103 protein-coding genes, 3 tRNA genes and 1 riboswitch (1 of these 107 running past the window's edge) are annotated in these 112,124 nt (G+C 63.8%); of the genes, 34 read left to right on the top strand and 72 right to left on the bottom strand.

Features of this window, described 5'->3' with window-relative positions; all coding sequences use genetic code 11:
• The 9 genes from G452_RS0117110 to G452_RS0117070 form a co-directional block, all read right to left on the bottom strand.
• Positions 1-368 carry the 5' portion of a WbqC family protein gene (locus G452_RS0117110; RefSeq protein WP_081650684.1) on the bottom strand. 322 nt of this gene lie to the left of the window's left edge, so only the first 368 of its 690 coding nucleotides appear in the window; its start codon is at positions 366-368; the stop codon falls past the left edge of the window.
• Positions 365-1,408, bottom strand: coding sequence for a sulfotransferase (locus tag G452_RS21250; RefSeq protein ID WP_162141324.1), 1,044 nt, complete (start codon positions 1,406-1,408; stop codon positions 365-367). Before G452_RS21250 ends, G452_RS0117110 begins: the two co-directional genes overlap by 4 nt.
• The gene (locus G452_RS21710; protein WP_162141323.1) at positions 1,362-2,123 is read right to left on the bottom strand and encodes a polysaccharide deacetylase family protein; all 762 of its coding nucleotides are present in this window, start codon (positions 2,121-2,123) and stop codon (positions 1,362-1,364) included. The genes G452_RS21250 and G452_RS21710 overlap by 47 nt, the downstream gene beginning before the upstream one ends.
• 14 nt (positions 2,124-2,137) lie before the next feature.
• A complete protein-coding gene (locus tag G452_RS0117095) occupies positions 2,138-2,998 on the bottom strand; it encodes an NAD-dependent epimerase/dehydratase family protein (protein WP_022663484.1) in 861 nt (286 codons plus the stop codon).
• Positions 2,995-4,881 carry an asparagine synthase (glutamine-hydrolyzing) gene (gene asnB / locus G452_RS0117090; RefSeq protein WP_027189369.1) on the bottom strand — a complete coding sequence of 629 codons (1,887 nt, stop codon included), beginning with the start codon at positions 4,879-4,881 and terminating at the stop codon, positions 2,995-2,997. Before asnB ends, G452_RS0117095 begins: the two co-directional genes overlap by 4 nt.
• 3 nt (positions 4,882-4,884) lie before the next feature.
• Entirely contained in the window at positions 4,885-5,406 is a 522-nt protein-coding gene (locus tag G452_RS0117085; RefSeq protein WP_027189368.1) for an acyltransferase, read from the bottom strand.
• Entirely contained in the window at positions 5,406-6,548 is a 1,143-nt protein-coding gene (locus G452_RS0117080) for a hypothetical protein (protein ID WP_022663483.1), read from the bottom strand. Before G452_RS0117080 ends, G452_RS0117085 begins: the two co-directional genes overlap by 1 nt.
• Positions 6,545-7,561: a radical SAM protein gene (locus tag G452_RS20215; RefSeq protein ID WP_022663482.1), complete on the bottom strand. Its 1,017-nt coding sequence runs from the start codon at positions 7,559-7,561 to the stop codon at positions 6,545-6,547. The genes G452_RS0117080 and G452_RS20215 overlap by 4 nt, the downstream gene beginning before the upstream one ends.
• A 63-nt stretch (positions 7,562-7,624) precedes the next feature.
• The gene (locus tag G452_RS0117070) at positions 7,625-8,149 is read right to left on the bottom strand and encodes a winged helix-turn-helix domain-containing protein (protein ID WP_022663481.1); all 525 of its coding nucleotides are present in this window, start codon (positions 8,147-8,149) and stop codon (positions 7,625-7,627) included.
• A 175-nt stretch (positions 8,150-8,324) separates the two neighbouring features.
• On the opposite strand from G452_RS0117070, the gene G452_RS0117065 reads away from it, so the two are divergent.
• Entirely contained in the window at positions 8,325-10,514 is a 2,190-nt protein-coding gene (locus G452_RS0117065; protein WP_022663480.1) for an STT3 domain-containing protein, read from the top strand.
• Between the two features lie 15 nt (positions 10,515-10,529).
• Here the strand turns inward: G452_RS0117065 and G452_RS0117060 are convergent, their stop codons facing one another.
• Positions 10,530-11,624, bottom strand: a complete 1,095-nt coding sequence (locus G452_RS0117060; protein ID WP_022663479.1) for a hypothetical protein — start codon at positions 11,622-11,624, stop codon at positions 10,530-10,532.
• Positions 11,625-11,742: 118 nt separating this feature from the next.
• A complete protein-coding gene (locus tag G452_RS0117055) occupies positions 11,743-12,138 on the bottom strand; it encodes an Rv0361 family membrane protein (RefSeq protein WP_022663478.1) in 396 nt (131 codons plus the stop codon).
• A gap of 362 nt (positions 12,139-12,500) precedes the next feature.
• On the opposite strand from G452_RS0117055, the gene G452_RS0117050 reads away from it, so the two are divergent.
• The gene (locus tag G452_RS0117050) at positions 12,501-12,815 is read left to right on the top strand and encodes a hypothetical protein (RefSeq protein ID WP_027189367.1); all 315 of its coding nucleotides are present in this window, start codon (positions 12,501-12,503) and stop codon (positions 12,813-12,815) included.
• Positions 12,816-12,827: 12 nt separating this feature from the next.
• Here the strand turns inward: G452_RS0117050 and G452_RS20210 are convergent, their stop codons facing one another.
• The 3 genes from G452_RS20210 to G452_RS0117035 all read right to left on the bottom strand — a co-directional run bounded on the left by G452_RS20210 (position 12,828) and on the right by G452_RS0117035 (position 14,301).
• Positions 12,828-13,130, bottom strand: a complete 303-nt coding sequence (locus G452_RS20210; protein ID WP_051142095.1) for a phage regulatory CII family protein — start codon at positions 13,128-13,130, stop codon at positions 12,828-12,830.
• Between the two features lie 191 nt (positions 13,131-13,321).
• Positions 13,322-13,582 (bottom strand): hypothetical protein, encoded by a 261-nt coding sequence (locus G452_RS0117040; protein ID WP_022663477.1) that lies wholly within the window; start codon positions 13,580-13,582, stop codon positions 13,322-13,324.
• Between the two features lie 47 nt (positions 13,583-13,629).
• Entirely contained in the window at positions 13,630-14,301 is a 672-nt protein-coding gene (locus G452_RS0117035) for a YkgJ family cysteine cluster protein (protein ID WP_022663476.1), read from the bottom strand.
• Positions 14,302-14,680: 379 nt separating this feature from the next.
• Here G452_RS0117035 and dsrA point away from each other — a divergent pair, with 379 nt between their 5' ends.
• The 8 genes from dsrA (at position 14,681) to G452_RS0116995 (ending at position 22,280) form a co-directional block, all read left to right on the top strand.
• Positions 14,681-16,000: a dissimilatory-type sulfite reductase subunit alpha gene (dsrA, locus tag G452_RS0117030; RefSeq protein ID WP_022663475.1), complete on the top strand. Its 1,320-nt coding sequence runs from the start codon at positions 14,681-14,683 to the stop codon at positions 15,998-16,000.
• 15 nt (positions 16,001-16,015) lie between these two features.
• Positions 16,016-17,161: a dissimilatory-type sulfite reductase subunit beta gene (gene dsrB / locus G452_RS0117025; protein ID WP_022663474.1), complete on the top strand. Its 1,146-nt coding sequence runs from the start codon at positions 16,016-16,018 to the stop codon at positions 17,159-17,161.
• Positions 17,162-17,232: 71 nt separating this feature from the next.
• A complete protein-coding gene (locus G452_RS0117020; protein WP_022663473.1) occupies positions 17,233-17,481 on the top strand; it encodes a dissimilatory sulfite reductase D family protein in 249 nt (82 codons plus the stop codon).
• A gap of 93 nt (positions 17,482-17,574) precedes the next feature.
• A complete protein-coding gene (locus G452_RS0117015; RefSeq protein WP_027189366.1) occupies positions 17,575-18,999 on the top strand; it encodes a cobyrinate a,c-diamide synthase in 1,425 nt (474 codons plus the stop codon).
• Complete coding sequence (locus tag G452_RS0117010) at positions 18,996-19,610, top strand: peptidylprolyl isomerase (protein ID WP_022663471.1); 615 nt, start codon at positions 18,996-18,998, stop codon at positions 19,608-19,610. The genes G452_RS0117015 and G452_RS0117010 overlap by 4 nt, the downstream gene beginning before the upstream one ends.
• A 67-nt stretch (positions 19,611-19,677) precedes the next feature.
• Positions 19,678-21,288, top strand: a complete 1,611-nt coding sequence (locus G452_RS21915) for a Gfo/Idh/MocA family oxidoreductase (protein WP_022663470.1) — start codon at positions 19,678-19,680, stop codon at positions 21,286-21,288.
• A gap of 246 nt (positions 21,289-21,534) precedes the next feature.
• Positions 21,535-21,912: a DUF4189 domain-containing protein gene (locus tag G452_RS0117000; protein ID WP_081650681.1), complete on the top strand. Its 378-nt coding sequence runs from the start codon at positions 21,535-21,537 to the stop codon at positions 21,910-21,912.
• A complete protein-coding gene (locus tag G452_RS0116995; RefSeq protein ID WP_022663468.1) occupies positions 21,909-22,280 on the top strand; it encodes a DUF4189 domain-containing protein in 372 nt (123 codons plus the stop codon). Before G452_RS0117000 ends, G452_RS0116995 begins: the two co-directional genes overlap by 4 nt.
• An 80-nt stretch (positions 22,281-22,360) precedes the next feature.
• On the opposite strand, the gene G452_RS0116990 is transcribed toward G452_RS0116995, so the two are convergent.
• On the bottom strand, positions 22,361-24,121 hold the full coding sequence (locus G452_RS0116990) for a long-chain-fatty-acid--CoA ligase (RefSeq protein ID WP_022663467.1): 1,761 nt from the start codon (positions 24,119-24,121) through the stop codon (positions 22,361-22,363).
• Between the two features lie 317 nt (positions 24,122-24,438).
• Between G452_RS0116990 and G452_RS0116985 the strand changes: the two genes are divergently transcribed.
• From G452_RS0116985 to G452_RS0116975, 3 genes are all read left to right on the top strand, one after another.
• Positions 24,439-25,053, top strand: coding sequence for a winged helix-turn-helix transcriptional regulator (locus G452_RS0116985; protein ID WP_022663466.1), 615 nt, complete (start codon positions 24,439-24,441; stop codon positions 25,051-25,053).
• A 1-nt stretch (position 25,054) separates the two neighbouring features.
• Complete coding sequence (locus G452_RS0116980; RefSeq protein WP_022663465.1) at positions 25,055-26,152, top strand: N-acetylneuraminate synthase family protein; 1,098 nt, start codon at positions 25,055-25,057, stop codon at positions 26,150-26,152.
• Between the two features lie 163 nt (positions 26,153-26,315).
• Entirely contained in the window at positions 26,316-27,269 is a 954-nt protein-coding gene (locus tag G452_RS0116975) for a chemotaxis protein (protein ID WP_022663464.1), read from the top strand.
• Positions 27,270-27,372: 103 nt separating this feature from the next.
• On the opposite strand, the gene G452_RS0116970 is transcribed toward G452_RS0116975, so the two are convergent.
• Both G452_RS0116970 and G452_RS0116965 read right to left on the bottom strand, forming a co-directional pair.
• Positions 27,373-27,729, bottom strand: coding sequence for a hypothetical protein (locus tag G452_RS0116970; protein WP_022663463.1), 357 nt, complete (start codon positions 27,727-27,729; stop codon positions 27,373-27,375).
• A gap of 25 nt (positions 27,730-27,754) precedes the next feature.
• Positions 27,755-28,624 carry a B12-binding domain-containing radical SAM protein gene (locus G452_RS0116965; RefSeq protein ID WP_022663462.1) on the bottom strand — a complete coding sequence of 290 codons (870 nt, stop codon included), beginning with the start codon at positions 28,622-28,624 and terminating at the stop codon, positions 27,755-27,757.
• Positions 28,625-28,795: 171 nt separating this feature from the next.
• Between G452_RS0116965 and G452_RS20920 the strand changes: the two genes are divergently transcribed.
• A complete protein-coding gene (locus G452_RS20920) occupies positions 28,796-29,692 on the top strand; it encodes a hypothetical protein (RefSeq protein ID WP_022663461.1) in 897 nt (298 codons plus the stop codon).
• A 304-nt stretch (positions 29,693-29,996) separates the two neighbouring features.
• On the opposite strand, the gene G452_RS0116955 is transcribed toward G452_RS20920, so the two are convergent.
• From G452_RS0116955 to G452_RS0116940, 4 genes are all read right to left on the bottom strand, one after another.
• Entirely contained in the window at positions 29,997-31,028 is a 1,032-nt protein-coding gene (locus G452_RS0116955; RefSeq protein ID WP_022663460.1) for an electron transfer flavoprotein subunit alpha/FixB family protein, read from the bottom strand.
• Between the two features lie 9 nt (positions 31,029-31,037).
• Complete coding sequence (locus tag G452_RS0116950) at positions 31,038-31,835, bottom strand: electron transfer flavoprotein subunit beta/FixA family protein (protein WP_022663459.1); 798 nt, start codon at positions 31,833-31,835, stop codon at positions 31,038-31,040.
• 10 nt (positions 31,836-31,845) lie between these two features.
• On the bottom strand, positions 31,846-33,708 hold the full coding sequence (locus G452_RS0116945; RefSeq protein ID WP_022663458.1) for a 4Fe-4S ferredoxin: 1,863 nt from the start codon (positions 33,706-33,708) through the stop codon (positions 31,846-31,848).
• An 82-nt stretch (positions 33,709-33,790) separates the two neighbouring features.
• Positions 33,791-35,839, bottom strand: coding sequence for an acyl-CoA dehydrogenase family protein (locus G452_RS0116940; RefSeq protein WP_022663457.1), 2,049 nt, complete (start codon positions 35,837-35,839; stop codon positions 33,791-33,793).
• Positions 35,840-36,075: 236 nt separating this feature from the next.
• On the opposite strand from G452_RS0116940, the gene G452_RS0116935 reads away from it, so the two are divergent.
• The 3 genes from G452_RS0116935 to G452_RS20915 all read left to right on the top strand — a co-directional run bounded on the left by G452_RS0116935 (position 36,076) and on the right by G452_RS20915 (position 40,268).
• Positions 36,076-36,651, top strand: a complete 576-nt coding sequence (locus tag G452_RS0116935) for a DNA-3-methyladenine glycosylase I (RefSeq protein WP_022663456.1) — start codon at positions 36,076-36,078, stop codon at positions 36,649-36,651.
• A gap of 90 nt (positions 36,652-36,741) precedes the next feature.
• Positions 36,742-36,817: transfer RNA gene (locus tag G452_RS0116930), tRNA-Arg, on the top strand.
• Between the two features lie 385 nt (positions 36,818-37,202).
• Positions 37,203-40,268, top strand: coding sequence for a PAS domain S-box protein (locus G452_RS20915; RefSeq protein WP_022663455.1), 3,066 nt, complete (start codon positions 37,203-37,205; stop codon positions 40,266-40,268).
• A 269-nt stretch (positions 40,269-40,537) separates the two neighbouring features.
• On the opposite strand, the gene G452_RS0116920 is transcribed toward G452_RS20915, so the two are convergent.
• From G452_RS0116920 to G452_RS0116900, 5 genes are all read right to left on the bottom strand, one after another.
• Positions 40,538-41,311 carry an ATP-binding protein gene (locus tag G452_RS0116920; protein WP_022663454.1) on the bottom strand — a complete coding sequence of 258 codons (774 nt, stop codon included), beginning with the start codon at positions 41,309-41,311 and terminating at the stop codon, positions 40,538-40,540.
• A gap of 74 nt (positions 41,312-41,385) precedes the next feature.
• The gene (cooS, locus tag G452_RS0116915; RefSeq protein WP_022663453.1) at positions 41,386-43,263 is read right to left on the bottom strand and encodes an anaerobic carbon-monoxide dehydrogenase catalytic subunit; all 1,878 of its coding nucleotides are present in this window, start codon (positions 43,261-43,263) and stop codon (positions 41,386-41,388) included.
• 176 nt (positions 43,264-43,439) lie between these two features.
• Positions 43,440-44,090, bottom strand: a complete 651-nt coding sequence (locus G452_RS0116910) for a Crp/Fnr family transcriptional regulator (protein WP_027189361.1) — start codon at positions 44,088-44,090, stop codon at positions 43,440-43,442.
• Positions 44,091-44,117: 27 nt separating this feature from the next.
• A complete protein-coding gene (locus G452_RS20910) occupies positions 44,118-45,899 on the bottom strand; it encodes a sensor histidine kinase (RefSeq protein ID WP_051142093.1) in 1,782 nt (593 codons plus the stop codon).
• A 63-nt stretch (positions 45,900-45,962) separates the two neighbouring features.
• Positions 45,963-46,721 carry a substrate-binding periplasmic protein gene (locus tag G452_RS0116900; protein WP_022663452.1) on the bottom strand — a complete coding sequence of 253 codons (759 nt, stop codon included), beginning with the start codon at positions 46,719-46,721 and terminating at the stop codon, positions 45,963-45,965.
• A gap of 210 nt (positions 46,722-46,931) precedes the next feature.
• Between G452_RS0116900 and G452_RS0116895 the strand changes: the two genes are divergently transcribed.
• The 5 genes from G452_RS0116895 (at position 46,932) to G452_RS0116875 (ending at position 54,471) form a co-directional block, all read left to right on the top strand.
• Positions 46,932-49,064 (top strand): SpoIIE family protein phosphatase, encoded by a 2,133-nt coding sequence (locus G452_RS0116895; protein WP_162141322.1) that lies wholly within the window; start codon positions 46,932-46,934, stop codon positions 49,062-49,064.
• A 155-nt stretch (positions 49,065-49,219) separates the two neighbouring features.
• Positions 49,220-49,564: an STAS domain-containing protein gene (locus G452_RS20185; RefSeq protein WP_022663450.1), complete on the top strand. Its 345-nt coding sequence runs from the start codon at positions 49,220-49,222 to the stop codon at positions 49,562-49,564.
• 123 nt (positions 49,565-49,687) lie between these two features.
• Positions 49,688-50,494 (top strand): hypothetical protein, encoded by an 807-nt coding sequence (locus G452_RS0116885; protein WP_022663449.1) that lies wholly within the window; start codon positions 49,688-49,690, stop codon positions 50,492-50,494.
• A 4-nt stretch (positions 50,495-50,498) separates the two neighbouring features.
• Entirely contained in the window at positions 50,499-50,924 is a 426-nt protein-coding gene (locus G452_RS0116880; protein WP_022663448.1) for a hypothetical protein, read from the top strand.
• A gap of 127 nt (positions 50,925-51,051) precedes the next feature.
• On the top strand, positions 51,052-54,471 hold the full coding sequence (locus G452_RS0116875; protein ID WP_022663447.1) for an ATP-binding cassette domain-containing protein: 3,420 nt from the start codon (positions 51,052-51,054) through the stop codon (positions 54,469-54,471).
• A gap of 9 nt (positions 54,472-54,480) precedes the next feature.
• On the opposite strand, the gene G452_RS20180 is transcribed toward G452_RS0116875, so the two are convergent.
• The 3 genes from G452_RS20180 to G452_RS0116860 are packed head-to-tail and all read right to left on the bottom strand — an operon-like array spanning position 54,481 to position 57,109.
• Positions 54,481-55,263: an SOS response-associated peptidase gene (locus tag G452_RS20180; RefSeq protein ID WP_022663446.1), complete on the bottom strand. Its 783-nt coding sequence runs from the start codon at positions 55,261-55,263 to the stop codon at positions 54,481-54,483.
• A gap of 2 nt (positions 55,264-55,265) precedes the next feature.
• Positions 55,266-55,955, bottom strand: coding sequence for a class I SAM-dependent methyltransferase (locus G452_RS20175; RefSeq protein ID WP_022663445.1), 690 nt, complete (start codon positions 55,953-55,955; stop codon positions 55,266-55,268).
• Positions 55,952-57,109, bottom strand: a complete 1,158-nt coding sequence (locus tag G452_RS0116860; RefSeq protein WP_022663444.1) for a pyridoxal phosphate-dependent aminotransferase — start codon at positions 57,107-57,109, stop codon at positions 55,952-55,954. Before G452_RS0116860 ends, G452_RS20175 begins: the two co-directional genes overlap by 4 nt.
• 53 nt (positions 57,110-57,162) lie before the next feature.
• On the opposite strand from G452_RS0116860, the gene G452_RS0116855 reads away from it, so the two are divergent.
• Entirely contained in the window at positions 57,163-57,921 is a 759-nt protein-coding gene (locus G452_RS0116855) for an SDR family NAD(P)-dependent oxidoreductase (RefSeq protein WP_022663443.1), read from the top strand.
• Between the two features lie 52 nt (positions 57,922-57,973).
• On the opposite strand, the gene G452_RS0116850 is transcribed toward G452_RS0116855, so the two are convergent.
• From G452_RS0116850 to G452_RS0116795, 12 genes are all read right to left on the bottom strand, one after another.
• Positions 57,974-58,627 carry a hypothetical protein gene (locus G452_RS0116850; protein WP_022663442.1) on the bottom strand — a complete coding sequence of 218 codons (654 nt, stop codon included), beginning with the start codon at positions 58,625-58,627 and terminating at the stop codon, positions 57,974-57,976.
• Position 58,628: 1 nt separating this feature from the next.
• Positions 58,629-59,051 (bottom strand): ExbD/TolR family protein, encoded by a 423-nt coding sequence (locus G452_RS0116845; RefSeq protein WP_022663441.1) that lies wholly within the window; start codon positions 59,049-59,051, stop codon positions 58,629-58,631.
• 1 nt (position 59,052) lies between these two features.
• Entirely contained in the window at positions 59,053-59,763 is a 711-nt protein-coding gene (locus G452_RS20170) for a MotA/TolQ/ExbB proton channel family protein (protein ID WP_022663440.1), read from the bottom strand.
• Between the two features lie 205 nt (positions 59,764-59,968).
• Positions 59,969-60,343, bottom strand: a complete 375-nt coding sequence (locus G452_RS0116835) for a putative zinc-binding protein (protein ID WP_022663439.1) — start codon at positions 60,341-60,343, stop codon at positions 59,969-59,971.
• A gap of 28 nt (positions 60,344-60,371) precedes the next feature.
• Positions 60,372-60,602, bottom strand: a complete 231-nt coding sequence (locus G452_RS0116830) for a thioredoxin family protein (protein ID WP_022663438.1) — start codon at positions 60,600-60,602, stop codon at positions 60,372-60,374.
• Positions 60,603-60,667: 65 nt separating this feature from the next.
• Positions 60,668-61,006, bottom strand: a complete 339-nt coding sequence (locus G452_RS0116825; protein ID WP_022663437.1) for an ArsR/SmtB family transcription factor — start codon at positions 61,004-61,006, stop codon at positions 60,668-60,670.
• Positions 61,007-61,094: 88 nt separating this feature from the next.
• The gene (locus G452_RS20165; protein ID WP_022663436.1) at positions 61,095-63,011 is read right to left on the bottom strand and encodes a M14/M99 family metallopeptidase; all 1,917 of its coding nucleotides are present in this window, start codon (positions 63,009-63,011) and stop codon (positions 61,095-61,097) included.
• Entirely contained in the window at positions 62,980-63,708 is a 729-nt protein-coding gene (locus G452_RS0116815) for a hypothetical protein (RefSeq protein ID WP_022663435.1), read from the bottom strand. Before G452_RS0116815 ends, G452_RS20165 begins: the two co-directional genes overlap by 32 nt.
• Positions 63,705-64,967 (bottom strand): L,D-transpeptidase family protein, encoded by a 1,263-nt coding sequence (locus G452_RS0116810; RefSeq protein WP_022663434.1) that lies wholly within the window; start codon positions 64,965-64,967, stop codon positions 63,705-63,707. Before G452_RS0116810 ends, G452_RS0116815 begins: the two co-directional genes overlap by 4 nt.
• Before the next feature lie 32 nt (positions 64,968-64,999).
• On the bottom strand, positions 65,000-65,557 hold the full coding sequence (gene pyrE, locus G452_RS0116805; RefSeq protein ID WP_022663433.1) for an orotate phosphoribosyltransferase: 558 nt from the start codon (positions 65,555-65,557) through the stop codon (positions 65,000-65,002).
• A gap of 3 nt (positions 65,558-65,560) precedes the next feature.
• A complete protein-coding gene (gene purB, locus G452_RS0116800; RefSeq protein ID WP_022663432.1) occupies positions 65,561-66,859 on the bottom strand; it encodes an adenylosuccinate lyase in 1,299 nt (432 codons plus the stop codon).
• Between the two features lie 63 nt (positions 66,860-66,922).
• Positions 66,923-67,285: an FmdB family zinc ribbon protein gene (locus tag G452_RS0116795; RefSeq protein ID WP_022663431.1), complete on the bottom strand. Its 363-nt coding sequence runs from the start codon at positions 67,283-67,285 to the stop codon at positions 66,923-66,925.
• A gap of 338 nt (positions 67,286-67,623) precedes the next feature.
• On the opposite strand from G452_RS0116795, the gene G452_RS21705 reads away from it, so the two are divergent.
• The 3 genes from G452_RS21705 (at position 67,624) to G452_RS0116775 (ending at position 71,432) form a co-directional block, all read left to right on the top strand.
• Entirely contained in the window at positions 67,624-68,139 is a 516-nt protein-coding gene (locus G452_RS21705) for a hypothetical protein (RefSeq protein WP_022663429.1), read from the top strand.
• Positions 68,140-68,597: 458 nt separating this feature from the next.
• A complete protein-coding gene (locus tag G452_RS21245; protein WP_022663428.1) occupies positions 68,598-70,034 on the top strand; it encodes a HAMP domain-containing sensor histidine kinase in 1,437 nt (478 codons plus the stop codon).
• A gap of 36 nt (positions 70,035-70,070) precedes the next feature.
• Complete coding sequence (locus tag G452_RS0116775) at positions 70,071-71,432, top strand: sigma-54-dependent transcriptional regulator (protein WP_022663427.1); 1,362 nt, start codon at positions 70,071-70,073, stop codon at positions 71,430-71,432.
• Between the two features lie 78 nt (positions 71,433-71,510).
• Here G452_RS0116775 and G452_RS0116770 read toward each other — a convergent pair whose 3' ends face one another.
• The 4 genes from G452_RS0116770 to G452_RS0116755 form a co-directional block, all read right to left on the bottom strand.
• The gene (locus G452_RS0116770; protein ID WP_022663426.1) at positions 71,511-71,930 is read right to left on the bottom strand and encodes a cytochrome c3 family protein; all 420 of its coding nucleotides are present in this window, start codon (positions 71,928-71,930) and stop codon (positions 71,511-71,513) included.
• A 201-nt stretch (positions 71,931-72,131) separates the two neighbouring features.
• The gene (locus G452_RS0116765) at positions 72,132-73,484 is read right to left on the bottom strand and encodes a M48 family metalloprotease (RefSeq protein WP_022663425.1); all 1,353 of its coding nucleotides are present in this window, start codon (positions 73,482-73,484) and stop codon (positions 72,132-72,134) included.
• A 200-nt stretch (positions 73,485-73,684) separates the two neighbouring features.
• Entirely contained in the window at positions 73,685-75,889 is a 2,205-nt protein-coding gene (locus G452_RS0116760; RefSeq protein ID WP_022663424.1) for an AsmA family protein, read from the bottom strand.
• A 127-nt stretch (positions 75,890-76,016) separates the two neighbouring features.
• Positions 76,017-76,331 (bottom strand): hypothetical protein, encoded by a 315-nt coding sequence (locus G452_RS0116755; RefSeq protein ID WP_022663423.1) that lies wholly within the window; start codon positions 76,329-76,331, stop codon positions 76,017-76,019.
• Between the two features lie 153 nt (positions 76,332-76,484).
• Here G452_RS0116755 and G452_RS20160 point away from each other — a divergent pair, with 153 nt between their 5' ends.
• The 3 genes from G452_RS20160 to G452_RS0116740 all read left to right on the top strand — a co-directional run bounded on the left by G452_RS20160 (position 76,485) and on the right by G452_RS0116740 (position 80,850).
• On the top strand, positions 76,485-78,350 hold the full coding sequence (locus tag G452_RS20160) for a sigma 54-interacting transcriptional regulator (RefSeq protein WP_162141321.1): 1,866 nt from the start codon (positions 76,485-76,487) through the stop codon (positions 78,348-78,350).
• A gap of 164 nt (positions 78,351-78,514) precedes the next feature.
• Positions 78,515-78,865: a hypothetical protein gene (locus tag G452_RS0116745; protein ID WP_022663422.1), complete on the top strand. Its 351-nt coding sequence runs from the start codon at positions 78,515-78,517 to the stop codon at positions 78,863-78,865.
• On the top strand, positions 78,862-80,850 hold the full coding sequence (locus G452_RS0116740; RefSeq protein WP_022663421.1) for a methyl-accepting chemotaxis protein: 1,989 nt from the start codon (positions 78,862-78,864) through the stop codon (positions 80,848-80,850). The genes G452_RS0116745 and G452_RS0116740 overlap by 4 nt, the downstream gene beginning before the upstream one ends.
• Before the next feature lie 186 nt (positions 80,851-81,036).
• On the opposite strand, the gene G452_RS21615 is transcribed toward G452_RS0116740, so the two are convergent.
• The 3 genes from G452_RS21615 to G452_RS0116725 all read right to left on the bottom strand — a co-directional run bounded on the left by G452_RS21615 (position 81,037) and on the right by G452_RS0116725 (position 83,236).
• On the bottom strand, positions 81,037-81,198 hold the full coding sequence (locus tag G452_RS21615; RefSeq protein WP_022663420.1) for a hypothetical protein: 162 nt from the start codon (positions 81,196-81,198) through the stop codon (positions 81,037-81,039).
• A gap of 153 nt (positions 81,199-81,351) precedes the next feature.
• Entirely contained in the window at positions 81,352-82,938 is a 1,587-nt protein-coding gene (groL, locus tag G452_RS20155; RefSeq protein ID WP_022663419.1) for a chaperonin GroEL, read from the bottom strand.
• A gap of 25 nt (positions 82,939-82,963) precedes the next feature.
• Positions 82,964-83,236 (bottom strand): co-chaperone GroES, encoded by a 273-nt coding sequence (locus tag G452_RS0116725; RefSeq protein WP_022663418.1) that lies wholly within the window; start codon positions 83,234-83,236, stop codon positions 82,964-82,966.
• A gap of 217 nt (positions 83,237-83,453) precedes the next feature.
• Here G452_RS0116725 and G452_RS0116720 point away from each other — a divergent pair, with 217 nt between their 5' ends.
• Positions 83,454-83,687, top strand: a complete 234-nt coding sequence (locus G452_RS0116720; protein ID WP_022663417.1) for a hypothetical protein — start codon at positions 83,454-83,456, stop codon at positions 83,685-83,687.
• A 43-nt stretch (positions 83,688-83,730) separates the two neighbouring features.
• Here G452_RS0116720 and G452_RS0116715 read toward each other — a convergent pair whose 3' ends face one another.
• The 9 genes from G452_RS0116715 to G452_RS0116675 all read right to left on the bottom strand — a co-directional run bounded on the left by G452_RS0116715 (position 83,731) and on the right by G452_RS0116675 (position 92,615).
• Positions 83,731-84,309 (bottom strand): C40 family peptidase, encoded by a 579-nt coding sequence (locus G452_RS0116715; RefSeq protein ID WP_022663416.1) that lies wholly within the window; start codon positions 84,307-84,309, stop codon positions 83,731-83,733.
• A gap of 34 nt (positions 84,310-84,343) precedes the next feature.
• Positions 84,344-84,898, bottom strand: a complete 555-nt coding sequence (locus G452_RS0116710; RefSeq protein ID WP_022663415.1) for a BON domain-containing protein — start codon at positions 84,896-84,898, stop codon at positions 84,344-84,346.
• Positions 84,899-84,910: 12 nt separating this feature from the next.
• Positions 84,911-85,492, bottom strand: a complete 582-nt coding sequence (locus G452_RS0116705; protein ID WP_022663414.1) for a BON domain-containing protein — start codon at positions 85,490-85,492, stop codon at positions 84,911-84,913.
• A gap of 135 nt (positions 85,493-85,627) precedes the next feature.
• Positions 85,628-86,647: an RluA family pseudouridine synthase gene (locus G452_RS20150; protein ID WP_022663413.1), complete on the bottom strand. Its 1,020-nt coding sequence runs from the start codon at positions 86,645-86,647 to the stop codon at positions 85,628-85,630.
• A 175-nt stretch (positions 86,648-86,822) separates the two neighbouring features.
• A complete protein-coding gene (locus tag G452_RS0116695; RefSeq protein WP_022663412.1) occupies positions 86,823-87,632 on the bottom strand; it encodes a sulfide-dependent adenosine diphosphate thiazole synthase in 810 nt (269 codons plus the stop codon).
• Between the two features lie 138 nt (positions 87,633-87,770).
• A riboswitch (TPP riboswitch) is annotated at positions 87,771-87,870 on the bottom strand.
• 99 nt (positions 87,871-87,969) lie between these two features.
• Complete coding sequence (locus tag G452_RS0116690; protein WP_022663411.1) at positions 87,970-89,271, bottom strand: TRAP transporter large permease; 1,302 nt, start codon at positions 89,269-89,271, stop codon at positions 87,970-87,972.
• A gap of 1 nt (position 89,272) precedes the next feature.
• Complete coding sequence (locus G452_RS0116685; RefSeq protein ID WP_022663410.1) at positions 89,273-89,773, bottom strand: TRAP transporter small permease; 501 nt, start codon at positions 89,771-89,773, stop codon at positions 89,273-89,275.
• Positions 89,774-89,833: 60 nt separating this feature from the next.
• Entirely contained in the window at positions 89,834-90,910 is a 1,077-nt protein-coding gene (locus tag G452_RS0116680) for a TRAP transporter substrate-binding protein (protein ID WP_022663409.1), read from the bottom strand.
• A gap of 58 nt (positions 90,911-90,968) precedes the next feature.
• A complete protein-coding gene (locus G452_RS0116675) occupies positions 90,969-92,615 on the bottom strand; it encodes an FG-GAP repeat domain-containing protein (RefSeq protein ID WP_022663408.1) in 1,647 nt (548 codons plus the stop codon).
• Between the two features lie 230 nt (positions 92,616-92,845).
• Between G452_RS0116675 and G452_RS0116670 the strand changes: the two genes are divergently transcribed.
• From G452_RS0116670 to G452_RS0116660, 3 genes are all read left to right on the top strand, one after another.
• Complete coding sequence (locus G452_RS0116670) at positions 92,846-94,117, top strand: RsmB/NOP family class I SAM-dependent RNA methyltransferase (protein WP_022663407.1); 1,272 nt, start codon at positions 92,846-92,848, stop codon at positions 94,115-94,117.
• A gap of 190 nt (positions 94,118-94,307) precedes the next feature.
• Positions 94,308-94,383: transfer RNA gene (locus G452_RS0116665), tRNA-Val, on the top strand.
• 42 nt (positions 94,384-94,425) lie between these two features.
• A tRNA-Asp gene (locus G452_RS0116660) sits at positions 94,426-94,502 on the top strand.
• Positions 94,503-94,729: 227 nt separating this feature from the next.
• On the opposite strand, the gene G452_RS21240 is transcribed toward G452_RS0116660, so the two are convergent.
• The 13 genes from G452_RS21240 to G452_RS0116600 all read right to left on the bottom strand — a co-directional run bounded on the left by G452_RS21240 (position 94,730) and on the right by G452_RS0116600 (position 108,214).
• Positions 94,730-95,413, bottom strand: coding sequence for a RusA family crossover junction endodeoxyribonuclease (locus G452_RS21240; RefSeq protein ID WP_081650675.1), 684 nt, complete (start codon positions 95,411-95,413; stop codon positions 94,730-94,732).
• A 60-nt stretch (positions 95,414-95,473) separates the two neighbouring features.
• A complete protein-coding gene (locus G452_RS0116655; protein ID WP_022663406.1) occupies positions 95,474-96,313 on the bottom strand; it encodes a restriction endonuclease in 840 nt (279 codons plus the stop codon).
• A gap of 207 nt (positions 96,314-96,520) precedes the next feature.
• Positions 96,521-97,105, bottom strand: a complete 585-nt coding sequence (locus tag G452_RS0116650) for a hypothetical protein (RefSeq protein ID WP_022663405.1) — start codon at positions 97,103-97,105, stop codon at positions 96,521-96,523.
• Positions 97,106-97,369: 264 nt separating this feature from the next.
• Positions 97,370-98,941, bottom strand: coding sequence for a DHA2 family efflux MFS transporter permease subunit (locus G452_RS0116645; RefSeq protein WP_040368857.1), 1,572 nt, complete (start codon positions 98,939-98,941; stop codon positions 97,370-97,372).
• Between the two features lie 8 nt (positions 98,942-98,949).
• The gene (locus G452_RS0116640; protein WP_022663403.1) at positions 98,950-100,188 is read right to left on the bottom strand and encodes an HlyD family secretion protein; all 1,239 of its coding nucleotides are present in this window, start codon (positions 100,186-100,188) and stop codon (positions 98,950-98,952) included.
• An 83-nt stretch (positions 100,189-100,271) separates the two neighbouring features.
• Positions 100,272-100,847 carry a TetR/AcrR family transcriptional regulator gene (locus G452_RS0116635; RefSeq protein ID WP_022663402.1) on the bottom strand — a complete coding sequence of 192 codons (576 nt, stop codon included), beginning with the start codon at positions 100,845-100,847 and terminating at the stop codon, positions 100,272-100,274.
• Positions 100,848-101,117: 270 nt separating this feature from the next.
• Positions 101,118-101,834, bottom strand: a complete 717-nt coding sequence (gene phnF / locus G452_RS0116630) for a phosphonate metabolism transcriptional regulator PhnF (RefSeq protein WP_022663401.1) — start codon at positions 101,832-101,834, stop codon at positions 101,118-101,120.
• A gap of 239 nt (positions 101,835-102,073) precedes the next feature.
• On the bottom strand, positions 102,074-102,517 hold the full coding sequence (locus G452_RS0116625; protein ID WP_022663400.1) for a hypothetical protein: 444 nt from the start codon (positions 102,515-102,517) through the stop codon (positions 102,074-102,076).
• A gap of 111 nt (positions 102,518-102,628) precedes the next feature.
• A complete protein-coding gene (locus G452_RS0116620; RefSeq protein WP_022663399.1) occupies positions 102,629-103,072 on the bottom strand; it encodes a hypothetical protein in 444 nt (147 codons plus the stop codon).
• 7 nt (positions 103,073-103,079) lie between these two features.
• Complete coding sequence (locus tag G452_RS21780) at positions 103,080-103,538, bottom strand: hypothetical protein (RefSeq protein ID WP_211213505.1); 459 nt, start codon at positions 103,536-103,538, stop codon at positions 103,080-103,082.
• Positions 103,539-103,978: 440 nt separating this feature from the next.
• The gene (nhaB, locus tag G452_RS0116610) at positions 103,979-105,601 is read right to left on the bottom strand and encodes a sodium/proton antiporter NhaB (RefSeq protein ID WP_022663397.1); all 1,623 of its coding nucleotides are present in this window, start codon (positions 105,599-105,601) and stop codon (positions 103,979-103,981) included.
• 140 nt (positions 105,602-105,741) lie between these two features.
• Entirely contained in the window at positions 105,742-107,541 is a 1,800-nt protein-coding gene (locus G452_RS0116605) for an SLC13 family permease (protein WP_022663396.1), read from the bottom strand.
• A gap of 55 nt (positions 107,542-107,596) precedes the next feature.
• A complete protein-coding gene (locus tag G452_RS0116600) occupies positions 107,597-108,214 on the bottom strand; it encodes a hypothetical protein (protein ID WP_022663395.1) in 618 nt (205 codons plus the stop codon).
• A 547-nt stretch (positions 108,215-108,761) separates the two neighbouring features.
• Between G452_RS0116600 and G452_RS20145 the strand changes: the two genes are divergently transcribed.
• Positions 108,762-110,876, top strand: coding sequence for a S16 family serine protease (locus G452_RS20145; protein ID WP_022663394.1), 2,115 nt, complete (start codon positions 108,762-108,764; stop codon positions 110,874-110,876).
• A gap of 268 nt (positions 110,877-111,144) precedes the next feature.
• Here G452_RS20145 and G452_RS21230 read toward each other — a convergent pair whose 3' ends face one another.
• Together G452_RS21230 and G452_RS21225 are read right to left on the bottom strand one after the other, a co-directional pair.
• On the bottom strand, positions 111,145-111,498 hold the full coding sequence (locus tag G452_RS21230; RefSeq protein ID WP_081650673.1) for a hypothetical protein: 354 nt from the start codon (positions 111,496-111,498) through the stop codon (positions 111,145-111,147).
• Positions 111,499-111,503: 5 nt separating this feature from the next.
• Positions 111,504-112,079 carry an RHS repeat-associated core domain-containing protein gene (locus G452_RS21225; RefSeq protein ID WP_081650672.1) on the bottom strand — a complete coding sequence of 192 codons (576 nt, stop codon included), beginning with the start codon at positions 112,077-112,079 and terminating at the stop codon, positions 111,504-111,506.
• Between the last annotated feature and the right edge of the window lie 45 nt (positions 112,080-112,124).

Genomic DNA, 112,124 nt, shown 5'->3' with positions numbered 1-112,124 from the left:
ATGGCATACGTATTAAATTTGGAAACATTGCGTTCCTTGTGCAACATGATGCTCTCCAAGATAGATGTCGCGACACGACCATGAGCGCAGTTTCTGTAATTGTGTTCAAACCTGCGGAGCAGCAATTGCTCCCAGTCAGAATTCGAGTAGAACATTTGGTTTAGCTGTGTCGTGTGGGATTGGCGTTTGCGTATGCTGGCCGTCGCCCACTTTGGTTGTTTTCCGAAAAGCATTTTAACTCTGTTAATGTAGGATCCTGATGAAAATTGGACGTCATCCAAAAACACAAACACATCGCAATGTGTGATTTTGTAAAAATAGCCGAACCACGGCAAAAAGTTTGGCTGATGGGCTGCGTAGATTGTCATTTGTGACAGATAGCCTTGACGGCCTTTGCTATGCGTTGGTTTATGTCCGTGTCCAGAGCGTACTCCTTGGCTGTGAATCTTTCCGGTATCCCATTTCTAACATCAATGCTATAGTCGTACAGCCGTTTCAATGCCATTCTGACTTGCTCGATGGTCATTGTAGGGTTATTGCAGACATCCTTGTATCGCAAAACAATGACATTGTCCTTTCCCTCAATCTTTTTCCCATAAATCTCCGAAATACGTTTCATTGAGTGGGCTATTTGTTCCTCGGGAGATAGGTGGCGAATCTCCTCAAAGTTAGGCGGATACAGTCCCCACCAGGAGTCAGGTGTGCCGTAATATTCGATTCTGGAATTGTATTGGGAAATCGCAGTGTCCGTGAAGTCGCGCTGTACATATATCCAGAGTGTCTTGTCGAGGGTCGCGTCTATCTGATCCATATGAGGGACTCCCAGGATATTCTTGAACAGAAGTGGCTTGTCGTGAGCATTCATCAGGGAAAATAATGTTTCTCTTAACTTTTTTGATTGATCTGGGCTAAACGGTCGTTCTGTAAATTGGTTCTCATGGTCTCCCATATGCAAAATGTCGCTCCAAAAATAGCTATATTCATGAACTCCTTCCGCGTTTGGGAACTTGCCGAAGCATGGCGTGTATTCTGTAACGTATTTTTCACTCGTTATGATGCTGGCCAGTTTAAAACCTACATTGGGATTCTTCCAGAATCTTGCGGAAATGTTGTTGGGAAAAATGACGTTCAGACAATTTGCAAGAAGTTGGTACGTCAGTGATGTCCCGCTTCTGTAAAGTCCAAAGACCATGAGGCAGACATGCTTACTGGATTCCATATTTTCACTGTTTTTGAGACGTTCGTTAAGTCCGGAGACAGCATCGTTTAGTTTTTCAAGAAATTCAATGTGTTCAATGTTGTTTTTGAATTGAACCCTTCGCTCGTTTTCTTCCATGATGGATTGTTGTATTTTCATCATATCACATTGATTTACTTTTATTGGTTTCACTGCATCCCTGAACGCCAAATTCTCTTCCGCAGGACTGCAGGAAGTCGTTGATCCATTTCCATGTGGCGTCCGCGCGGCCGTAAACGCACCGGCGGTAGCGATCAGCCGGCGGCATGGGCTCATCCTGCCAGAGCCCTGGGTGCGTAAGCACCTGGAGCCGTTCGTGTCCGCCCTTGAGCAGCACGTCCTCCAGGCGATCGTAGCGCCAGAGTCCGTTGGAATCGGAGCAATACGTCACCTCGTTGCGAAAATAGTCCGAGGCCGCGTTGACCATCCCCGCGTAGCTTTCCCCGGTGAAGGTCTGCGAAAACGGGGTGGTATAGTGGAACGAGAAACTGCCCATCTCCACGCGGAAGATATCCTCAAGCATCCGCTTCTCGCGGGCGAGCACCTCCTCAAAGTCCTCGCGGGGGTCGCCGAAGTAGCAGGAATCGAAGTGGACTCCCAGTTCGTGGCCGAGAGAGGCGATTTCCCTAACGGCGGCGGTGCAGTGCTGATCGAGCAGGTTGTAGAATTCGCTGTGGGGATTGATGAAATAGATCGCCCGGACGCTTTCCTCCCGCTCAATCCGTGCGAGTCGGAGCGCGCGCTGCGGGGAAAGGTCGATGTCGTGTCGCCAGATGAGAAATTCTCCGTCCCTCGGACAGTCCGTGAAAGTATGGAAGGCATAGCGTTCCCCGGCCAGCCGCAGCAGTCGGTGGAATTCTTGCGTTGTGAAGTCGGCGGGTCGCATCGAGGCCGTCCGGGTCATGGGCGCACCTCGTGGGCATAGTCGGCGAAACGGCGCAGGTGCAAATCCGGAAAGTGCCGCAGCAGAGTGGAAACGTCTCCGCAGATGGCGGAAGGAGTGTCCTGCGTTTCCTCGAAGACCGGTTCTGTTTCGAGGCAGCGGCCCAATTCCAAGCTCAGTTCCCGAATGCTCAGGCATTCCGGCCCGGCGAGATTGAGAATTCCGGGCAGGTCGTCTCGTCCGGGTGTTTCAGCAAGAATCCGGCAGACGTCATGGACATGAATGGGCGAAAGCCGAAGCCCCACTCCGCCCGCCAGGGTGATGGGGTTCCCCAATTTTACGCTTCGGGCAAGGCGGGGGAGCAACATGTTTTCCTGGCCCGGACCGTAAACCGAGAAGATGCGGAAGACTCGAGGACGGAAAGAAGGACTGTACTGCAGCACCATTTTTTCCGCGCTGAACTTGCTGACCGCATAAAAGTTGGGCGGCTCGCATGGCGTGGACTCTCCCTGCGGTTCGGGGCGCAACGGGTAGACGCTGCCGGTTCCAGCGAAAATAAAGTCATCCGCCTTCCGGATGCGAGCCCATTCCAGCAGTTCGAAGGTGGAGCGGACGTTGATGGCGAACATGTCCTCGGCACCGGCGGGAAATTCTCGATATTGCATGGACTGCGCGAGGTGGATCACCGCCTCTGCTTTGTCGGGGAGAGCATCGGTCCAACCTGTTTGGGAGAGGTCGGCGACCACGGGCACGACTCCGGAGGGAAGGCGTTCGGGGTGCGAACGCACCACAGCGTGGACTTCGTGTCCAAGTTCGGCCAGCAGGGCCGTCAAGTGCCGTCCGACATAGCCGTTCGCGCCAGTGACGAGAGCCTTCATGCAGCCTCCATGAATTCGTTCAGCCATTGCTCGAAGTTGAGGAGCGACCAGATCAGCAGGCGTCGATTCTGTTTTCCGTCCAGGTGCTCTCGGACAAGGTCGCGTACAGCCTGACGGTCAAGATACTCAAACAAGCGGGAGTGGTCATTGAAGATGACGTTGCGAACAAAGTCAATACTCTCTCCCTTGAACCATGTCGCATCGGGGCCGGAAAAGCCCTGTTTCGCAGCCTTGAGCATATCGTCCGGCACATGCCGCTGAAGACATTTGCGCAGGATGATCTTGCCGTCCTGCTTGCCAAACGTGTTCTTGCGCATGGAACTGCCCGGCTCGTTCTCGTCGATGCGTTGAACGCTGTTGATGTGCTTGAGCTTGCAGGCCACAGGAACCTGCATGGCGAAGTCCACAAGGTCGTTATCCAGGAAGGGGACACGAGCCTCAAGGCCGTGCGCCATGGTCAGCTTGTCCTCGACCACGAGCAGGCCGTGCAGGAAGGTCTTGCATTCGAAGTAGAGCGAATGGTTGATGAAGTCCTGCGGGCTTTGTGGCGGGGCGAGATGCTTCGGGAAAACGTCGCGGAAGATATCTCGTGTCCAGACATGTTCAACGGAGCCCCAGACCGGTCGAAAAACTTTCTTGATGAGCGAATTGGGGATCAACCGCTGCCAGAACAGGTAGTAGCTGTCGACGTATTCGTCGAAAGTCTGTGTTGCCGCGTTTCGTGGATATCGCCATGGATACCCGGCAAAAAGCTCATCCCCGCCCGTGCCGGCCAGGACCACCGTACAGAATTTGCTGGCAAGGTGGGCGGCGTAATAGTTCGGGTAGCTTTGGCCCACCCGAGGCTCTTCGAGATGCCGAACCAATTGCGGCAGGCAGGCTTCCATGTCCCCCGCCTTGAGCACCATCTCATAGTGCCGGGTTTTGAAGAGGTAGGAGAGCTGCTCGGCCCGCTCCCTTTCGTCAAAAGCCAGTTCCAGTCCCGACGCGGAGTGGAGATCAAAGCCGCAGGTAAAGGTCTTGAAGTCCCGTGTATGCTTGGAAGCCTCGGCCACGATGGAGCCGGAGTCGATGCCTCCGGAGAGAAAAGCTCCCACCTCCACGTCGCTCACGAGCTGGCGTCGAACTGCCTGCCTGAAGAGCCTGTCGGCTTCCTCAACGTATTCGTTCTCGTCGAGGGGGTGTTCGGGCTCCCGGAAGTGGAAGTCCCAATATTGCCGAAAAGGCAATTTGTCTGTTGGGTGTGCGCAATCGAGCGTGGCGTGGTGGCCCGCTGGAAAGAGTCGGACTCCCTGGAGGAAGGTTCTGTCGGAAAAGAGGTTTTGAAAGGTGAAATATTCGAGCACAGCTTCGCTGTCCACGCGACGGGCAAATCCAGGATAGTGTAAAATCGCCTTTTGTTCCGACGCGAAGAAAAATGTGCCGTTCTGAAATGCGTAATACAACGGCTTGATGCCGTACCTGTCACGGGCGAGGAAGAGCTTCCGCTCCCTCCTGTCGTAAATGGCGAGAGCGAACATGCCGTTGAAGCGCTCAACAGCCTTTGCCCCCCATTGGACATAAGAGTTCAGCACCACCTCGGTGTCGCATTCGGAGCGGAAAACGTGGCCGAGCCCTTCCAGTTGATGACGTAGTTCGCGGAAATTGTAGACTTCGCCATTGTACGAGATCGCGAGACGTCCATCCTCGGTCAGCATGGGCTGTTGTCCCGCGCTGCTCAGGTCCAGAATCGCCAGTCGGCGGTGGGCCAGCCCCAGGGGACCATCAGTGAAGACACCCTCACCATCCGGTCCCCGATGTGCCAGGACCGCATTCATCGCCTCCAGCTGTTCGCGGAGGACCGGGGAACCGGAGAAGTTCAGGACGCCGCAAATTCCGCACATAATCTATCGCTCCGTACGCTGCCGCAGAACCCGGCCGGGGTTGCCCGCGACAACGCTGTAGGGGGGCACATCCCGCGTGACCACGCTTGCGGCTCCGAGGATGGAGCCCCTTCCTATGCGTACGCCGGGGAGGACGACAACGTCGAACCCGAACCATACGTCGTCCTCCACATGCACGGGCTTCCATTCCAGGCCCTGCTCGCGCATGGGAATGTCCGTTTTGTCGTGAGTGTGGGCTGATGTGACGATCTTGCTGCCAGCCCCGATCATGACGTCGCTCCCGATGGTCAACCCGCCGCCGCCTCCAAGGAAGCAGCCGGTATTCAACGTCACGTTGTCGCCGAAGGTAATTCCCCCCGGATGCTTGATCGTCACTCCATCGTGGATGGTCAGGTTGCGCCCCGCGGCTTTGCAGAACCGGGAGTAGAGGCGACCGCGCAAGCGGGCGGCCCACGAGAACGAGAGGTACTTCAGCCAGGCCTGAACAACAAAGAAGAGACGATCCGAGGCCTTCAAGTTTCGCATTATTCCCCCTTGTCCCGAGCGGCGATAACGCCTTGGAGGAACGGAGTCATTTCTGAGAACGGGAAAACATGTTCGCCTTCATGGTAGGTGAAGGTGATGCGCGGATCCCCGTCGAGTCGCAGCGCATTCTGCGATGCATGCGTCAGACATTCGCTTCCGTAGGGGTAGCCTTCCTGCTTGCCCCAGGAGAAGAGCATACGGGTTTTCCCTTGGAGCAGAATGGCCCGGACGCGTTCCGGCGCGAGCAGCTTGTTCCAGAGGTCGGGGATGATGATCTGGCCGATGTTGTCGAGGGGCATCCGGCGTAAAAGAGTGCTGTATCCCGAGGCCACCACGGCAAAGTCGGGGTGGGAGAGCAGCGTGGCGATCAATGTCGCTTCCCCGCCTTGGGAGAGGCCGACGCAACCGACCAAAGGATGATGCGCCCGGATCAATTGAAGGAAGGCCATGGCTTCGGTGATGTGCGTGGCGCTGTATGGGTAGCCGTCGTTCAGCAGGCCGGGCACGAAAACATACCGTGAGTAGCGCTTCACCCCATCGTGGATGGCCCGCGCACCATGGTTCGGCTTGATGAGCACGTAGACGTCGAACCACTGTCGGAGATAGCTCGCCACGTCACCGTGGTACCCGTTCCCTCTTCGGATTTCCCAGGCCTGGTCGTCGCCGCTTCCCGGAATGATCAGCACGCCGCCTCGGCTTGCGCCGCCGGTCGGGGGGAGATGGTATGCATATGCCTCATGGGGGCGGCCGTCGCAGCGGAACCGCAACCGAAGGACATCGTCGGCAAGAGCCTCCGCGTCCTCAATCCGCAACGACGGACCGTCCAGGAAGGACTCGGATGTGACGAGGCGCATTTCGTCAATGCGGGCGGCAAGGTCGTCCATGGATCGAACAGGTGCCAGGAGCAAGGGCACGGCAGGCAAAGGCTCGTCGAAGAGCAACGGAAGCACGATTTGTTGCGGGTTACTGGCCCCTTCGGCCCAGGAGCGCGTGCCAAAATCTTCGGGCAGGATGGACCGCTTGATTTCCACGATGGCCCGAAACAACGGCGTGTTGTAGGCCGCCGAGGCAAGCCCGAAGGCGAAAGCCGCGGCCAGGAGAAGGGCGCCAAGAAAAGAGAGAATGATTCTTCGGCGGTTCATGGATGCGAGGGCGAAGGCTCATCGTCCGCAAGGGGATACGCAGAACCGACAGAGCCCGGGTTTGCATCGGCTGCGTTTCGTCGTGCCTTTCGCAGATAGGTACGCCCCAAGAATCCTTCCTCCATGTAGTACATCTTCCAGTGGTCGCAATGCGTGCAGGGGGGGCAGTCTTCAAGGTTGCCGTCGAGATGCTTTTCGCGAAGCCGTTGGTAGGCTGCCGAGGTCCAGATGTCGTGGATGTCTGATTTGGAAGCGTCACCAAGCGGAGAGCCGTCCACAAGCCTTGTCCAGTCGTGGTTGCAGACAGCAACGGTGCCGTTCCAATAGACCGCGATGTCGGTGAAGGGCTTTCTGCAGGGCTTACGCTCTTCGAAGTTCGGCAGTTCTTCGCCGATGCTTCCGGGGTTCCCGTCCGAGCTGTGCTCCGTGTACACCCGGACGCGGTCGGCCCGGTCGGTCCAGTAGTCGATGAAGCGGTCCATGCCGGGACGGTGGGCCTTCGTCTGGACGGAGGATATCTGGACAAGGGTCGGCGCGTCGAGCTGATCACGCCGGGCAATGAAATGCCGCACGTTGCGCATGGCTTTTTCCAGGTCGCCACCTTTTCTGGAGGCGTTGTAGAGCGCCGGTTCAAGCGTATCAAGCGAGAAGGAGATGAAGTCGATGCCCAGCGCCAGAAGTCTGTCTGCCGCTTCCGTCGTCAAAAGCGCCGCGTTGGAAGTGAACTGGAGTTCTCCGGAGAGCCGTTGGCGGGCGTGGCGCAGGATTTCTTCCCATTCCGGGTGCAGCAGGCTCTCTCCCCGGAAAAAGGGTACGAGCGCATGGCAATCATGTTCGCTCATCTCGTCGATGAGCCGTTTGGCCAACGCGACGTCCATGAAGCCGCGCGAGCGTTCCATCAGCTTGCGCGGGCAGAAGGTGCAACTGAGGTTGCAGATGTTGGTCAATTCCAGCGTCACCCGGACAGGGAAGGCGCCAGCGTCGACGGAAAAAGGTGTTCCGGTTGCGTTCATCTGCTTGCCTCGGCTGCGAATTCGGACCTCTGCCCTGCCGTCCGTGGCGAATCTGCTGCCATGTCAGACAACCTTCCAATGAGGGCGTTTCATGAAAATATCGCGGGCTTCGTCAAACTCCCGCGCGGTGATGGCCAGAGGGCGGACCTTGCGGTTGATCTTCTGCTCGGTGATGCGGCGCAGGTCTTCGAGCTTGTCGCGGTTCACGTCCCCCACGAGCAGCACGTCGATGATGCCGGAGTCCCTGCCCTGGGCGTAGTCGTCCAGGATGTAGACTTCCTCCACCTTCCCCAGGCTGGCCATGATCTCGTCCATGAGCTGGTCGATGCCGAAGGTCTTGCGCACGATGGAGCTGATTTCCGGGAAGAAAGGATGGCGGGGGTTGGCCCGGAAAAAGACGGATCGGCCATTTTGCTCCCGTTCGAGGTACCCGGCGCTGGTCAGGCTGTCCAGCTCGCCTTTGATGGCGTTCGGCGATACATCGAACTCGCCCGCCAGTTCGCGCAGATAGCAGGAGACTTGCGGGTTGAGGAAAAGCTTCATCAAGAGCTTGATGCGCGTTTTCGATGTGAACAGCTCGGTAAGCATGACCAAGTTCGTACAGAAAAATTGAACGATAAGCAAGTGGGATTGGCATTGAATCTGACTGCGTTTCGGCGGCATAACCAGCCTCCGCCCTTGCTCAAGTTGCTTTTCCAGCACCAAGCGTGTACTGAGGCAGCTTGAAAAAAAGCACCGATCAAGCCCATCGTGAGGTTACGTGATGATCTCGGTAGTGAACCGCATATTCGGCGCAAACGATGCCGATACGCCCCGACTGGGTCTGCGCGTTGACTGGAAAACCCTTCTGGCGGCCTGTCTGCTCGCCTGGCTCGTCAACTTCCTCTTGCGGATGATCGACCTCTCCGCGTGGGGGCATCCCGGTCTTTTCGTGAACGACGGCCATATCATGGGCACGCACGACACCTATTACTGGCTGGCTGCCGCGAGCGGTGTCCGCGGAACCTACAACTCGGAAATGCATATTCTTTTGCGTGGTGTTTCCGTCCTCTTCGGCGGAAATCTCGTCAACGCCGCCTTTTTCGGTCCGGTATTGCTGGCCGGGCTGGTGGGGGCTGTGGGGGCGCTGTGGGGATGGCTGCTTGGCGGGCGCAATGGCGCGTGGTTGGCGGGCCTGCTTTCGGGGTTGGCGCCCGGATTTTACCGCCGTACGAGGCTCGGTTATTACGATACAGACCTCATGACCCTGCTCATGCCGCTTTTGGCGGGGTTTCTGTTGGCCCTCCTGCTGCGCAAATATATCCGTCCGTCTTGGCGGACCGTGGAGCAGGAGCCTGCTGCCTGGGGACTTCGCGACGCACTCGCCGCAGTGGGATTCGGCATGCTCGCGCGATGCGGATGGTGGTTCCACCAGGATATTTTTTCTTACTATGTAGTCATCGCCTGGCTTGCCGCGGCCCTGGCGATTGTCGGCGGTGTGCGCGGCGCGCGCGGCGCGGCTTTGTGGCAGATCGCACTGTTCGGCATGGCCGCGCTGTGGGGACGGGAAGGAACCGGGCTGAGCAGGGCGCTCGCCGGCTTTGCCCCGCTTTTTGCCTTGGTGCTCGCCCTGGGAGTGGGGCTTTTGCCCGCAGCCCCGCGACGGCGTGTGATTTCTCTTCCCGTAGGCGCGGCAGTCCTGTGCTTGGTCGCTTTGCTGGGCAATTTTGTTCTCGGCCCGCTGGATCTGATCTGGTCCCAGCTCGCCCCCTACTTCAAGCCCGTGGCGGACGGCGTGGCAGCGGGAGTGGCCGGAGTGACCCCGCCCACGTATCCGGCCGTGGCCCAGAGCATCATCGAGGCCGAAAACGTCGGGCTCGCCGCCATTTTCATGCGGCTCGGCCCGTTCAGCTGGCTGGCTCCCTTCGGAATCATCGGCCTGATCTGGGTGGTATTGCGCCGCCCCGCGGCCGTGCTGCTCCTGCCGCTGCTCGGCCTGGGCCTCGCGGGCTGGAAGCTCGGCGTGCGCTTCACCATGTTCGGCGGTCCCGCGGTGGCCATCGGCCTGGCCGTGCCGCTGGCTTGGGGCATGGAGCGCCTGGTGCGGGCAAAAAATCTGCGCGCCTGGTACGTCCCTGCCTCGCAGATCGCCATCGGCCTGGCCATCGTCGCGGGCCTTGCCTTCCAGTACAAGTCCCTGCCGCTGACCCCGGTCATCGACAAGCCGCACGGCGAGGCCCTGGTGGCCCTGGGCGAGAGAGCCCCGGAAGGAAGCACCGTCTGGACCTGGTGGGACTACGGCTACGCGACCCAGTTCTACGCCGGGCGCATGACCCCCTCGGACGGCGGCCAGCACGCCGGGCGCTACATTTACCCCACGGCTCTGGCCCTGGTTTCGGATTCGCTCCGGCAGTCCGCAGGAATCATCAAGTACGCCGCCCTGCACGGCGGCGATCCCTCCGGGGAATGGGACGCCATGGGCGCGCAGGCGGCGCGGGCGCAGGTCGAGAGCCTGCGCACCGAGGACGTGCCCGCGCCGGACAAGCCGCAATATCTCGTGGTGCCCTGGGCGGACATGCGCATTACCAAGTGGATCAGCTTTTTCGGCTCCTGGCGGCTGGACACGGGAGCCGCGCCGGAAGGGTATCGCAGCCAGCGCGTGACCACGGCCTTTCAGCTCGACCCGCGCCGGGGCTTGCTCGTGCCCGCCGACGGCAGGCCGCCGATCCCCGTGAGCAGCGTGGACGTGCTCGACGGCGGCGACTACAAGCACCACGATTTCCTGCAGAACCTCGGCGCGCCGCATCTGGTCGTGAACAAGGGGCAGCAGGACACCTACCTCATGGACGAATCCCTTTACAGCAGCACCCTGGTGCGCCTGCTCGTGGGCAATCCGGATGATCCCGCCATCAGCGAGCATTTCCAGCTGGTGGTCGAGGGCTCGCCCCACGTGCGCATTTATCGGGTCAAATAGAAGGGAATCCGCCTCTCAGCGGAGATCGTCCAGAAATCCGCTTTGCCGCACGGCGCGGGCCGCGAGTTCGTGGCCCGCGCCGTTCCAGTGCGCATCCTGCGCGAATTCAAAACGACCGCCCGTGAGCGCGTGTTCCGCCCGGAAGAGCGGCTGCATGTCGATCACGCCAAAACCGAGACGCCGCGCCTTGACCATGAACTCGCGGCGCATTTGCGCGAAGTAGCTGTCGTCGGTTTGGGGGGCGTAAGCCGGATCGTAGAGCCGGGGCCGCACGCCGTCCACGACGAAGAGCATCCGCCCGGCGGGCAGGCCCGTCTCCTGCGGAAGCAGGCGCAGAAATTCATCCACGGCCATGCGCGAAAGGCGCAGCCGCTCGGCATCGATCCTGGCCGAGGTCTGGCCGACATACCGCTCGTCCCGTCCGGAGCCGAACAGGCCGAGCACCCGCGCGGGAACGTCCTGCACCCGCGCGTTGGTCAGCAGGTAGAGGGCCAGTCGGGAATGGCGCGCCAGCCGCGTCGTCCAGGAAGGCTCGTAGTCCCTGCGGACCAGCTCCAGCTTTCCGTTCCGTTCACTGAAATAGTGGAAGCCGGGCATTTGCGCATAGCGGAAAAGGGATTCGTCGAAGTCGTTGCCCACCACCACGAAGATGAGCTTGTCCGCATGAAAGGTCGAACAGGCGTAGCGAGCGTAGGCGAGATACTGGGACAGCGGCGCGCCGGAGGCCGCGAAGCTGTAAACCCGGCCGCGTCCTTGCAGGTCCGAGGCCAGTCTGGCCTGAAGCGTTTCCTTGGAGGGGACCATGACCGCTTCGACGTAGCTGTCTCCGATGACGGCGGCCAGCGGGGTCGGGGCGTCCGGAAGATAGTCGAGGTCGTTGACGAATCCGCAGTTGTTGGTGTGCACGCGGTTGACCAGGGCGAAGTCCGGCCCCCGCGACCAGACCGAATCGCGGTTCGGTTCGAAATGATAGACGGGCGAGTCCGCGTTCACGGGCTGGGTGTGCAGCCCCTCGTTGACGGGCAGCAGACGCAGGGCGCCTTCCAGCAGGAGGAGGGTCAGGAACAGGCCGAAGGCAATGGCCGCGATGTCGGCGAACAGGGATTTCATGGGCGCAGGCCGGGAAGCGAGGCTGCGGAAATGATCGGGTCAGCCGCGCGCCCGCCCTGGGCCGCGAGCACGAAAAAGGGGCGGGAAACCCCGCCCCTGAGAAAGCATCGGGCCGCGCTTATTCGCAGACCTTCCATTGTCCGTCTTCCTTGACCATGGAGATCTTCTCGTCCATGTCGTCGGTCTTTTCGTCGTCCGGTCCCTTGGCCTTGATGGTGCCGCTCACGTGGACCGTGGCGCTGTCGCCTTTTTCCTCGACGACCTCGTACTTCAGCCCGGAAAAGTCGAATTCGTACTGCTTGAGTTCCTTGGCGATCTCGTCGATGAGCTCCTGGGGAGGCATCTCGTCGAGCATCTTCTTGCAGAAATTGTCGGACGCCGTCTTGAAGTCGCCGCTGACAGTGGCCTCCAACGCGCTTTGCGCGGCCTTTTCAGGGCCGGGGCCGCCGCATCCCACGAGAAGGGCGCTGAAAAGAAAAAGGACCGCAGCCAGGTTGAAGGCTTTGCGCAACATATCACGTCACCTCGTTGTTCCGGTTGGGTGGGAGAATCCCACGAATGGTCGCATCACTTGGTTTCCTAGCTTTGCGTATACGATACGTCAAGCGGAGTCGCAGGTTCGGGAGGCCGTCTTTTGCCCCCGGAGCGCAATTTCTGCGCGAGAGAAAAGCAAGGGGTGGAATTAACTCTTTTATTTTAGCGTGTTGCTCGTGGCACGTGGGTTGCTATCATCTTCGCATGATTCAACGCGCAGCAAGGGTGGAACGGAATATGACCGGTGTCGAATCCGGCGGGACAGGGCGGCACGCTCCTTTCGGCCCCTGTCCTGCCGGGCGCTTTTTGGGGCGGATATGCCGAATCCTGCTGCTGTCCGTTATGCTTTCGTGCGTCCTGCCGGGAACGTCCCTGACAGCGCGGGCCATCGGCGCGCGGCAATACGTGGCGGAGCAGGACGTGGCGGAGCAGAACGAGGGCGGGCAGGCCGATGCGGCGGAGCAGCGTCCGTCCAAGGACGCTGGCGGCGGCTCCGGCAAGCCGCAGGCGGCCGGGGAGGTGATCATCCGCGGCACCTTGGGCACGGGCGCGCGCGTCATGGAGCAGCAGCCGGAGAGCGGCGGGCAGGGGCGCGAGGCGCAAAAAAAGCCCGGCTCCCAAGAGAGCCGGGCGGTCGATCAGCCCCGTCGCCAGTGACGGAGCTTCGGCTCAGGCATTCACGGAATAGCCGTTTCCCGCACCGGAGAACACGTCCTCCGTGGCGGTTTCCGTCTTCCGCACAAGGTCGTACCCGAATTTCGCAGCCATGTAGCGCAGCGGCGCCAGGTTGCCGGTCGCTTTCATCAGATCCATGAGGGTTTCCACACCGACCTTGGCCGTCGTGTCAAAGGGATTGGCTTCGCGAAGCATGGTGGAATAAGGCTTCCCGATTTCCTCTGCGATGACCTTGGCCGGCTTTCCGCCTTCAAGAATGCTCTGCTGGATGATGCGGGTAAGATCGTAAGCGTGCATGACATACACTCCTTCCGGTTTGCCTCAGCCGGGAGTCGGAATATCAATGCTAATCAAGAAGCGTGCCTGGGCGTATTCTCAAGCCCTGCGGCGGTCGCCGCAGGTTGAGTCTGCGCCCGAACGCGAAAAAAGACGCGAAATGCGTCTTTTTTGGCGCTGCCTGGGCGCGGATTTCGCCCGGCCTGCGGCGGCTACTTGCCGTCCTTGATCAGCCGCTTGGCGATGGCCAGGTCGTAGAGAGCCAGCGGATTGCGGTCCGGGCTGCGCTCGCGATAGAGTTCGGAGGCGGCTTCGATGACGTCGAAGGGCAGCCACTCGTGGCGCTCCCAGACTTCGGGATGCGCGGCGTTCCAAAGCCGGAACTGGACCTGGCCGTCTACCTCGCGCACGTACATGCGCGTGGTCGTGTCCTGCATGGACGGAAGATAGTAAAGTCCCAGATCGTCCTTCATGGTCGTTCCTCGTTCCTGTCGGTTTTGTGGCTTCGTCCCGGCGCGGGCTAGATCCGCACCGGGCGTCTGCGCAGCACGGTGCGCCCGTCCTCGCGCCGGACCTCAAGGCCGATTCCGGCGAGAACCTTGTCCAGGGAGCGTCCGAGCAGAAATTCCAAGGCGTCCGGGCTGATTCCGGACTTTTCCGAAATGGCCTTGCGAAGCTCGGCATCGTAGGCGAGAAGTGCGCCCACCGCTTCGAGCGCGTCCTTGTCGCCTTCGGCGATGCGTCGCGCCAGGCTGGTCAGGCGGCGGGGGGAGCAGCGCTCGTCGTGGTCCTCGATCAGCTCCAGCAGGGGGTGCCCCTCCGGCAGCAGGTCGCGGCGGCCGATGCGCTCCTTGTCGTAGACGGCCTTGAGCCGTTCGTCGTTCTCGCAGAGCTGGGCGCGGCATTCCACGGGCCTGTTCTCGTAGATGCCGCAGGCCCGGTTTTTCTCGTCGAAGAATATGCAGGTCGCGGAATCCGGGGCCGAACGGATCTTGATGATCTCCTCGACCAGGGGTACGACCTTGCCGAGGGGCTGGTCATAGACCATTTCGCCCACCCGCAGGGTGGTCAGCTTTTCCATGGGCAGGACGCCGCCCACGAGTCCGGCGTCCTCGTCGTGCAGGGCGGGGCCGCCCTTGCCGCAGCAGATGCCGCAGCGGCGGCAGCCGGTGGTGGTCTCGCGTTCGATCATGTGCTCTCCCGCCGGTCAGGTTTGCGGAAAATTCCGGTCCCGGCAGGGGGGAGGGATACCCTGCCGTGGCCGCCAAGGCAAGAGGGCCGTCACAGGGGGGGGCAAAGGACCGGGGCGGCGATTGATTATAAGCGGAGACGCCGCGTTTCCGGGGATTTTGGGTTGACAAAGAACTCCCGATGTCCTTAAAAGTGTTGGCAGCTTGTGCTATTTGTCACAGGTTTTCAGAGCGCGACCGCACGCCCATCGGCCTGCGGGCGTTCTCGTCATAGCACGGAAAGATGCCCGGACGCCCCGCCCCATAAGCGGGAGGCCCATCCGGACGCGCTATCGGTGATGAGGGTAGTAACTTAATCCAAACGTTATGGAGGTTAAGGGAATGGCGAAACACAAAACCCCCTTGTTGGACCAGCTGGAAAGCGGCCCGTGGCCCAGCTTTGTGTCCGACATTAAGCAGGAGTGTGACAGCAGAGCCAAGAACGAGAAGGGGATCGAGTTCCAGATCCCCGCCGACTGCCCGGACGACCTGCTGGGCGTGCTTGAGCTCTCCTACAAAGACGGTGAGACCCACTGGAAGCACGGCGGCATCGTCGGCGTTTTCGGTTACGGCGGCGGCGTCATCGGTCGTTACTGCGACCAGCCTGAGATGTTCCCCGGCGTGGCCCACTTCCACACCGTGCGCGTGAACCAGCCCTCCGGCAAATTCTACACCACCGAATTCCTCCGTCAGCTCTGCGACCTCTGGGAGTTCCGCGGCTCCGGTCTGACCAACATGCATGGCGCCACCGGCGACATCGTGTTCATCGGCACCACCACCCCGCAGCTCGAAGAGATCTTCTTTGAACTGACCCACAACCTGAACACCGACCTCGGCGGTTCCGGTTCCAACCTGCGTACGCCGGCCACCTGCATGGGCATGTCCCGCTGCGAGTTCGCCTGCTACGACACCCAGGCCCTCTGCTACGACATGACGAACGAGTACCAGGACGAGCTGCACCGCCCGGCCTTCCCGTACAAGTTCAAGTTCAAGTTCGACGGCTGCCCGAACGGCTGCGTGGCCTCCATCGCCCGTTCCGACTTCTCCGTCATCGGCACCTGGCGCGACGCGATCCGCATCGACCAGAAGGCCGTTGCCGGCTACGTCGGCGGCGAGATCGCCCCGAACGCCGGTGCCCACGCGGGCCGCGACTGGGGCAAGTTCGACATCCAGAAGGAAGTCATCGACCTGTGCCCGTCCGAGTGCATGTCCTACGAGGGTGGCAAGCTGGCCATCAACGACAAGGAATGCGTCCGCTGCATGCACTGCATCAACACCATGCCGCAGGCTCTGCGCATCGGTAACGATCGCGGCGCCTCCATCTTCGTCGGCGCCAAGGCTCCGATCCTCGACGGTGCGCAGATGGGCTCCCTGCTCGTCCCGTTCGTCAAGGTCGATGCCGACAACGAGTACCGCGAGATCAAGGACGTCGTCGAAGGCATCTGGGATCTGTGGATGGAAGAAGGCAAGAACCGCGAGCGTCTTGGCGAAACCATGAAACGCATGGGCTTCAACAAGATCATCGAAGCGGCCGGTGTCCCCTTCGATTCGCGTCAGGTGCAGGAACCCCGCACCAACCCCTACATCTTCTGGAAGGCCGAAGATGTGGAAGGCGGCTGGGATCGCGACATCTCCGACTACAGAAAACGCCACAAGCTGTAAAAGGGAGGAAAAGACATGGCTTTTATCTCTTCTGGATACAATCCCGCGAAACCGATGGAAAACCGTATCACGGACATCGGGCCGCGCCACTTCACGGATTTTCTGCCGCCGGTCATCAAGAAGAACTTCGGCAAATGGCTTTATCACGAGATCCTCGAGCCCGGCGTGCTCATGCACAAGGCCGAGTCCGGTGATGAAGTCTACACCGTCCGCTGCGGCGGCGCCCGTCTGATGACGGTCACGCACATCCGCGAGATCTGCGACGTTGCCGACAAGTTCGCCGACGGCCACCTGCGTTTCACCACCCGCAACAACATTGAGTTCATGCTCGAGTCCAAGGACAAAGCGCTTGAGCTCAAGAAGTACCTCAACGCGCAGAAGTTCGAGGGCGGATCCTACAAGTTCCCCGTGGGCGGCACCGGTGCTGGCGTGACCAACATCGTGCACACCCAGGGCTGGGTCCACTGCCACACTCCCGCCACCGACGCCTCCGGTACCGTCAAGGCTACCATGGACGTGGTGTTCGAGGAGTTCCAGAACATGCGTCTGCCCGCTCCGGTGCGCATCTCCATGGCCTGCTGCCTGAACATGTGCGGCGCCGTGCACTGCTCCGACATCGCCATCCTGGGCATCCACCGCAAGCCGCCGATGATCGACAACAAGATCCTCGACAACCTCTGCGAAGTGCCCCTGGCCGTCGCTGCCTGCCCCACCGGCGCCATCCGCCCGACCAAGATCGAGATCGACGGTCAGAAGTACAACACCGTCGCGGTCAAGGAAGAGCGCTGCATGTTCTGCGGCAACTGCTACACCATGTGCCCGGCCATGCCCCTGGCCGACAAAGAGGGTGACGGCATCGCGCTGATGGTTGGCGGCAAGATCTCCAACCGCATCACGAAGCCCGCCTTCTCCAAGGTCGTGGTTCCGTTCATCCCGAACGAGCCGCCCCGTTGGCCCACGATGACCGCGGTCATCAAGAAGATCCTGGATGCCTACTCCGCGGACGCCCGCAAGTACGAGCGCCTCGGCGACTGGGCCACCCGTATCGGTTGGGAGCGCTTCTTCGAGAAGTGCGATCTGGAGTTCTCCGAGCACCTGATCGACGACTTCCGCGATCCCGCCTACTACACCTGGCGCCAGACCACCCAGTTCAAGTTCTAGGACTGACTGGCTGAAATTAAGGGCGCGGAGCCCACAAAGCTCCGCGCCCTACAACAACAAAGGAGAGGGCTATGGCGCTCGATTTGGCCACCGCTAAAGAACAGATCATCGACTTCATCCATTCCAAGTCCAGCAGCAAGTCGAAGTTCTACTTCAACGATTTTACGAAGCTCTTCCCGGACGAGAAGGCCCGCGACGTCAAGAAAGTCCTGACCGCTCTGGTCAACGACGGCGTGATGATCTTCTGGTCCTCCGGCAGCACCACCATGTACGGTCTGGCCGGCGAGGGCAAACAGACCGCCGGTGAGGGTGAAGGCTAGCCTCACCCGTTCCCGTCGTGTCACAAGGGCCTTGTCCATACCTCTGGGCAAGGCTTTTCCTGTTCCATGGCTCCCCAGCTTCGAGGCTGCCTTTTGACGCCGAACACCGAACGCACCGTATTTCCGAGACTCGTCCTGGCCGGCCTTTCCGGCGGGGCGGGCAAGACCATCGTCAGTCTCGGCCTCGCCCGCGCCTGGGCCGACGCCGGGCTCCGCGTCAAGCCTTTCAAGAAGGGGCCTGATTACATCGATGCGACCTGGCTCGGCCTAGCCGCCCGCAATCCCTGCACCAATCTCGATCCCGGCCTGATGGAGCGCGACCCGCTCGCCGCGCTGTTTCTGGAAAAGGCCCAGGGAGCGGATATCAGCCTCGTGGAGGGCAACAGGGGGCTGTTCGACGGCAAGGACGTGACCGGCTCCTGCTCGACGGCGGAACTGGCCCGAACCCTGCGCGCGCCCGTGGCCCTGGTGATCGACTGCACCAAGATGACCCGCACAGTGGCCGCCATCGTCCAGGGCTGCGCCTCCTTCGAGCCGGACATCGCCCTGGCCGGGGTCATCCTCAACCGCACCGCCGGGGAACGCCACCGCAGCCTGCTCCGCCGGGCCATCGAGGAATACACGGACGTGACCGTGCTGGGCGCGCTGCCCAAGCTCAAGCAGAACCCCATTCCAGAACGGCACATGGGCCTCTGGTCCGACCGCGAGCTGGACGGCGACAGCGACGCGGCCCTGGGCGAGCTCGGCCGGACCATGGCCGATTGCCTCGACCTGGAGCGCCTGCGCGACGAAGCAGGCTCCGCCCCTGTCCTGCCAAGGCCGGACGTGGACATCTGGCCCCGGCCGGAGCCCGGCCCCAAGCCCGCTATCGGCTACGTGCACGATGCCGCGCTTTGGTTCTACTACCCGGAAAACCTCGAGGCCCTGGAACGCGCCGGAGCCCGGCTCGTGCGCCTCAGCCTGCTCGACGACGCGCCCTGGCCGGAGCTGCACGGGCTCTATCTCGGAGGCGGCTTCCCGGAGACCCTGGCCGAACGGCTGGCCGCCAACCAGGCGCGGCGGGAGGCCGTGCGCGGACTTGTCTTCGCGGGGCTCCCGGTTTATGCCGAGTGCGGCGGGTTCATGTATCTTTGCGAGCGGCTCGAATACGAGGGCCGCTCCTGGCCCATGGCCGGGGTGTTCCCCCTGGAAACGGGCTTTTGCGAGCGTCCCCAGGGCCTGGGCTACACCGAGGCCGAAGTGCGGGAGCAAACGCCATTCTTCGAGGTCGGCGACATCGTGCGGGGACATGAATTCCACTACTCGCGCTGCGTCCGCCCGGGCGGCGCGGAGAGCCTGCGTTTCGCGCTGCGCATGCTGCGCGGCAACGGCATGCTCGATGGACGCGACGGGCTGCGCAGTCAGCGAACCCATGCGGGCTACAACCATATTTTCGCTTTGGGCACGCCGCAATGGGCTCCCAATTTCGTTCGCGCCGCGCGCGCCTACATGCTGCAAACCTCAGGAGAAGACGAATGAAACGAATCCTCACGCCGCTGCTTTGCCTCGCTGTCGCGGCCTTTTTGTCCCTGCCCGCGCTTTCCCAGGCCCAGGACGCACCCGCCGCCGACCCGGCCAAGCCGGTGCGCGTGAACATCATGACCACCGCCGGAAACATCGTGCTGGAACTCTGGCCCGACAAGGCTCCGAAGACCGTGGAGAACTTTCTGCGCTACGCCAGGTCCGGCCATTACGAAGGCACCATTTTCCACAGGGTCATCAGCAACTTCATGATCCAGGCCGGCGGCTTCGACGAGAATCTTCGTCCGAAGCGCGCGGAGTTCCCGCCCATCGTCAACGAGGCGGACAACGGACTGAAGAACCGGACCTACACCGTGGCCATGGCCCGGACCATGGAACCCCATTCCGCCACGGCCGAATTCTTCATCAACGTGAACGACAACAACCCCTTGAACTTCCGCTCCAAGACCCAGGACGGCTGGGGCTACTGCGTGTTCGGCGAGGTCTACGCGGGCAAGAACGTGGTCGAAAAGATCCGGACCACTCCGGTGCGCCCGCAGGGCCGCCCGCCGTTCGCCAACGTGCCCGTGACGCCCATCGTCATCAAGCGCGTCACCGTCCTGGAGTAGCGTCCGCTTTCCACAACATGACAAAATCGATCTGTTCCGGCGTGTTTTCCGCCGGCAAGGATAAATGATGAGCGAAAAGAAAGCCTATGAGCCCTGCATAGCGGTGATCGGCTCCGGCTATTGGGGCAAGAACCTGGTCCGCAACCATCACGCCCTCGGTTCCCTGCGCAGCATCTGCGACAGCAACGAGGCCGTGCTCAAGCTGTTCCAGGAGCAGTACCCCGGCGTGCGGACCTGTTCGTCCCTGACCGACGTGCTCGGCGACGACGCGGTGCGCGGCGTGGTCATCTCCACCCCGGCCCCGTCCCATTTCGACATCGTTCGCGAGGTGCTCCTGGCGGGCAAGCATGTCTACGTGGAAAAGCCGTTCGTGCTCGACGAGGACGAAGGCCGCGAACTGATCGCCCTGGCCCGCGAGAAGGGCCTTTGCCTGATGGTCGGCCACCTGCTGCACTACCATCCCGCCTTCCAGGAACTGAAGCGGCTCGTGCGCGGCGGCGAACTGGGCAAGATCAACTACATCTATTCCAACCGTCTCAACCTGGGGAAAATCCGCCGGGAGGAGAACATCCTCTGGTCCTTCGCCCCCCACGACATCTCCATGATCCTGGCCCTGACCGGGGAGATGCCCGATGCGGTCAAGGCCGAGGGCGGCTCCTGGCTGCACAGCCGCATCGCGGACGTGACCACCACGCATCTCTCGTTCCCGTCCGGGATCAAGGCCCACATCTTCGTCTCCTGGCTGCACCCCTTCAAGGAGCAGCGGCTGGTGGTGGTGGGCGAGAAGCAGATGGCCGTGTTCGACGACACCCTGCCCTGGGCCGAGAAGCTCCAGCTCTATCCGCACTGCATCGACTGGAAGGACAACGTGCCCACGCCGTGCAAGGCCAACCCCGTGCGGGTCGATCTGCCGGAATCCGAGCCGTTGCGCCGGGAGTGCGAGCACTTTCTGGAGTGCATCCGCGAGAACAAGCGCCCCGTCACCGACGGCGAGGAGGGCCTGCGCGTGCTCGAGGTGCTCAACCGCGCCCAGCGCAGCCTCGAACTTCAGCCGGAGGCCGACAGGCTCCTGGCCGCGCCCGCCGCGCCCAAGCCGGCTGCCCCGGCCAAGCCGGACGGCGGCTACTTCGCGCATCAGACCGCCGAGGTGGACGAAGGCGTGGAAATCGGCAAGGGCACGCGCATCTGGCATTTTTCCCACATCATCAAGGGCTCGCGCATCGGCGAACGCTGCAATGTGGGGCAAAACGTGGTCATCGGCCCGGACGTGGTCGTGGGCGACGGCTGCAAAATCCAGAACAACGTCTCGGTCTATCCGGGCGTGACCCTGGAGGACGAGGTCTTCTGCGGGCCGAGCATGGTCTTCACCAACGTCTTCAATCCCCGCTCGCATATTCCCCGCAAGAACGAGATCCGCTCGACCCTGGTGCGCAAGGGCGCGACCCTGGGCGCGAACTCGACCATCGTCTGCGGCATCACCATCGGGCGCTACGCCTTTGTGGGCGCCGGGGCCGTGGTCACCCGCGACGTGCCCGCCCATGCCCTGCTCATGGGCAACCCGGCGCGGCGCACGGGCTGGATGTGCTCCTGCGGCGAGAAATTGCCGGAAAGCCTGCGCTGCGGCGTCTGCGGAACCGTATATCGCAAGGACGAGGACGGCCTGAGCCCGCTTTCCTGACAGGAGTTCGTACCTCGCCCGCAAACGAGGCGAATCGCATGCTGCAAGCCCCGGATCTCTTGATCCGGGGCTTTTTTGTTTCGCGCGATGCAGTGCCGGAAGCCATCCAATCAACATTCCCGATGCAGTCGCGCAACGCAAGTGGAATACATGATCCTTATGTTATGTATGGATTTTACATAGACCTGGAGTGTTGTTTCTGGCAATCTGACTCGGAGTATTGGACTTGATTCAACAGGAGGGAGAATGAAATCATTTCGGTTTATCGCGCCTGCGCTGGGCGCAATGCTGCTCTGTTGCGGGTTGCTTTTGCCAAGCCCCGCAGGAGCAGAGAGTTTTTTTGCCTTCACCGTGTCCGAAACGGACTGGTTGCCGGTCTATGGTGAAGGCTCTACGGCCAAGGCGGCCGAAAAAGCGGCCATACGCGCCTGCGGCGGTTCGCAGACCTGCATCGATCAGGTCGAAAGCGCAGCCACGCCCATCTGCTTCGCCATTGCGGATTCGCCGGACTGGCTCGGCTGGGCCAGCAGGCCGGACTACTCGGAAGCCATTGACGTGGCCCTGAAGGAATGCCGCGACCAGAGCAGCAACTGCCGGATCATCAGCCTGGAGTGTCGTCGATGAAGAGCAAGCACCTTTTCCTCTGCATGCTGAGCCTGTGTCTGCTCGCAGTCGCGGCTTCGTCCTGTCTGGCCGGGGAGTATCTGTCCGGAACGGTTTCCAACGAAAATTGGATGGCATACTACGGCAGGGGGCAGACCAAGAATGAGGCGATCAGTGCGGCTGTGCGCGCCTGCGGCGGCACGGACTTCTGCCGCCAGGAGGCCGAGGTCGTGGAATCGGGCCAGTGCATCGCTCTGGTGGACTCGCAGGAGTCCGTGTCCGTGGCCTGGGGGCCGGAACCCAAGGCCGTGGTGCGCGACGCCATGAAGCGCTGCACCGACGCGGGACACGCGGATTGCCACTTCGTGTCCATGGAGTGCGCGCGGTAATAACTCGCGGGCATCCTCGTCAAAAAAACGCCCCGTCGGGATTTCCCGGCGGGGCGTTGTCATTCATGGTCGGCGGTTCGTCAGTTCTTGTCCTCGTCCTCGGAACACCCGGCCTGTCCGGAAGCTTTTGATTTTCCCGCCCTCCGTTCGGCCCGCCTGCGCTGCTTGGCTTCTTCCTCGTCGCGCAGGGCTCGGCGCAGCACCTTGCCGACCATGGTCTTGGGCAGATCGTCGCGAAACTCCACCTGCCGGGGCACCTTGTAATGGGCGAGCTTTTCCCGGCAGTAGGCCATGACCTCGGACTTGTCCATTTCCTCGCCGTCGTGCAGGACGATGTAGACCTTCACGATTTCTCCGCGCGTCTCGGAGCGGATGCCCACGGCCACGGCTTCCTTGATCTTGGGATGCTGGTAGAGCACCTCGTCGATCTCGCGCGGGTAGATGTTGAACCCTGCGGAAATGATCAAGTCCTTGCGGCGGTCCACGATGTAGAAGTAGCCGTCGTCGTCCATGGTGGCGATGTCGCCCGTGTAGAGCCAGCCGTTGCGCAAGACGTCCGCGGTGTCGTCGGGCCGGTTGTAGTAGCCCTTCATGACCTGCGGGCCGCGCAGCACCAGCTCGCCCATTTTGCCGTGGTGCAGCTCCTCGCCGCCCACGACCATGTCCACGATCTTGGCCTCGGTATTGGGAAAGGGCAGGCCGATGGAGCCGTTCTTGCGAACGCCCACAAAGGGGTTCAGGTGCGTGATGGGCGAGGCTTCGGTCAGGCCGTAGCCCTCGATGATCTCGGCTCCGGTAACGGCCTTGAACTGTTCGATGTACTCCACGGGCATGGGCGCGGAGCCGGAAATGCAATACTTGATGGAGCGCAGGTTGTATTTCTTGAGGTCTTTCTGCTGAAGCAGGGAGACATAGATGGACGGCGCGCCTGGAAAGATGGTCGGCTTTTTCTTGTGAATGGCCTTGAGCAGCTCCTTGGGCACGTAGCGCGGAAAGATGTACACGGTGGAGCCGAGGATGGTGGGCACGTTCAGGCAGACGGTCAGGCCGTAGATGTGAAAGAACGGCGGCACCGCGAGAAAGCTTTCGCCCTTTTCCTGGCTGAGCTTGTGGAGCTGCGCGCGGCATTGCTGCATGTTCGCCGAGAGGTTGTCGTGGGTGATCATGCAGCCCTTGGGCACGCCCGTGGTCCCGCCCGTGTACTGGAGCAGGGCGAGATCCACGGCGGGGTTGATGCCCCGGCAGGTGAAGCTGCCGCGTCCGGCGAGCATGGACTTGTAGGAGAAGATCGTCTTGTCGTCGTAGGGGATCGTGGGCAGCTTGCCCTCGCGCTTGGTCTTCAGGCGGTAGAGCATGTTCAGCGGAAAGCGCAGACAGTCCGAAAGGCTGGTCACGCAGAACTTCTCGATGGGAATGTCCTTGCGCAGCTTTTCGATTTTGGGCCAGAGCAGGTCGAGCATGATCAGGAACTTGGCGCCGGAATCGTTGAATTGATGAACGATTTCCGTTTCCATGTAGAGCGGGTTGGACATGACCACAACGCCGCCCGCCCGCAGGATGCCCCAGTAGGCGACCACCGCCATGGGCGAGTTGGGCAGCATCACCGCGACGCGGTCGCCGGGGCGCACGCCCTGGCCGCGCAGGTTGGCGGCGAAGACTTTCGTCAACTTGGCCAGCTTGGCGTAGCTGAGCTTGTAGTTGTGGAAGACGAGGGCTGTCCGCTTGGGAAAACGTTGCGCCGTCTGGTCGAGAAATTCAAACAGGGGTCTGGACTCGTAGTCGAGGTGGTAGGGCACGTTGGGGTCGTAGCTTTTGAGCCAGGGGTGTTCCATTTCCGCCATCTGAATTGCTCCTGAAAAACAGCGTTAGTGACGGCGGAGGATATAAGAGCGGACCGTTTCGGTCAACTTGCGCCGTCGGACTGGGCAAGTTCTGCCTGGAACGAAAGTTGATAGGGCTACCCTAAAGAGATTTCCTTTCCTGTCCGATCATTCAATTGGTGAATGATGGCTCGGGGGATGCGACCGCAACTTGCCGGTTGCATTGACAGTATGTAGGACCGGGGATAGAAAAGTGGGCATATCCTGGGTTCTCTTGCTGGACACGGAAGGCCGCTGATGCACATTCTTGCCCCTGATCGCTTAATGACTGAATGAATATGCTGATTTCGCACGGAAAATATCTCAAGCCGAGCAAAGAGACCCGGGTGCTGGCCATCCTGGATTCCCTGGCTTCGGACAGCGGCATGTCCCAGTATGAACTGGGAAAGCGGCTGCGCCTGAGCGGCGCCATGGTCAACCAGTACCTGCGCAGCCTCCAGGAGCAGGAGCTGGTCCGCTTCGTCCCGCTGAACGGCAAGAGCTACCGCTACGAGCTTACCGAAAAGGGCAGCGCCCGCAGGGAGCGGATGTTCGCGGACTATTCCAGCGAAACCATCCGGATTTACACCGCGGTCAAACGGTTCGTGCAGGAAAAGCTCTCCGCCCTGGAAAAGAAGAACCTGGAGCGGCTGATTCTCTTCGGCGCCTCCGAAACCTGCGAGGTGGTGCTCTCCGCGCTCATCGGCAGCAAATTTCAGATCCTGGCCCTGCTGGACAACGATCCCGGCAAGCAGGGCCGCAGCTTTCACGGCCACGTCATCAGCCACCCTCTTGTCCTGGAGCAATTCGATTGCGACGCCGTGGTGATTACGTCTTTTGGGAAGCAGCACGAGATCTTCGAGCAACTTCTGCCCCTTTCCGAGCGAAAGGGTTTCGTCATCGTGAGAATCTGAGATGCAGAACAGCAATCCGACGGTACGGCTTCGTAGCGGAAGAACCATCGGCGCAGGCCATCCCTGCTTCGTGGTCGCGGAAATCGGCAACAATCATCAAGGCGAACTGGAAGTGGCCCTGCGCATGGTCGAGGAGGCCGCTGCCGCGGGCGCGGACGCCGTCAAGTTCCAGAAGCGCAACACCGAGGCGCTCTTGACCCGCGCCGGGCGCGAGGCTCCCTACACCGGACCGAACAGCTTCGGCCCGACCTACGGCCAGCACCGCGACGCGCTGGAGCTTTCCGCGGACGATCTCGCCGCGCTGAAGAAGCGCGCCGAGTCCCTCGGCCTGGTCTTCTTCGCTTCGGCCTGGGACCAGCCCAGCCTGGACGAAATGATCGGCCTTGAACCGGAGCTGCTCAAGATCAGCTCCGCCGAACTCGTCAACCTGCCCCTGGTGCGCAAGATGGCCGCGTCCCGGATTCCGCTGATCGTGTCCACGGGCATGAGTTCCATCGCGGACATCCAGGCTGCCCTGGACGAGATCCGGCAGGTGCACGACGACGTGGTGCTGCTGCACTGCAACAGCCGCTATCCCTGCCCGGAAGAACAGATCGGCCTGCCCGTCATGCAGGCGCTGCGCGAGACGTTCGACCTGCCCGTGGGCTACTCCGGCCATGAGCGCGGCATGGGGCCGAGCGTGGCTTCCGTGGCTCTGGGCGCGTGCGTGGTGGAGCGCCACTTCACCCTGGACAAGTCCATGCGCGGCACGGACCACCAGGTTTCCCTCACTCCGGGCGAGCTGGCCCTGATGGTGGCCATGATCCGCGAGGTGGAGAAGGCCGTGCTCATCAAGGGCAAGACCGTGTTTCCCGAGGAGCAGGCCGCGGCAAAGAAGCTGCGCAAGAGCATTGTTTTCGCCCGCGACCTGCCGGCCGGGCATGTCCTGGCCGAGGCGGACCTGACCACCAAGTGCCCCGGCGACGGCGTTTCCCCGGTGCACTGGGACGAGGTGCTGGGATCGGCCCTGAGCGTGGCCGTGCAGCACGAGCAGCAACTGCGCTGGGAACTGCTGGCTGCGCGTTGCGAGCCGAGCGTCAGGACCGCTTCCGGCTCCTAGCCGTATTTTCCTTTCTTTCCCGGGCGGCGGCCGCGCGACTCCCGCGCACTATGGCCGCCGTCCTCGCTTCGTTCCTGCCCCGCCGCAAGATCGCTCTTGATCGGATTGCCCCCTTTCCATCTCTGCTTTCGTCGTATACAAGAAGATGGATGGAGGTGTGCGCATGAGCGGCAGTCACGAGATTCTTCTGGAAACCGGCACCAACGAGCTCGAGGTGCTGGAATTTTTCGTCGACCACCAGGTCGAGGAAGGCAGGGAACCTGTTCGCAGCCGCTTCGGCGTGAACGTCGCCAAGGTCATGGAAGTGGTGGAGGCTCCCAAAGGGCTGGAGCCGGAAGGCATGGACCGCCACCCCGCGCTCATGGGCACCATCGCCCTGCGCGACATGGCTTTGCCCGTGGTGGACCTGGGCCGCTGGCTCGACCTGCGGCGCGCCCCCGCCGCCAACGAAAACATCATCGTGACGCGCTTCAACAACGAGGTCACGGGCTTTCTGGTCACCGGGGTCATTCAGATCCACCGCGTGAACTGGAAGGACATCCAGCCGCCGGGAAGGGTCATGTCCAACATGCCCGGCAACTGCATCACCGGCTCCATTTCCATCGGCGAGAATTTCGTGCTCCTGCTCGACCTGGAACGCGCCTTGGCCGAGCTGGACGAGTCGGGAAAGCTCGAAGACGATTCCACGTCCGCGGACAAGGGCGGCGAGGGCCGCAGCGTGCTGCTCGCGGACGACTCCACTTCGGTGCGCGCCCTGCTCACGCAGCGTTTCGACAAGGCCGGATTCGAGGTCCACGCCGCCATGGACGGCCAGGAAGCCTGGGACGCGCTGGACGCCATGCGCCAGGAGGCCCGCAGCCAGGGCAAGAAGATCACCGACATGCTCGACGTGGTCGTCACGGACGTGGAAATGCCGCGCATGGACGGCTACACCCTGACCCGGCGCATCAAGGACGACCCGGAACTCTCCCGGCTGCCCGTGGTGCTCTTCTCCTCGCTCATCGCCGGAGACGTGGCCCACAAGGGCGACGCCGTGCGCGCCGATCTTCAGGTGACCAAGCCGGACTTCAATTCGCTGACCAGCAAGGTGATCGACCTGATCGATTCGCGGGCCTGAGAGCGCGCCCGCAGGGGCGCAACCCATCATAAAGAGCAAGCTCCCGTACGTTTTTCGCGCGGGAGCTTTTTTCGCGTTCAGGCGTTCGTGTGCGGCAGCGGCGTCAGCCGAGCAGGAACGACCCCGCCAGGGCGGAAAAGGAATTGCAGATCAGCGAGGCGGCCAGGGCGCCTTTGGGATTCATGCGCAAAAGGCCCATGAGCAGGGCGGCCTCCGCGATCACGGCGAAGCCTTCGCCCACGGCCAGGGATTGCAGGTGCGGCAGTTCCAGGGCCGGGAGCAGAAACCAGACGTAGGGCAGCGTCAGGCTCGTGCAGGCCAGGGCCGCCGCCAGGATTTTCCAGGTCGGCAGGGTCCGGGCGTCCGCGTGGAACAGCCAGCGCAGCGCGGCCAGCAGCGCGCCCGCTTCCAGGAGTACGGTCAGGACCAGGGCCTGAAGAAAATGCACCTCATACGTCATTTGATTTCCTTTGCGTCAGAGGGAATTACAGTCGGCGTAGCCATTCCGGCTTGAGCGTCACGTCGCCCGCCAGGGCGGCGTCGATGCGTGCCAGAGCTTCGTTTTTGCCCTTGGGCAGCCGGACCCGCAGCGGCAGTCTGTTCGAGGCGTGGTCCGAGAGGAACAAGCCCCGGCTCAAATCCGTGGCCGCCAGCATTTCGCGCAGCTCCAGCAGGGCCTCGCGCGCGGTCAGTTCCCGAAAGCGCCCGGCTTCGGCCTCGGCGTGCAGCGGGGTGCCGGGAATGAGCATCAGCGTCAACGCGGCGGCCTGATCCGGGTCCATGGCCGAAAGCGCCTCGCCCGTGGCGCGCGCGTGCGCGAGGCTGCCGTCCGGTCCGGCCAGTCCCAGCAGCACGGTCACGCTCAGCTTCATGCCCGCCTCGCGCAGCCGCCGTCCCTGGGCCACGATGAAGGCCGCGTCGCCGTGCTTACGGACCTTGCGGAGCGTCTCGTCGCGGCCGGACTCCAGACCCATGTAGGCCATGGCCAGGCCGTGCTCCCGCAGCTCGCGCAGTTCCTCGTCGCTTTTCATGCGCGCGGCCTTGGCGTTGGCGTAGCTGCCGATGCGGGTCAGCCAGGGCAGGTGCGCGCGGATTTCATCCAGCAGCGCCACCAGCCGTTTCTGCGGAATGATCAGGGCGTCGCCGTCGCAGAGAAACAACCTGCGCTGGTCCTGGAAATGCGCGGCGGCGTAGCGGATGTCCCGCGAGATGGTTTCCGGGGATTTGATGGAGAAGCGCTTGCCGTCGTATGCGCCGCAAAACGTGCACTTGCCGTGCGAGCAGCCCGTGGTGACCTGAAGCAGGATGGATTCCGCCTCGCTGGGCGGGCGGATGATGCGTCCTTGATAGTCCATGCCCTTGTCTGCCCCAGATACGCATTCCCCGCAAGGGGCGGATCATCCGTGAATTTCCTCCTATAATCGTATGAAATTATGCCATTTTATATTTATTATGCCTAAAGATTCATATGTCGACGACCGATAAGAAACGTGGTGGGGCAGTATTAAACCGAGCGGAGTCGGAGCATGGCTCTTTCAAGCATCAATTCGGGTAATTCCGGGATCATGGCGCAAGCCAGAATGAATGTCCGTGGACGCGGACAGGACGTCGCGGCTGAAGCGGCCGTTTCCGGGAACGCCGTCTCCACAACCGGGATGAAGGCCGGTTCGCTTTCCGAGCCGGCTCCCGCCCCCGCATCCGCTCTGCAGACCGCCGCACCCGCTTCGAACATGATGGCCGACTTCTTCGTCAAGAACACCATGCAGCAATCGAAGTACATCAAGGCCACGCTCGACGGCTTGGATTTGGCCTCGCAGATGCGCGAGCAGCTCAAGGCCGATTCCTTCACCCTGCTTGACGCGGCAGGAGGTCTCTTTGGTGCTCCGAGCAGCGGTTTCGGCAGTGAATACACCGATGCCGTCCTGAATCAGCATGCCGTGAACAAGCTGGCAAGGGACGACAAGGAAAAGGAAACCCTGAAGGCTTCCGAACGGAACCTCGAAGAAACGCGCGACGATATTGACCAAGCTGCGGAAGAAGCCACGCAGGGCAAGACGGGCACGGACGCCGCCGAAGCCGGGAGCAGCACCCCGAAGGACGGCACGAACTCCGAAGCGGCTGACGCTGCGAGCGCGGAGGGTGCGACCGGGGAGGGGGCGGACTCCGCAGGAAAGGCTGAAGAATCCGAAGCGGTTGCGGCTCCGGCAGATGCGCTTCTCAAGGGATCGGAGAACGGCACCGGCGATACCGTGGTGGAGGCTGTGGAGCGATTCCAGACGGCGAACATCGTGCAGCAGGCCGCGTCCGTGGGCGAGGCCTCGCAGGAGCCCGCCGCGGCCCAGGCGGCGGCAGCGGTCTCGGCGCAGGGCGCATCGAGCGGAGTCGCTTCGTTTCTCGGTTCCCAGGTGGACATGCTCGTGTAGAGCTGGACGGGCGGGACCGATAGTTGGCCGATGACGGCGGGGATTGCATCTCCGCCGTTTTGCGTTGTTGCGGGTTATGCCGTTTCCAGCAAGGCCGTGTGTCCCTGATCCAAGTTTTGCTGCGCGCCGAAGGGGAAAGCGGGAAACGTCCGTGCGTCCGGGAAAGCAACAACGGCGGGCAATCTGCGCTGAAATCTGCGCTGAAACGACTTGCGGCGGGGGGAGACGCACACGCATCTCCCCCCGCCGCTTGGCGGGGCCTGAAGGCCACGGCCCTTAGGGCCGCAGAAGGCCTGTTGTTTTCTTATTGCCCCAGCAGCTCGTTGACCTTCTTCATGACCGCGAAGGCGTCCGCGACATAGAGCACGTCGGCCTTGCCGTGGGCCCAGCCGCAGCCCGCGTCGAGGTTCACGGCGCGGCGTTCGTTGATGAAGCGCCAGCCGACCACGTGCGGTTCCTCGCCGTGGCAGCAGGTGGCGAGGCCTTTGGGGTGGCGCGGGGTGGCGCCGGTCTGGCCGACCTGGTGCAGGTGCGTCAGGAAGTTCAGCACGTCGTGCCCCTCGGAGCCGAGGTCCACCAGGGACTTGGAGCTGCCCAGGGAGCCTTTGGTCTTGTCCAGGAATCCGAGGATCAGCTCGCCGGCCTCCTTGACGTGGGGCTGGCCGTCGGCCTGCTTCTTGGTCCAGCCCGCGCCGGCCACGAGCAGCAGCTTGGCGTCCGGGCGGATGGTCTGGGCGTCGGCGGCAGGGGTTTTCAGGCCCGTGACCGTGGTCCGGGTCAGCCCGTCCAGGGGCACGTCCACGGCCTGGACCACGGCGGGACCGGCGCAGTCCGCGGGCGCGAAGCAGCCGGAGGAAAGGGTCAGCGCCCAGGGGCCGGAAAAGGTGGCGGGATCGCGTTCCACCTGGCCGAACATGCGCTGGCGGTAGTACCAGCGGGTGGGCAGGGGCTTGCCGTCCTTGGCGTCCAGGGCGGTGAGGTTGGTGTCGATGCGGCCGCCCAGGCGGTAGGCTGCGCCGGGCAGGCAGCGGGACAGGCGCGGGGTGGCCGGGCCGACCACGATTGCCGCCTTGGCGGCGGTGCAGAGCGCGGCGCAGGCCGCGGCGTCCGTGGCGTAGCGCGACGGGCCGAAGGCCTCGCCGCCGACGCCGAAAAACGCCTCTGCGCCGCAAGCGCCGATGCTGTCCGCAGCGGCCTTCACGTCCGCGCCGAAGAGTCCCACGCTGAAGGGCGCGCCCAATTCCACGGCCAGGGACTTGACCGCGGTCAGGGTTTCCAGGGCGGCCTTGGGCAGCGCGCCGTTCTCGTCGGTATGTGCGATGAAGAGTATGCTCATGTCGTCTCCCTAGGCCTTGATCCAGTCCACGAGTTCGCGGGCGATGTCGTCCACGGGCATGTCCTTGACGATGCGGGTCTCGCGGACGACCTGCGGCACGGAAACGCCCTGGACCTTGAAGCCGGTGCCGGGCTGCGCGGGCTTGGCCTGTTGCAGCGCGGGCATGATCGACTTCATGTTCATCATGCCCACCTGGGGGTTGTTGGGCGGTTCGGGCAGCTCGCCCGTGGCCCAGCCGAACGCGGCGGGCGCGCCTTCGACCTTGGAGGCCAGCCAGGCGCCGCCGTCCACGCGCTCCAGCACCTCGATGCCGTCGTCCGTGACCGTGAGCTTATCGACTCCCTGGAACTGGTCCACGATGCCGAGGCGCTCGGCCACCATCTGGATGGTGGAGCCGGACCCGCGCGAAGCGGACTGCCAGCCGCCGAAGAGCAGCAGCTTGCCCTTGTCCAGGTCGGCGATGTTCTCGATGGCCTGGGCCAGGGACTCGGCCACGGCGAAGCTGTCCGTGAAGCCGGAGGCCGGGCCGTCCACGGCCACGAACTGGAACGGGGCCTTCTGGGCCACGGCCATCATGACCTGCTGGAGTTTGGCCTTGGGGCCGAGGCTGACCAGCCAGACCTTGCAGTCGGGGAGCTTCCTGGCGAGGTTCGCGGCCTCGAACAGGGCGTGCCCGGCCCAGGGGTCCAGGACCGCGGGCAGCATCATTTCGTTCTTCAGGGCAGGGCCTTGCGGACCGTCCATGGGCGTGAGCGTCTGGAGCGGGTCCGGCACGATGCTGCCGCAGACTACGATGTGATAACTCATTGCTTCTCCTTTAATTCTCGGCCGAATGCAGGCCGCCGGAACCGGCATGGAATTCCACGTTGGTCTGTTCCGGGTCGTTCTTGTGCGCCTGGGTGCAGTTCCACATGCAGGCTCCGCAGTGCACGCACTTCTCGCGGTCGAAAAGCGGCACGGGGCCGTCGGGATTCACGGTGATGGCCTGCCCGGAACAGACCTCGGCGCAGATGTTGGTTTTGCAGCGTTCGCAGGCGGCCGGGTCGGCGAAGCGGACGTGGTCCGCGAAGCCGGGGTTGGCCTGGACCTTGCCGCCCATGAGCAGGGCGTCCTGATGGGAGACGAGGAGCCGGCCGTCGTAGGGAATGGCGGGCCAGCCCGCGCGGTCCATGAGCGCGTCGTGCAGGGTGCGGCCCTGGGCCTTGCATTCCTGGCGCAGCCGGGCGATCTCCTCGGCGGGGACAAGGCCCCGGAAGTAGGATTCCGGCGAGGAGAGCCGCTCGTAGACGCGCTTTTGCGGGCCGGAGAGGTTCAGGGCGCCCTTGGTCAGGCCGGAGAGGGCCATGCCCACGAGGCCCGTGAGCATTCCCTTCTGGAATCCGTCGCGGGCCTTTTCGGCCTGGCGGGACTCCTCGTCGAGCCAGGAGGCCCGGCGGCGGGCCACATAGGCCACTTCGAGATTCTCGCGGGTGAAGTCGCGGCCCTGGCGGAGCAGGTCGATGACCGCCTCGCCGAGCTGCACGCCCGAGGTCCAGGCCTCGTCCACGCCGGAGCCGGTGAGCACGTTGGTGGTGCCGGAGCCTTCGCCGATGCGCGCCCAGCCGTCGCCCGCGAGGAACGGTTCGCCGCGTCTGCCCGCTTCCTGGATGGACTTGGCTCCCCAGGAACGCAGGGTGCCGCCCTTGAGGTGCTTCCAGAGGTAGGGGTGCTGCATCCAGTGCTGGAGGTAGCGGTAGGCGGTGCGCACCGGAGAGTCGAACCAGGAGGGCACGAAAATGCCCAGGGAGGCGACGTTGCCGGGGTAGACGTAGAGGAATCCGAAAATTTCAGGCTCCGGGAAGCCCAGGGTGTGCAGGACCGTGCCTTCCTTGAGCGCGCAGCCTTCGGGCAGGTCCACGACCATCTTCATGCCCACGGCCCATTCGCGCTGGTGGTTGCCCTCGGGCAGGCCGAAGTGCTGGTCCAGCCCGCGTCCGACAGGGCCGACCGGACCGTCGCCGACCACGGTCAGCCGGGCCTTCACGTCCATGCCGGGCATGTACGCGCCTTCTGGGGCGCCGTCCTTGGCCACGCCCTGGTCCACGAGGCGCACGCCCGCGACCCTGCCGCCCTCGATGAGGGCCTTTTCCACGGGCATTCCCGGCCAGATCTGGGCCATGCCGGAGCCCATGATCTCGTTGCCCGTCCAGGAGAGGAACTGGCCCATGGAGAGGATCATGCCGGGCTTTTTTTCGAGGAAGGGCGGAATCCAGGGCAGCTCGGCCGCGTGCTCGCGCTTGAAGGCGGAGAGCAGGGCCTCGAAGCATTTCATGCCCGTGGATTTGCGGCTCGCGCCGATGTGGTCGAAGAGGTAGACGACCTTTTCCTCGCGCACCTCGCAGGCCATGGGAATCCGGGAGAGGTCCAGGTCCGGAAAGCTGGCGCGGATGCCGCGTCCCTTGGTGACGATGCCGGACACGCCGAAGCCGATGTCGTCGGCGCGCTCGTAGCAGAGCACCTGGGGCGGCATGCCGGGCATGGCCTGCGAATCGGCGATGGGAGTGCCGTCCTCGTTCATCAGGGCGGGGGCCAGGGTGGCCAGGAATCCGGCCGTGGCCGGGCCATAGCCCACGCAGACGATGTCCGCGTCCATGGATTGCCGCAGTTCGTCGGGATTGAATTCGGGCGTCTGGTCGCTCATGCGCGTGCTCCGGCGGTTGTGTCGCGGCTCCCGCACGGACGTTTGCGCCGTGCGGGAGCCGCTGGATAACCAATTGATCCGACTACATGGGGTAGTCGAGCGCCTCGGGGATCATGACCTGGGTCAGGGCCTCGCCCGCGCGGTCCTTGGCCAGGCGCGCTCCGGCGAGGTTGGCGTCGATTTCCGCGCGCAGGGCGGCAAAGGCGGAGGTGTCCGCCTGGGCGCCGTAGCCGTAGACCAGCTCGGCCAGGATGCGCCCGGCCTCGCCCGCGGCGCGCGCGGCCTGGACAAAGGCGAGGTCGGTGTAGAAGCCGACCAGTCCTTCCAGGCCCTCGGCCACGGTGGGGTTCATGGGGCCGTTCTCGATGAGGGCGTCCACGTCGTCGAAGAGCGAGGCCGCGGCCACGAGCCAGCAGAGCGCGTCGGCCAGGGGGAAGGTCACGCCCTGGCGCTTGCGGTGCAGGAGCTTCTTGCCTTCGGCGTCCTTGGCGGCGTCGAGGAATTCGTATGCCCAGAGCCAGGCGCGGATGGCCGCGTCCAGGGCGGCGGCGCCGGGCCGGTCCGAGGCGTCGAGCTTGTCGGCCCACTTGCCCAGCACGGCCAGGAACACGGGATTGCCCATGGTCACGGTCAGGTGCATGCGCTGCACGGCTTCGGGGCCTTCGTAGGTGGCCTCCAGCTGGGAGTCGGCCCATTTGTACATCAGGAAGCCGGGGCAGTCCTCGGTGATGCCGTAGCCGCCCATGAGGCTGATGGCCTCGCGCAGGGTGTTCGCGCCGGAGCCGGTGTTCCAGACCTTGGTGGCCGGGATGGTCACGCCGAGCACGGCGTCGAGGTAGGAGAAGCGCACCAGGGTGTCGGCCTCCAGCTCGTCCAGGCGGGCCTGGTTCGCGGCCTTGTCCGCCGGATCGGCGAAGAGCAGGTCCACGTATTCCAGCGTTTCGGCCTGCTTCTTCTTGAGGGCGGCCATCTGCTTGCGCGGTCCGGTGCAGCCCTGCTCCTCGAGCAGCGCTTCCTTCCGCTTTTCAACGGGGTCGAAGGCATCGGCCATGCGCGCCGCGCCGAAGCCCAGGGAGGCGCCGGCCTCGCCCATGGCCCAGATGTCCACGAGGCGCTGCTGGGCGTCTTCCTTCTGTTGCAGGCCCATTTCGAACTTGGGGCTGCCCGGGCCGGAGGCGTCGCCGCCGCGGAAGCGGCTGCGCTGGTAGCGGATGACCGGCTCCACGGCGGAGAGCAGCTTGGCCGTGGTCATCAGTCCCACGGGGATGCGCGTGCGGTGGAAGACCGCGCCGATGATTTCGGAGTGGGAATATTTCGGGACGATCACGCCGTCCTTGATTTCGTAGCCGCCGATGATCCTGCTGGCCGGAACCTTCACCGTGATGATGGGGTCGCGGGTGGAGGAAAGCTGGTGGCACATCTTCAGAGTGGGCGCGCCCCGGTCGAAGCTGCCGGGATCGTCCGCCTGGAGGGTGATCATGCAGGAGCCCTGGATGCGCTCGTCCGCGCTGTCCACTGCGGCGGTGACGAAGTGGGCGAAGTCCATGTTGGTGATGAAGCGGCCGCGTTTTTCCACGTGGAGCATGGGCTCCGCGCCGTCCTTCCATTCGTCCACGCGGACCTTGCCCACCAGCACGCCGGTGTCCACGCCCACATAGGGCAGCGGCTCGGTCAGGGCGAACGCGCCGCGCCAGATTTCGCGGTCCTCGCCGGGCTGCGGCGGGGTGGCCCGGTGCATGTAGAAGTCGCGCTGTTCGCGGGTGCCTTTTTCATGGATGGGGGCGAGGGCGAGGTTGCTGGCCAGGGAGCAGGTGGCGGAGCCGCCGTCCACCCAGGAAAGCTCGAAGGCGACCAGGGCCAGGGCCAGGTTTTTCGGCCCCTCGATGAAGCCGCCCTGATGCGGGTCCATGAACAGGGAGGTCAGGCCGGACTGGTCAAAGGCTTCCAGAAGCTGGGCCTTGTGCTCGGTCCATTCGTGGGTGTGGCGCGCTCCCTCGGCCACGAGGGTGGCCACGGTGCCGCGCGCGATCTGGCGCGCGGACTGCACGACCATTTGCAGGTCGAAGCGGTCGGAGAATCGCCACATGATCTGGCGAACGTCGTCGCCGGGCAGGGTGCTGAGGGTGTACATGGGTCGTTCCTGGTCTCGATGGGTTTTGTGAATGGATACAGGGGTCGATCTGACGCATGAGGATAGGGCAAAGCGCAGAACGAGTCAAAAAAATTATCCCCTGCGAAACATCGGGATGTTCTTGTCCGCTCTTGATTTAGGTTGCCTTTGGGGGCGGGCGCCGCAAAGCGGGCGGGCGCTCACTCTGTATCCGAACCGGTGCAATGTGGGTATCCTGTTTTTCGGAGGTGAGCAAGATGCGCAAACGCTGTTTCTGGGTGCCGGAAGGCAAAGATTACTATGTACGGTACCATGACGGGGAGTGGGGCGTGCCGCTGCGCGACGACCGCGCCCTTTTCGAGCTGCTGATTCTGGAAAGCGCCCAGGCGGGACTCTCCTGGGACACGATCCTGAAAAAGCGCGAAGGCTACCGCGCCGCCTTTGCCGGGTTCGACCCGCGGGCCGTGGCCGAGTTCGGGCCGGGGGACGAGGAGCGGCTCATGGCCGACGCGGGCATCGTGCGCAACAGGGCCAAGATCAAGGCCGCCATCGGGAACGCGCGCGTGTTTCTGGACATCGCAGCCGCGCGCGGCTCGTTCGCGGAATATCTCTGGGACTTCGTGGACGGCGTGCCCGTGCAAAACGCCTGGAAGGGGCGCGAGGGCATTCCCGCGAGCACGCCCGTATCCGACGCGCTGGCCAAAGACCTCAAAAGGCGGGGCATGCGCTTCGTGGGCAGCACGACCATGTATGCGTTCATGCAGTCCGCCGGACTGGTCAACGACCACACCGTGGACTGCTTCCGCTGGGCCGAGCTTTCCGGTCCCGCCTGAGCGCCGGGCGCAATTTCGGCCTAATTTGAAAAAATACCAAAAACTGCTTGACGGCCAGGGTCGATTACTTTAGTTCTCTCTTCCTCGCGTGGGCTCGTGGCTCAGTGGATAGAGCATTCGGCTACGAACCGAAAGGTCGCAGGTTCGAATCCTGCCGAGCCCACCATCTCCGAGAATATGGCCGTTCCGAAAGGGACGGCCTTTTCGCTTTTGGGGCCAGCTCCCCTGCGGTTCCGATTCATCCTGCCTTGGCCTGCCTGTCTTTTTCAATCCGTCCGGCGATGGCGGGGCTGCGTTGCGCCATGCCTTGCCTGCGCCTGTCCGGCAGGCTCCTTCCCGTCTTGCAGCAGCGCAGTGTGCGCATGCGTGTTTTGATCTCTTGTTTTTGTTTGCCATTCTATATCACCAGTAAAGTCTGGACTGTTTTCCCGGTTTGCCAATGCTGCAATACGTTGTTGGCATGTTGCTTCGGAAGTGCTAACAACGATTTTGGCTCGACGATTCTTTAGGGCTGGCCTTGCGTATTGCTTGCTTTTCCTGTGGAGCACGGTGTGGCGTTCGAGAAAACCTGCAACGACATTAAGAAAGATGTTGAACCCATTGCCGGGCATGATATCTTTCTGCACGCGCCCATAGGCATTTTCACCTCCACTCCCGAAGGCCGATATTTGGCGGCCAACCCCGCTTTGGCTGCAATTTTCGGGTACGAATCTCCGGAAGCTCTGCTCGCCGGGGTCTCCGACATCGCCTCGCAAACCTACGCGGACCCGGAAGACAGGGCGCGCGCAATGCTCCTCCTGGAACGCGACGGGGAAATCGTCAACTACGAATGCCGGCGGCTGCGGCGCGACGGAACCGTGATCTGGGTTTCCATGAACGTGCGGGCCGTGCGGGACGCCGACGGCAAGACCTTGCAGCACCAGGGCTTCACCACGGACATCACCGAGCGCAAGCGCTCCGAGGAGGCCCTGCGCCAGAGCGAGGAGCGCAGCCGGCTGCTTTCGGACCTGACCATGGAGGGCATCGTCGTCCACCGCAAGGGCGTCTCCATCGACATGAACGAAGCCATGGCCAGAATGCTGAATTCCACTCGTGCGGACCTGCTCGAAACCAATTTCCTGGACAACATCCACCCGGACGACCTCGCGCTCGTGCATGAAAACATGGCCAAGGCAAAGGCTTCCCCCTATGAGATCCGCATGGTCCGCAAGGGGGGGGACGTGTTTTTCGCGGAAATCGAGGCGTACGACTTTCCCATGCACGGGGAAACATGGCGGGTGGCGGCCGTGCGCGACATCACCGAGCGCAAGCGCTCCGAGGAGGCCCTGCGGGCCAGCGAGACCCGGCTGCAAAATCTTTTCGAGAGCATGCCCAACGGATATTACCGCTCCACGCCCCAAGGCCGTTTCGTGGAGGTGAATCCGGCATATGTGAGAATGCTGGGCTACGAGAGCAAGGAAGAGCTGCTTCAGCTGAATATTTCCAGGGACGTCTACGTTCGGCCCGAAGAGCGCGGCGCCTACCTCCGCGCCAACAGAAACAGCGAGTTTCTGGAGTTGAGCCACTCGGAATACTATCGGCTGCGCACCAAGGACGGGCGGATCATCCATGTGGAAGACCAGGCGCGCTACATCCGGAACGAGCGCGGCGAGGTGATTTTTCACGAGGGAATCTGCCGGGACATCACCGAGCGCAAGCGGGCGGAGGAGGCCCTGCGGGCCAGCGAGCTCAAGCTGCGGATCATTTTCGAAAACTCCCCCCTGGGCATGGTCTACTTCGACAAGTCCGGCACCATCGTGGAATGCAACGAGAAGTTCGTGGAGCTGATGGGGTCGTCCAGAGAGAAGCTCATCGGCTTCAACACCGCCAGCCAAAGCACGCCCAAGATGCGCGAGGCCATCGCCAAAGCCCTGAACGGCGAGCCTGCCGTGTATGAGGACAGCTATACCTCGGTGACGGGCGGCAGGACGCTGAGCCTGCGCGTCGTCTTCAACCCCGTGCGTCTCGGCTCGGAGAACACCGAGGTCATCGCCACGCTGGAGGACATTTCCGAGCGCAAGGTGGCGGAGGAGCGGCTCAAGGAAAGCGAGCTGCGCTTCAAGGCCCTGCACAACGCTTCCTTCGGCGGCATCTGCATCCACGACAAGGGAGTGATCCTCGACTGCAACCAGGGCCTTTCGGACATCACGGGCTACACGGTCGAAGAGCTCATCGGCATGGACGGTCTGCTGCTCACTGCGGAACGGTTCAGGGCCGAAGCCATGGACAAGATCCTCTCCGGATACGAGAAGCCGTACGAAGTGACGGCGGTGCGCAAGAACGGCGAGGAGTATCCCGCACGCCTGGAGGCGAGGTGCATTCCGTACAAGGGGCGGCAGGTCCGGGTGGTGGAGTTTCGGGACATCACCCAGCGCAAGCAGACCGAGGAAGCCCTGCGCGCCGCCAAGGAGGCGGCGGAAGCGGCCAACCGGACCAAATCCATGTTCCTGGCCAACATGAGCCACGAGCTGCGCACGCCGCTCAACGGCATCCAGGGCATGATCCAGCTGATGCAGGGCACGGAGCTGAGCCGCGAGCAGCAGGAATACGCGGCCCTGGCCGTGGAATCCACCAAGCGGCTGACCTGCCTGCTCAGCGACATTCTGGACATCTCGCGCATCGAGGCCGGCAGGATGCCGATTTTACGGGAGCCGTTCGATTTCGAAGAGGCGCTGCTGTCCCTGCGTCAGATCTTCCAGCCCAGCGCCCGCCAGCTCGGCAACAAACTCGAATTCCACATCTCCCCGGAAATACCGAAATTGCTGGCCGGGGATTCGCTCCGGCTCCAGCAGGTGGTCAGCAACCTGGTGGGAAACGCCCTGAAGTTCACCCGGAACGGGAGCGTCACGCTGGAAGCCTACCCCCTGCCTTCCTCCGACCCGGATGCGTGCAGGGTCTTGTTCAACGTGACGGACACGGGCTCGGGCATTCCGGACGACAAACAGGCCGGGCTGTTCGAGCCGTTCACCCAGGTGGACGAAGGCACGACCCGGTCCTGCCAGGGCGCGGGACTCGGCCTGCACATCTGCAAGCGGCTGCTGGAGCTCATGGGCGGACACATTACCCTGGACAGCGAGCTGGGGCGCGGCACCTCCGTCTATTTCTGCGTCACGTTCGGCAAGCTGCCGCCTCTTGCCGCGACCGAGCCGCCTGCCGACGACGAAGCCGCGGAAGAGGCCGCTTCGCCCTGCAACATCCTCCTGGCCGAGGATTGCCCGGTCAACCAGCTGGCCGTGCGGCGCTTCCTTGAAAAGCAGGGGCATCGGGTCACGGCGGTGGACAACGGACTGAGGGCCATCGAAGCCCTGGCCGACGACCATTTCGACATCGTGTTCATGGACATTCAGATGCCGATCATGAACGGCATCAAGGCCACCCGCGCCATCCGCAACGGTCTGGCCGGAAAGGACCGCAGCGGCGTTCCCGTGGTGGCCCTGACCGCCTACGCCATGGTCGGGGACCGCGAGCGCTTCCTGGAGGCGGGCATGGACGACTATCTGGCCAAGCCCGTGGACATGAAGGCGCTCGGAAGAATGGTCCGAAAGATGCTCCGCAAGCAGAAGCTCCGCAAGCACTGAGCCGCTGCGGCTCCCCCGCACGAATCTCCCGCGCTGATCTCCCGCGCCGATCTCCCGCACGGATATCCTGTGCGGATGCGATCGCGTGATGATCCGATCATCAGGGGTTGATCAGGCGGGGCGGACTTGCTGGGCTTAGCTGTCTTGATGAGATTCGCAACGCCTTTCCCGCCGGAGGCATCCTGCCTCCGGCCCGTGAAAGGCTTTGGAAAGGGGGCGCGGGGGAAGAACCTTTCGCAGAAAGGTTTTCCCCCGCATTTGCATTTCAGTTATTCGAAGGCCCGGATCACGTCGTGGGCCAGGGCGTCCAGAGCATTGGATTCCGGCAGGCCCAGGACGGACGCGGAGGCGAACTGCCGCGCCACCAGGCCGGGCAGCACCGGGACCGAGGCGAGCAGCCGGGGCAGGCCGGGCAGGGCGGGCGGCTCGGCGCCGGAGTCGTGGCGGTTGAGCACGAGGCCCTGGCGGGGCAGGCCCATTTCCGTGGCCAGCCGCCCGACCTCGGCCGCGGTCTGGAGCCCGCGCAGGCTCGGCTCGCTGACCACCACCAGCCCGTCCACCGAGGCCACGGTGCCGCGTCCGAGGTGCTCCACGCCCGCCTCCAGGTCCACGAGCACCCATTCGTCCCGCTCCAGAACCACGTGGTGCAGCAGGGCCTTGAGCAGGGCGTTGGCCGCGCAGGCGCAGCCGCCTCCGGCCCCGGCCACGGTGCCCATGACGAGCAGGCGCTTGCGTCCGGGCGTGACGCCCTTCGGCGCGGGGCCGCCCAGGGGCACGTCCACGGCGAGCTGTTCGGGCAGGTCGCCCACTTCGGGATTGAGATTCATGAACCCGGCGCCGATGCGCTCCTGCACGAGATCTTCGCGCAGGACCAGGGGCACGGGCAGGTCGGCCGCGGCGAGACCGGAGGCCTGGCCCAGGGAGAGGGCCGTGTCCGCGTCCACCATCCAGACGTTTTTGCCCCGGCGGGCGAGATAATCGGCGATCCAGGCCGTGAGCGAGGTCTTGCCCACGCCGCCTTTGCCTGCGAATGCGAGCTTCATGGAAACCTCCGCGCGGGAGAGAACAGGGCGAAAAGGGAAAAGGGCGGTCCAGCCGGGCCGGACCGCCCCGGAGCCTAGTCCGAGAGCCCCAAGGCCTTTCGCTTGATGCTGATCCGGGTGTCCATGAGATCAGCGGCCTTCACAGGGTCGGGTTCCACCGCGAACACTGCGCCAACGACACCTTCCAGGCCTTCGAGGGCCAGGGAGGTGACGGTCTCGCTGCCGGTAATGTGCGGCGGCAGGCCCAAATGCGTATAAATTCCGCTGGCGACGGCGTAGAGGCCGATGGCAGCGGCTTTTTCCGAATACCATTCCGGGGCGCTGGCGGCCACGGGCAGGTCGGCGATGTCCACGCCGAGCGCGTTGGCCAGCACGCCGCAGATGTGCAGGATGCGGGCGTTGTCCACGCAGCTGCCCACGTGCAGCACGGGCGGAATGCCCAGGCTGCGGCAGACCGCGGCCAGCCCTTCGCCCGCTTCGGACGCGGCTTCGGGCATGAGCAGCCCGGCCTTGCCCATGGCCACCGTGGCGCAGCCCGTGGCGAGCACGAGCACGTTGCGCTTGATCAGCTCGCGCGCCAGGGTCACGTGGCAGTGGTCGTGCTTCAGCTTGGGGTTGTTGCAGCCCACGATGCCGGCCACGCCGCGCACCTTGCCGTCCTTGATGGCCTCGATGAGCGGGGCGGGGGTGCCGCCGAGCGCGCCGAGGATGGCCTCGTTGGAGAAGCCGGTGGTGATTTCCACCGGATCGCAGGGAATGTCAACCTTTGCGGGGTCGCGCAGCTTGAAGCGCTCGATGGCTTCGCCGACCACTTCCAGGGCTTTTTCGCGCGCGTTGTCGTAGTGGAATTCCACATGGTCGCCGCCCGTGAACTTGGCCTTGTCCGAGGTGCTTACGAAGCGGGTGTGGTAGCAGTGCGCCACCTGCACGAGGCTGGGCATGATGCACTGGTAGTCCACCACGATGGTTTCCACGGCTCCGGTGACGATGGCCAGTTCCGTCATGAGGTGGTTGCCCGCGATGGGCACGCCCTGGCGCATGAGCAGCTCGTTGCCCGTGCAGCAGAGTCCGGCGATGTTGATGCCGGAGGCTCCGGCGTCCTTGGCCTTTGCGAGCATCTTCGGGTCGCGCGCGGCCGCCAGGATCATCTCGGAGACGATGGGGCTGTGGCCGTGCACGAGGATGTTGACCTGGTCGGCCCGGAGCACGCCGAGGTTGACCTTGGCGCTGCGGGGCGTGGGCGTGCCGAAGAGAATGTCGGAGATTTCCGTGGCGATCATGGAGCCGCCCCAGCCGTCGGCCAGGGAGACGCGCGCCGCGTGCAGGCAGATGTTCACGGCGTCGCTGTCCACGCCCATGTGCGTGCGGTGCATCATCTCCACCACGTCGCGGTCCACGCCGCGCGGGGTGATGCCGAGCTTTTTCCAGAGGGCGCGCCGCTTCTCCGGAACGCGGCAGATGAAGCTGAGGCCCTCGGTGGCGAAACCGAAGTCCTGGACAAAGGTCTCGGCGAGGTCGCGGGCCACGTCCTTGGCCTCGCGGCCGTCCACGTCGATGCCCACCTCGGCGGCGATTCTGCGGAGCTTTTCCTCGTCGCGGATGGCGTAGTCGCGGGTCTTGCCCCGGCCCACCGCGAGCAGGGTTTCCACGAGGTCGCGGCCGTGGTCCGAGTGGGAGGCGGCTCCGGCGGCCACGAAGCGGCCGAAATTGCGGGCCACGGTCAGGTCGGCGTCAGCGCCGCAAACGCCGCGCGGCTTCTTGTCGCTGATCCGGCAGGGGCCCATGACGCATTTGTTGCAGGTCGTGCCCTTCTCGCAGAACGTACAGTGCGGGGTTTGCTGCTCAAGCCGGTCCCAGACGGTTTCCACTCCGTCGGCCTTGGCTTTTTCGATCATCAGCTTCGCATCGTCCCAAAGGGTCAGCTCGTCGAGCTTTCTCGGTTCCTTTGCCATGCCTTCAACCTCCTCGAACCTTGGTTTTCCGGCCAAGCAGCCGGGGATTGGACATCCATGGAATGATCCTAGGATAAAATCCCGGAGAGGTCTGTCGGCTAGGCGACAAAACAGGGCGGAAAATTGCGGAACGGCAAAAAATAAAACGATAGTGTTACGAAATGCGAAAAAGTATGCTAGCTGCCCAGGTATTCACGCAGGCGCTGCGGGCTGAGAATCACGAATTCGCCGCGCGCGCGGCGTTCGATGACCTTGGAGCGGATCATGTCGTTGAGCAGGGTGGAGACGGTCTGACGGGTGGAGCCCACGAGCTGGGCGAGCTGTTCCACGGTCAGTCCGGAGCGGATGACCACGCCGGTCTCGTCGGACTCCTGGGACGCCTCGGCCTCGGCGAGCAGGAATTCGGCCAGCCGCTGGCTGGCGTCCTTGAAGACCAGGCCGCTGATGATGCCGAAGGTGCTGCTGAGCACGCCGCCGAGCACGCGGATGATGGTGCCTGTCATTTCCGGGAAGGCCGTCAGGCTGCGGCGGAAGGTGGCCGCGTCCGTGACGAGCAGCTCCAGGGGGGAGAGCGCCTGGACCCCGGCGCGGGTATGGGTGCTGTAGACGTCGCCCGGTCCGAGGATGGCCAGGGTGAATTCCTTGTCCTCATAGCTGAGGTAGACCCTGGCCCGGCCGGAGCAGATCACGAAGACGCGGCTCTTGCCGTCCATGGGGTGGAAGGCCAGGGCGTCCTTGGGAAAGGTCCGCAGGGCGAAGCGCCGTTTGAGTTCGGCGTATTCGGGCTTTTCCAGCTCTTCGAGCAGGTTCACGTCCGTGAACTTCATTCGCTGTCCTGCGGGGGGCGTCCGGCGTCAATCGACGCCCTTGAGGGTGAAGCAGAAGGTCGCGCCCCGGCCCGGACCCTCGGATTCGACCCAGATGGTCCCGCCGTGGGTTTCTATGACGCGCTTGACCAGGGCGAGGCCGATGCCCGTGCCTCCCTTGCCTTGGTCGAGCTGGTCGAACAGCCCGAAGACCTTCTGGAAATACTGCTCCTTGATGCCCAGCCCGTTGTCCTTGACGTAGATGACTTCCTGGCCCTTGTCGTGGCGCAGTCCGATCTCGATGTGCGGCTGGGGCTGGTCGCCCATGAACTTGGTGGCGTTGTCCACGAGGTTCTGGAAGACCTCCAGCAGGCGCGGCCGGTCGCCGCGCACCGTGGGCAGGCCGGTCTGGATGTCGACCTTGACGCCGCGCTCGGAAATCTGCCCGGCCACCAATTCCACGGCTTCATGGGCCAGCTTTTCCAGGTTCACGTTTTCGGGCGGGTTGTTCAGCCTGCCCACGCGGGAGAGTTCGAGCAGCTCGTCCAGGAGCTGCTGCATCTTGTCCGCGGCCTGGCCGATGCGGTCCATGTCCTTGGCGATGTGTTCCTTGTCTCCGCGTTCCAGGTCGCGCTGGAGCATGCCGAGAAAGCCCTTGATGGTGATCAGCGGGCTCTTGAGGTCGTGGGACACGGTGTAGGTGAAGCGCTCCAGCTCGGCGTTCTTTTCTTCCAGTTCGTTGATGAGTTCCTCGCGCAGGGCCTCTGCTTCCTTGCGGTCGGTGATGTCCTGGTGCGTTCCGGCCATGCGCAGGGGCTCGCCCTGGGCTCCGCGCTCGGAAACCTGTCCCCTGGTGAGGATCCAGCGGTAGCCGTCGTCCTGGGTGCGCATGCGGAATTCCGAGGTGAATTCGTCCTCGCTTTTTCTCAGATGGGCTTGCAGCTCCGCGAGAACGCGTTCCTTGTCGTCGGGGTGCAGCAGATTTTCCCAGGTTTCCACATGGGGCGGCAGGGAATCCGGCTCGTAGCCGAGCATGGTGAACCAGCGCGGCGAATAATACGCTTCGTTGCGCGGGATGTTCCAATCCCAGAGCCCGTCGTTGGCCGCGGTGATGGCCATGTTCAGCCGCTGTTCGCTGATGGAGAGGGCTTCGTTGACCCGGCGCAGGGATTCCTCCCGCGCCCGGATCGTCGCGGACATCTTGTGGAAGGAGTCGATGATGCGTTCCAGCTCGGTGTAGCGCGGTCCGGTGAAGGGGCGGGAAAAGTCGCCCTGGGCGACTCGGTCCATGGCGGATTCCAGCTCGCTGAGCGGGCGGCGCAGGAAGATGCGCAGCAGGATGCCCGTGGCCGCGAGCAGGGCGGCCGTGGTCGCCGCGATGTTGATCATGGTGGCGTAGAAGAGCTGCCGCGAGGTCTTGCGCTGGGTGGCCATGGACAGGGCCATGTCCAGGTGGCCGATGACGTGCCCCTCGAAGGTGATGCTCCGCGTGCGGGAGATCTCCTCGGCGCTGCGGTCGTCGGCTTCGTACTGGTAGAGCACCTCACCGCGCGAATCCGTGATGCGCAGCCGGGAAAAGAGGTCGTTGCGCTCGTAGACCTGGCCCACGTGCCGGACGTTGGAGGTGTCCAGGGTCCACATGGGAATGGCCAGGATTTCCGCAAGCTCGTCCGCGTAGTTGTCCGCCTTGACTTCCAGCTCCGATGCGGCGCGCGAGGCCATGTTCCAGTGCTGCACGCCGAGCAGCGTCGCCACGAGGATGACCACGGCCGCCACCAGGCTGATGGTCAGGTTCGTGGACAGGGAGCGTTTCGGATATTGGCGGTTCATTGATACCTCACAAGGATTGCGGGCAAGTTACTGCATTGCTCGTGTTGCGTCAAAGCCTTGGAACTATTTTCCGGACAGCCATCTGGCGCGGATGCGTTCGCTGGTTCCGTCCCGCCGCATTTCCTCGAGGGCGTTCTGCCAGCGCTCGGCAAGGCCGGGGTCGCTCCGCTGGGAAATGGCGATGTAGAGGTCGATGGTCTTCAAGGTGAAGATGTTCTCCACGCTCTCCTGCGGCAGTCCCCGCTGCCGGAGATAGTGCGAGATGCCGAGGGTGTCGGCGATGACAGCCGGGACGTGGCCCTGGAGCATCATCTCGACGCTGTTCTCGAAATTGGCCGCGCTGTGGATGTTGGCGAAGCCGAGTCCGCGCAGGTATTGCTCGCGCACGTCCGCGCGGTAGGTGCTGATGCCCGAAAGGGCGCGGGCTTCGTCCAGGGATCGGAGCTTCAGTTTCGATTGCGGCAGGGCGAAGAGCGCCCAGGTCAGGGAGGCGATGGGCCCGACCCAGCGGAACAGGTCTTCCCGGTCCGGAGTGCGGGTGATGGTGAAGAGGACCGTGTCCGGTTTCTTGAGGGTTTCGTCGTAGGCCCTGGGCCAGGGCAGGAAGGTGATTTCGCCCTGGCAGCCCGTACGGGCGAGCAGCTCCCGGACCACCTCCACGGTAAACCCCTGGGGGCCGCTCGAGCCGGGAAAGTTGAAGGGCGGGCCGTCCTCCGTGAGCAGCCGCAGCCGACGCTCCCCGGCGGCGAACGAAGACGCGGCGGCGCAGAGCAGCATGAGCGCGAGCGAAAGCGCGCAAAGCCTGGCGGGCGAAATGGTCATCGTCGTGGCGTACCCCTCGTGTTGGACGTTTCATTTTGCCATGTCCAGCGCGAAAACACCAGTGCGCGGTCATTGCTTCATGAAGCAAAGAAAGGTAGTTCTGTGGCGGGAACCGGATCGCCTCCCGCAAGATGCGTTCCCCGTGGTTCCCGTCGTTTCGAAACAGACCCGTTTGCCATGGGCTTCGGGTGCAAGGGAGCCTGCCCCGCCGTGTCGATACGCTGGAAATATTTCGTCGCGCTGCTGTGCATCAGTCTCGGCCCGCTCTTTCTGGCCGGAGGCATCATGCAGCGCGGCGCGTTGCGTCTGGAACGCACGGTTTCAGACGTGGCCGGGGCCGAAATCACCCACATGGTCACCACGCAGCTGGAACAGGACGCCGAGAACGCGTCCAAGTCCGTGCTGCGCGGCACCGCGGCCCTGACCTTCGCCCTGCGTTCCCTGGCGGTGGACGCGGAGCGGACCTTTGCCCAGCCGTTCCTCCGCGCGCCCAAGGTCTATTTTTCGGAGGATTTCAACAAGCCGCTGCGGGCGCCCACCGACCTTGTCGAGGACCGGCGCTACACCCGGCGGACCAGCGCGGGCGAGGCCAAGCCCATGCCCGTCAGCTTCGGGCATCCCGTCTTCCTGCTGGCCCAGGGCCTGGAGCTGCGCCGGGCCGCGCCCGATCTGGCTCGGCTTTCCCAGCTGCTCGGCGTCTGCCAGGACATCTTCACCTATTCCGGCTATGCGGCCCACCGCGTCTACGTGGCCCTGGAAAGCGGGGTGAGCATGGCTTATCCCGGATTCGGCGGGTATCCGCCCGGCCTGGACCTGCGCAAGGCGGGCTGGTACGCCCGCGCCCGCGACACGGGGCGGACCGAGTGGTCCGGGCTGCTCTACAGCCGCAATACGGGAAGGGTGCTCATCGCCCTGAACCGCCCCCTCTACGACCAGGAGGGGCGCTTCATGGGCGTGGCCGGAATAGAAGCCCCGGTGAGCTGGTTTCTCCAGGAGGCCCGGCTGGCTTCCCAGTGGTCCGAGGAGATGCGTTCCTTCCTGGTCAGCGCGCGCATCAACCCGGACAGCAAGCAGCTCGGCCTGCAAATCACGGTGGAGCGCGATTCGCGCAACCAGGGTGAGCCGGAAGAGGAAAAGCCGGTGGAATACCGCTGGATGCAGCCCGTGGACGACCCGAAGTTCGACCGGCTGGTGGAGTCGGTCCGCAATGGGGAGTCCGGCAGCATGGAGATCGACTACGCGGGCAGGCCGTCCATCTGGGCCTTTGCCCCGGTGGAGGGCAGCACGGCCTTCCTGCTGGTCGTGCCCAAGACCGTGGCCATGGGCGTTCCGGACAAGCTGCGCAAGGACGTGGCCGCCCACGCCGCGGACCAGCGCAGCACGGCCCTGCTCGTGGCCCTGGCCGCCGTGGGCGGCGCGGCGCTGTTGTCCTTCCTGGCGGCCAAGCGCGCTTCGGACATGGTCACGCATATGGTCGGCGCCTGGCAGCGGCTGGCCGGGGGCGATTTCACCGCCCGGCTGCGCATGCATACCGGGGACGAGCGTGACCTGCTCGTGGAGGCCTTCAACGAGACCGTTCCCAAGCTCGCAGACCACATGCGCCTGAGCCGGTCCATGGCCCTGGCCCGCGAGGTGCAGCAGAACCTCCTGCCGCGCAGCTCCCCCAAGATGCCCGGCCTGGACGTGGCCGGAACCATTCTCTTCTGCGACGAAACGGGCGGCGACTACTACGACGCCTTTGCCCTGCCGGGCCACGCGGGACGGCGCATGGCCGTCGCCGTGGGAGACGTTTCCGGCCACGGCGCGGCCCCGGCCCTGCTCATGGCCACGGTGCGGGCCATGCTTCGCGCCGCATCGGAAACCCACCGCTCGCTTGCCGAGCGCGTGGCCCTGGTCAACCGCCAGCTCTACGCGGACGTGGCCCCCACGGGGCGGTTCATGACGCTTTTCTGTGCGGAGTTCGACACGGCGCTGGGGCGCATCCGCTGGGTGCGTGCCGGCCACGAGCCCGCCTGGCTCTATGATCCCTGGACCGGGGAATTCGAAGAACTGCGCGGCGAGGGCGTCAGCCTCGGATTTCTGGAGGACACCGAATTCGAGGAGCGGGAGCGCGGATTCGACCGGCGCGGCCAGTTCGCCCTGCTGGCCACGGACGGCGTCTGGGAATCCATGAACGCCAAGGGCGAAACCTTCGGCCGCCACAGGATGCTCGACGTGGTCCGCCGCAACGCGGACAAGAGCGCCGCCGAGATCGTCCAGGCCGTGCTTGCCGCGCTGGAAAGCTTCCGCGGCGGCACGCACTGCGAAGACGATGTGACCCTGGCCGTGGTCAAGCGGACCTGATTTTTCTCTTCCGGGAACATGGCGCACTCTCCCCGTCCCGGTTGCCTTCCCCCGAAAAGCCGGATACATAATGCCTCGGCGGCTTTTTGCGCGCATCCGGCCCGTCGGGCCGGAACGTCTTTCGGCGCGTGCCGCCGGGACGCCAAGGAGGAGGAATGGAGTTCACTGTCTTGGAAGACGCCGACGGGCTGAACCGGGTGGCCCTGTCCGGGCGCATGGACGCCGCGGGCATCAAGGACATCGAGTCCGCCTTCACCCGGGGCGTGGCCCAGGTCGGACGCTCCGTGGTCGTGGACATGGGCGGAGTGTCGTTCATGGCTTCCATGGGCATGGGGCTGTTGCTGCGCAACGCCCGCGCTCTGGCCGGGAAAGGCCTGCGCATGGTGCTCTATCGGCCTCAGGCGCTGGTGGAGGAGGTCATGCACATCGCCGGGCTTCAGCAGCTGATTCCCATCGAGCACGACCCGGAGGCGGCCGCAAGCCGCGCGCGCGGGGAGTGACGACGGAATCGTCCTTGCCGTTTTACATTTCCATTCCCTACTGGTATCTTGCCCCACTATGGCGGGGTACGCGTCCTTTTCGCGGCATTGCCCTGTGATGAACATTCGAGCAGAGGTATACGCATGAGCAAGCGATCGACCACCCTTGTTCTCCTCGCCGTCCTGCTGGCCCAGCTCGTGCTGGCCGCCGGCCCGGCCTTCTCGCAGTCTCTCACCGAGGCCGAGAAGAAGGAGTTTTCCCTGAACGTGGCCCTGCCGTCCCCGGCGGAAATGTTTCTGGCCATCGACAGGCTCGGGGACACCAACTGGAACGAGGCGGCCGTCTTCAACGAGCGGTACGACTATCAGGACAACTACATGCGCGCCATGAACCTGGGCGTGCGCGCTGCGGACGGCCTCGTGGCCATTCTGGCCGAGGACAAGACCAAGCTCGGACAGGTCATCGTCATCGTCATCACCCTGGCCGAGGAACTTCAGGTCCAGGAGACCATCCTCGACCGCAGCAAGACCTTCGAGGATCTGGCCAACCAGGGCCGCTGGGACGAGCTGCGCGACGAGCTGGACGCCCTGCGCTACCTCATCGAGATGGAGATGGACCAGCTCGGCGACCAGGACGTGGCCACGCTGGTGCGGGTGGGCGGCTGGCTCGAGGGCCTGCGCGTCACCTCCCAGCAGCTGGCCAAGGGCATCTATCCGGAACACAGCTCCTCGGTTCTCTACCAGCCCAATCTGGCGGACTACTTCGAGAAGCAGCTCAGCGGCATGGAGCCCGAAGCCAAGCGGAATCCGGCCGTGCAGGCCATTCTCACGGCCCTGCCCGAACTGCGCCGGCTGGTCAACGTCGGGTACCGCAACCCGGTTCCCGCGGAGAACATCAAGCGCCTGAACCAGATCTCCTCGGAGCTGGTCGCCATGATCGAGAGAGGGTAGGGACATGAAGGCACGCACAATCGCAATCCTGGCGGCGCTCCTGCTCGTTCCCGCGCTGGCACTGGCCGGACGCATGGACATCCGCAAGCCTGCCTACGAGCAGGTGCTCAAGTACGAGAACGAGGGATACAGCGTCAAGGACGATATCCAGATCGGCGAGCTGGGCAAGGGCAAGTCCTATTATTTCGACACCCAGCTGACCACGGGCATCGACTATTTCTTCCACTTCCAGGGCGATGTCGGCGTCAAGGAGATCAAGCTCCAGATGTTCGACGAGAACTGGAAGGTCGTGGCCGAGAGTTCGGGCAAGGGGATTCCCGTGTCCGTAACGGTGAAGCCGGAGTGGAGCGGCACGTTCCACGTCAAGGCCACCCTCGTGGACTGCGAGGGGGATCTCGACTACTGGTTCATCCTGGCCGGCTACAAGTAGCCGCGCCTTCCGAAGAACTTTGATCCGGGCGTGATCCGGCGGGGGCCTCCGCCCCGGCCGGGCGCGCCCGAAGTTTCGGGCCGTGGCGCCGCCGCCCCGGCGCAGACTCCGGAACGGCAGGAGAAGAATGCTTCGGCAAGCCCCAGGCCGCCGCAACGGTCGCTCCCGCACCGAGGAACACTTCGAGGACAGCCTCGCCGCAGAGGTGCTCAAGCTTCTCGCGCTCATCGCCCAGGCCGGGAAAAAGGTCTCGGAACAGCGCCGCGACTTCATCGATAGTTTCTACGGCCACCTCTACCCCTCGGACGTGGTCAGCCATTTCCGCGACCAGTTCGAGGAATTCCTCTCCCGCAGCCTGGACCTGGGCGCGGTTTGCCGCACCCTGGACGGGCGGCTCTCCTATCAGGAAAAACTCTACTGCCTGATCATCGTCTACGAGTTCATCATCGCGGATACGGCCGAAAGCGTGGAGCGCCGCCTGGCCAGGGCCATGGCCAAGCTGCTCCAGGTTTCCGAGTGGGACATGCGCTTCATCGAGGCGAATTTCGGCCTCACCGAGGCCGACCCGGAAATCTTCCGCAGGTCGAGCATCATCTCCCTGCGCGTCACCGGCGACCTGGAAACGGCCGACGTGTATCTGCCCTTTCCCGGCCTGGACGTGCTGATCTACAAGATCCGCAACCTCTACTGCATCACCAAGAAGTGCGACGGCCACGAAGTCGTGGTGGACGGCTACGAGCTGCGCAAGAACATCTCCACGCGCGTTTCCCACAACTACCGCATTCTCTTCGACGGCTACTCGCTCAAGCACCACGACCTCAAGGCCTACTTCGAGAACAAGGTCAACCCGCTGAACGCGGACCGCTACGTGACCCAGAACGACCTGGAGCCGGGCTACAGCGAGCAGCCGGGCGAGAACGACGTGCTCAAGCTGGAGTTCCGGGGCGCGCGCATCGGCCTGAAGATGCTCGACCCCTTCGCCGTGGTCAACGTCAACGACCAGCTCGTGCGCGACGCGGTCCAGGTCAATCTGGACGACGACATCTTCGTCAACGGCTTCCGCATGAACCTGCGCGAGCTGTTCTACTCGCTGAACGCCAAGCGGGAGCTTTCCCTGGACGACGGACGCGAGGAATACCGCCTGAGCAACTCGGTGCGCGGCGACCTCTTCATCCATGACGAGCTGCCGGACCGCTGGCACGCCCTGTTCCGGGTGGACCGCGAGCGGGGCCGGGTGCGCTTCGACCCGCAGGACTGCCCCTATCAGGTCTACCTGAACAATCGGCCCAGCCGGGGGCCGCTGGAGCTGCGGCACGGCGACACCCTGTTCGTGCACGGCAACTACCTGACCCTGGACCTGGAGGCGGGCAGGCTGCGCAAGGCCGCGTTCAGCTTCAACAAGCTCGTGGCGGACAAGCTGCACCACGTCTTCGAGGACGGCACCGTGGGCCTGGACGGCGTGTCCTTCGACATCGAGTACGGCGAGCTGGCCGCGATCATGGGCCCCAGCGGCAGCGGAAAATCCACGGTCCTGCGGGTCATGAGCGGGCTGGAAAAGCCCACTTCCGGCCAGGTGCGCGTGGACGAGTACGACCTGCACGACGAATATTCCATGCTCAAGCACCACCTGGGCTATGTGCCCCAGGAGGACTTGCTGCTGGCGAATCTCACTGTTTACGAAAATTTGTATTATTACGCGAAGCTGCGGTTTCCGGACAAGAGCGAGGAAGAACTCAACGCCAAGATCGACGTGACCCTCAGCGACATCAGCCTGACCGAGCGGCGCGACCTGCGCGTGGGCGACGCCACGGACAAGACCCTGTCCGGCGGCGAGCGCAAGCGGCTGAACATCGGCCTGGAGCTGCTCACGGACGCGGACATCTACATGCTCGACGAGCCCACGTCCGGCCTCTCGTCCAAGGATTCGGAAAAAATCATCGAGCTGCTGGCGGACATCACCCTGCGCGGCAAGATCGTGGTCTGCGTCATCCATCAGCCCAGCTCCAAGATCTACAAGAGCTTCAACAAGGTCGTGCTGCTGGACCACGGCGGCAAGCTGGCCTTCTACGGCACGGCCTATGCCGGGCTGGAATACTTCAAGCGCCACATGGAGCGCGACGCGCGCAAGGGCCGCATCGTGGTGGAGTGTCCGAACTGCAAGACCGTGCAGCCGAACATCCTGCTGGACAGCCTGGAGGAGTCCCTGCGCGACATCGACGGCAGCGTGCTCGGCAAGCGGAAATATTCCCCGGCCTATTGGAAGCGGGAGTACGAGAGCACGGCCATCGACGCCTGGCTTTCGAGCATCAAGCTGCCCAGCTCGGACATCCTGCCGCCCAAGCCCGCCATCGGCGCGCGCGAGCGCTTCGTGCAGTTCCGCACGCTGCTCTCCCGCAACTACCGCAGCAAGATCCGCGACCGCTCCAACCTGCTGATCACCTTTCTGGAAGCGCCGCTGCTCGGAGCGGGCGTGGGCTTCATCCTGCGCTACACCCCGGCGGGGGACTACTCGCTCTACACCAACGACCTCTTCGGCATCTTTCTCTTCGTGGCCGTGATCGTGACCCTGTTCCTGTCCATGACCAACTCCGTGGGCGAGATCATCGGGGATTCCTCCCTGTTCATGCGCGAGCGCATGCTGGACATGACCAGCCGGACCTATCTCGCGGCCAAGCTGCTCGTGCTTCTGCCCTTTGCACTGGCCCAGAACGTGCTCTTCGTGCTTCTGGGGTTCCTCATCGTGGAGGTGCGCGAGCTGGCCCTGCCGTACATCGCCTATCTGACGCTGCTTTCCTATACGAGCCTTTCCGCGGGACTGTTCATCTCCTCGCTGCCGCGCCTTTCGGGCCGGGCCGCGCAGAACATCGTGCCCCTGATGCTCGTGCCCCAGATCATCCTGGGCGGCGCGCTCATCGAATACGAGAAGATGAACAAGAGCCTGACCATCGTGGAGAACAGCCCGATCCCCGAGATTTGCCAGATGATGCCATCGCGCTGGGCCTACGAGGGGCTGCTGGTGCTCCAGGAGAACAACAACAGCTACCACTCGCGGCACTCCGAGCTTTCGGACGAGCTGCGGCAGGTCAAGCTGGAGCTGCACGATGCCCAGGGAACCCCGGAGGAGCCGGGGCTGGCCGCGGAGCGCGCACGCCTGGAGGCGGAGCTGGAGACTTTCCGCGAGACGCACAAGTACAAGTACGGCAACAAGAACATCCATGACGCCGTGACCCTGGGGGAGAAGAAGTTCGAGGAGCTGGTGCGCGAGCAGATGGACCTCGACCCGGCGCGGGCCGAAACCGGGCTGGAAGGGGCCATGAAGGACTGGAACCTGCCGTATCCCATGTTCGTGCCGCAGAAGATGCTGCCCTTCGTCAACGTCTGGGGCAGCACCACGATCTACAACGCGCTCGTGCTGCTGAGCATGGGCCTGATCATGAACGTGCTGACCCTGGCCGCCCTGAACTGGCGCGAGGAGATCCTGCGGTTCGGCCGCCGCGCCCGGCGGCTGGCCAAGCTGCGCAACAGGATCGGCAAGGACAAGGGCTGATTCCCGGTTTTATCCCCGTTTTTCTCTTTCTGCGGGCGTTTCGTCCGCAAGCCGCTCCATGAGTTCCGGCCCGTGGTTCGACGGGTTGTTGACCCGGCGGGACACGGGCCAGCCGCGCATTTTTTCCGCCGGAAAGGGCGCGAGCAAAGGGGCGATCTCGTCGAGGGGCGCGAACGGGTCAAGCCAGGCGTCGTAGGCTTCGGGCGGGAGAATCAGGGGCATGCGGTCATGCACGGGCGCGACCAGGGCATTGGCCGGAGTGGTCAGCACGGCCAGTCCGGAGCCGGCGTTCTCGTTGTGTTCCCAGATGGCGGCCAGGGCAAAGGGCGCGCCGCCTTGCAGGGTGAAGACCCAGGGCGTTTTCGCTCCCGCTGCGGGGCGGCGCTTCGTCCCGCCTTCCGCCGGAGCCTTCCCGCTCCCGGAGGCCGCCGTTCCCGGCAGGCTGCCCGGCACCAGGCGCGGCTCCGTCTTCCATTCATAATACAGCCCCGCGGGCACCAGACAGCGGCGGTGACGCATGGCGTGCTTGAAGGAGGGCTTGTCCAGGGCCGTTTCCGCGCGGGCGTTGACGAAGTGGCGACGCCGGTCCTGCGACCAGGGCGGGACCAGTCCCCAGGCCATGCCCGCCAGCAGACGCTCCCGGCCCATGCGCAGCACGGCCAGGACAGGCCGCAGGCCCGTGGGGTCGGGCGCGATGTTGTAGTCCGGGGCGGGGCCGTCCCCTTCCACGAACACCCCGAAGCCGTCCTCGATGTCCCGCTTGGTCAGGTTGAATCCGAACCGTCCGCACATGGTCATTCATCCCTGGTGAAGACGCGGTAGAGGCCCAGCGCGCCCTGGAAGTACGTCTCCACACGCCGGAAGGGCAGGCGCGAGGCTCCCAGCAGGGCGCGCATGCCGCCTCCGGCCAGGAACTGCCGATAGTTGGCGTAGTGCTCCCGCCCGGCCATGCGTTCCACGAGCGCGCTCAGCCGCATCATTGCCCGGCCGCTCCAGGTTTCCGGCAGACGGTAGTCCAGCAGGACCAGCGAGCCTCCCGGCAGGAGCAGGCGCAGGGCCTCCTCCACGATGGCCTCGCGCAGGGCCGGAGCCTTTTCGTGCAGGGCCATGGAAACGCAGACGCAGCCGAAGCTGCGGTCCGCGAAGTGCGTGGCCGAGGCGTCCTCTTCATAATATACGATGTCCGGGGGGCTTTGCCTGCGGGCCACGTCGAGCATGGCCGGGGAGATGTCCACTCCCTGGACGCGCAGCCCCTCGCGCCGCAGCAGCACGGCCTGCCTGCCCGTGCCGCAGCAAAGGTCCAGAACAGGGGGAGGCGGGGCGGCTGCGGAGCCTTGCTCCTCCTCGGATTCGAAGGAACGCAGGCAGCGCAGCACCAGTTCGGTCACGCCCAGGCGCGGCCGGTCCAGAAAAGGGTTCAGCAACGGGTCGTAGGCCCGCGCGATGCCCGCGTACTCGTCGGTTCGGTTGGGATCCTCGCTCATGACAGGCGCTCCAGCCGTTCGCAGGCCTGGTTCAGCTCCGGCCAGCGCTTGGCGAAGCAGAACCGCGCCAGCCCCTCGCCCGCGCCGTCGTGCCAGAAGGCCCGGCCGGGAACGCAGGCGACTCCCGTGCGCTCCAGCAGGTGCATGGCCCGCTCGCGGCTGTCCCGGCCCGGCAGGCTCGAAATGTCGGCCAGGGCGTAGTATGCTCCCTGCGGAACGTGCGGCGCGAGCCCGGCGTTTTTCAGGGCCTCGCAGAAGCGGTCGCGCTTTTTGCCGTGGTCCTCGGCAAGCTCATGGTAATATTCCTGTCCCAGCCCGGTGATGCCTCGCGCCACGCCGATCTGGAGCGGAGCCGGGGCGCAGACGTAGTAGAGGTCGTTGAAGTGGCCGATGGGCTCGCGCCAGCGGGGATGGCAAGAGGCCCAGCCCAGGCGCCAGCCCGTGACCGCGAAGACCTTGGACGCGCCGGAGATGGCGATGGTCCGTTCCTCCATGCCGGGCAGGCAGGCCGGGGAGACGTGCTCCAGGCCGTCGTAGACGAAGTGTTCGTAGATCTCGTCCGTGAAGAGGAAGAGATCGTGGGCCTGGCAGAAGTCCGCCACGCGTTCCAGTTCGGCCCGGCTGAAGACCTTGCCGCAGGGATTGCAGGGCGTGTTCAGGACCACGGCGCGCAGCCGGGGCGAGGCCGCGGCTTCCAGCTCGGCGTCGTCGAAGCTCCAGTCCGGCGCGTGCAGGGGCACGAAGCGCGGGGTCACGTCCATGGCCCGCAGCGTGCTGACGTGGTATCCGTAGTAGGGTTCGAAGAGCAGCACCTCGTCGCCCGCCTCCAGCAAGGCGGTGCAGGCGGCCTGGAACGCGCCCGTGGCCCCGGCGCTGACCACGATCTGCGTTTCCGGGTCCAGGTTCAGCCCCTGGAAGCGGCGCTGCTTTTCGGCAATGGCCAGGCGCAGCTCCGGCAGGCCGTCGAAGCGGGTGTAGACGTTGTAGCCCTCGCGCATGGCGTCGGCGGCTCCCTGGAGCACGGGTTCGGGCACGTCCAGGTCGCAGACTCCCTGGGCCAGGTTGATGCCTCCCCGCTCGGCGCAGGCCAGGGTCATGCTTCGGATGTCCGATTGTTTAACAAGATCGCAACGGTTGCTTTGCCGTATCGGCATGATGGAATCCTTGTCTGAAATAATGGTATCCGTTAAACCAAGGGTGAACGTATATGAGTTTTTTCCGGAACAAAACCCTCATCGTTACCGGCGCGTCGCGCGGGATAGGCCGGGCTCTGGCCCTGATCCTGGCGGCGCGGGGCGTGAACCTCGTGCTTTCGGCCCGTTCCGAATCCGATTTGCAGGAGTCCTGCGAGGCCTGCCGCGACCTGGGCGTGCGCGCCAAATGCGTCCACGGCAACGCGGCCGAGGCCGAAGTCGCGGAGCGCCTCGTGCTGCGCGCCTGCGATCTCGGCGATTTCCAGGGATTCATCCACGCGGCCGGGGTGCTCGCTCCCGGACCCTCGGCCTGGGAATTGCCGGAGAATCTTTTTTGCGACGTCATGGACGCCAGCGTCAAGGCGGCCTATCAGCTGGCGCGCTTCAGCTATCCTCCCCTGCTTCGCCAGGGCTCCGGCTTCGCCGTGTTCTTCGGGTCCGGAGCGGCGCGGAAGACGCTGCCCGGCACGGCTGCCTATTGCGCGGCCAAGGCTGCCGAGGAGCATTACATGCGCCAGCTCGCAGCGGAAACGGACCGGGTCACCGCGTTCGTGTACCGGCCCGGCATCGTGGAGACGCGCATGCAGAAGGAGGGGCGCAACGCGGAAGGCGGACAGTCCGAAAACGTCCAGGGCGCGTTTCGTCCCTGGAAGGAGAAGGGCATGCTCGTGACCCCGGAGCAGGCCGCGGAAAAGCTGGCCGACCTGCTGAACCGGACCTGCATGGAGCTGCACGGGAAAACCTTCGATTATCGGGAACTGCCCGAAGCCTAGCCGCCGGAGGGGGGCGTCCGAAAACGCCCGGCGCGACCCCGGACACGCAGGGTCATTTATAGACGCGCTCCGGGTAGAGCGCCTTGCCCGCCTTTGGAATCCACATCAGGCGATAGATTTTGTCGCCGTCGCCCATGAACATCACCGAGCCCTGGATCGGTTCCGTCGAAAGCAGGCTCGGCCCGTAGGAATAGATGTAGCGGCTGTTGTACTCGGTGAGGGCGCGGGTGAAGCCGCGCGAGGGAACGTGCAGCAGGAGCTTTTTCACGCGCGGATCCTTGCGCCCGTCCACGATGTAGACGTCCAGCCCGTCGTCCGTGCGGAAGTGGCCCACAAGGCCGCTGACGTAATAGGAATGGTAGTGCTCGAAAAGGGTGGTTCCGAAGCGGATCTTGGGTCCGTAGGAGGTCTGGTCCAGGCCGCCCACCAGACCGCCGCCCTCGGCGAACTCGCGGAAGAGCTCCTCCTCGGTGGCGTTGCGCCCGCCGTAGGTCACGAGCACCTTGTTCGGGCTGATGGGGATGTAGACCGTCTCGTCCGGGGGCGCGGCGTATTCGGGCGGCAGCATCGCGGCCAGCTCTTCGTCTGTCAGCTCCGCGCCGAGCATGGCGCGCAGCGAGTCCGGCGGGGCCAGGACCAGGACCAGGACAAGCGCGGCCAGGTGCAGGCCCAGGGAGAGCAGCCAGGAAACGGTGCGCGCGCGCATCTCAGTCGCTGCCCGGAGCGGCCTGGTCTTCGGGTTCGGCCACGATTCCTATGCGCGGGACGCCTGCCTCGCGGATTTCGGCCATGACCCTGACGACCTCGCCGTAGGGCACGTCCTTGTCCGCGCGCAGGAACACGGCCTTGTCCTGCTTGAGCACGCGCTGGACCAGATATTCCTTGAGATGGTCCCGGTCCACTTCCTCCGTGTCCATGAAAATCCTGCCGTCCGCGTCCATGCTCAGGACGAAATGGCCGCTGCCCTTGGGCAGGGACTGCACGGTGCGGGTGCGCGGCAGCTCGACCTCCACTCCCTTGCCCTTGACCGCCGTGCCGACCATGACGATGACCAGGAGCACGAGCATGACGTCCACGAAGGGTGTGGTGCTGATCTCGGAAAGGAAGCGGCGGCGGGCGCGGGGAGCCATCTCAATTCTCCCTGGGAGCGCAGGTCAGGATGCTGGAGAATTCCTCCTTGACCCGGTTCATGAACGCGCTGGAAAGCCGCGCCAGCTCGCCTTCGATGTCGCCCAGGCGCTTGAGGAAGGCGTTGTAGGCCAGGACCGCGGGAATGGCCACGATCAGGCCGAGGGCCGTTGTCGAAAGCGCCTCGGCAAGGCCGGGAGCCACGCCCGTGACGATGTCCGCGCCGCCCGTGATGCTGGAAAAGGAATTCATGATGCCCCAGACCGTGCCGAAAAGGCCGAGGAGCGGAGCCACGTTGCCCACCGTGGCCAGGAGGGCCAGGGAGCCGTGGAGCCTGTCGGCCTGGGCCTGGGCTTCGTCCTGCAAGGTGTGGCGCACGCTTTCGAGGATGATTCTGCCCTTGACCGCGGGGTCGAGGTCCAGGTCGGCGAGGCGGCGCAGTTCGTCCATGCCCGTTTCCGCCACCCGGCGGGACACGCCCTGGTCCGGGCGCGTGCGGGTCGAGGTCATGGCCTGGTCCAGTCTTGAGGCGGCCTCGAAGGCGGACCTGTCCTCGCGGGCCTGGGCCTGGGCCTTGCGCAGTTCGTGCCATTTCAGGAAAATCAGGCTCCAGCTGGCCAGGGACATGGCCAGCAGCACCGCGAAGACCACTTTGATCACCGGCCCGGTTTCCAGCAGCAGCGACCAGAATCCGCTCTCGGCCATTCCTTCCATGCGTGCGTTCCTCCATGATTCGCCGCACCCGTGAGGCAGGGCGCAACCGCTGTTTTTTGTAGGACGAATGTCCCGCGAGTGCAAGAAGGGACGCGGATCAGGAGGAATTGCGCAATGCTTCGCCGGAGGGGGGAGCCATCCGAAGGCCCGGAGGCGGGGGCAGGCGGAATGGCCGCGAAAAGACGGCCATTCCGCGGAAAGGTGTTCAGCCGAGCAGGGAGCGGATCGCTTGCGCGGTCTGCTCGATGCGCTCTTCGGTGGCCGGGGATTCCCCTTTCTTCAGGCCGAGTTCGTGCAGCTGCACGTGCTTCACGTCGGTGATTCCAGCCTGCTCCAGGGTCTTTCTGGCGCAGTTCAGCGGGCAGCCGTCCACGGCCACGACCAGGGCGGCGGCCTCCGTGCTTTTGACGATGCCGGAAACACGGCCTCCGATGCCTGCGAGGCAGAACATCTTGATGGCTCCCTCGCGGGAGACGACGCGGGCGGCCCGGTCCGCGATCTCACCGACATCCGCCGCACCGGAGCAGGAAAACACGAATTTCGGGGCTTCACCGCAGGAACAAGAGCAGTTCGATGACATGTCCATTTCTCCCAGGTAGGTCGGTCGGTTATTTCAGCCAGCCCAGCACGTCGTTTTTCGTCGGCACCGCGCCGACGAGCTTTACCTCGCCATCCACGGCCACGGCGGGCGTTGAGAACACGCCGAAGGACGCGATTTCCTGAAAGTCCGTGATTTTGACCACATCCGCCTGCACGCCGGATTCCGCCAGCGCCTCGCGGACGACTTTTTCCGTTTGGGTGCACTTTGCGCAGCCCGGACCAAAAACCTGAATTTTCATGATGCCTCCGTGATTCGTTGTATGTTTATTTGGCAATATCGCCAATTATCAAGGCGAAAAAAAAGCTATCGGTCCGCAGCCAGCACCGCCTCCAGGCATTGAAAGAAATTCAGCACGCAGGGAACCCGCATGCGGTAAAAGACCTGCTTGCCGCGTCTCTCGTCCTCCACGAGCCCGGCCTTCTTGAGCACGGCCAGATGCTTCGAAACCGTAGAAATGTCGTGGCCGACCAGGTTCGTCAGGTCGCAGACGCAGCGTTCTCCGCGCGACAACTCGTCCACGAGCATCAATCGCGAAGGGTGCGCCATGGCCTTCATCACCTTTGCCCTGGCCGCGTACCGTTCCGGACCGTTGGTTTCCGGACGGGGCAGCGTGCAACATTTGGTAGAATCGCCAAGCGTCATTCCTCTGAATACAGCGCAATGCGAATGCATGTCAAGGGAAGGGAAGGCCGTCCGTCCGGAGGCGGGACAGAGGCCGGAAGAAGGGGCCTCAGCGGGTGGCGTGATGCACGGGCGGTTCGGCGACGACGGCCTGTGCCGGTCTGGCGCGCTTTGCGTCTGCGGAGGCGGGCCGCTGCGGCGAGGCGGTCCGGGCTGCATCGGCGGCGGATGCCGGATCGGCCTTGGAGCCGCGCGCCGTGAGCGTCATGGAGCCCATGGAGGCGAAGGTGGTGGCCTGCCGCAGGCAGAGCCGCAGGATCGAGTCTTTGGAGACGCGCACCGAAGCGCCGGTGCGCACGGGCATGTCGTTGGCCGTGGTCAGGAGCTTGTCCGCGGAGCCGTTGCTCCAGGCGTCCTCCAGCACGTAGCTGCCTTCGGGCAGTCGAAACTCGTCGCCGGGCCGCCAGGGCACGACCACGCTCTTGCCCTGGTCGTCGAGCAGGCGCAGGGCGTGCACCGTGCGGGGCCGCACCGCGACGTAGAATTCGGAGCGGGGCTGCCCCGGCGTCTCGCGGACGATGCGGAAGCGTGCGGCGTCCTGTTCGGGAGCGCGGCCCGCCCAGCGCGCCAGGGCGTCTTCGGCCCGGTCGCGGTCGTGGTCGGCTTCCTCGTCGAGGCGATACTTGTCCATGAAGTTGTCCGGGTCGAGAATGATTTCCCAGCCGCAGTCCTGGCCGTCGTTGGGGCTGCGCTGGGCCACGTAGCCCTTGAAGTTCAGGACTTCCTCGCGCGAGGAGCCCCAGATTCCTTCGAGGATGAGCTGGTCGCCCACCAGGGCGGCGAGGGTTTCTCCCTCGCGCACGAAATGGGGCTTGCCGTTCAGCCAGCAGACGAACACGGGCGGGCGCATGTCTTCCCCGCCGGAAAGCCGGCCCTGGACGCGCACGCGGGCCGAGGCCACCATCTTGCCGTCGGAGCGCACCTCCAGCTTCTGGAAGGAGTCCAGCGCGAGGCGGGGCGTGTTGATCAGGTTCACGCCGGGACGGTCCGAGGCGAACACGGAAACGGCCGGGGAGAGCACGTTGCTTTCGTTTTCGGTTTCCACGGTCAGGGGCGCGCCGGGCGCGAGGTCGATGGTCTGGCCGGGGGAGAGCGTCTTGCCGTTGATGCGCACGCGCACGTCGTCCGCATAGTCCGCGACCATGCTGGAGCTGACCTCCGGGGCGTCCAGGTCCACGCCGTAGTGGCGCAGCAGGGCCTCCGTGGCTTCCAGCTGGCGCTGCACCTTCCAGTCGAGCTGGGTGATGTTCTTGCTGACCTCCACGGCCATGGCCGGGATGTTCAGGGCTGTCAGCGCATAGCAGGTCAGGGATTTGCGCATTTCCGAGTAGTTGGTCTGGTCGTCGAAGGTGCGCGTGTTGAAGAGCTGGAAGCGGTAGATTTCCGGAGAAATGCCGGGATTCAGCTTGGCCAGCACGTCGTCCACCGTGCGGCCCAGGTTCCAGCGCCCGTAGACCAGGGTGTCGATGATGATGGACTGGCCGTAGCGCATGGGGTTGCGGAGATTGTCCACGTAGGTGGGGTGGTAGAATCCGCTGCCCTCGTGCAGGTGGATGAGCGCGTCGGACTGGGCCAGGAGAAAGCGGACCACGCGGGCGAGCCGGTCTTCGTAGAAGAGATTGTAGTCCCGGTCGAAGCGGCGGTTCATGTCCACGTTGACTTGCCGCGTGCGCAGGTTGATGGAGGGCACGTTGGCGCGGGGCACCACGATGAGGTTGCCCTTGCGGACGTGGGAACGGGAAAGGATCTGGGCCGTGATGTACCCGGAAGGCTCGTCGCCCTGGATGCCGCCCTGGACCATGATGGTCGGACCGTTTTCCTCGCCGCGCAAAAACACCACGGTCAAGGGATACTGCGTCCCCTCGAAGAACGTGAAGACGTAGCGCTCGGAAGCGGCGAACGCGCCCGACGCCGCGCAAAGCAGCAGAAAAAGGCTAATCCACGCGATATTGAGGGTACGTTTCACTGAACACGACCTTTCCGTCTTCGCGGGTGACCGTCAACCGGAGGCCGAAGACGTTGGCCCTGTCCAGGCCGTCCGGCAGGGGAACTCTGGCTCGGATGGGCTTGCGCCGCTGAATCTGAAACGAGAGGTCGGCGTTCTTGGCGGGCAGTTCGATGACCTCGCCGTTGTTGGCCACGAGGGCGAGCCGCGTGTCGCCGCTGAGCTGGGTGTTGCCCAGGTTGTTGAGCAGATTGAAGCTGACGAGCACCTGCTTTTGTTCGATTTCCAGGCGGACGTCTTCGAGCCGCACGGCTCCCGTGTCGGTCTTGGCGAAAATGGAGGAGAGGTCCACGGCGGGCTTGGCCGGTTCGGAGGGGGCCGTCGGCTTGGCTTCGGCTTCCGGGGTCTCGGCCTTCTCCGGGCTGAGCAGGCTCTGGAGTTCCTTGGTGTCGTAGGATTCGAGGATCTTCTCCATGTTGCCCAGGGTGCTCAGCCGCAGTTCGGCCTCGTCGAGGCGCTGGGAAAGTTCCTTGTTCTCGTGTCGCAGGCGCAGGTTGTCCCGAAGCGAGGTCGCGCCGAAGTAGATGCCCGCCGCGGCGACCAGCACCAGCAGGGTCAGGCTGACGAAGATCGATTTGAGCCAGAAGGGGTTGAGCCGGAAACGGCGGACGTCGAGGTCGTCCCGCATGAAGAGGATGCTGTACTTGGCGTCGTTCATAAGGCTCTCCACTGCTCATTGACGATACGCCAGCCGTCGGGGGTGGGAGTGAGGATCAGGGTCTTGCGGCCCTTGTCCTCGTAGCCCGAAGCGTCGCGGTAGGTCTGGACGAAGCTGGCCATGAGGCCCATTTCGTGGGGGCGTATCTCTATGTCTTGCACATCGACCACTCTGGGCGGACGTTCGGCCCAGAGAGTCGCCTTGTAGGCGGCGATGTCGTCGGCTCCGCGCCGTCCGTCCTGAACGGCCGCCTTGTCGTAGAAGGAGGCGTAGTCCTTGAGGTCGGCCTTTTGCCAGGCTTCGGCCCAGGAATGTATCAGGCCGCGGAGCTCTTCCGAGCGGGAGGAGAGGTACTTGTCGGCGAGGTCGTCGCTGGCCGAGGTGATTTCCCTGCCCACGATGCGCCAGTTTCCGGATTCGTCCTGCTGCCAGTAGAGCCGCTTGCCCACGGCGGAGGTCAGGCTCCCGGTGCGGTAGTACTGGTCGAACCAGGTCACCCAGTATCCGGGCCCCTGGAGCGCCTTGACATTGTCCACCATCACGTCGATCCAGGGCTGGCTCTTGAAGATGTTGCGCTTGTGCGCGCGGAAGCCGTCGAAGTCGATGCCGGAGGCGCTCAAAAGCTTCGGGGCGTAGAAATCGAAGAAATGCTCGCTCCTGGCGCTCCAGCTTTTGGCCCACTCGCGCACTTCATGCACGAGGTCGGCCGCTTCCTGCGCGTCCTTTCCGCCCGTCTCGGTCCAGGCGACCTTGCCCGCGATGACCACGGGCATGTCCGTGAAGAGATCCTTGCCGAGACCGTCGATATCCGGATCGGCAAGCGCGACGCAGCCGCGCGTGTCGCGCGGGACGAGCTGCTTGCCTCGGCCGTGCAGCCAGATGCCGGAGCCGGACTTGCCCCGGATGCGGTCCACGGGATTGGGATAGTTCAGGGGGTAGGCGACGTCGCCGTAAAGCTCCCAGTCGAGCCCCTGGTCCAGTCGGCCTTCGATGAAGTAGACGCCTTCGGGCGTGCGCAGGTCGCCGCGTTCGACCTTGTCCCCGTCGCTTTGCCCCGTGGTGCAGGGCAGCTTGCGGACCACTTCCAGCGGGCTGTGGCGGCCGAGCACGTAGAGGGTCTGCGAATCCTTGTCCACGGCGACCATGATCTCCGGGCCCTGGTCGTGGGAGCTGAATACGGGCGACCAACCGTCGGCACGGGCCGTACCCGCAACGAGGAACAGGATCAGGAGCAGGGCGGGGGGCGTTAGTCCCTTCATACGTATCCGGTCGGTTAAGAGGCTTTTCGCTATTATTTCCCCGCCGCCAGCAATTCGGCGCGGGTGAAGATGGCGTCCAGGCTGAGTCCCGCATCGGCAAGGCGTTCGCGTCCGCCTTCCTCGCGGTCCAGCACGCAGAGCACGGAATCGACCTCGTAGCCCGCCTCACGGACCCGCTCCACGGAGGTGAGCAGGGTTCCTCCGGTGGTGACCACGTCTTCCAGAAGGGCGACGCGGCTTCCGGGGGCGAAGTTCTTCATGCCTTCCAGGAACTGATTGGTTCCATGCCCTTTAGACTGCTTTCTTATAATAAAAGCGGGCAGAGGACAATTTTTTTCGTAGGAGAGGACGCTTACGGCGCTGACGAGAGGATCGGCGCCGAGGGTCATGCCGCCCACGCCCGCCACGCCTTTCCCCTGGAGCATTTCCAGGAACAGGGAGCCGATGAGCCATCCGCCTTCGGGGTGCAGGGCGGTCTGCTTGCAGTCGAAGTAGTAATCGCTTTTTCTGCCCGAGGTCAGCGTAACCTCCCCCTCCACGTAGGAGAGGTTCAGGAGCAGGCGCGCAAGGCGCCGCTTCAGGTCGTCCATGACTCAGTCCTCCCGATATACTCGGTCGTATATCACGTTTTCATACCGCAGGTAATAGGAAGGGTCAAAAGTATCGGCGAATTCTTCGGGGGAAAGATGCGCGCGAAGCCCCTCGTCCGCCGCGGCCTCGGTCTGGAACGCCTTGCGCTCTTCCCAGCAGCGCATGGCCACGGCCTGGACCATTTCGTAGGCTTCCTGGCGCTTCAGCCCCTTGTCCAGCAGCTTCATCAGCAGGCGCTGCGAGTAGAACAGGCCGAAGGAGCCCTGGAGGTTGCGGTCCATGTTGTCCGCGTTGACCTTGAGCCGGTCGAGCAGGCCGGTCATGCGGGCGAGGATGTAGTCCATGAGGATGGTCGAATCCGGCATGATCACGCGCTCCACCGAGGAGTGGGAGATGTCGCGCTCGTGCCAGAGCGGCATGTTCTCCATGGAGGCCAGGGCGTTGGTGCGCACCAGCCTGGAGAGGCCGCAGAGGTTCTCGGCGGAGATGGGGTTCTTCTTGTGCGGCATGGCCGAGGAGCCCTTCTGCCCCTTGGAGAAGCCTTCCTCCACTTCCAGCACTTCCGTGCGCTGGAGGTGGCGCAGTTCCGTGCCCAGCCGCTCGATGCCCCCGGCGAGCAGGGCCAGGGCCGTGAAGAAGTGCGCGTGGCGGTCGCGCTGGATGATCTGCGTGGACACGGGATCGACCGCGAGGCCGAGGATGTTCAGGGCGCGTTCTTCCAGCTCCGGGGAGAGGTGGGCGTAGGTGCCGACCGCGCCGGAAATCTTGCCCACGCGGACGCCCTCGCGCGCGGCGTCGAGCCGGGCTTTGTGGCGTTTGAACTCGGCGTAGAAGCCGGTCAGCTTGAGTCCGAAGGTGGTGGGCTCGGCGTGGATGCCGTGGGTCCGGCCCATGCAGAGGCGGCCTTTGTGCTCGTCGGCCATGCGCCGGAGCACGGCCAGGAGCTTGTCCAGATCCTCGGCGATGATCGCGCCCGCGCGGGTCAGCAGCAGCCCGTTGGCCGTGTCCACGATGTCCGAGGAGGTGCAGCCGAGGTGAATCCAGCGCGAGGCCGGTCCGACCTTCTCTTCCACGGCGGTGAGGAAGGCGATGACGTCGTGCTTGGTGCGTTCCTCGATTTCGAGGATGCGGTCCAGCTCGAAGTCCGCCTTCTCGCGGATGATCCGCATGTCCTCGGCGGGGACGACGCCCAGCTCGCACCAGGCTTCGCAGACGGCCAACTCCACTTCCAGCCAGGCCCGGAACTTGTTTTCAAGCGTCCAGAGCGCGGCCATTTCCGGGCGGGAGTAGCGTTCGATCATGGGGAGGCTCCCTATGGATGGGGGTCACGAAAAAAAAGGCAGCCGGGGCTGCCTTGCCGTCTCCTAGGCGGAGGTGTCGATGCCGGCCGTTCCTGGGCTCGCGGCCTTGCCGGGACAGGCGGACGATTTGGCCTCTTCCCGTTTTGCCGCTTTGGTCTCGGCGGGCTTGGCACTATCGCCGTTGCCGTTGCCGTTCCCATTTCCGTTCCCGTTTCCGCCTTCGCCTGCCGAGGCCCCGCTGGGGGTCTTGCCCGCGTAGTCGGTCACGTACCAGCCCGAGCCCTTGAGGACGAACGAGGTGTTGGAAATAAGCCTATGGCACTTGGCGCCGCAGACCTTGCAGTCGAGGTCGAGATCATCGAAGCCCTGCTGCCATTCCTCGAAGATCTGTTTGCAGTCCTCGCACTCGTATTCGTAGATGGGCATAACCATCCTCCTTGGAAATGAAGTAGCTTTCCGCCCCTTGCAGGCGGAGTGGCAGGCTACTTGCCCGCGGCCATGGCCTCGCGGATGCGGGCCTTGATGCGCTCTTCACGGCGCTTGCGGCGGCGGTCAAGTTCCTTCTTGCGTTCATGCTTCTTATGTCTGGCCATTGAAATAATCCTCCTTATGGCGGTGTCAACACGGGTGGTGTTCGGAAGCGAACAGCCATACATTACCCGCATGCGCTTGTCCAGTCCAGTCTCGCTGCTCCGGGGTTGACGCCGGGGCGGATCATGACCATTATCCTCCTTCCTGATAAACGACCAACCATCGAGAGCTGAATGAACCATAACCTGAACCTGAAAAGCATGAACGTGGGCAAGGCCGGCAAGGAAATCCTGCGCATCATGATGTTTGAGCAGTGGGTGCGCTTCTATTTCCTCGTGGACCGCGAGGGCACGCTCTATGTGGATGTGCCTGCCGAGGCCCTCGAACGCATCCAGGAGAAGCAGCCCGACCTCCTGCCCCTGGCCGAAATGATGAACGGGGACGACGTGACCTACGAGAAATGTCAGGCCACGGTCTGCGCCTTCGCCAGCTCGCGGCTGGACGGACAGAAGTTCGCCCCGGACATTTTGCCCAAGGCCTTCGATTCCAAGGATTTCAAGGTGGATCTCTACATGTTCCAGCTCTGGAACCGGGGCCACGAGAAATATCTGGACGAGCGCTTCCACGACTTCGAGGAGTGGGAGGAGATGTTCTCGGAGTGGAGCAAGCTGGAAGAGGTCCAGCAATACCGCGAAAAGCTGGTGCTCGGCGGCCAGCAAAACACGGCCGAGCCGGACACCCTGCAATAGCTCCGGACAGGCCTCCTGTTCTTTTCTTCCGCCATTTCCGGCCGGGGCTTTCGGGCTCCGGCCTTTTTCTTCTTCGTTTCGGTGCGCAGCGCCGCGCAAACTTTGCCCTCCCTGTTCGTCCGCTCCCCGTCCCTTTTTCGCAGGAGCCGGAAAAAACGCGCAATTCCGGGCTGTTCATTGCGCTGCCCATGTGGCACGCGGGTTGCTTTCTCCTTGCGTCTTCTCCCCCGACCATGCGGAACGGGCAGCGGGGGGCGACGACGGCGAGGATGCATGATTCATCACGCGTTACACTCTCACTTCGCCGCGAGGCCCGCCCATCGGGGGCGGGCCTCATCCGTTTCCGCGCGCAGGCGCATTGCGGGCTGCGGCGTCTGGACCGGAACGCGGCTTCGGTGTACCCTCGCGCCCATCGTCGCCCCGCCGCCGAGGCGGCCAACCCCGTTCCCGGAGAGGCCTTGCTCGCACGCATCAGAAAACGCATCCGCATGGGCATCACGGCCCGCCTGCTGCTTTGGTGTCTGGTCCTGATCGCCATCTTCTACGCCACCACCGCCTACCTGCTTTCCGGCATCGACGTGATCGTGGCCGAGTCCGCGGAAATCGTGCACACCAACCATGAAATCGGCGTGGCCGTGCAGCGCATGCTCCAGCAGCTCTCCAAGCTGGAGGACGACCGCAAGCGCTACGAAATACTCCAGGACGACGCCTACATGGAAGCTGTGGTCCAGGATCTTTCCGAACTCGGCGATATGCTCGAGGAAACCCTGGCCGCGCACCCGGAATACCAGGACGACCTGGAACTCTTGACCCGCGAGTACACCATCACCCTGAAAAAGGGCGCGGACCCCGTGCGCCTGCTCATGCCGGACCAGACCGTGGCCGCCTGGATGCAGCGGCTGCGGGAGATTCGCGACGAGAACCAGCAGGCCATGGAGCGGCGGCTCGGCGCGCTCAACGAGGCGGCCTCCCGCGCCTCGCGCCGGGGGCTGATGGGGCTGGGGCTGATCATCGCGCTGGGGCTTTCGGGGTCGCTGCTTTTCGCCTTCGGCCTGAACCGCTCCCTGCGCAGCATCCGCACGGCCCTGCGCGAGTTCGGCCGCACGGGCCGGGCCACCTCCGTGGACGTGCGCAGCCGCGACGAGCTGGGCGAGCTGGCCCAGGCCCTGGACCGGCTCACGGCGCGGCTGGAGCGCGAGGAACAGATGCGCGCGGACTTCATCTCCATGCTCAGCCACGAAATCCGCACGCCCCTGACCAGCATCCGGGAGTCCGTGGACCTGGTGGGCGAAGGGGCCTTCGGCGACGTGGACCCCAGGCAGAAGAAGTTTTTGGACATCGCGGCCCGCGAGGCCGAGCGCCTCTCGGACCTTCTGGAGCGGCTGATGCGCGTTTCCCGGCTGGAGGCCGGGCGCATGGAGGTCTGCCCCGCCGAGGAGGATCCCGCCCTGCTGGCGCGAACCGCGCTGGAGCGGGTCCGCCCGGCGGCCGAGGCCAAGGGCGTGACCCTGTCGGGCGGACCGTACGACCCGGGCGGCTGGGGGGTGGTCTGGGCCGACGCCGGGCAGGTCGGGCAGGTGCTGGTCAACCTCCTCGGCAATGCGGTCAAGTTTTCCCCGCGCGGAGGGGAGGTGGCCCTCGAACTGGAGCGAGCCGACGAAGGCGCGGTCTTCACGGTCCTGGACCAGGGACCGGGCGTGGCCGAGGCCGAGCGGGAGCTGGTCTTCCAGAAGTGGTATCGCGGCGCGGCCGGAACAGTGGAAGGCGCGGGCCTGGGGCTGTATATCTCCCGGAGCATCGTGGAAGCGCACGGCGGGCGCATGTGGGTCGAGGGCAGACCGGACGGGCCGGGCAGCGCGTTCCGCTTCCTGCTTCCGGCGCGCGGCGGGCAATAGGCCCCTGAAGGGGCGAACGAAAACGGAAAGCGAGACATGGCCGAAAAACGTATGATTCTTGTGGTGGACGATGATCCGGGCATCCTCGACGTGGTCGAGGCCCGGCTGGCTTCCGCCGGTCTGGCCACGCTCGCGGCCAGGAGCGCGGAAGAGGCTCTGGAACTGCTTGCGGAGCGGCCCGTGGACCTCGTCGTCTCGGACATGAAGATGCCCGGCATGGGCGGCGAGGGGCTGCTGGCCGCGGTGCGCGACAAGTGGCCCCAGGTGCCCGTGATCCTGCTCACGGCCTACGGCACCATTCCGGACGCCGTGGCCCTGATCCGTTCGGGGGCCGCAGACTACCTGACCAAGCCCTTCGACGGCAAGGAGCTGCTGCGCCGCGTCAAGGAGCTGCTCCCGGCCCAGGCTCCTGCCGGCCGGGACGGCTGCGCCGAGATCCGCGAGGTGCTTTGGGGCGGAAAAAGCCCGGCCATGCAGCGGTTCCAGCAGCTGCTCGAGCGCGTCGCGCGCACCGAGGTGGGCGTGCTCGTGGTCGGCGAGTCCGGCACGGGCAAGGAACTGGTGGCCCGGCTGCTGCACCGGCTTTCCCCGCGCTCGGACGGCCCGTTCGTGGTCGTGGACTGCGGCTCCACCCCGCCCAGCCTGTTGGAGAGCGAGCTTTTCGGCCATGTCAAAGGCTCCTTCACCCACGCCATCAAGGACAAGAAGGGCCTCATCAGCGAGGCGGACAAGGGCACGCTTTTCCTGGACGAGATCGGCAACGTCTCCGCCGAGATGCAGACCCGGCTGCTGCGCTTTCTTCAGGAGGGCACCATCCGCCGCGTGGGCGACACGCGCGACGTCAAGGTTTCCTGCCGCGTGGTGGCGGCCACCAACGCGGACCTGCGCGAGATGGTCCGGCGGGGCGAGTTCCGCGAAGACCTCTATTACCGGATCAAGGTCGTGACCCTGGTGGTGCCGCCCCTGCGCGAGCGCCGGGAAGACATCCCCCTGCTGGCGGAGCGCTTTCTGGCCAGGGCCTGCGAGGAGCAGGGAGTCGAGCCGCTGCGCCTCGCGCCCGAAGCTCTGGAGCTGCTGCGTTCCCATTCCTGGCCGGGCAACGTGCGCGAACTGCGCCACGCCGTGGAAGCGGGCGCTGTCTTCGCCACGGACGGGGTGGTGCGGCCCTCGGACCTGCAACTGGAGGAATCCTGCTCCGCGCAGACGGCTGGCGGCGCTGGGGCCGCACCGGGAAGCGAGGCGCTCTCCCTGGAGGAAAACGAGCGCGAGACCATCCTCCGGGCCTTGAAGCACACGCGCTGGAACAAGACCGCAGCCGCGGACCTGCTCGGCATCAGCCGCCGGGCAATCCATTATAAGATCAATAAATACGGATTCGTGGAGCCGGACGGCGAGTGAGTCCCGCCCGCCCGGAAATCGAGCGGCCCGCCTCCGTGTCCGGAAGCGGGCCGCTGGCGTTTCAGGCTTGGTGGAAGGCTACTTCTTGCTGTGGCAGTCGTTGCACTTCTTCGGGCCCTTGAAGTCCGGGTTGTCCTTGAGATTGGCCGTGTGGCAGCCGACGCAGCTCATCTTGGCGTCCTTGCTGTGGAAGGCCGAATCGTAGGACGTGGGCTCGCGCTTCATCTCGCGGCTGGTGTCGCTGTGGCAGCCCTCGACCCGGCAGCCGGTGATTTCGGCCTTGCCGTCCCACTTGTGGTGGCAGGTCGCGCAGCCTCCGGCGACGCCGAGGTGCTTGTCCGTGTGCATGAACATGATCGGCGCATACTTGTTGCCGTCGTCCGGGTACTTCATTTCCACGGGGTCCTTGGGCGCTTCGGGTGCGGCCAGGGCCGCGCTCGCGGCCAGCAGACAGAACAGGGCCGTCAGCACGAAAACGGGCACGATGATCCTTCTCATGACTATCCTCCTCTTCGTTGGATGAGAACGGAATCCAAGTTCATCCCGTACCCCATCCAGCAGGGTGTTGAAAAGGGGAAAGCAACCCTCGTGCCATCTTCGCGCAGGCCGCCCTTGTTCGCTATTTTGGGTTTAAGCGCAAGCCATGCGTACGTTTTCTGCGCAGTGTCCGGCCGGGATTTGCGCCCAAGGCCCGAAAGTTTATAACACGCCCCACTGCTTCAGACGGCCGTAGGCGTATTGCGCGTGGTCGCCCTGGTTCACCTTCTGCAGAAAGCCGTAATACAGCTCGGCGGCCTTGCGCTTCTGCCCCGCGCCTTCCATGGAAAGCCCCTCGAGGAACAGCAGCTGCGGGTTGCCCGGCAGCACCTGGTCGTAGCGGGCGAAGGCCTGGTAGGCCGCGTCGTACTTCTCGTTCATCAGCCGGGCCACGCCCAGGGAGTGGTAGGCCCTGGCTTCCTGCGGATAGACCTCGCTGGCGCGCTCGGCGTAGTATTCGGCCTTGCGGGGCCTGTCCAGGGCGGTCTGGCAGTCGGCCATCATCAGCAGGCCTGCGTAGTCGTGCGGCGCTTCGTTCAGGGCCTTGCCGTAGAGGCCTTCGGCCTTGTCCGGCTCCTTCTTGGCCATCAGCTCCATGCCCTTCTGCATCTCCTCGATGGGCTCGCGCATGCGGCGCAGCCGGGCGGTGTGGTCCATGAAGCGATCCCGGTTCAGCGGCAATCCGAGGTAGTCCTTGTATTTGTTGTTGGCGGCGGCCACGGCGGTCTCGTACCGCTCCTGGCTCATGGGGTGGGAGGCGAACATCTGTTCCAGCAGGGTGGGCTGGCTCTTGCTCTTGTTCACCAGGATCTGCTGGAGGCCGATCATGCCTTCGGGGCTCAGTCCCCCCCGCGAGGAGTATTCCATGCCCAGGTCGTCGGCCTGGCGTTCGTCCTCCCGGCTGTAGTAGGCCAGGAGCGCGCCCGTGCTCAGGCTGCCGAGGCCGGCGATGAGCGGCTGCCAGCCGCTGCCAGCCTGGGACGTGGCGTAGGCCGTGGCCCCGGCCATGACCGCGGAGAGCAGGATGCCCTTGCTCATGCGCGAAGCCGTGTGCCGGGCGTTGACGTGGCCGGTTTCGTGGCCGAGCAGGGCGGCCAGTTCAGCCTCGTTCTGCAGCTCCAGGAGAATGCCGCGCGTGGCCGCGATGGACCCGCCGGGAAAAGCGTAGGCGTTGACGTAGGTGGCGTTCACCGTGCGGTAGGAATAGGGCATGTTGGGTCGGTGGCTGACCCTGGCCAGCTTCTGGCCCACGGAGTCCACGTAGTTGTTCAGCGCCGCGTCCTGGACCGGACCGTAGTCCGCGGAAAACTGGTGGGGCGAGTGCTGCTGGTCAAGGGCCACTTCCTGCTGCTCGGACATGAGCATCAGCTGGCTCTGGCCCGTGACGGGGTTCACGGCGCAGCCGCCGAGAAGCGGGGCCATGATCGCCCCGGCGGTGACGGTGGAGGCCAGCCGCAGGAATTCGCGCCTGCCGATGCCTCTGCGTTCCAGGTCTTTTCGGAATTGTCCGGCCATGTTCGGTCCTCCTGGCGGTTCGCGTGCGCGCCCGTGATTTCTGATTTCTTAACAATTATTATGCCAGGGGAGAAACCTGTCAATACGCGCGTTCCGATGCGCCCGCATTCCCGCGTGCGTTTCGCTGCGCGGTTCCGGGGGAAACGAAAAGGGCGGCCCGGATTCCGGGCCGCCCTTGGGTCGGTCATTGTTTCGGGCGTCTAGAAGAGGCCCTTGACCGCGCCTCCGATGTCCTCGAGGGGCGTGGTCTTCTTCTCGGCGGGCTGATCCGTTCCGCCGCTCTCGCTCTTGGAGCCGCCGGTGACGGCATCGAGCAGCGCGCCCGGAGCGGAGAGCACCCCGTTGGCGCCGTCGCCCACGATGTTCAGCGCGCCCTTGGCGATCATCTCGGCCCACTTCACGGGGTCGGGCCAGAAGTGCAGGTTGTCGAAGTTGCCCTTGATGCGGATGGGAATGCCGATGCCGACGTAGTCGGCCTTGTCGCCGCGGCCCTGCCCCTCGGTGGAGGCCAGGATGGCCCCGACCACGAGGTAGTTGATGGAGTTTTCGGGCAGGCTGACCTCGCCCGCGCCGTCCGCCTGGAGAAAGGGCGACTTGAAGAGCAGGTCGCGGTTGTCCACCAGCCCGTTGACGATGGTGGCCGAGCCCTGGACCAGCCCGAACTGGGTCCGGGCGTCTTCCTGGGTCTGGATTTCGCCGTCGGCCTTGGCCTGGAGGCTCTTGTAGGCCTTGGTCATCACCCCGGCGAGGTCCACGCCGGGAAACACGCCGTCGTGGATGTCGAAGCGCAGGTTGCCGTTGAGGGTCTGCTTGAGTTCGTCCACGGTGTTGCCGCGCACGGTCAGGGCGGCCTCGGCGTTGGTCTTGCCGCTCAGGGATTCCTTGCCCTGGAGCGCTTCCAGCAGCGGGCCGATGGCCAGCCCGTTGAGGTCGGCGTTGAAGCCGTAGTTCGGCACCGTGCCGCGCACGTCCATGGATATGGCGGACTTGAGGTCGCCCTCGTAGAAGGTGAACGAGGCCGGTTCGATCTTGAGCAGACCGTCGCGCGCCGTGATCAGCACGAGGAGGTTGGTGATCTCCGCCGGGGAAGCCTTGAGCCGCCCGATCTTGATCTGGCCGTCGAGCCGCAGCTTGCGCAGCTGCTCCTGCACGGATTCCGGCAGCAGGGGCTGGTTCGCGGAGGCGGGGTCGGCGCTCTGCGTCTCGGCGGGCTGCGCCTGCTCGTCCTTCTTGGGCGCGCGGTAGGGGTCGAGATCAAGGGACGCGGCCTGGACCTTGAATCCGTAGCTGGGCACGTTGCCCGCGATCATGGACGCCTCGGCGGTGATCTCCTGGCCGTCCAGGTTCAGGACGACGTTGCGCGCCGTGGCCGCGGCCGGGCCGTAGTCGAAGTCGAGCGCTAGACTGACGTTGGTCAGAGCCGTGGGGTCGGTGGTTTCCGGCGGGGTCTGGCCCAGGGCGGTCAGGAGCTTCTTGACGTCGAAGGGCTTGACCGTGAGGCTGCCCTTGGCCTTGGGGCCGGTCTTCAGCTCGGAGGCGGCCACGTCCGCGGCCACGTCCACGCCGTAGGCCGTCACGGTCAGTCCCTCGGTGGTCACGAGCTGCTTGCCCATGTCCGCGAGCACGCTGACGGCCTTGGCCGTGACGTCGGTCTTGCCGCCGGGAACCACGTCGCCTTCGGCGCTCACCGTGGCGTCGAGGTCGCGGAGTTCATAAATCTGCTTGTCCAGGTCCAGGGCGGCCACGGCCTTGACCCGCACGACCGCCTTGACCTGCGGCTCGCTGCTCGCGAGTCCCAGGGCCGCTTCCATGTCGAAGGGCTCGCCCGGCGAGACTTCGCCGAGGGTCAGGTTCAGCCCGTCCAGGGAGAAGCGCTTGTTCGCCTGGAGATCGTTGAAGACGATGTTCGCGTCGTTCACGCTCAGTCCGCCGATGGAAAGATCGAGCTTGCCGCCGGAACCGTCCGCAGCGCCCTGCGCCGACTCCTGCTGCTCCGGCTTGTTCCCGCCGATGGCTTCCCAGTTGGCCGCGCCGTCCTTGCGGCGGAGCAGGTTCACGGTCAGGCCCTGCACGTCGATCTGTCCGGCCTTGATCGAGCCGGAAAGAAGCGGAAGCACCTGGAGGCTCACCGAGGAGCTGTTCAGGCTGACGAAGGGCTCGTCGCCGAATCCGGGGGGATTGCCGAGGCGGACGGCCCCGGTGTCCACTCCGAGCCAGGGGAAGACGCGCAGGGAGAGGTCGCCCTCGATGGTCAGCTCCATGCCCGTGGCCTCCTGCACGGTCCGGGCGATGCGGTCCTTGTAGTCGTTGGGATCGACGAAAAGCGCCACGAGGATCATGGCGGCCACGAGCAGCGCGGCCAGTCCTCCGACGATGATGAGCAGCCATTTGATTGTCTTGGTCATGGTATCAGGCTCCCGTTCTTCTGGGTTCTTCACAAGCTTGCCGCGACGAGCGGGCACATTTCAATGCATAGCACAAGAGCCGCCCGCAGGGAACGGCCCACGACAAGAAAAGGAGGTCGGCGGGAGGTCAGCGGAGACAGGCGCGGGACCGGAGGGACGCGGCCGATCCGCCGGACAGCGGAGCGGCGTCGCGGCACGAATCCGCGCAGATCTTGTCGCAGCATTTCAGTTCGCCGCAATCCGCGTCGTTGATGCAGGGCGCGCCCGGCCATTCCGCCAGGAGAGCGGCTCCGGCTTCCAGGCCCGATTTCTGCAAATGGATCGAAAGGCCAGCATGTTTTTCCGGATGCGCGGTTGCCTCTCCCGAAGGGGAAGCGGCCATGGCCGGCAGAGCCGGACAAAACAGCAGGGCGGCGAGGATGGGGAAAAGCATTCGGCGCATGCGTTGTCTCCTTGGCTTGGGCTGGGAATGAGCCGCAAGGTACGTTGCTGATGCGGCAGCGTCAATGAGATGCTTTTATTCTGCGCACGCATGGAGTACAAGAGTATATGGGTATGAATTTGAAGTCCGCATCGCATGGAGCTGCGTTCCGATATGGCTGGACTGGATTCTGAGAAGCGTATCGCTGCGCTGGAAGAAGAGCGCGACCTTCTCCGGGCGCGCGTCCTGACGCTTGAGAGCAGGCTTTGGGCCGATGCCTGCGCCGATGCCTGCGCCGATGCCGGCGCCGAGGCCGAAGGGCTGGGCGCCGTGCGGGACGCGCTGCGCGAGCGCGACGAGGCCTTGCGGGCGGTACTCGACGCCACGGCCGACTCGATCATGCTCCTGGACCCCACAGGCAAGATCCTGACCATCAATGCCACGGGCGCGGCCCGTTTGGGGCGCGGCGTCGAAGATCTGCTGGGCCGGAGCTGCTTCGTTTTTTTCCCCGAAGAGATCGTCGAGGGGCGGCGCAAAGCCTTTGAGCAGGCCCTGGAGACCAGAAGCCTCGTTGTGCTGCGCGACGAGCGCCAGGGCATGCACCTGGAAAACCATCTCTATCCCGTGCCTGATCCGAGCGGGCGGGTGCGGCGCGTGGCCGTGTATTCCAAGGACGTGACCGAATGGGTGGAGGCGGACCGGGCCGGACAGCGGCTGCGCCAGCGCGTGGAGGGCTACCGCCGGAACCTGGAGGCGATTTTCACCAGCCTGCCCGAAGGGCTGCTCATCGTGGCCCCGGACATGACCGTGCTGGAGGCCAACAGCGCCTTCGAACGCATCAGCGGTTCCCGCCGCAGCGGTCTTCTGGGGAGCCCTTTGCGGGGCGAGCCCGGTTCCTGCCTGGAAGGCTGCCTGAAGATGCTCCGGCGCACCGTGGAAACCGGGCGGCCCGTGCGCGAATATCGTTTCGAGTGTCTGGACGAGCGCCGCGACGACAAGGTCGTGGTCGTCAACACGGCCTTGCTGGAGGGCAGCGGCGACGGCTTCAATGGAGCCGTGCTGATCCTGCGCGACGTTTCCAGGCTGGCCCGGCTGGAGAGCGAGCTGGCCCGCAAACACCGCTTTCACGACTTCGTGGGCCAATCAAGGCCCATGCTCGAGGTCTTCGCCCTTCTGGAACGCCTTTCCGACCTGGACAGCACCGTGCTGCTCCTGGGCGAGTCGGGCACGGGAAAGGAGCTGGCCGCGGAAGCCCTGCATCGGCACGGGCCGCGGGCGGGCGGTCCGCTGGTCAAGGTCAACTGCGCCGCGCTCACGGACGACCTGCTCGAGAGCGAGCTGTTCGGCCATGTCCAGGGCGCGTTCACCGGAGCCATCCGCGACCGGGTGGGACGGTTTCAGGCAGCCGAAGGCGGAACCATCTTTCTGGACGAGATCGGCGACGTGTCCGTGCGCACCCAGCTCAAGCTGCTGCGTTTTCTGGAAAGCCGCGAATATGAGCGCGTGGGCGAATCCGTGACGCGCACGGCGAACGTGCGCGTGGTCGCGGCGACCAACGCGGACTTGGGCGCCAAGGTCCGCCGGGGCCTTTTCCGCGAAGATCTCTACTATCGGCTCAAGGTCATGGTCGTGCAACTGCCGCCCCTGCGTCGGCGCAGCGAGGACATCCCCCTGCTGGCCAACCACTTCGCGGAGCTTTTCCGCACGCGGATGAACAAGGACATCGCCGGGGTTTCTCCGGAGGCCCTGGACCTGCTCATGAGCCAGACCTGGCCCGGAAACGTGCGCGAGTTGCGCCACGCCGTGGAGCACGCCTGCATCCTTTGCCGGGGCGGCCCGCTGCGGCCGGAGCACTTCCCGCAGGAAATCCGGGGAAGCGTTCGGGGAGCCGGAGGCCGTCGGCGTCCGCAAAGCCTGGACCGCGAGGAACTGGTCGCGGCCCTGGAGTCGACGCGTTGGAATCGGACCCGCGCCGCCAAATTGCTGGGCATCAGCCGCAGCAGCCTCTACCGGCGGCTGGAAGAACTGGGATTTCCTTGATGTACATTTGAGACAAAATGTCCCATGACACATTGTCTCATGGGACAGTTAAAGTGATTTTGCGCGGCAGGTCGTCGAGGGGGCAACCTGCCGGAATAATTTGCCGAAGTTTTGAGCTGATGAAAGTGGCACAGGGATTGCCTGTCTGCGCAGAGAGGAAAGCGATGCTCTTCGACATTCATCCTGACGACGTGAAGGCCCACCTGAAGCCCGGAAAGAGGGTTTTGGTCGCCTGCGTGCATCGGGACGAGGAATACGAGGAGCACCGGCGCGAGGTGGAGAACGTCGCACGGGCCTTCGAGGACAGGCTCTCGGCGCTCTGGACCGAGCCCAGGCTCTCGCCGGGGTTCATGAAGGTCTTCGCCATCCACGGCACGCCAACGTATCTGCTGCTGGACGACGAGGGAGGCGAGCTTGACCGCCTTGAGGGCCGGGCCGACTCCCGATTGCTCAGACGCTTTATCAGCTCCGGGGACTTGCGGCGGAACGCTTTCACCACGGGAGATGGAAAATGACGCGCTGGAAAGATTTGCGGCTCAGCAGAAAATTCGGGGTCGGGTTCGGGCTTGTGCTCGGCCTGCTCTCCCTGCTTGCCGTCTGGGCCGTCGTCGGCATCGGGGGGATCGTCGGGAACGCGGAAGAGGTCATCGACGGCAACAAGCTGCGCGGCGATTTCGTGCAGCGCATCGTGGACCACCTCAAGTGGTCCGAGCAGGTCAGCGCCCTGCTCACCGATGCCAAGGTCACGAAGCTGACCGTGGAAACCGATCCGCACAAATGCGCCTTCGGCAAGTGGTATTACGGCGAAGGCCGCGCCCTTGCGGAAAAGCTCGTGCCGGAGATCAAGCCGCTCATGGCCCGCATCGAGGAGCCGCACAAGCACCTGCACGAGAGCGCCGTTGAGATCGCCGAGAATTTCGTGATCGTCGATCCTGGGCTTGCCAAGTTCTTCTACGCCAAGCAGGTGGACCATCTGCTCTGGACCAACTCCGTCATGGACGCCATCGTCGAGCACAAGAGCAGCGCAGGCGTGCAGGAGGATCCGAAGCTCTGCGGGCTCGGCAAGTGGCTCTATTCCGAGGGGGTCGCCCGGATGCAGCGGGACGATCCGGAATTCGCCAAGCACCTCGCCCCCATTTTCGAGCCGCACATCAAGCTGCACGAGTCCGTGCACGAGGTCGACAAGCTCCTGGCCGCGGGCGACTTCGCCGGGGCCATGCGCGTCTATTACGGCACGACCGAGCATTACGCCCACGAGACGCTGGGCGTGCTCGACGAGCTGATCGCTTGGCACGACGGCAAGACCGCCCAGCTCGACGAGGCCAAGAAGATCTACGTTGAGAAGACCATGCCCGCCCTGAACCAGGTGCAGGAGCTGCTCACGCAGACGCGCAAGGTCGTGGCCGAGAACATCATGACCGACGACGAGATGCTGGCCAGCGCATCCTCCACCCGTTCCATGATCGTGGTGGTGGGCTGCGCGGCCCTGCTGCTGGGCGTGCTGCTGGCCTGGGTCATCGCCAGGGGCATCGTGGCTCCGATCCGCAAGGGCGTGGCTTTTGCCGAGGTGGTCAGCAACGGCGACCTCACGGCCGAGGTGGACGTGGACCAGAAGGACGAGGTCGGCGTTCTGGCCGGGGCGCTGCGGAGTATGGTCGGGCAGCTGCGCCGGGTCGTGGCCGAGGTGAACATGGCCACCCAGAACGTGGCCTCCGGCAGCCAGGAGCTTTCCGCGACGGCCCAGGCTCTTTCCCAGGGAGCCACGGAATCAGCCGCCTCGGTGGAAGAGGTTTCGGCGTCCATGCAGCAGATGGGCGACAACATCCGCCAGAACGCGGACAACGCGGTGCAGACCGAAAGCATTGCCAACAGCGCGGCAGGCAAGGCCGCGGAAAGCGGTGAAGCCGTGGTCGAGGCGGTGCGGGCCATGAAGAACATCGCGGAAAAGATTTCCATCATCGAGGAGATCGCCCGCCAGACCAACCTGCTGGCCTTGAACGCGGCCATCGAAGCCGCTCGGGCAGGCGAGCACGGCAAGGGCTTCGCCGTGGTGGCCGCCGAGGTCCGCAAGCTGGCCGAGCGCAGCGGGCAGGCCGCAGGGGAGATCGGGGAGCTTTCCGCCAGCTCCACCAAGGTCGCCGAGCGCGCAGGAGGCATGCTCCGCGAACTGGTGCCGGAGATTCGCAAGACCGCGGACCTCGTGCAGGAGATCGCCGCGGCCAGCAAGGAACAAAATGCTGGCGTGGACCAGATCGCCCGGGCCGTGAACCAGATGGAGCAGGTCGTGCAGCAGAACGCCTCCGCCGCCGAGGAAATGGCTTCCACTTCCGAGGAACTGGCCGGACAGGCAGAGCAGCTTCAGCAGACCATGGAGTTTTTCAAGTCGGAAAAGGGCGGCGGGGAAAGGCGCGCCCTGGTCGCGCGGACCAAGCCCGCCGGACGCCTGGAAGCGGGCCGCACGGACCCGGAGCGGGACGACGAGGAATTCGAGAGGTATTGATTGAACGAGAGGGCGCACTTTCCGGCCTTTCGCGGTGTCGGGGGAGGGACCACATCGGCCCGGCTCCGCGGAAGGACCGGAGCCGGTTCATCGTCATGAGGGGCACGAGTGACGATGAACCGGCCAAAAAAAAGCGGCCAGGCATTTGCCTGGCCGCTTCCTTTTTCCGGAGAGGATCCGGGTCGGCTACTCCTGAACCTCGCGGATTTCCGCAAGGCCGGGGGCGAGCGAGCGAATGTGGATCTGGCGTTGCAGTTCCACTTCGCGAAGATTCTTGGACACAAAGAGCGTGGTTTCAACGTCGTTGACGATGATCACGAGCTTGTAGGTCGTTTCTTTTTGGGTCATGGCAGCCTCCTTGAGTGCCGGGAAGCATAGTCCGGCGGCATCCCAGGGTCAAGACTCAAGCGTCGGTGGGTTCCAGTTTTGCAAAATCAGGACCGGGCCGACGGACAAGTCGCGTCGGCCCGGTCAGGCTACTGCCCGCTTGGCGCGGGAGTTTTAGTCTTCTTCTTCGACCTTTTCGGCGATGGAGCACTCGGTGGTCAGGAGCAGGCCCGCCACGGAAGCGGCGTTCTGCAGGGCGATGCGCACGACCTTCTTGGGGTCGATGATGCCCGTCTTGACCAGATCCTCGTACTCGCCGGTGGCGGCGTTGAATCCGAAGCTGTCCTTGCCCGCGCGGACCTTCTCCACGACCAGGGAACCCTCGAATCCGGCGTTGGCCGAGATCTGGCGGAGGGGCTCCTCGATGGCGCGGCGGATGATGCTCACGCCCGCAAGCTCGTCGTCGTCGGCGGGCTTGAGGCCGGACAGGGCCGGGATGCAGCGCACCAGGGCGCAGCCGCCGCCGGGCACGATGCCCTCGTCCGCAGCGGCGCGGGTGGCGTGCAGCGCGTCGTCCACGCGGTCGCGCTTTTCCTTCATCTCGACTTCGGTGGGCGCGCCCACGTTGATCACGGCAACGCCGCCCATGAGCTTGGCAAGGCGCTCCTGGAGCTTTTCCTTGTCGTAGCTGGAGGTGCTCTCCGCGATCTCGGCCTCCAGGGCCTCGCAGCGCTGCTTGATGGCCGCCGGGTCGCCGATGCCGTCCACGATGGTGGTGTTGTCCTTGGTCACGGTGATCTTCTTGGCCGAGCCCAGATCCTCGATGGTCAGCTTCTCCAGGCTGATGCCCAGATCGTCCGTGGCCACCTGGGCGCCGGTGAGCACCGCGATGTCCTGGAGCATGGCCTTGCGGCGGTCGCCGAAGCCGGGCGCCTTGACGGCGCAGATCTTCAGGCTGCCGCGCAGGCGGTTGACCACCAGGGTGGCCAGGGCCTCGCCCGCGATGTCCTCGGCGATGATCAGCAGGGGGCGCTGGGTCTTCACGACCTGTTCCAGCACGGGCAGAATCTCGCGCAGGTTGCCGATCTTCTTGTCCGTGAGCAGGACGTAGGGCTCTTCCATCTCGCAGGCCATCTTGTCGGTGTTGGTCGCGAAGTAGGGGGAGACGTAGCCCCGGTCGAACTGCATGCCCTCGACCACGTCCAGGGTGGTCTCCATGGACTTGGCCTCTTCCACGGTGATCACGCCGTCGCGGCCGATCTTGTCCATGGCCTGGGCCAGGATGTCGCCGATGGTGGCGTCGTTGTTGGCGGAGATGGTGCCGATCTGGGCGATCTCGGAGGTGCTCTTCACGGGCTTGGCGATCTTGGCCAGGTGCTCGACCACCGCGTCCACGGCCTTGTCGATGCCGCGCTTGACCGCGATGGGGTTGCGTCCGGCCGTGATCAGCCCCAGGCCCTGGTTGAAGATGGCCTGGGCCAGGACCGTGGCGGTGGTGGTGCCGTCGCCCGCGATGTCGTTGGTCTTGGAAGCCACTTCCTTGACCATCTGCGCGCCCATGTTCTCGAATTTGTCGGTCAGGTCGATTTCCTTGGCGACCGTGACGCCGTCCTTGGTGATCACGGGCTTCCAGCCCTTGTCCAGGATGACGTTGCGGCCTTTGGGTCCGAGCGTGACCTTGACGGCGTTGGCCAGGGCGTCCACGCCGCTTTTCAGCCCGAGGCGGGCTTTTTCCTGAAAATTAATGGTCTTGGCAGTCATGTGTTCTATCCTTGCTGGGAGGGAGTTACTCGACGATGGCGAGAATGTCGTCCTGGCGCATCATCACCAGTTCTTCGCCATCCACCTTGAACTCGGTTCCGGCATACTTGGCGAACAGAACGGTTTCGCCTTCCTTGACGGTCATCTTGATCTCGCCCTTGCCGGGACCGACGGCAAGCACGGTACCGCGCTGGGGCCGCTCCTTGGCGGCATCGGGGATGATGATGCCCGAGGCGGTGCGTTCCTCGGACTCGACGCGCTTGATCAAAACGTTGTCGTTCAGGGGTTTCAGCTTCATCTCGGTCTCTCCTTAAAGGTTCACGGGGATGTATTGATGGCGGAACGGGCGGCTTCGCGCGCCGCCGCGCATGTGCGCTCGTGGGACAATAAGCAGCGGACTTGGCAAGTCAAGGGCATGACCCCGCATTTCCCGCATTCGGGTGGCGGGCGTCCGCGTGCTTCGCGCGGCCTCGCGGGTTCTGGACCGCCAACGGGCGATTGCGTATTCTGGGGGCATGCTGGTCATGAAATGCGCGGCCTGCCGCAAGAAGCTCATCCGCTATCGGAAAATAGGCCAGGGCGAGGTGCACCGCTGCCACAAGGAACGCATCGAGCGCTATTACGGCGCCGAGGCGCGGGAAGACGGGCTGTATTGCGCCTGCGGGCGGCGCGTGGGCATGGACCGTGGAACGTATTACACGATGGTCCGCAAGGCCGTGACCTCTTCCGGGGAGAAGCTCAACAAGTAGCGGCGAAGGCGGAGCCGCACGGACTCCGCCTCAGGGATAGGGATCAGCGGGTGGCGCGCAGCGGCGCGGGAATGCGCCGCGCTCCCACGTAGTGGCTGCGCCAGTAGTCGTCCGAGAGGCTGCTCTCGCGCACGCGCTGGCCCGACTTGGGGCTGTGCACGAAGACGCCGCGCCCGGCGTAGATGCCCACATGGAACCCGCTGCCCCGGGCGATCTTGAAGAAAACCAGATCGCCGGGCATCAGCTCGCTTCGGCCCACGGGCGTTCCGGTCCTGATCTGCTCCCAGCTCGGACGGGGCACGCGAACTCCGTGCCGGGCGTAGACCCAATAGACCAGCCCGGAGCAGTCGAAGCCCTCGTTCGGCGAATCGCCGCCCCAGCGGTAGGGCGTGCCGATGGTCGAGAGCGCGGTGTCCACCACGCTGTAGCCTGCGCCGTTGTAGCCGGGAGCGCTCTGGCGGCCGGGCGTTCCGTAGGACGCGCCCGGCGGGATGCGGGCCTTGCCCATGTCCATGACCGAGCAGGCGTTCAGGGCCAGCAGCGCCAGACAGAGCAGGCTCAGGCGGATGACGTTTTCCCTCAGGGGAAGGCGGGTCCGGGCTTGTCGTATCCGGCAAAGCATCTCGTCCTCCTTGCGGCGCGCACTCGCTGCGCGATCAGCGGTCCGTATAGACGTGCAGGAAGCTCTTGACCGCGGTCACGCCCGGAACCTGTCCGGCGATGGCCTGCGCCCGGTCGATCTCCTGCTGCGAGCCCACGAGACCGAGCAGCACGGCCTGGCACTGGACGATCTTGGTGTCCACGTTGGTGCCGTTGACGCTCTCGTCCTCCAGCAGATCCTTGTCCAGTTCCGCGGCGATGCGCAGCTGGTCCGAGGTGCCGCAGTTGGCGACCTCCTGCTTGGGCAGCAGGTAGGTGGTCACGGAGCGCACGCCTTCCACGTCGCGGGCCAGGCGGATGGCCCTGTTGCGCTGGGTGTCGCTCTCGTACTCGCCGACGAGATAGACCCGGCCCAGGTAGGTGAAGGCCTTGTAGTCCATGTAGTTGACGTCCTTGTCCGCAAGCAGTTCCTTGTCGATCAGGAAGGTGATCTGCTCGTCGTCGTAGATCTGGCCGAGGCTGCGTTCGTCCATGGCGGCCTTGTAGACGGTGCAGCCGGCGAGCGAGGCCAGGGCCGCGACGAGGAAAAGAAATTTGGCGATGGTGCGCATGGGCGACTCCCTCTAGTTCTGTTGTGTGTAGACCTTGAGATAGGAAACGACGTTGTCCACGCCTTGGACCTTGGCGGCAACGGCCTTGGCCTGGGCGATTTCGGCCTTATCGGCCACGAGGCCGAGCAGCACGATGGTCCGGCACTGAAGGGCCTTCACGTCCACGTTGTATCCGTGCACGATGTCGTCGGCAACCAGCCGCGCGCCCACTTCCTGGGCCAGGGCGAGATTGGCGAGGTCGCTGCAATCCTCGCGCTCGGACCGGGGCCGGGCGTAGACCGTGACCCCACGCACTCCCTCGACCTTGGCGGCGATGCGCTTGGCCGCTTCCAGCTGCGCGGTGTTCAGGTATTCGCCCACGAGGTAGACCTGCCCATCGTAGGCCGAGGCGGAAAGGTCCGTCATGCCCACCGCTTCGTTGTCCGCGAAGCGGGCCAGAATCTCCGTGGAAATGGCCTTGTCTCCGGCGAGAACGCTGGTTTCGCGGGGGTCGGAGGCGTATTTGTATCCGGACGTGTAGGGATTGCAGCCCGCAAGGACGGCGAGAGAGAGCAGGCAGAGCAGGCGGAGCGGAGCGGAGAGCGTGCGGGGCATGTTCGGGGATTCCTCCAAAAGGGTGAATGGGGTGCGCACGGAGGGCGCAGTATCTCGCAATCACGGACCGCGCGCAATGAGCTTCCGGACCTTTTTGGAGGAACGGATACGGCGCGGCGGACGGACCGGGCGGCCTCAGCGCGCCGCGGAAGGGTCCGGTTGCCTATCTGCCGGAAAAGTATGCAGGATATGTTCCGGGACCGCGTAGCGGCCCTGCCAGGGGGGCGGCAGGCGCAGCTCCAGACCCGGCAGGACGAGTTGGAAGGCGTGCAGATACATCGCTGAATTCGATATGTTTTTCTTGGCGTTCCGACCGTCCTGAAGACCGTATTTCCGGTCGCCCACGATGGGATGGCCGCGCTCGGCGAGCTGCACGCGGATCTGGTGGGTGCGGCCCGTGAGCAGGGTCACGGCCAAAAGGCTGACGCCCTTTTCCCCGCAGTCCGCATCCGGCAGGAGCAGGGGCCGAACCCTGGCCAGGGCGACCTTGCCGCTCCCGGCGGTGACGCGCTCCTCTCCGGGGGCGCCGCTTTTTTCCAGACGGTCTTCCAGGGTGATTTCCCCGGCGTGGGGCCAGCGCCCGCGCACCCAGGCCAGGTAGGTCTTGCGCAGTCCGCCGGAGGCGATCAGGTCGTTCAGCTCGCGCAGTTTGTTGTAGGTCTTGGCGGCCAGGAGCAGGCCGGAGGTGTCGCGGTCCAGGCGGTGGGCCAGGGTGGGGGCGAAGTCGCTGCCCGCGTGGCGGGCGGCCAGCCGAGCGGCCACGGAATCGTCGTGGCCCGTGCCGCCGTGGGCGGGCAGTCCCGCGGGCTTGGCCAGCACCACGAGGTCGTCGTCCTCGTGGACAACGCGCAGCCCAGGGGCGGGCTTGCGGCTCCCTGTCCGGCTCCCGGCGTCCAGCGCGTCCGGCTTTCTGTCCTTTCCGCGCTCCTGTCCCTCCGGGGCCGGGGCGTCGTAGGGGGGAATGCGCACGAGCTGCCCCTCGGCGATGCGGTCGAAGGGCTTTTTGCGCCCGCCGTCCACGCGCACCTGCCCGGTGCGGATCCATTTCTGGATGGCCGAGCGCGGCACAGCGCCCCGAAGGCGGCGCTCCAGGTATTGCAGCAGCTTCTGGCCGTCCTCGGCGCGGCTCACGGTCAGGGTGGTCACGCCGGGCATGGCGCTTCCTTTCCGGTGCCGGGCGCGGCGGCGGCTCGGTTCGGGCGATGTCGTTCGGGCATGGCGCATGGTCGCCGAGGTCGGGGGCCTTCGTCAACGCCAAAGGCGTCCCTGCGTTTCGCGCGGCAGGCAAAAGCAGGGGGAGCCGAAGCTCCCCCCTTGTTGGAATGTCGCGCTAGCCGCGCAGCTGTTTGGCGATCTCTTCGGCCACCTTCAGTCCGGAGAGGAGCATGCCCCCGAAGATGGGGCCCATGCGGTAGGAGCCGTAGGTGGCGTTGGCGGCCATGCCCGCGACCCACATGCCGGGGAAGACCTCGCGGGTGTTGTCCACCGTGGTGGTCTCGGCGCGCTCGGCCCACATGGACTGCTCGCCCTCGATGCCGCCGGAGGGCGTGTTCAGGCGCACGTCGTTCTTGCGCACCAGGGTCTTGAGCACTTCGGTGGCGTGGCCCGTGGCCTCGATCAGGCACTTGGAGCCGAGCACCACGGGGTCGATGTGCAGCCCGGCCATTTCCACGGGCGAGGAGTTGATGACCAGTCCGGTCACGCGCTTGCCGCCCGCTTCCTCGCGGATGCAGACGTCTTCCACCGTGGTGCAGTTGAAGACCTTGGCCCCGGCCACGCAGGCGCGGGAGGCCAGGGTGGTGGTGCAGGTCACGGCGTCGGCCGTGTAGTAGCCGTCGCGGTAGAGTTCCACGGGCACGCCCGCCTCTTCGAGGATGTGGCGGCTTTCCTCCTGGACCACGACCATGTTCCAGGTCATGCCGCCGCCCCACATGCCGCCGCCGAGGGACAGCTTGCGCTCGAACAGGCCCACGTTGAAGCCTTCGGAAGCCAGCTTCCAGGCGGCGGTCAGGCCGGAAGGGCCGCCGCCCACGATGGCCACGTCCAGGTCCAGGCAGGACTTGAACTTGGCGAAGTAGCGGTCCGCGATGGCCTCGGTGATGACGCGTTCGTCCAGGGGTTTGGGTTGATTCGGGTTCATGAGCGTCCTCCTTAAGCGAGATAAGGTTGGCTCCGCCGGTGCGGAGCAAGACGCCGATGGGGGTACGCAAAAAAGGGCGCGAAACGTTCGCGCCCCAGCGTTCTGACAAAGAGGGAGATGGATGAGGGGCCAATGGCCCCCTTTGGAATCCGAGTTCCCTTCGCCAGTGTGAACTGGAGCAGGTTCGATGGGTGTGCTCTCAGCCCCGCAGATGAGCGGGACACCCCAACCGGACAGGGGCGGTCTATCAGGGGGCGGGTGGGGAGGCAAGCGTTTTTTTGCGGGGTGCGGAACCCTTGTGCGGCGGGCCTTGCGGCCCGCCATGCACCATGCCGGGCTACATCAGGCCGGGCAGGTAGAGCACCAGGGCGGGGAAGATCATCAGCAGGGCGACCACGACCGCATAGCAGGCCAGGAAGTAGCTCACCCCGGCGAAAACATGCCGCATGGGCACGTCCTGGGCCATGGAGGCCACGATGAAGGTGTTCACGCCCACGGGCGGGGTGATGGCTCCCATGGTCGTGACCACGGTGATGAGCACGCCGAACCAGATCAGGTCGTAGCCCATGGCCTGGACCACGGGTTGGAAGATGGGGATGGTCACCAGGAGCAGGGCCAGGGCGTCCATGACCATGCCGCCCACGGCGTAGATCAGGCAGATGAGCACGATCACGGTCCAGGCGGGCACGGGCAGGGAGGTCACGAAGGCGGCGATTTCCGTGGGCAGCCGGGCGATGGTCAGGAACTTGGCGAAGATCACCGCGCCCATCATGATCACCAGGATCATGCAGGATATCTTGATGGTGTCGCTGAGGGCCTGGATGAACTTGCTCACGGTCATCTTGCCTGTGGCCACGGCGAGCAGGAGCGCCAGGGCCGAGCCTGCCGCGCCCACTTCCGTGGGCGAGAAGAGCCCGGCGAAGAGCCCGCCCATGACCAGGCCGAAGAGCACGATCATTTCCAGGGAGCCGGGCAGGGAACGCAGCTTGTCCAGGAAGGAGGTGCGCGGTCCGGCCGGGCCCCAGGCGGGGTGGCGCAGGCAGAGCGCCCAGACCGTTCCCAGAAAGAGCGCCAGGAGCAAAATGCCCGGCACCATGCCGCCCCAGAAGAGCTTGCCGATGCTCTCGCCGACCTGCAAGCCGTAGATGATCAGCACCACGGACGGGGGGATGACCACGCCCAGGGTGGACCCGGCGGCCACCACGCCCGTGGAGAGCACCGGGCTGTAGCCGTATTTCTTCATTTCCGGCAGGGCCACGGAGCTCATGGTCGCGGCCGTGGCCGTGTTCGAGCCGCAGATGGCGGCGAACCCGCCGCAGGCCAGCACCGTGGCCATGGCCATGCCGCCCCGGATCTGTCCCATCCAGACGTAGGCGGTCTTGTAGAGCCGCTCGTTGACCCCGGAGTAGAAGCAGATCTGGCCCATGAGGATGAACAGGGGGATCACGGTCAGCCCGTAGCTGGAGAAGGTGTCCCAGACCACGGTGCCGAGCATGGCGCGGGCCGCGTTCATGTTCAGGATCAGGGCGTAGCCCGCGAAGCCGAGCACGCCCATGGCGAAGCCCACGGGAATGCGGAAGAGAAAGATGACGGCCAGGAGCAGGACGATGCCTGCGAGGCCGATGCTGGTCGGATCCATGTCAGCCCTGGATTTCCTGCGGGAGCAGGGTTTTGAGGAAGTCCACGAAGAGGACGAAGGCCATGGCCAGGCAGCCGAAGGCCGCGGCGAAAACAAAGAAATGGTAGGGGATGCGCAGCGTCTGCGAGAGTTCCCCGGTGCGGATCAGATCCATTCCCCAGTCCATGGTTTCCTCGGCGGCCAGCGCGAAGAAGGCGCAGGAGACGAGATACTGGATCGCGTCGGAACCGCGCTGGAGCGCCTTGGGCATCTGCTCCGTGAGCAGGCCCACGAAGATGTGCCCGCGCTTGCGCTGGGCGAATCCCAGGGAAAAGGCCGTCAGCACCGCGCCGAAGAAGCCGACCAGTTCCACGGTGCCCTGGATGGGTTCGGCCACGGCGCGCAGGATCATGTTGGCGCAGGCCAGGAGCATGGCGGCCACGAGGAATATTCCGGCGAGCACCGCCAGGGCGGTGGCCATGCGTCCGGCCGCGGCGTCGAGATGGCGAAGGAGCGTCTGCATTGGCGGTCCGATGAAGCGCCGCGCTCCCCCGCAAGAGGGAGCGCGGCGAAACGGTTGCGGCTAGTTTGCGAACTGGGCCTTGAAGGCGAGCAGGTCGTCCATGATCTGATCGGCGGGAAGGCCCGCAGCGGTGGCGGACTGCTTCCAGGCGTCGATGATGGCGGCGGACTTTTCCCGGGCCGTGGCCTTGTCCTCGTCGGAGAACTCGAAGACCTGGAGTCCGTGGTTCTGGATGGCCCATTCCACGGCCTCGGCCGTGTGGGTGTCCCAGTACTCGCCGGTCCAGGCGGCCTGTTCGGCGGAGAGACCGTCCATGGCCTTCTTGGCGGCTTCGGGCAGGGCGTCCCACTTGGCCTTGTTCATGACCACGGCGAAGATGTAGACCGGGCCGTCGGTGATGGTGGCGTAGGGGCAGAACTCCGCGAACTTCATGTCCTGGAGCACTTCCAGGGAGGTGTACAGGCCCTGGACGATGCTCTTCTGGAGCGCGTCCGGCACCTCGGGCATGGGCATGCTCACGGTCACGGCGCCGAGGGCGTCGAGGAACTTGCCGGAGGTGCCGTTGCCGCGCAGCTCCAGGCCCTGCATGTCCGCGATGGATTTCACCGGGGTGCGGGACATGATGTTGCTCGGCGGGGTGGCGAAGAGGGTCAGCACCTTGACGTCCTTCAGCTCGGCGGGCTGATACTTCTCGTACATGGCCCAGAGCACCTGGGAGGACGTCTTGCCGGAGTGGAAGCCGACAGGCATCTCCACCACGGAGGAGAGCGGAAACACGCCCGGCATGTAGGACATGGCCACGCAGCCGATGTCGGCCTGGCCTTCGATGACGCCGCGCAGCATGTTCTTGGCGTTGAGCAGGGTGCCGCCGGGGAAGGTTTCCACGGCCACGGCGCCGTCGCTGCGATTTTGCACCTCGTCCTTCCAGCGCTCCATCTGCACGCAGGGCACAGTGAAGGCGGGCGGAAAGTTGGCGTAGGTCAGCTTGACGGGTTCCGGCTTGGCGGGAGCCTCGGCCGCGGGCTGGCCTTCAGTCTGCGTCTCGGATTTCTGGGCGGCCTGCTGGTCGCCCGAGCCCCCGCATCCGGCGAGCAGCAGCGCGCCGAGCAGCGCCGTCAGAAGAAAAATGCGTTTCATGTCCCTCCCCTTATTGTTTAAAAAAAGGCCCGGCAGCGAACCGCCGGGCCTCGTGAAGCTATTTCAGGTTGAGATCGTAGGCGAAGAGCACGGTCTTGCGGTAGTCGAGCTGGATTGCGCCGGGATAGGTGTTCACCAGCACGATCAGGTCGAGCTGCCCGTCGTTGTTGTAGTCCACGATGTCGTAGGCCACCACGGTGCCGTTGATGCGCCGCGTCTTCCAGGACAGGCTCATGCCCGTGCCGTCCCAGAACAGCGAGTGGATTTCGCCCTGGGTGAAGGTGCGGAAGCGCTTGAAGACCTGGGCCGCCACGGAGATGTCCCGGTTCAGGAGCAGTTCGTACTTGTCCGTGCCGGTCATCAGGTTGGTGGCGAGCATGGGCATGGGAATGTAGTAGTACTGCTGCTCGGAGACGTCGCGGTGGGAGCCGAGGCCGGGAACCACGGCCGTGGGCAGCTCCAGGGGGATGGCCGAGCTGTTGTAGGTTTCCTGGGACACGGATTCGGGCTTGAGGTCCGCGGAGAAGATCTGGATTCTGCCGAAGGAGTCCAGCATGGCCACCTTGTAGGTGCCCTTTTCCGGCAGGTAGGCGAAGTTGTAGATGTTGCCGAAGGGCGGCATTGCCACCTTCTTGCCTTCGATGACGGACTTTCCGGAGACGTAGACCTCGTGCACGTCGTCGGAATCAAGCAGGTTGTTTCTGCCCTTGGGCTGCCCGATGAGGATCGAGGTGAAGGTCGGGGGCATGCGCACCACGTTCAGGAACATGCGGACGTCCTCGACCACGGGCGAGAAGCCGGAGCCGTTGAAGCGGTAGATGTAGGAAAGCGGCGCTTCGTCGCGGTAGGTGGTGACGACGAGTTCGCTGGCTCCGTCCTTGTCCAGGTCGATGGACTGAAGCGAGATCAGGTCGGCCTTGGACGCGAAGGTGACCTCGCCCATGGGCATGAGGCGGTCCTGCTCGATTCTGTAGGCTTCCAGGGAGTGGTCCTTGAGCAGGAAGATTTCGTTCTTGCCGTCGCCCGTGGCGTCGCAGACGGCCATGCTGCGCGAGGCGAAGCGCAGGCCCTGGCTCTGCCAGCGGCCCGTGTTGTGCGTGCCGCCCTCGTAGCGGAATTGCGGGTTCACCGAGGATACGGTGGGCTGCTGGTTCGCCGTGGCCTGGGCGTCGAGGAACGAGGGGTTGGCGGCGCTGGCGCTGGCGCCTTGCTGCTGGTCGGCCTCGGCCTGCTGCGCGGTGTTGAAGAGCTGGCTGGTGATCTCGCCCGCCATGCGGTCGAGTTCCATGGTCACCTCGTCCAACGGAACTTCGGAGTTCTTGACGATGGGGTCGCTGTTCAGGCTCTGGAGGGTGACCTCCAGGGAGACCTTGTCGCCGGAGACGCCGATGTTGCCCCAGACGAGGTAGTCGGTTCCCGTGCCGGCGAGCGTGTTGCGGGCGGCGCTGCTGTTGGCCGGGGCTTCCTGGCCGAGGGCCAGGGCCACGGAATCCTGGGCGGGCTCCAGAGTGCCGGGCACGGTCAGCTTGCGCTTGATGCGCGAACTCGCGCCTTTGCCGTAATGCTGATATTTCTCAGGGCCCATATAGTTGAAGGGAAAGACCACGAAGGTCTTGACCTGAGCGGCGGCCGGACCGGGAAGCAGCGCCCAGGTCAGCAGCAGACAGGCCAGAGTTTGCAGGCAGATGAGGCTTTTGGAACGCATTCGATTCCTCCGGTTGCAACGCGTGTTGCGCGTGTTCATCGTGGCCGCGCTCGCCGAGCGCGGTATGAGCCCTCTTATCAAGATGTGGGCCGGGTTGCAAAACATACGTGATTCGGACCGTCCAGATGCGTTGGTTGATCATCCCGTCAAAACGCACTATTCGGGCCGGGTAAGGCTGACAGCGGGTGAAATTTCATACTCCCCGCGCCAGGAAAAAACAAGGTGATGCAATGGGCAACGAATCACGCCGCAATTTCCGTCTCGTCTGTTCCGAACAGCGGGCTCCCCTGGTGGAGGCGCTGCTCCGGGCCGAAGGCTTCGGCTTCGAGCAGGAGCCGTTTTCGCCCTTGGCCCGCGTGCTGACCAGCGAGCCGTCGCCCCTGGGCACCAGCGCTGCGGCGCGGTTCGGCCGCGTCTACATCCAGGACCGCTCGTCCATGCTTCCGGCCCTGGCGCTCGATCCGCCTGCGGGCGCGAGCGTGCTGGACATGTGCGCCGCTCCCGGCAGCAAGACCGGACTGCTCGCGCGGCTCGCCGGACCGCAGGGTTTCGTGCTCGGCTGCGAGCCTTCCACCGGACGCATCGCCACGCTGCGCGCCAATCTGCGCCGGGCCGGGGCCGTCCAGACCGTGACCCTGCACGGGGCTTCCGAGCGGCTCGATTTCGGCGGTCCCGCCTTTGCGCATGTCCTGCTCGACCCGCCGTGCAGCGGCTGGGGCACCGAGGACAAGAACCCCCGCGCGCGCAGCCTCTGGTCCGGGGAAAAGGTCGAGCCCCTGCTGCGCCTTCAGCGGGCGCTGCTGGAGCGGGCCGCGGAGCTGCTCCTGCCCGGCGGAAAGCTGGTCTATTCCACCTGCACCACCAACGAGTACGAGAACGAAGCCCAGGTGCTTCGGGCGCTTGAGACGCTCGGCCTGGAGCTGGAGCCGTTGCCCGCGCCGCCCGGCTTCGTGTTTGACGAGCCCCGGCTGGGCTGCCCGGCAGGCGTCTTGCGCGTGGCCGAGGAATCCGAAGGAGAGGGGTTTTTCGTGGCCGCGCTGCGCAAGCCAGAAACGGACTCCCAGGGGGCGACGGCCGAACGGCGCGGGACGGGGGCTCCGTCCGGGGGGAGACGGCTGCGCGCGGAACGCCTGCGCGGGCCGCAGGGGCTGGACTGGGCCGGGCTTCCGCCCGGAGAGCTCTGCGAGTTCGCGGGCAAGGTGGTCTTTCTGCATGCGGAGGCCCTGCGCCTGATCGGTGCGGGGATGCGCTGGCAGGGCGCGACCCTGGGCAAGCTGAACAAGGACGTGTTTCGGCCCGATCCGTTCTGCCGGGCGCTGATGCCGTCCGAACCGGGCGAGGGCGCGCTCGACGTGCAGGATGCGGATGAAATCGTCGGGCTCATGTCCGGCCGTGCGCTGGCGTCGCCGCCGGGCGACGGACCCGTGCCGCTGTATTTCCGGGGGCTCCCGCTGGGCTGGGCCGCGCGCAAGGGCAAGCGGGTGCTCTGGACGGAAAGCTGAGGAATAACTCGAACAAATTTCGATCCTTGCAAAAAATACTATTTTTTCGAAAAAAGGGTTTGACAAAAAGCCCCCGGCTGTGAAATACGTTCCTTCCGCCGCGGACGAACGGAGCTTCCAACGAAGCCGCCGCAGTCGAGCAAGAGAGCTTGACAAGTTCCTGCGGGACGGCTACAAGCCGAACTCCCACGGGCGGGTAGCTCAGTTGGGAGAGCATCGGCCTTACAAGCCGAGGGTCACAGGTTCGAGCCCTGTTCCGCCCACCATCTTTGATATGTAGGGAGAAAGTCCCTTCATATAATATACGCGGAGCCGTAGTTCAGTTGGTTAGAACGCCGGCCTGTCACGCCGGAGGCCGCGAGTTCGAGTCTCGTCGGCTCCGCCAGATAGTCAAAGGGCATCAATCGAAAGATTGATGCCCTTTTTCTTTGGTGCCGGTCCGGAAAGCACCATGCTTATTTGTCGGCTATGTGTTGTTTTAAGTAATAATCGCGTATGTTTGTAATGTGCAGTTTCTCTGCGACTTCCGGTTACATGCACTTATCCTATCGGATTTGCCTGGGAAGTATGATGTGTCAGCTTTTGATTGAGGCTCTATATGTTTTGATAAGCTCAAAGGTAATTATGGGCAGGCACTTGTTTAAAGTCCATGACTCTTGATTTGTGATAGAATCTATTCAGCATCATAGAACCTTCATCTCTGTTGGCATGTCTTGAGTTAGCCCAAACGAGAAATTTCTTAATATATTCGTTATTTTGACTTGATAGTCTATCTATTGGTACGAATAGCCCTTGGCCTATGTCAACAAACTCAAGATTGTTTTTGAGGATATATCTGTTGTTTTGGAAGTAGATGTCAGGGAAAAATAATGAGACATCAAATCCATTGTATCCTTCAACAAAACCACCAAGACACGTGGCGGTAATTGATACGATTTGGCAGTCATCGATAATTATTCCATTTGGTCCACATAGTGCGTCAATGATCGGTTTTAAAATGTTGTCTAAGTCTGGTGTCTTAGGATATTCATATCTTTCTAAATCGTTTATCCTCCATTCAATCTGAACTTCTACATCTTCCACCCAAATCCAAGGGATTTCTATTGTTTGAGCTTGGAGCATTTCTTTGATCAGTGCTTTTTTTGTTCCTCCTCCCTGAAAGCTAACAGGTGTCGGACCAGTCAAGTCTATTCGGCTCTTCGTTGGGGGGAAGTGCCCATAGTTATCACTTGCCGATCCCGCTATCCTCATTTTCCAATCTTGGATCTCTGCGTTAGTATAATCTTCTGTTTTCATTTTGGATAATATGGTAACGTAATTGTTTTCTGTAGGATGTTGTTGTGCTAGAGTGGAGTTCTAGATATTCTCAAACCATTGACCATCGACTTCAACTTCCTCAACCATACGAACATTCACACCGAGTCGGAGTTTCTTGAGCATTTCAACGAGGTCATCACCGTCAATTAGATCAATCGGTGAGGCTCCATCACGGGTGGCTTCTTTGGTCGCTTCGCGGGTAAAGGTTCCGGTCGTGATGAACAACCCCTTGTCTGCTCTGCCGATCATGGCGCCTCTGAAGTCCCGGATTGCTCCAGGTCCGACGGACCCTTTGTAGCGTTTGCACTGGAAGACGACGTGGTAGCTCAGGACATCCTGAATCTTCACGATTCCCTTGCCGTCAATGCCGCCGTCGCAAGACTTGCCGGTGACTTCGACCTGAACGAAACCGATTTCCCGAAGGATCCGTTTTGTCAGACGTTCGAAGGCACTTGGTTCAAGGGAGAGGATAGCTTGGTGGATGACCTCCCGCCAATCCTTTGCTTCCGGAATGGCGTCTGGTTCCTCGTTGATCACTCTTTTCTTGGCATTTTTGGCCAGTCCGCGCACGGTCTGGACGATTTCTTCCGGGTCAAGTCGCATCCCGCGTTGGTGCTTGTCGGTGAACGACCAAACACCTCGCTCTGAATTGTCGATCAACCCGTATTTTTTCAGGTAGGTTCTCGCCCAGGCAAGGCGGTATTCAACTTCGGTTTGGCTGGATTTTTCTGGATTGTGAGGCTGCGAAGTAACCTCTTCCGGAAGGCCAAGAAGCTGAATAACTCCTTCGGCGATTTCTTGGATGGTTCCTGACCCCCCAAGTTCTTCGATGACCTTGAGGGTGGGGATTAGCATTTCGTGGTATTGAGGTGTGTTCATTTTAGGTTTCCATACGCCTTCGCCTATAAGTTGCCAAGGTCTGAATAACTGAAGCAAGCAGAAGCGTTTTCTTCGGCGGAGGGCGCACCGGAGCAGGCCTGAGCAGCGATCCCGGCAGGAGGGCGGCCGGGCGAATCCGGCGCAGGATTCCAGGGGCAGTCTTTGATCGCTCCTTGAGGACCGTCACCGCCCCTATTTCGCTTCGTCCTATTCCACGTCGTCGAACTTCTTGCGCAAGGCCTCCAGGCCTTCGCGGTACTCTTCGGCATCGCCGTACTTGAAGAAATGCACGTAGCGGCTGTGCACGGACTTGACCGCCCGGGCATGGCGGATCGGGCACCAGAACTGTTCGGTGCGGGCCGCCACCTCGCGGACGAAGCTCATCAGCCCGTTGAAATAGCCGCAATAGACGCAGTTCAGCTTTTCCAGCCAGTTGAGGTATTGCAGGGATTGGCGGTCGATGACCACGTATTCGCCGCGCTTCACGCGCGGGATGCCGTAGACCGGAAAGCAGATGAATTGATACACGCAGACCACGAGGTCCAGAAACAGGGCGGGAATGAGCGCTGCCCAGATGATGGGAATGGTCAGGATGATCAGAAATCCGGAATCGTAGACGTATTCCGACAAACGCTTTGCCAGCTTCTTGTGCCGAAGGGAAACCTCCTCGCTGAACCAGACTTTCTTCTTCTCAATGGTGTAGTGCACCTCTTCGCGCTTTCTGGAGAGTTCCTCTGTCAACTCCCGTTCCAGAACCTGAATTCGCTCAAGAATATCAGTGAGATTGTTCATGGTCTTCCTCGATGGCGGTTGTCGGTTACGGGGTAAGGCCACCCTACCACAATTCCCGGGCAGGGGGCATCACTTCGAAGCGGTTCTCGACTGAAATTCTGGAGAAACGGTGCTGATCTTGAGGTGAAACCCGCACGCGGTTGGGCTCGCGGTTCATGCGGGAATGCGCGGGGAGCTTTTGCCGCAAGGGGTGCAGCCGTGGGGTGCCGAAACAAAAAAGGCCGGGGAGGCAATCCCCGGCCTGAATTCGTGCGGAAGGGTGCTCTATTTCTTTGGGCGCGTTGCGGAGAGCGCGAGAATTCTGGCCTTGCTCGGCAGGAGCGCGACCATGGGCACGAGCAGGAAGAAGAGGCAGCCGAAGATGAACGAGATGTCGTTGTAGGCGAGCATGGTGGCCTGCCGCATCAGCAGTTTCTCGAGCATGCCCAGGGCCAGCTTGGAGGCGCTGACCGCGTCCACGCCGAGGTTGTGCAGCAGCTGCACGAGCGTGGCCTGGTAGTCCTGGGTGTTCTGGCTCAGGTCGCTGATGTGCTCGGCGAGGTAGCCCCGGTGCACGCGGATGCCCCGGTCGAGCAGGGTCGCCACCAGGGCGTAGCCGATGTTGCCGCCGACGCGGCGCGCCAGGGTGTAGATGCTGGATGCGTCCGTTACGTCGCTGCGAGAAACCGTGCAGAGCGAGACGGTGCTCAGGGGCACGAACATGAACGGCATGCCCACGCCCATGATCAGCAGCGGGGGAATGAGGTTCAGGAAGCCCGCTTGAATGTTCAGCTGCATGAGGTCGTAGTAGGACCAGACGATGATGACGATGCCTGCGAGCACGAGCGCCCTGGCTCCGACGCGCTGGTAGAGCCAGCCCGCCACGGGCATGAAGAGCAGCAGGGTCACGGCGCGGGGCGCCAGGGCGAGGCCCGCCTGGAACGCGGGGTAGCCGAGCAGCTCCTGCGTGAACTGCGGCAGGATGAAGGTCGTGCCGAACAGGGACACGCCGAAGATGAGCCCCATGGTCGAGCCGAGGGTCAGGTTGCGGTCCTTCAGCACCCGCAGGTTGACCACCGGATCCGGGCAGCGCAGCTCCCAGTAGATCAGGGCCAGGAACGCGAGCACCGTGGCGATGGTTCCGGCCAGGATCATGTCAGACTCGAACCAGTTTTCGCCCTGGCCGCGCTCCAGCACGATCTGCATGCCCGTGAGGGCCACGGAGAGCAGGAAGATGCCGAGCCAGTCCACGGACTGCACGCCGCGCCGCAGGTAGGGCGGGTCGTGCACGAATTTCATGGTCAGGGCCATGCCGATGATGCAGACGGGCACGTTGATGTAGAAGATCCACGGCCAGCCCAGGACGTCCGTGAGCCAGCCGCCGCAGATGGGGCCGAGGGCCGGGGCCAGAACCACGCCCATGCCGTACAGGGCCATGGCCATGCCCTGCTGCGCCGGGGGAAATGTCTCGCGCAGGATGGCCTGGGAAACCGGAATCAGCGCGCCGCCGCCGATGCCCTGGATGACGCGGTAGACGATCATCTGGGTGAAGGTCGTGGCCGTGCCGCAGAGAATCGAGCCCACCGTGAACAGGGCGAAGGAGGCGAGGTAGAGGGTTTTGCGGCCCACGAGAGCGCTCCACCAGCCGGACATGGTGACCATGATGATCTCGGCGATGCTGTAGCTCGTGGCCACCCAGGTGATGGAGGAGAGGTCCGCGCCGAAGCTGCCCATCATGTGGGGCATGGAAACGTTGACCACGCTGGTGTCCATGACGGCCATGAACGCGCCGAACATGACCGTGAACGCGATGATCCACCGCTCTGACGGGGAGGTTTCCTCCAGGTCTTTGTACATGGACATGCCTACCGGGCCGCGGGAGCCTGGGCGGAAGTTCCTTCCGCGCGCAGCGAGCCTGCGCCCCCCGCCTCGGAGATGTCCACGCTGGGCATGACGGACATGCCCGGAGCCAGGACGTAGTTTTTGTCCGCTTCCGAGGCGTCCAGAACGATCTTGACCGGGATGCGCTGCACGACCTTGATGAAGTTGCCCGTGGCGTTTTCCGGGGGCAGCAGCGTGAACCGCGAGCCCGTGCCGCGCTGGATGCTGTCCACATGGCCGTGGAAGGTCACGTCGGGATAGGCGTCCACTTCGATGTCCACGGGCTGTCCGGACGCGATGTCCGCGAGCTGGGTTTCCTTGAAGTTGGCCACGACCCAGACGTCCGGGCTGACGATGGAGAAGAGCTTCTGCCCGACCTGGACGTAGGTTCCCGGCTCCACGGCCTTTTTGGTCACGTGGCCCGCGCAGGGAGCGGTGATCCGGGTGTAGGAAAGGTTCAGCTCCGCCTGTTCGACCTCCGCCTCGGCCTCATGCAGTTCCGCGGTGCGGATGTCCACCTGCGCGTATGCCTGGCGCAGTTCGTCCTCGGCGGCCGCCACGGTGGCGCGGGCCTGCCGGATCTCCGCTGAATGGGTGTCCACCTGGCGTTTGGCCGAATTGAGCTTGGCGCGGGTCATGGCTTCCTGGGCCTTGACGTGGTCGAATTCCTGGCGGCTTACGGCTCCGGCCTCCACGATCTTCCGCATGCGGTCCAGGTCGTTCTCGTCCCGCTCGTATCCGGCGCGCACCTCGGCCACCTCGGCCTGAACCTGGGCCAGTCCGGCGTGCTGGGAGGAGAGGCCCGCCTCCTTCTGGGCCAGGACGTTCTGCGCGGCGGACGCCTTGGCCTGGGCCTCGGTTACGGCGGCCTGGGCCGAGCGCAGCCGCGCCCGGGCTGCTTCGAGCGCCACCTGGAAGTCGCGCGGGTCCAGCTCGGCCAGCAGGTCGCCTTCCTTGACCAGCTGGTTGTCCTCCACCAGCACGCGGGCGACGTGTCCGGCGACGCGCGGACTCATGCTGACCACGTGCGCCTCCACGAATGCGTCGTCCGTGGACTCGTGGGAAATGGCGTGCAGGTAGAAGGGCAGGGCCAGCGCGAGCAGCAGCGCCGTGATTCCCATACCGAGGATGATCCTGGAGCGGCGGCCCTTCGGCAGCTTGAGGCGGGCCTTGATCCCCTTGCCGGGGGCGGATTGCGCGGATTCGGTGTTGTTCTGGCTCATTCGGTGTCCTTGAAGTTCGATATCTGGCGTTGTCGCCCGTCTGCGGCGCAGGGTTCGCGCTTTTGGCGCGGGGGCGGTTCCTGTCAGCCGATTTTGCGCAGCGCCTTGAGCACGAAGGCTTCCGCGTGGCGGCAGACGGTTTCCGCGTCCGTGCCTTCGGGCCGGAACAGGCACACGGAGCGGATCAGTCCCGGAATGTACTGCGCGGTCAGCCGGGGATGTTCGTCCTCGAAGACGCCCTGGGCGATGCCGCGCCGGATGACGGCTTCGATGATGCCGCGCAGTTCCAGCCGCTTCTCGTTCCATTCTCCGGTCTGCGGGCAGTTGACCACTGCGCCGCGCAGCAGCTCGACGATGACGGCCTTGCCGAAGAGGTGCCGGACGATTTCCCGCACGGCGCAGGCCATCTGCTCGTCCGCGGGGCCGTCCGCATGGGAAACCTGCGCCCGCAGCCGGTCCACGAGTCCGGCGAACTCCCGGAAGAGCACGGCGAGATAGAGTTCGTCCTTGCTCTCGAAGTAAAGATACAAGGTTCCCTTGCCCACGGAGGCGGCCTTGGCCACGTCGCTGAGCAGCACCTTGTGGAAGGGCCTGCCCGCGAAGAGTTCCGCCGCCGCGTCCAATATCCGCGTCCGCTTGTCGTCGCTGTAAGCTTTCATCCTGGAGAACCGCCTCCATCCTTAAATAAAGATCTGCGAGCGCCCGATGGGCTTCGGCAGGGCCGTCCGGCCCGGAACAGTACTGACTGGTCAGTTTTGGCGAATGGAACTGATAACCACGCCGAAGGAAGCTGTCAAAGACTGACCGAGGGTTCTGGCGGGGTGAAGCCGGAAATCACTCCGGCAAGATAAGAATATCGTGAAATATAGGGACGTTCCAAGAACAAAAAAATAACCGGAAAATCCGCCTGGATGCCTGGTGCGCCGAGGTCAGCCGCCCGGCACCACCAGCTCCATCTTGTCGCCGCAGAAGCGGGCGATGCCGAATTCCACCGGGCGGCCGTTGCTGTCCGCATTCACGTATTCGACCACGAGCACAGGCCGCTTTTCCCTATGCCGCAGGTGGCGCGTTTCCTCGTCGCTGGCCATGCGCGTGCTGATCCGGCTGACCGCGCGGAAGGTCGCCTCCACGCCGTAGAGGTTCAGGCACCGGCTCAGGGAGCCGGATTGCCTGTAGTGCTCGATGAGCCCTTCCATGCCCGCGTGCGGGAGGAAGTGCGAGACGATGAAGAGCCGCCTGCCCTGCACCTCGCCCAGGCTTTCAATGTAGTTGATGCGCGCGTTGGGCCGAAGTCCCAGATGCTCGGCCACGACATCGGAGGCGTGCATCAGGTCGCCGTGGAGAAAGTGGAACCGCACGTCGAGGCCGCCCAGGCCGAGTTCCTGGCTGAACCGGGTTCGCCGGGGGCGTTTGTGGTCCAGGGGCTGCTCCAGGACCACGCTGCCGCGCCCCTGCGCCGTGCGGACGAGTCCCATCTCGCGCAGTTCCTGCAATGCCCTGCGGATCGTGTGACGATGCACGTCGAATCGCTCGCCCAATTGCTGCTCCGTGGGCAGCAGATCGCCGGGCGCGAGTCGTCCGCGCCGAATCTCCTCGGCCAGCTCGTCGCGCACCAGCCGCCAGAGCGGGGAATAATTCCTGACCATGCACCATTCCTCCGTATCCCGTGTCGTGAAGACGGTGTATCCGGTAAATGGGCAACCATCGATGCCAACCGCGTTACGTTCAATGAAAATCATGCGTCGGGGCAGGGCGGCGAAAGAATTGTCCGAGGCTGGACTGCCGGGGACATGCCGCCGAAACGAAACAGGCCCTTGGACGTGGCTATCCAAGGACTTGCGGCGTTTGATCGTGCGCCATTTGGGGAGGGATTTCCGCTGCCTGCCTACTCCACCTGTCCGTCGATGAGCACCTTGTCCGGAACCAGGGCCGGGCAGACCGCCCTCGCCGCGTCAAAAGCGTCCTCTTCGCGGATGATTGTGATGACTGCTCCATGATCCGCAATGCCTGAGAGGGCCGGGACATCCTTTTGAAGTGGAAGCCCCCGGACCGTGATCAAGATGTGGGGCTTGTAGTAGTCCTCGCCCCGGTAACGGATGTGTTCCGTGGGCGTGGCATCGCGCAGCTTGACTGCTTCCCTGGCCGCTTCGGGCGTCAGTATCAGGTCGAGCACGTGGAAATGCCCCTGATAGGAGTCCACGTTCCAATAAGTGTCCTTGATCCTGGTGATCGTGATTTGGACCACGTTCTCGCAGGAGACATCGTAGCGTGCCTGGGCCAGGGCCGCCCCTGGCATCAGCAAAAGAAGGAGGAAAACGAGTCTGTGCATGGCGAGGGCATCCGTGAAGCGGCAAGTCACTGAGGTCGGGCCAAGGGCCTGCCGCGATTGATCGTGGTGTTTGGGCAATATTGCGCCTGCCCGGCTCTTCCATTTGTCCCGCTACTCCACTTGTCCGTCGATGAGCACCTTGTCCGGAACCAAGGCCGGGCAGACCGCCCTTGCCGCGTCAAAGGCGTCTTCTTCGCGGATGATGCCGATTGCCGCTCCTTGATCCACAAAACCCGAGAGGGCAGGGGTATCATCTTGAAGCGGAACGCCATGGGCCGTGATCACGATGCGGGGCTTGTAGTAGTCCTCTCCCCGGTAGCGGATGTGTTCCGTGGGTGTGGCATCGCGCAGCTTGACTGCTTTCCGGGCCGCTTCGGGCGTCAGCGTCAGGTCCAGAATATGAAAATGCCCCTGATAGGAGTCCACGTTCCAATAAGTGTCCTTGATCCTGGTGATCGTGATTTGGACCACGTTCTCGCAGGAGACGTCGAAGCTCGGCTGGGCAAAGGCCGCCCCTGGCAGCAGCAAAAGGAGGAGGAAAACGAGTCTGTGCATGGTGGGCTTACCCCTGGATGGTGTATTGGAGGGTCGAATTGTCGCCAACGGCGATGATTATAAAAACTTCCCACGGAACAGGAAGCTCGCTGAATTTGGTGAACACAAATACTTCGGATTTACCTGCTTTCAGGTATGAAGTGGATTTCCATTTCGTTCGATCAACCCAAATTCTCGCTCCTGCCCAAAACGGCCCCAGATTTCGGATGGTAACCGTAATCTTTTGCCCCGCGTCGAACTTCTCCGTGGCGTGGTCCTCAAAGCCCTGCAACGTGTTGACGATGCCGACGCGCGGCATCGGCTCCTGCCGCACTTCGCACTTGCAGTTCGGATGCACGGGTCCGGGACGCTCCTTGAACCATAATCCTTCCATGGCCCGGCATTTCTCACAGGCCGTTGGCTTTGGAAGGTAATGCCAATATCCCGGCTGCACGCCTCCCGAACTTCCGGACATGTGCTTGGGCATGCCGTAAACAAGCTGGTCGTCTCCGATGTGCTGAACCCATTTCTCACTAATGAAGCATCACTCCTGGTTATGGTTTTCAGGTGCGCCTGCAATGCGCCGCTCTTTGCTGAAAACCGTACCACGGCTTTTGCGTGCTCCCTTGCGGGGGTGTGAGAACGGATGAGAACGGGCAAAAATGGCCGGAAAAAGGAAGCCATAAATTGCTTGACATGTTTTTACCCTAATATACGAATGAATACAAGAAATCGATTTTGCGGCATGTGGACCGCCTTTTCCGCGGGCGGAGCCGGAAGCAATGGAATCAGAGCGGTGTGCGCGGAGTGCGGGAAAAGGCGGAGGAAGGAAGAAAACGGGGGCGGACAAGCGGACCGGGAAAAGAGGGACCCGGCCCCGCGTCGCGGGCAGACGCAGCGGGGCCGGGCCATATGAGGGGCTGGACGCTAGAGGAAGAAGTACACGGCCGCCAGTCCGGTGAGGGACATGGTGATGGTGTACGGCAGCGCCAGCATCACCATCCGGCCGTAGGAGAGCCGAATGACGGGTGCAAGGGCGGAGGTGAGCAGGAACAGGAACGCGGCCTGGCCGTTGGGCGTGGCCACGCTGGGGATGTTCGTGCCCGTGTTGATGGCCACGGCCAGCTTGTCCAGGTGAGCCATGAGCTGTCCGGCCTGGGCCGCCGCCGCCGGGGGCAGGGTGGCCAGCACGTCGGCGCGGGCCACGTGCGGGTCGGTGAGCTTGTCCATGAGCTGCGCGCCGGTCATGCCGATGTCCGGAATGGCGCCGAGCAGCTGGATGAAGTGCAGCTTGGTCTCGGAGATGTAGACCGTGGCCACGAAGACGTTGTCCGAAATGGAGGAGAGCACGCCGTTGGCCGCGTAGTAGGCCGCGAGCTGGGACTGTCCCTTGAGGCTGAGCACGTAGTTGATGATCGGCGCGAAGAGTTCGTTGTCGTGGATCACGGCCACGATGGCGAAGAAGACCACGAGCAGGGCGGTGAAGGGCAGCGCCTCTTCGAAGGCCTTGCCGAGCTGGTGCTCCTCGACCACGCCGTTGATGGACGTGAGGATGACGATGACCGAGAGGCCGATGATGCCCACGGCGGCGAGGTGCAGGGCCAGGGCGACCACGAGCCAGATGCCCGTGAGGGCCTGGATGATCAGGCGGGCTTGGCCCTGGCGTCCCTGTTCCTCTTCCATGCGCACCGCGGTCTCGAAGAGCAGCGAGCGGATGTTGCCGGGAAGCTGGGCGCCGTAGCCGAAGAGGTGGAACTGCTCCACGGCGAGGCAGGTCAGCAGGCCCACGACCAGGACCGGCATGGTCACCGGAGCGACCTCGATGAGGAAGGGCACGAAGTGCCAGCCCATTTCGCCGCCCACGAGCAGGTTTTGCGGCTCGCCCACCAGGGTGCAGACGCCGCCCAGGGCCGTGCCCACCGCGCCGTGCATCATGAGGTTGCGCAGGAAGGCGCGGAATTCGAGCAGGTCGGCCCGGGCCTGTTCCGCGACCTTGTTGTCGTCGCCGAGGTCGTGGGTGTCCTGCATGGCCGCGCCCGAGGCGTAGCGATGGTAGACGTTGTAGAACCCGTAGGCCACGGCCATGATCACGGCGGTGACGGTCAGGGCGTCCAGGAACGCGGACAAGAAGGCGCCCGCCAGGCAGAAGAGCAGGGCGATGAGCTTTTTGGAGCGGATCTGGACCAGGATGCGCGTGAAGGTGAACTGGAGGAAGTCCTTCATGAAATAGATGCCCGCGACCATGAAGATCAGGAGCAGGATGACTTCGAAGTTCTTGAGCGCCTCATGGTAGACCATCTCGGAAGAGGTCATGCCCATGATCACGGCCTCGATGGCCAGCAGGCCGCCCGCGGGCAGCGGGTAGCACTTCAGGGCCATGGCCAGGGTGAAGATGAATTCGGCTATGAGCGCCCACCCCGCCACAAAGGGCGTGGTGGTCAGCAGAAGCAGAGGGTTGAGGATGAGAAAACCCAGGATGACCTGTTTGTACCAGACCGGGGCGTTGCCGAGAAAGTTTCTGCTGAACGATTGCGCAAGCGTGGGCTGCATTGTTTCATTCTCCTTGAAAACGGGATCAGGATGACCTTGCCTTGAACCGCCGAGGGGGCTCGAAGGCGCATTCCCCCCCGTCCGGCGAATTCTCGTGGTCGCCGGGCGGAGGGGATTCTACGACTGCGAAGCTTACGATTCTAGTAGAAAAACATGAGCGCCGAAATCATCACGACCATATAGATGACCGTCATGCCTGCTCCGGAGCGCACGTAGTCGATGGTCCGGTATCCGCCGGGACGCATGATCAGGGCGTTGACCTGGTGCGTCGGCAGAACGAACGTGTTCGAGGCGGCCACGGCAACGGTCAGCGCGGCCACGCGCGGGTCCACCCCGGCGTTGAGGGCCATGTTCATGGACAGCGGAACCAGCAGCACCGTGGCGCCCACGTTGGAGGCGACCAGGGTGAAGAACGAGGTCAGGATGCCGATGACCGTGAGCAGCAGCAGCGGGCTTGGGGTGCCCAGGGCCGCCATGATCGTGTCGGCGATAAACTTGGCCGCGCCCGTGTTTTCGAAGGCCATGCCCAGCGGAATCAGGCCGCCCAGGAGGAAGACGGTCATCCAGTCCACGGATTGGTAGGCCTCGTCGATGGTCATGACCTTGGTCAGGACCATGCCCAGCGCGCCCGTGAGCAGCGCGATGGAGAGCTGAATGTGCAGGCCGAGGATGAGCACCAGGGAAACGGCCAGCCAGAACAGGGCGACCTTGGCCTTTTCCGTGCGCAGGATTTCGCCCTTGACGGCTTCCGTGAACACGAGGTCCGGCTTGTCCTTGAGCAGGTGGAACATCTCCCAGCGGCCGTGCAGGAGCAGGGCGTCTCCGGGGCGGATGACCATGTCCACGAGACCGCTGATGAAGATCTTCTCGCCCCGGAAGATGGCCAGGGGCGAAACCTGGAGCCGGTCGCGCAGGTGCAGGGTGGCCAGGGTCTTGCCCACCAGCTCGGACCGGGGGGTGACGATGCCTTCCATGATGCCCGCGTTGTTCGGGGAAAGCTCCTCGGCGAAGGAGATCAGCTCCGGCCGCAGCTCCCAGCCGAGATCCTCGGCCATGCGCTCGGCGAATTCGTGCGGGCCGACGACCACGAGGTCGTCGCCGGGCTTGATGTCCATGTCGGGACCGGGGGCGAAGAGGTGGGTGCGCCCCTTGTCGCGGGCGATGGCCACCACGGTGCAGAAGTAGATGGGCCGCAGCTCCAGGGCCGTGAGCCTGCGCGAGCCTTCCCAGCCTTCGGGAACGTGCAGCTCGAAGAGGGAGCCGAGGCCGCCGTACGTGGCGGCCAGGATGGAGGACATGGGACCGCTCTGGTCCTCTTCGCTCTTGCTCGGCAGGATGAAGCGTCCGAAGACCGCGAAGTAGATCAGGGCCGCAACCACCAGCAGCACGCCGATGGGCGTGACCCCGAAGAGCCCGAAGGGGTCGTAGTGCTTGCCGCCCACGACCATGAGGTCGTTGAGCAGGATCAGCGGGCTGGAACCGACCAGGGTCAGGCAGCCGCCGATGATGGCGCAGAAGCCCATGGGCATGAGCAGCCGGGGAACGGGAACGCCGGTCTGGTTGCCGATGCGCTTGGCCGCGGGCAGGAAGAGCGCCGCCGCCCCGATGTTCTGCATGAACCCGGAGATGAACGCCACGGTGCCCGCGATGAGCGTCATGATCCGGGTTTCGCTTTTTCCGGCGAAGCGCAGGATGATCCTGGCCATGCTGTTCATGACGCCGGTCTTGTCCAGGCCCGCGCCGATGATGATGACGGCGATGATGGAGACGACCGCGTTGCTGCTCAGGCCGCTGATGGCCTGCTTGGGCGTCACGAGTCCGAGAAGAGGCAAAAGCACCATCATGATGATGCCGACAACGTCCACCCGGACCCATTCGAAGATGAAGAGCAGGACGGCGAAGGCGAGGATGGCCATTACGGTGATGATTTCAGGCGTCATGGAGTCTACCCTTGCGTGTGTTCGTGCTGGAGCGGTCGCGTGAGTGGGAGTGCGTCTACCGGACGCGCAGGGTGGCGCGGGTGTAGACGGGAATGGAGCGGCTCGTGGAGGACTCGCTGACGACGTCGTTCATGACGTAGCGGAACTCGGAATCTTCCTTGTGCAGATCGGCGACGACGTGGTCCTCGGCGCCGGAACGCACCAGATGGTTGAAGCGGAGCCCGGCCTCGGCCGCGCGGCAGGAAAAGCCGTCGATGTTGGAGGCGCAGGTGTTCTCGAACTGGGAGAAATTGTGTCCGTTCTCGTCCAGGTTCAGGGCGACCAGCGAGCTTCTGGTCTTGGAGGCCATGTCGATGGCGTATTCCATGACTTCGTTGGAGAAGGACGTGCCCTTGCTGACCACGAGGATCTTGCAGGCGGCGCGGGGAGCCGCGACGGTCTGGGTCGCGGTTCTGGCGGCGGCGGGGGTGGCGGCCTTCTTGGTGGCGGAAGCGCGGCCCTTGTTTCGGAAGCGGTCGAATAAAGTCTTCAACTTGAACCCTCCTGCTTCTTCGGCCAGGTGCTGCTGGCGATTGATGAACCACGTTCCCACGTGGCAGGTGTTGCAATGGTCGGTCGCCATGGTCTCGTAGTGCCCGTTGAAAAGTCTTCTGGCCGTCTTGCCGATGTTCATGGGGAGCCTCCCTGTGTTTTGCCCTGAAAATATCAAGAGCCGTGCCAAGACCCGGCAGGCCTTATAATTCCACGGATTCCTGCCCTGCGGGAAATATGCGCGTCAGGGGGGGGCGGTTTTGCGTTGCAGATCGTAACGGTGTTGCAGCCCTTGAAAATAAAAATCCTTAAATTACAGCATCAATGACGTGTTGCATAATCGGTGTTGCAGATTGAAACCAAGGCCCGCAAAAAGGCGATTCCAGCGCGCGAAGCAGGAGCTGGACACGGGATTTGCCCTGCTTGGGAAACTTTTCTCGAAATCTTTTTCGGATTAAAACCAAACAATACGGCGTGTTGAGCTGTTATTGGCCTCGTCTGAGGAGGCCGCTGCCATGTCTGCGGGAGGGAGGCTTTCAGGTTGGTTTTCGCCTGTTGCAATGTGCAATGTTAACACCCCGTGAACAGCGTGCTATCCAGACTATCGGCGGCATCAGACGCCGCCTCCGGCGGAGAGGGGGCCGAGGCGGCATGCGCAGCAACGGATAAAGCGGCGGGAGGTCGGCAGCATGAGCTGGTTCTGGAGAAAGAGCGAGGAGCAGGCCGCGCCTGCGTCGGCGGCGGAGCGGACGGACAAGGCGGATGCTTCGCCGCGCAGCGAACGGTTGGAGCGTCTGCCGGAACAGGATCCCGTGTTGGAGGATCTGCGCGCCCGCGTCGAGTCCGCGGGGCTTCCGGCCCACGCGCGCTCTGCGGCGCGGGACGAGTGCGAGCGGCTGGCCAAGGTGGACCGCTCCTCCCCGGAATACGCGCTGAGCTGCAACTATCTTGAATTTTTGCTTTCCCTGCCCTGGAACGTGAGCACCAAGGACGACCTGGACCTGGAGCGGGCTTCGGCCCTGCTCGACGCGCGCCACTTCGGACTGGGCCGCGTCAAGGAGCGCATCCTGGAGTTCCTCGCCGTGAAGAGCCTGCGCAGCCGCCGCCAGGCCAGAATTCTGCTCGCGGACGACGAGGCCATTGCCCGCGAGAACCTGACCATCGTCTTCGAGAAGGACGGACACGAGGTCCGCGCCGTGTCCAACGGCCTGGAAGCGCTGGAGGCCATGCGCGAGCAGCCTGCGGACGTGGTGGTCACGGACTTGAAGATGGAACGCATGGACGGGCTGGAGCTGCTCCAGGAACTGCGCAAGGGCTGGCCCGACACCGGAGTGATCATGCTCACGGGCTATGCCACGGTGAAGAGCGCTGTCACGGCCATGCGGCAGGGCGCGGATCAATATCTGAGCAAGCCCGTGAACCTGACCAAGCTGCGGGCGCATGTGGACGAGCTGTTGCTGCGCAGCGGGCGGGCGCGCTTTTTGCGCGGGCCGGTGCTCTGCTTTTCCGGGCCTCCGGGCACGGGCAAGACCTCCATCGGCAAGGCCATTGCCGAGGCCCTGGGCCGCAAGTTCTTCCGGCTTTCCCTGGCCGGCCTGCGCGACGAGGCCGAGCTGCGCGGCCACAGGCGCACCTATGTGGGATCCATGCCGGGCCGCATCCTTCAGGGCGTGGTCAAGGCCGGGGCGCGCAACCCGGTGATCATGCTCGACGAGATGGACAAGGTGGTCCAGGACTTTCAGGGTGACGCGGCTTCGGTGCTGCTCGAAATCCTCGACCCGGAGCAGAACGCGGCCTTCGGCGACCACTACCTGGGCCTGCCCTTCGATCTTTCCGGGGCCATGTTCATCGCCACGGCCAACGTCGTGGAGCGGCTGCCCGGTCCCCTGCGCGACCGCATGGAGGTCATCGAGTTCACCAGCTACACCCCGGACGAGAAGGCCGAGATCGCGGTGCGCCACCTCGTGCCGGAGCAGCTTCGCCAGCATGGCCTGGAGCCGGGCGAGGTCCGGTTCGAGCCGGAGGCCGTGCGCAAGATCGTGGCCGACTATACCCGCGAGGCCGGGCTGCGCGGGCTGGAGCGGCAGGTGGCCTCGCTTTGCCGCAAGCTGGCCCGCCAGGTGCTCGAAAAGAATCCCGGACCCGAAGGCATCAGCGTGAGCGCCGAGGACGTGGAGCGTCTGCTCGGACCTTCGCCCCATTTCCGCGCCTCGGCCCGGACCAAGCCGCGCGTGGGCCTGGCCGCGGGTCTGGCCTGGACCGAGAACGGCGGCGAGATCATTCTCGTGGAAGCCGCGCGCATGCCAGGCAACCAGCAATTGATGCTCACGGGCTCTCTTGGCGAGGTGCTGCGCGAGTCCGCGCGCACGGGCCTGAGCTACATCCGCAGCTGCGCCGCGCAATACGGCATCCCTGCCGATTTCTACGAATCATCCGACATCCACGTGCATATTCCCGCCGGAGCCGTGAGCAAGGAGGGGCCTTCCGCGGGCGTGACCATCACCCTGGCCCTGCTCTCGCTGCTTACGGGCCGCCCGGTGCGCCCGGACGTGGCCGTGAGCGGGGAGCTTTCGCTCCTGGGCGAGGTGCTGCCCGTGGGCGGCGTGCGCGAGAAGCTCATGGCCGCTGTGCAGGCGGGCTTTGCCACGGTGCTGCTGCCTGCCGGGTGCGCCGGGGCCGTGGAGGGCGTGGAGCCGGAAGTGCTGGCCGCCCTGGACGTGAAGCTGGTGGAGAGCATGGAGCAGGCCGCGGAGCTGGCTTTGCTGCCGGAGACGGAACGGGTCGCGTCTGCCGAGGTGTCCTGACGGGAGATAAGGCCCGGTATCCCAGTCGTGCAGGCCGCCGTCATAATATGTGATGGAGGCCGAGGGGCGAGCGCAAGTACGGGTTGCCGTCTTTCACGACATTGCCGAAGAAGTCGTGCGGATTTATGTCCACCACGTCTAAGTTGTTCGTTGCGTCACGGTAAGAGAAAACTTCAACCAGCAAGAGCTCAAGTCAACGAGCAGCACGTTGGATTAACATGCCGAGGAGTGCCCCGGTGAGGATCTGACACCGGGGCAAGAAAGCATTCTATTCTGTTGAAGATTTATGAAAAACATCCCGAAGCATGAGTGCCGCACCTGTGAAAAAGTAAAGCGCAAGCAACACTCGGTATGCCTTTAGAAACGGAGGCATAGATCCTATGAACACATTAATGTATAAATCATGCGCGTATATGGCCAGTAGATAAATTGCTACTCCAGTAAGCGCTACTTTTTTCCCCTTGAGCGCATAGTATGCAGTTGGAAAAATGAAAGCACTATCGACTATCCTTGCCCAAAAAAGTAATGGCCCCATGGCAAAGAGGGTATAGAGATGCGGCAGGAGGAAAACCGCCTTAACACTTACAAGCACTTCTATCGTGAACAGGTATTTTTTCAGCATATATTTTATTTCTTGAAATTGATCGATGGGCTACTCATCAGATGATTTCTTGCCAAAGATTGCCTCAAGCCCACTCCTGATCCAAGAGTCACCGGTATTGGAAACTCCAGTATCTCACGAGCGTCTCTCTCAGTAATCGGTTGGTACGTGCCTGTGACTTGGCATTCTTCCGTACATTCGTTCCCTTTGCAGTATGGATTTTTTTCCTCGCAAGTTCGTTCTTGCGTTGAATTCGTCTCCAACCCCTGCGGATCCCGCCCATTGACTGGATCATCCGAACAATACCCATACCATTCCGAATCCCCTCCAGCAGCGCCGATGGGGTCTTTGGCTGTGAAGCGTCCGGTATCCGGATCGTAATCCCGCCAGCCGAAGCGGACCCGTCCCGTATCCCAGTCGTACAGGATTTCCTTTACCATGCCTTCGGTCGGGAATTCAACCATACGCACACTGCCGATATGGTCCATATGCAGAAGAATTTGAATGGGTTGTCCCTGGTCGTCGCGCTGGTCTTCCAAGACGTGGCCTTCTGCAATGCCCAGACCGGACATCGGTCGTCGGGTTGTGGGGCGATAGCGCATTCCTGTGGGATCTCCGCAAGACTAAACACGATTTTGGAATAGGTA

This window comes from Paucidesulfovibrio longus DSM 6739 (assembly GCF_000420485.1).
In the GTDB taxonomy this organism is placed as follows: Bacteria; Desulfobacterota; Desulfovibrionia; order Desulfovibrionales; family Desulfovibrionaceae; genus Paucidesulfovibrio; species Paucidesulfovibrio longus.
The sequence above is the reverse complement of the archived record's forward strand: the minus strand, read 5'-3'. Positions and strand labels throughout refer to the sequence as shown.

What these genes read in the sequence shown, in the direction of transcription:
- G452_RS21710 (WP_162141323.1), bottom strand. Translation starts at nt 2,123, where the DNA reads ATGCGACCCGCCGACTTCACAACGCAAGAATTCCACCGACTGCTGCGG.
- G452_RS0117095 (WP_022663484.1), bottom strand. Translation starts at nt 2,998, where the DNA reads ATGAAGGCTCTCGTCACTGGCGCGAACGGCTATGTCGGACGGCACTTG.
- asnB (WP_027189369.1), bottom strand. Translation starts at nt 4,881, where the DNA reads ATGTGCGGAATTTGCGGCGTCCTGAACTTCTCCGGTTCCCCGGTCCTC.
- G452_RS0117085 (WP_027189368.1), bottom strand. Translation starts at nt 5,406, where the DNA reads ATGCGAAACTTGAAGGCCTCGGATCGTCTCTTCTTTGTTGTTCAGGCC.
- G452_RS0117080 (WP_022663483.1), bottom strand. Translation starts at nt 6,548, where the DNA reads ATGAACCGCCGAAGAATCATTCTCTCTTTTCTTGGCGCCCTTCTCCTG.
- G452_RS20215 (WP_022663482.1), bottom strand. Translation starts at nt 7,561, where the DNA reads ATGAACGCAACCGGAACACCTTTTTCCGTCGACGCTGGCGCCTTCCCT.
- G452_RS0117070 (WP_022663481.1), bottom strand. Translation starts at nt 8,149, where the DNA reads ATGCTTACCGAGCTGTTCACATCGAAAACGCGCATCAAGCTCTTGATG.
- G452_RS0117065 (WP_022663480.1), top strand. Translation starts at nt 8,325, where the DNA reads ATGATCTCGGTAGTGAACCGCATATTCGGCGCAAACGATGCCGATACG.
- G452_RS0117060 (WP_022663479.1), bottom strand. Translation starts at nt 11,624, where the DNA reads ATGAAATCCCTGTTCGCCGACATCGCGGCCATTGCCTTCGGCCTGTTC.
- G452_RS0117055 (WP_022663478.1), bottom strand. Translation starts at nt 12,138, where the DNA reads ATGTTGCGCAAAGCCTTCAACCTGGCTGCGGTCCTTTTTCTTTTCAGC.
- G452_RS0117050 (WP_027189367.1), top strand. Translation starts at nt 12,501, where the DNA reads ATGCTTTCGTGCGTCCTGCCGGGAACGTCCCTGACAGCGCGGGCCATC.
- G452_RS20210 (WP_051142095.1), bottom strand. Translation starts at nt 13,130, where the DNA reads ATGCACGCTTACGATCTTACCCGCATCATCCAGCAGAGCATTCTTGAA.
- G452_RS0117040 (WP_022663477.1), bottom strand. Translation starts at nt 13,582, where the DNA reads ATGAAGGACGATCTGGGACTTTACTATCTTCCGTCCATGCAGGACACG.
- G452_RS0117035 (WP_022663476.1), bottom strand. Translation starts at nt 14,301, where the DNA reads ATGATCGAACGCGAGACCACCACCGGCTGCCGCCGCTGCGGCATCTGC.
- dsrA (WP_022663475.1), top strand. Translation starts at nt 14,681, where the DNA reads ATGGCGAAACACAAAACCCCCTTGTTGGACCAGCTGGAAAGCGGCCCG.
- dsrB (WP_022663474.1), top strand. Translation starts at nt 16,016, where the DNA reads ATGGCTTTTATCTCTTCTGGATACAATCCCGCGAAACCGATGGAAAAC.
- G452_RS0117020 (WP_022663473.1), top strand. Translation starts at nt 17,233, where the DNA reads ATGGCGCTCGATTTGGCCACCGCTAAAGAACAGATCATCGACTTCATC.
- G452_RS0117010 (WP_022663471.1), top strand. Translation starts at nt 18,996, where the DNA reads ATGAAACGAATCCTCACGCCGCTGCTTTGCCTCGCTGTCGCGGCCTTT.
- G452_RS21915 (WP_022663470.1), top strand. Translation starts at nt 19,678, where the DNA reads ATGAGCGAAAAGAAAGCCTATGAGCCCTGCATAGCGGTGATCGGCTCC.
- G452_RS0117000 (WP_081650681.1), top strand. Translation starts at nt 21,535, where the DNA reads ATGAAATCATTTCGGTTTATCGCGCCTGCGCTGGGCGCAATGCTGCTC.
- G452_RS0116995 (WP_022663468.1), top strand. Translation starts at nt 21,909, where the DNA reads ATGAAGAGCAAGCACCTTTTCCTCTGCATGCTGAGCCTGTGTCTGCTC.
- G452_RS0116990 (WP_022663467.1), bottom strand. Translation starts at nt 24,121, where the DNA reads ATGGCGGAAATGGAACACCCCTGGCTCAAAAGCTACGACCCCAACGTG.
- G452_RS0116985 (WP_022663466.1), top strand. Translation starts at nt 24,439, where the DNA reads ATGCTGATTTCGCACGGAAAATATCTCAAGCCGAGCAAAGAGACCCGG.
- G452_RS0116980 (WP_022663465.1), top strand. Translation starts at nt 25,055, where the DNA reads ATGCAGAACAGCAATCCGACGGTACGGCTTCGTAGCGGAAGAACCATC.
- G452_RS0116975 (WP_022663464.1), top strand. Translation starts at nt 26,316, where the DNA reads ATGAGCGGCAGTCACGAGATTCTTCTGGAAACCGGCACCAACGAGCTC.
- G452_RS0116970 (WP_022663463.1), bottom strand. Translation starts at nt 27,729, where the DNA reads ATGACGTATGAGGTGCATTTTCTTCAGGCCCTGGTCCTGACCGTACTC.
- G452_RS0116965 (WP_022663462.1), bottom strand. Translation starts at nt 28,624, where the DNA reads ATGGACTATCAAGGACGCATCATCCGCCCGCCCAGCGAGGCGGAATCC.
- G452_RS20920 (WP_022663461.1), top strand. Translation starts at nt 28,796, where the DNA reads ATGGCTCTTTCAAGCATCAATTCGGGTAATTCCGGGATCATGGCGCAA.
- G452_RS0116955 (WP_022663460.1), bottom strand. Translation starts at nt 31,028, where the DNA reads ATGAGCATACTCTTCATCGCACATACCGACGAGAACGGCGCGCTGCCC.
- G452_RS0116950 (WP_022663459.1), bottom strand. Translation starts at nt 31,835, where the DNA reads ATGAGTTATCACATCGTAGTCTGCGGCAGCATCGTGCCGGACCCGCTC.
- G452_RS0116945 (WP_022663458.1), bottom strand. Translation starts at nt 33,708, where the DNA reads ATGAGCGACCAGACGCCCGAATTCAATCCCGACGAACTGCGGCAATCC.
- G452_RS0116940 (WP_022663457.1), bottom strand. Translation starts at nt 35,839, where the DNA reads ATGTACACCCTCAGCACCCTGCCCGGCGACGACGTTCGCCAGATCATG.
- G452_RS0116935 (WP_022663456.1), top strand. Translation starts at nt 36,076, where the DNA reads ATGCGCAAACGCTGTTTCTGGGTGCCGGAAGGCAAAGATTACTATGTA.
- G452_RS0116920 (WP_022663454.1), bottom strand. Translation starts at nt 41,311, where the DNA reads ATGAAGCTCGCATTCGCAGGCAAAGGCGGCGTGGGCAAGACCTCGCTC.
- cooS (WP_022663453.1), bottom strand. Translation starts at nt 43,263, where the DNA reads ATGGCAAAGGAACCGAGAAAGCTCGACGAGCTGACCCTTTGGGACGAT.
- G452_RS0116910 (WP_027189361.1), bottom strand. Translation starts at nt 44,090, where the DNA reads ATGAAGTTCACGGACGTGAACCTGCTCGAAGAGCTGGAAAAGCCCGAA.
- G452_RS20910 (WP_051142093.1), bottom strand. Translation starts at nt 45,899, where the DNA reads ATGAACCGCCAATATCCGAAACGCTCCCTGTCCACGAACCTGACCATC.
- G452_RS0116900 (WP_022663452.1), bottom strand. Translation starts at nt 46,721, where the DNA reads ATGACCATTTCGCCCGCCAGGCTTTGCGCGCTTTCGCTCGCGCTCATG.
- G452_RS20185 (WP_022663450.1), top strand. Translation starts at nt 49,220, where the DNA reads ATGGAGTTCACTGTCTTGGAAGACGCCGACGGGCTGAACCGGGTGGCC.
- G452_RS0116885 (WP_022663449.1), top strand. Translation starts at nt 49,688, where the DNA reads ATGAGCAAGCGATCGACCACCCTTGTTCTCCTCGCCGTCCTGCTGGCC.
- G452_RS0116880 (WP_022663448.1), top strand. Translation starts at nt 50,499, where the DNA reads ATGAAGGCACGCACAATCGCAATCCTGGCGGCGCTCCTGCTCGTTCCC.
- G452_RS0116875 (WP_022663447.1), top strand. Translation starts at nt 51,052, where the DNA reads ATGCTTCGGCAAGCCCCAGGCCGCCGCAACGGTCGCTCCCGCACCGAG.
- G452_RS20180 (WP_022663446.1), bottom strand. Translation starts at nt 55,263, where the DNA reads ATGTGCGGACGGTTCGGATTCAACCTGACCAAGCGGGACATCGAGGAC.
- G452_RS20175 (WP_022663445.1), bottom strand. Translation starts at nt 55,955, where the DNA reads ATGAGCGAGGATCCCAACCGAACCGACGAGTACGCGGGCATCGCGCGG.
- G452_RS0116860 (WP_022663444.1), bottom strand. Translation starts at nt 57,109, where the DNA reads ATGCCGATACGGCAAAGCAACCGTTGCGATCTTGTTAAACAATCGGAC.
- G452_RS0116855 (WP_022663443.1), top strand. Translation starts at nt 57,163, where the DNA reads ATGAGTTTTTTCCGGAACAAAACCCTCATCGTTACCGGCGCGTCGCGC.
- G452_RS0116850 (WP_022663442.1), bottom strand. Translation starts at nt 58,627, where the DNA reads ATGCGCGCGCGCACCGTTTCCTGGCTGCTCTCCCTGGGCCTGCACCTG.
- G452_RS0116845 (WP_022663441.1), bottom strand. Translation starts at nt 59,051, where the DNA reads ATGGCTCCCCGCGCCCGCCGCCGCTTCCTTTCCGAGATCAGCACCACA.
- G452_RS20170 (WP_022663440.1), bottom strand. Translation starts at nt 59,763, where the DNA reads ATGGAAGGAATGGCCGAGAGCGGATTCTGGTCGCTGCTGCTGGAAACC.
- G452_RS0116835 (WP_022663439.1), bottom strand. Translation starts at nt 60,343, where the DNA reads ATGTCATCGAACTGCTCTTGTTCCTGCGGTGAAGCCCCGAAATTCGTG.
- G452_RS0116830 (WP_022663438.1), bottom strand. Translation starts at nt 60,602, where the DNA reads ATGAAAATTCAGGTTTTTGGTCCGGGCTGCGCAAAGTGCACCCAAACG.
- G452_RS0116825 (WP_022663437.1), bottom strand. Translation starts at nt 61,006, where the DNA reads ATGACGCTTGGCGATTCTACCAAATGTTGCACGCTGCCCCGTCCGGAA.
- G452_RS0116815 (WP_022663435.1), bottom strand. Translation starts at nt 63,708, where the DNA reads ATGAACGACGCCAAGTACAGCATCCTCTTCATGCGGGACGACCTCGAC.
- G452_RS0116810 (WP_022663434.1), bottom strand. Translation starts at nt 64,967, where the DNA reads ATGAAGGGACTAACGCCCCCCGCCCTGCTCCTGATCCTGTTCCTCGTT.
- pyrE (WP_022663433.1), bottom strand. Translation starts at nt 65,557, where the DNA reads ATGGACGACCTGAAGCGGCGCCTTGCGCGCCTGCTCCTGAACCTCTCC.
- purB (WP_022663432.1), bottom strand. Translation starts at nt 66,859, where the DNA reads ATGATCGAACGCTACTCCCGCCCGGAAATGGCCGCGCTCTGGACGCTT.
- G452_RS0116795 (WP_022663431.1), bottom strand. Translation starts at nt 67,285, where the DNA reads ATGCCCATCTACGAATACGAGTGCGAGGACTGCAAACAGATCTTCGAG.
- G452_RS21705 (WP_022663429.1), top strand. Translation starts at nt 67,624, where the DNA reads ATGAACCATAACCTGAACCTGAAAAGCATGAACGTGGGCAAGGCCGGC.
- G452_RS0116775 (WP_022663427.1), top strand. Translation starts at nt 70,071, where the DNA reads ATGGCCGAAAAACGTATGATTCTTGTGGTGGACGATGATCCGGGCATC.
- G452_RS0116770 (WP_022663426.1), bottom strand. Translation starts at nt 71,930, where the DNA reads ATGAGAAGGATCATCGTGCCCGTTTTCGTGCTGACGGCCCTGTTCTGT.
- G452_RS0116765 (WP_022663425.1), bottom strand. Translation starts at nt 73,484, where the DNA reads ATGGCCGGACAATTCCGAAAAGACCTGGAACGCAGAGGCATCGGCAGG.
- G452_RS0116760 (WP_022663424.1), bottom strand. Translation starts at nt 75,889, where the DNA reads ATGACCAAGACAATCAAATGGCTGCTCATCATCGTCGGAGGACTGGCC.
- G452_RS0116755 (WP_022663423.1), bottom strand. Translation starts at nt 76,331, where the DNA reads ATGCGCCGAATGCTTTTCCCCATCCTCGCCGCCCTGCTGTTTTGTCCG.
- G452_RS20160 (WP_162141321.1), top strand. Translation starts at nt 76,485, where the DNA reads ATGGCTGGACTGGATTCTGAGAAGCGTATCGCTGCGCTGGAAGAAGAG.
- G452_RS0116745 (WP_022663422.1), top strand. Translation starts at nt 78,515, where the DNA reads ATGCTCTTCGACATTCATCCTGACGACGTGAAGGCCCACCTGAAGCCC.
- G452_RS0116740 (WP_022663421.1), top strand. Translation starts at nt 78,862, where the DNA reads ATGACGCGCTGGAAAGATTTGCGGCTCAGCAGAAAATTCGGGGTCGGG.
- G452_RS21615 (WP_022663420.1), bottom strand. Translation starts at nt 81,198, where the DNA reads ATGACCCAAAAAGAAACGACCTACAAGCTCGTGATCATCGTCAACGAC.
- groL (WP_022663419.1), bottom strand. Translation starts at nt 82,938, where the DNA reads ATGACTGCCAAGACCATTAATTTTCAGGAAAAAGCCCGCCTCGGGCTG.
- G452_RS0116725 (WP_022663418.1), bottom strand. Translation starts at nt 83,236, where the DNA reads ATGAAGCTGAAACCCCTGAACGACAACGTTTTGATCAAGCGCGTCGAG.
- G452_RS0116720 (WP_022663417.1), top strand. Translation starts at nt 83,454, where the DNA reads ATGCTGGTCATGAAATGCGCGGCCTGCCGCAAGAAGCTCATCCGCTAT.
- G452_RS0116715 (WP_022663416.1), bottom strand. Translation starts at nt 84,309, where the DNA reads ATGCTTTGCCGGATACGACAAGCCCGGACCCGCCTTCCCCTGAGGGAA.
- G452_RS0116710 (WP_022663415.1), bottom strand. Translation starts at nt 84,898, where the DNA reads ATGCGCACCATCGCCAAATTTCTTTTCCTCGTCGCGGCCCTGGCCTCG.
- G452_RS0116705 (WP_022663414.1), bottom strand. Translation starts at nt 85,492, where the DNA reads ATGCCCCGCACGCTCTCCGCTCCGCTCCGCCTGCTCTGCCTGCTCTCT.
- G452_RS20150 (WP_022663413.1), bottom strand. Translation starts at nt 86,647, where the DNA reads ATGCCCGGCGTGACCACCCTGACCGTGAGCCGCGCCGAGGACGGCCAG.
- G452_RS0116695 (WP_022663412.1), bottom strand. Translation starts at nt 87,632, where the DNA reads ATGAACCCGAATCAACCCAAACCCCTGGACGAACGCGTCATCACCGAG.
- G452_RS0116690 (WP_022663411.1), bottom strand. Translation starts at nt 89,271, where the DNA reads ATGGATCCGACCAGCATCGGCCTCGCAGGCATCGTCCTGCTCCTGGCC.
- G452_RS0116685 (WP_022663410.1), bottom strand. Translation starts at nt 89,773, where the DNA reads ATGCAGACGCTCCTTCGCCATCTCGACGCCGCGGCCGGACGCATGGCC.
- G452_RS0116680 (WP_022663409.1), bottom strand. Translation starts at nt 90,910, where the DNA reads ATGAAACGCATTTTTCTTCTGACGGCGCTGCTCGGCGCGCTGCTGCTC.
- G452_RS0116675 (WP_022663408.1), bottom strand. Translation starts at nt 92,615, where the DNA reads ATGCGTTCCAAAAGCCTCATCTGCCTGCAAACTCTGGCCTGTCTGCTG.
- G452_RS0116670 (WP_022663407.1), top strand. Translation starts at nt 92,846, where the DNA reads ATGGGCAACGAATCACGCCGCAATTTCCGTCTCGTCTGTTCCGAACAG.
- G452_RS21240 (WP_081650675.1), bottom strand. Translation starts at nt 95,413, where the DNA reads ATGAAAACAGAAGATTATACTAACGCAGAGATCCAAGATTGGAAAATG.
- G452_RS0116655 (WP_022663406.1), bottom strand. Translation starts at nt 96,313, where the DNA reads ATGAACACACCTCAATACCACGAAATGCTAATCCCCACCCTCAAGGTC.
- G452_RS0116650 (WP_022663405.1), bottom strand. Translation starts at nt 97,105, where the DNA reads ATGAACAATCTCACTGATATTCTTGAGCGAATTCAGGTTCTGGAACGG.
- G452_RS0116645 (WP_040368857.1), bottom strand. Translation starts at nt 98,941, where the DNA reads ATGTACAAAGACCTGGAGGAAACCTCCCCGTCAGAGCGGTGGATCATC.
- G452_RS0116640 (WP_022663403.1), bottom strand. Translation starts at nt 100,188, where the DNA reads ATGAGCCAGAACAACACCGAATCCGCGCAATCCGCCCCCGGCAAGGGG.
- G452_RS0116635 (WP_022663402.1), bottom strand. Translation starts at nt 100,847, where the DNA reads ATGAAAGCTTACAGCGACGACAAGCGGACGCGGATATTGGACGCGGCG.
- phnF (WP_022663401.1), bottom strand. Translation starts at nt 101,834, where the DNA reads ATGGTCAGGAATTATTCCCCGCTCTGGCGGCTGGTGCGCGACGAGCTG.
- G452_RS0116625 (WP_022663400.1), bottom strand. Translation starts at nt 102,517, where the DNA reads ATGCACAGACTCGTTTTCCTCCTTCTTTTGCTGATGCCAGGGGCGGCC.
- G452_RS0116620 (WP_022663399.1), bottom strand. Translation starts at nt 103,072, where the DNA reads ATGCACAGACTCGTTTTCCTCCTCCTTTTGCTGCTGCCAGGGGCGGCC.
- G452_RS21780 (WP_211213505.1), bottom strand. Translation starts at nt 103,538, where the DNA reads ATGCCCAAGCACATGTCCGGAAGTTCGGGAGGCGTGCAGCCGGGATAT.
- nhaB (WP_022663397.1), bottom strand. Translation starts at nt 105,601, where the DNA reads ATGCAGCCCACGCTTGCGCAATCGTTCAGCAGAAACTTTCTCGGCAAC.
- G452_RS0116605 (WP_022663396.1), bottom strand. Translation starts at nt 107,541, where the DNA reads ATGACGCCTGAAATCATCACCGTAATGGCCATCCTCGCCTTCGCCGTC.
- G452_RS0116600 (WP_022663395.1), bottom strand. Translation starts at nt 108,214, where the DNA reads ATGAACATCGGCAAGACGGCCAGAAGACTTTTCAACGGGCACTACGAG.
- G452_RS20145 (WP_022663394.1), top strand. Translation starts at nt 108,762, where the DNA reads ATGAGCTGGTTCTGGAGAAAGAGCGAGGAGCAGGCCGCGCCTGCGTCG.
- G452_RS21230 (WP_081650673.1), bottom strand. Translation starts at nt 111,498, where the DNA reads ATGCTGAAAAAATACCTGTTCACGATAGAAGTGCTTGTAAGTGTTAAG.
- G452_RS21225 (WP_081650672.1), bottom strand. Translation starts at nt 112,079, where the DNA reads ATGCGCTATCGCCCCACAACCCGACGACCGATGTCCGGTCTGGGCATT.